Here is a 114586-nt window from a genome sequence, read left to right on the forward strand (position 1 = left end):
GTCGGCATATGTTTTTTCGTAACAATATCCCAAGCATCTCCGTCATATTTGGCTCCTGCAGCGATAGCTTTTGTACAGTCAATGACGCTTCCTCCGCCTACGGCTAAAAGAAAGTCGATGTTTTCGCTTTTAGATAGGTTTACGCCACGTTTTACAGTCGATAACCTTGGATTTGGTTCAACTCCTGCAAGTTCAAACACGTTCGCTCCGATTTCCTCAAGCTGCGCAAGAACTTTGTCATATAAACCATTACGCTTAATGCTTCCGCCACCATAAACAAGGAGAACATTTTTGCCGTATTTAGGCACCTCTGTTTTTAGCTGTTCAAGCTGATCTTTACCAAAAATTAATTTAGTAGGATTATGGTATGTAAAATTTTCCACAATCATCGCCTCCTTACTTTGTATAAATTAAGTATGACCTTTTTTCGATTATTTTTGCAAGAAATGCGCTTGGCAAACTCTTTTTGAACAGCATGAATAATTTGACCGGTATCTTCACATTCTATGAGTGCATTCACATATTTAAAGGAGGTAACAGCATGAGCGCATTACAGCGAATTGCACTTGTACTTACTATTATCGGAGCGATAAACTGGGGTTTAATCGGTTTCTTCCAATTTGATTTAGTAGCTGCTATTTTCGGCGGCCAGGACGCTGCATTATCTAGAATTATCTATGGACTAGTGGGAATTGCAGGTCTTATCAACCTTGCCATCCTCTTCAAACCTGCAGCTGAACTCGGCCGTACAGAACCAAAACCGGAAGCACGATAAAGAGTAAGCACCGGATTTTAATCCGGTGCTTTTTTTATGCAAAAAAAAAGAATCCATCCAGCAGGATGCATCCTTTTCATGTTCTTATTTATTTGTTTGTTTAGACTGCTCGATCCACTCTTCTAATTTTTCTTTAAGAGTGTTGAAACCTTGTGGAGTTTCATTAGAATAAGCAGGAGTTGCTTTCATTGTAGCTTGACGCTTTTTAGGCTTTTTAGGAGCTTCAGTTTGTGCTGGAGCTTCTTGAGTTGCACGAATTGAAAGGCTGATTTTTCCAGCTTGCTCGTCAACTGAAAGAACTTTTACTTGAACTTCATCGCCAACTTTTAATTGCTCGTTAATATCTTTAACAAAACCGTGTGCGATTTCAGAAATGTGAACTAAACCTTGTGTTGATTCATCTAATGCTACAAACGCTCCGTAGCGTTGGATTCCTGTTACTTTGCCTGTGTGAACAGAACCTGTTTCGTATTTTGTGCTCATGGTAACACTCCTATATAAGTTGTATTTTTCTCGTTTAATATACGCAATTTAAAACTATATCATATATCTCCATTTTTTTCAATGAAGTTTTTTATTTATGTCAAGCATTTGAGCTCTCAGAAGATTGTCACTTCTTCTTTTCCATCAGCCAGCAATTCCGGTAAGCGCCTTCATGGAAAAGTCGTTTTGGCAGCAGTTTTACTTTTTTGAAACGCACTTTTCATAGCAGCGAATGGCACGCTCGTTAGTTGTCAGAGGATCCATGACCAATCGATCTGCATGAGCAAGCAGGCAGGAGGCCATCGCACCAATAACCTGCTTACCAAGTCCTCTGTTCCAACATTCGGGCTCACCTATGAATTGATCCATTCCAAGGACAACTCCATTTACATACCCGTACAGTTCACGTTCTTCCTCACTTATTTCATAAAATTGCAGATATCCAATCGGGATATCATCATAGGCTATGATACATCTTACGGTTTCGTTATTCCGATCATAAAATTTCTTTTCAGCCATTGCCAGTGAAAACGGTTTGTCCCTTCCCTCATAAAACTCCAGTACCCTGTTGTCAGAAAGCCACTTTGCCAATAAAACGCTATCCCTTCTTTCTAATTTACGTACTGAAAGCCTGTCAGTTTGAACCAGCATTTTGAACGCCTTCTTTTCATTGGAAAAACCGGGCTGAAAGTGCCCGGTTCAGGTTATGAAAATGGATACATGTCATTTGAGAATATATCTGCTTTACTGGTAAATAATCTTCGATGAATAATTTTGCTGATCGATTCTTAGTTCAAAAATGTCAACAGAACCATCCTCATAGAAAAATTCTAATTTCACGTTATTTTCATCATATTTTTCACCTAGCTTATACAGCTTATTGGAAAGTGTTTGATACTCGGGAGCTTTATTTTGTATTTCACGTTCAAATTCCTCTTTTGACGGAGTCCCTTCTTCCTTATAAAGGAGTTCATAAGCAGTGTCTGTATCTCCCTTAACAATTGTATACATATATAGTCGTATCACATCGGCAGGCTGGAGTTCATTTAGTGCTGTTTCGTTTCCATCATCCTTAAATGAAAGGTAGGCATTGTATATTCGATTTGATAAAGGAAACAAACTGAATTCTCTGCCTCCGTAAAACGATACTGCCGGACTTAAGCTTTCTGGTACTGTTACCTTATATTGCTGATATTCTTCTATTGTATTAAACCTAAAATTCTTCTCTTTTAAATAATTGTAGAATTCGGATACGGCAGCCGCGGTTTGACTATTTGGATCCTTTTCCATGACATATTCCATTGCCGACTTCCATTCCTCCTTCAAACGATTCTCTTCATCGATTGCAGGCGAGTTGTTAAGTCCTTTTAAGAGCAAGAACAGCCAAAATTCATACCGCTCTTTTAGCTTTTCACCATATTTAAAATTCGGATTTTTATTAATAAAGTCTTCTAATGCAACTGTCCGATCTGCAAGCTCCTGCGGTGTAATACTGACAGCACCGTCTTCTGTCACCTGAGCCTGATTTTCCATTTCAAAATACTGCTGCATTTGAGCGCTCGGCTTTAGTTCCGCTTCCAATAAACGCAGGTCAGACTGAAAGTTAATCATCCCTTCCCCTTCATGGTAAAAACGATACCCGCTGTCTCTGATCTCTTTTACGACTGGACCAGCTTCAGGGTCATCTGTGCCGGAACGATTCAATTCGTCTGCAAAAGCAAACACATCTGTATATTGTAAGTTTTGTGAGACGGCCAGCCATTTTTCAAAGTAATATTCATTCATCATACGCTGTTTTTCAAGCAAACTGATGATTTCTTCATCTTTTATTTGCTGTCCTTCTTCAGCTTTCGCACGCAAATTTCTAAGCTGCTCACTTGGAACTGCGACATTTTGCCGAACCGTCTGCTTTACTTTATTGTAGTAATTTTCAAGCTCCTGCTTTGATTTAAAAGTATCTCTTTCCTCAAAATCAGCTGCAGCTTTTTTGGCATCTTGTATAAAAGCATATTGTTCAGGATCAGCTATACTGACTTCTTTATCAAAAGCCGACAGATGATCATCATACAGCTGTCTGATTTCTTCATGCCTTGCTTCAATTTCTTCAGCTGAAGGAGGCACTGCGGCTGCTGGAGGCTGGTCCCCTGTTCCTCCATTACGGTGCTCTTTTTGCATTAAAAGCTGTGTTCCTAAAAGTCCTGCTATAATCAAAACGCCAATAAAGCTTGCGGCATATAAGGTTTGTGCCGAGAAAAAGCTCCGCTTCTTTTTCTGTTCTATTTTAATTCGTTCCATAATTTTATCTGAAGAAGTCTGCACAGGCAGCTCCTGGTAGGATTGTTTTAAGTTCGATAATCTTTGCTCAAAGATTTGATCATCCATGAGTTTCACCTTCTTTCTTCTCGTGCTCCTCCAATAACTTCTTAAGCATCGCTTTTCCTCTTAAAATTCTTGTTTTCACAGTAGATAACGTGATTGACATGATTTCAGCAATCTCTTCATATTTAAGCTCATGAAAAAAATAGAGGACAATTGGAATTCTGTATTTTTCATCAAGTTTTTGAATGCATAGATGAAGAGTCCTGTCTTCTTCATTTTGAAGAACATGAGCTTCAACCTCCGGATAATCATAAGCAGGCTCGTTTTGAATTTTAAAGATCTTTTGCCTATTAGACATTCGTTTTCTTGCAGCATCGCGCGTCACATTCAAGGTTATTTTATAAAGCCATGTTGAAAATTTCGCTTTTGAAAATTGATCAAGAAAACGGTACACTCGTATAAATACTTCCTGTGTAATATCATCTATATCATCGCGCCGGTTACCCAGCTGATAAGCAAACTTTTCAACAACTGGAGTGTATTTCTCAACAAGCTCTTGAAACGCATTCATATTGCCTTTTTTTGCTTTTAAAACCAACTCATCATCGTTCATGTTCTGCCCTCCTTCTGACATCTATGAAACGTGAGCTAATGACTATTTGTTTCAATAAAAAGCTTTAGAATTTAGAAGCAGAATAATGTAAAAAAGAGGTTTATCCCTTAAAAAAAGGGGAATACTATTAGCGTATAAGCTTTCTAGTATTCCCCCCTTTTGTTTTTTGGACAAAACCTTAACGGTTTTGTCCATTTTTTTATGAATGCCTACTGAAAATTCTTCATAAAAATAGAAATTCTTCTTAATGCCTCTTGCAGCTGCTCTAAGGAAGATGCGTATGAGCATCTGATAAAACCCTCTCCGCTTTCTCCAAAAACATGCCCAGGCACAACAGCTACCTTTTGTTCAAGCAGCAGCCGCTCAGCAAATTCTTCTGAACTTAGTCCAGTATTTACAATGGACGGAAACGCGTAGAAAGCTCCTCCCGGCAGATGGCAAGGCAGCCCGATTTCATTAAGAGTCTCAACGAAATAATTTCTTCTCTGCCTGTAGCTTTTTTTCATTTGTTCGACATCCTGCAGTCCGTTTTTCAGGGCTTCGATTGCTCCAAACTGAGCCATTGTTGGAGCGCACATCATTGAGTACTGATGAATTTTAAGCATAGCCTGAGACAGTTCAGCTGGAGCAGCAATAAAACCAAGGCGCCATCCAGTCATCGCAAAGCCTTTTGAAAAGCCTGATATTAAAATCGTCCTTTCATGCATTCCCTGTAAACTTGGGAAGCTGGTATAGGCCTCATCATATGTAAGTTCAGCATAAATCTCATCAGCTAAAATGAGTAAATCGTGCTTTTCAGCCATGTTAGCGATTTGTTCGAGCTCCTGTTTGTTTAACACAGCACCTGTAGGATTGCTTGGCGAGCAGAGCAGCAATGCCTTTGTACGGTCTGTAATCGCCGCTTCTATTTGTTTTGGCAGAAGTTTAAACTGATCTTCTGCCTTAGTATGCAGCGGTACAGGCACCCCTCCTGCAAGCGATACTAATGGTCCATAAGAAACAAAGCACGGTTCCGGAATCAGCACTTCATCTAAAGGATTTGTGATTGCTCTTAACGCAATATCCAAAGCCTGACTGGCTCCTACAGTAACAATAACTTCATCCTCATAGCGATAAGAAACATTGAATTTCTTTTGCAAATATCGGACAATCTCCACTCTCAGCTCTGCAAGACCTGCATTTGCTGTGTAGGAAGTAAAGCCCTGCTCCAGCGATAAGATGCATGCTTCTCTGACATTCCATGAAGTGACAAAATCCGGTTCTCCGACTCCAAGCGAAATAACACCTTCCATGCCAGCCGCAAGATCAAAGAACTTGCGGATGCCGGAAGGCTTTAATTGTGAAACGGTTTTAGATAGATACTTCTCTTGTGTCATGGAGACACCACTATTCGTCTGTCTTCATCATCCTGCTCGTAAATTTTGCCGTCATGCTTGTATTTTTTCAAAATAAAATGAGTCGTTGTTGAAAGCACGGAATCAAGCGTAGATAGCTTATCTGAAACAAAATGAGCAACCTCTGACATCGATCTGCCTTCAATCACAACAGATAAGTCGTAAGCCCCTGACATGAGATAAACAGATTTCACTTCATTAAATCTGTATATCCGTTCTGCAATCGCATCAAAGCCTGTTCCTCTTTTTGGCGCGACCTTTACATCAATCATCGCTGTTACACCTTCATGGCCATCAACTTTGCGCCAGTTGACAGTTGTCGAATAATCAATAATAACCTTTAGTTCCTCAAGACGTTTAATCGTTTCAATCGTTTCTTCCTCTGACAGCTGCACCATTTTGGCTATTGCAAGAGGAGTCAGCCTGCTGTTTTCCTCTAAAAGCTCAAGTATTTCCGTTTCCTTTTGAGAAAGCTTCATTTCGTCGTCCTCCTTCTATCCATTAAGAATGTTCTGATAATTATAGCATGAACAGGAGAAAACAGACATGGGGGTTCTCCGTTTTTTTTCTTCAAAATACGGGTAGATTTTACATGAGTTATTTCGGGATTCAAGGTTAAAATAACAGAAACTTTCACGGCAAATATGCTGATAACCGTCAGCTTTTGTCAGCTTATACGAATTCATGTCTATAGGGGAAATTCAGAATAAATGCTGGAGTGAATGACTATGGTGACTTTTGAAAATAAACAGGAATTTAAGATGAAGATACAAGGCATTCATGTTCATTACGAGCTCTATGAGAACGCTGGAAAACCTACAATGGTTTTGATTCATGGCTTTCTTTCTTCTACTTTCAGCTACCGGAGGCTGATTCCGTATTTAAGAAATGAGTATAGAATTATTGCTGTTGACCTGCCTCCTTTTGGACAGTCGGAAAAGTCGATCGCATTTGTTTACTCATACCGCAATATGGCTAAAGTCGTCATCGAGCTTTTAAAAAATCTTCATGTGGATGACGCCATTCTTGTAGGACATTCAATGGGCGGGCAAATTTCCTTGTACGCTTCAAAAGAAATGCCTGAAATGTTCAGAAAGGTTGTCCTTCTCTGCAGTTCAGGATATATGAAAAAATCTCATCCATCCCTTATTTTCGGCTCATATGTGCCTTATTTCTACCTTTGCATTAAACATATTATGAGCCGTCAGGGAGTATGGAAAAACCTTTGCAATGTCGTTTACGACCATTCTTTGATTGATCAGGAAATGATGGATGGCTATATTCGGCCGTTTTATGATGACAGGATTTTTATGGCTTTATCACGTATGATTCGTGACCGTGAAGGTGATTTATCTGCAGAAGATTTAAGAAAAATTGAAACACCGAGCCTGCTCATTTGGGGGCAGGAAGATAAAGTCGTTCCCGTACAGATCGGTGAACGCATGAACAAAGACCTTCCAAATTCTCATTTCTTTTCATTGAAAAACACAGGACACTTAGTTCCCGAGGAGCGTCCTGATTTTGTATCGGAGCGGATCTTCGAATTTTGTGTATGACATACGAAAAGCGGAGTCGCCAGTTTAGCGCAGGCAGACAGATAAGGCTTCGCCAGTAAAGGCGCTTTTTGCCTTTACAGACGGATCCGTTCTGGCCGAGGGGCTAGGAGGTGAAGCTAGACATCAAAGCGCAAAACTTTTTACTTTCTTATCTTAAAACAAAAAATGCAGCAGAGAACGGCCGATTACCGTTCACAAGCTGCATTATTTTTTATAAGAAGCAATTCTATAGCTATTTTTTCACATTCTTTTAAAGGAATGATTTCTTCAAACGAGAATTCATATATAGCCTGAATTTTTCTGGACAAAGGTGGATACGCTTCTGAAACGTGAACAGCCTGCAAAACATCGAATACTTCTGTTTCATAAGCTTCCTCACCGTAGTTAAGCGGATCCCACTTATATAAAATTTCGAGCATCTGCTCATTAGCCTCTTTCATTTCCACTTAAGATCACCCATCCATTTCATTTGCATAGCTATTTTATCATAGATATGATTAAAGAAAAGCGGAATCGCCCGTTAATGCACACAACCAGCAAAGAAGGAGTGTTAAAATGAATCCTTTTGATCAGAAAACTGACAGATACAATACTCAATCCGTTAAGTGGGATTACACGGAGGAAATTTTCGGCATTAAGGATGTTCTGCCTATGTGGGTGGCGGATATGGATTTTAAGGCTCCGAAACAAGTAGTTGCAGCTCTTGCAGAGCGGGCATCCCATGGTATTTTCGGATATACATCTACAGGGTTCGGAGCCAAAAAAGCCGTGCAGAATTGGATGGAAAAACGCCACAGCTGGAACATCACGCAAGAATCAATTGTTTTCAGTTCAGGTGTTGTGACAGCTTTAAGCATGGCCATTCAATCACTGACAGATCCCGGAGACAGTGTTCTCATTCAGTCTCCTGTTTATCATCCTTTTTTTGACATGACCGAAAAAAATAACCGGACCATCATTAATAATCAATTAAAACTTGTGCAGGGAAAATATGAGATTGATTTTGCAGATCTTGAAGAAAAGCTATCAGACCCTGCAGTTAAACTTATGCTTCTTTGCAATCCCCATAACCCTGGCGGCCGAGTCTGGTCTTCAGATGAATTGAAAAAGCTTGGCGAATTATGCGCTGCCCATCATGTTATCGTAGTTTCAGATGAAATCCACTCGGATTTAATGCTGTTTGGCCATAAGCACGTGCCATTTGCCTCCATTTCAAAGGAGCTTGCCGACATATCCATTACATGCATGGCTCCAAGCAAAACATTTAATCTTGCAGGTCTGCAATCATCTGCGATTATTATTCCAAACAAGGATCTTCGCACGAGATATGAGGATTATCAAAAGAGACAGGGTTTTTTCACCTTGAATACATTCGGCATTACAGGCATGGAAGCTGCTTATACTTATGGCGCTCCCTGGCTTGAAGAGTTAACAGCGTATTTGGAAGGCAACGTCAATACGGTCACTTCCTTTATTGCAGAAAAACTGCCGGAGTTGAAGGTGATTCAGCCGGATTCCACCTATCTTGTTTGGATTGACTGCAGAAGCCTCTCAAAAACAGATGCGGAATTGAAGGCATTATTGCTTGAAAAAGGAAGACTTGCCCTTGAAGAAGGCACTAAATACGGGCCTGGCGGTGAAGGCTTTGTCCGCATGAATATTGGCTGTCCCCGTTCAGTTGTTCTTGAAGGCTTAACACGCCTTGAAAAAGCATTTTCTTAAAGCAGCAAAAGCCATAACCGGGATTATGGCTTTTTTAACCTGTGATCCGGTTTAATTAAGCGCGTCATTTTGACAGCACATCCCCTGGGTATAAATTGAAACATATTGAAGTATATTGAATTTTTTAATGGTATAATGTATTCAGAATATTGTAAAGGTGTCGAATCCATTGACCATGACAATTGAATCGATTAAAGAATTAATTCTGCATATGACATTCATTCTTTTTCCTGTATTTATATATCAAACCGCATGGCTCAGCAGGCCTTTCAAATCGCCCCCCAGCCGAAATAAAACACTTATTTATTTGCTTTGTGCACCTTCTGCTATTCTTTGCATGACCTACCCGCTTCATATTATTGACGATTTAAGTTTTGATCTGCATTCTATTCCCATCGTGATCAGCATTTTATATGGAGGGCCCCTGTCTGGCGCTCTGGTCATTCTCACTGTATTTGTCTACCGGTTTTATACAGGCGGATATTGGCTGATGCTGAGTCTGATTACCATCCCTTTCTATATTATTCTTCCTTACTATCTGCAAAGAAAATGGTTTTTCTATAATAAACAGCGCAAAATGATGTTCATCCTGCTGACAGCAACGATTAAAACCGCAGTCACATATTCTGCATTATATGTAACTGGAACTCTTGGTCTGACTCCTATGATTTTCTCCGGAAGCAATATGGTCATTTTATCGCTGGGCTGGCTTTTCCTCCTATTTGCATTTTTTCTCGCACAATACGCCATTGAATACATTCGTGAAAACGCAATGATGCGTTATCAGATCATCAAAAATGAAAAACTCTCAATCATAAGCGAGCTTGCTGCCAGTGTTGCTCATGAAGTCAGAAATCCATTAACGGTAGTAAGGGGTTTCATTCAATTGATGGGTCAGGAACTGCAGGAGAACGAACATAAAAATAAGGATTATTTCGAATTAGTATTATCAGAGCTTGATCGGGCTCAGGATATTATTACCGATTATTTAAATTTAGCGAAACAGCAATATTTTGAAAAAGAGAAAGTTTCTTTATCCTCTTTGCTGATTGAAGTCGATCAATTAATGCGTTCCTATGCCAACTACAAAACGGTCACAATCGAAACAAAAATCAATTCTGATTTAGTCGTTTATGGTGATAATCCGAGATTAAAGCAAGTGTTTATCAATCTATTAAAAAATGCAATTGAAGCTGTCCCTGATCTAGAAGGACAAGTTTTCATAAGAGCCTATTCTTCCCATGAATACATCAGAATCAAAATTTCTGACAATGGAAGCGGAATGACCGCAGATCAGCTTGAACGATTAGGGGAACCTTACTTTACCCTGAAGGAAAAAGGAACCGGTCTTGGGTTAACTGTCACATTCTCCATCATTCATCACCACGGGGGAACGATTCGATATCAGAGCTCCATTGGCGAAGGGACAACTGTCACTGTATCTCTGCCGATTCAGTCAGATGCTGAATAGTTCGAATGTTTCTTTCATTTTTATAATAAACTGACCATAGAGACGAGAAGTGACCAGACGAAAAGAACATGAGGAGGGGTTTTTTCTGAAGAACCGATTCATGCTGATTTTTCTGCTTACCTTATGCTTATTGACCGCAGCCTTTTTTATCCCGCAGAAAATGGGGAACGGCGCACAAGCGATACCAAATGAAGAAATGCAGCAGGAAGCTTCCCTTGCGATTGACACGATTCAAACACTTCATTTTAATTCCTTTCAGCGTGCTCTTTCCCTGAACGAGCAAGTGCTGAGCATCAAAGAACAAAAAGGCTCTGATCAGAAATGCTATGAAACGACTGTACAGTTTTATACATTTTTTGGACTGCCTTTCTCAAAAGTAAAAGCAGACTGTAATCAAATCGCTGAAATAAAGTAAAAACGGCCGAATAAGGCCGTTTTTACTGTTTAGGATTATTTTTTTTCTTCAGCTGGTTTTACTTCCTTCTTATCAGGACGTTTTCCTTCTTTTTCTGTAATTTCACCGCAAGCGATGCGTGCTCCTGAATCTCCAGATGGCTGAGTCATCCCGTCATCCTTGAGGTCAGTAATAATCAGCGTTGTTCCCTCTTTCATTAACAAAGAGTTTTTCGCATCTTTTTTCAGCGTTACGGCCGGTGCAACAATTTCCGCTTCAACCAGTCCGTCTTCATCTGCAATCAGATTCTGCAGATCACCTGCATGCGATCCTTCTGGATGCAGCAGACCGTGCTGCTTTTCATCAGGATTGAAATGATTGCCTGCACTTTTAAATTCAGGCGCCTCGCATTTTGCATTTTCATGTATATGAAAACCATGCTCTCCAGGCGGAAGACCCTCTAAAACCAATTCCAGCTTTATGCCTTTAGTCTGTTCGGAGAGTTTCACCGTCCCAAGTGAATCGCCGCTTGCATTAAACATTTCTACATCTACTTTTGTCGGTGCCTCTTCCATGCACCCGCTTAAGAATGAAAGGAATAAGACTGCCGGAACGATACGTTTTTTCATTGTTCCCTCCAGAAATATGTACTTCTTACCATTTTCGGCATACGGTGGATATTTTATTCTGGAAAATAAAAATACCAACCCCGATATTGGAATTGGCTTTTATCTTACAATTTATTTTTATGAGCGGCTTTAAGGTTTTGTTCGAACTCCTCCGCTTTCAATTCTTCTTTTTTCGAGATTTTTTTAATAAGCATGAACGCTGCTACAGCAGCAACAAAAAAGATGAACATCGTAATTCCAGCTGGAAGATACTCAGACTTGTCTTCAGGAAAATAGAGAAACAAACCAAATATGAAAGCGTTTAACAAAACGATCACTCCTTACCTTTATCCACTTAACTATAACAAGTTTTAACCACAAGCTCCACTCCTGTCACAAAAAGTTCGCATTAATTGGTGGTATAATTAGAAAAGTGGAACCGACCGTTTAGCTCCGAAAGACAGATAAGGATTCGTTCTGGCCGAGGAGTTGGGAGGTGGAGCTAAACATAAAGAAAAGCGGAACCGCCTCGCTGGCACTTCAAGGCGAATGATACATAAATCTTAAACTGAAATCTGTACACATTATGATTAAATAATTCTCAAAAATAAAAATGGGGATTTGCACCAAATAAAAACAGGAGGCATAAAAATGAGAGAAGAACTTTTTATAGGAGATATCGTGACAGGCATCTATAAAACAGGGAAATATATCGGAGAAATCACGAACATTCGACCGGAGCATTATTTAGTAAAAGTGAAGGCCGTCATTAAACATCCGCTCCAAGGAGACTTGCACATGCCAAAGGAAGCCGAGGTCCCGCTCTTTCATGAACGCAGAGCACTTGCAGAGAATGAGCAAACCAATATACCAAAGAGCATGGTCCGTAAATATGAAGGCATCATCCCTTCTTATCAGGAATCTCTGGGCAAAGCAGTTGCCGAACTTGAAAATGATTTAGCGGAAGATTCAAGACCATGGGCTAAAATGTCACTTGAGAAAATCCAGGTGTTAAAAGGAGATTACTTTAAGTAATAGGATCTTTTGTAAAACATTGCTGCTAAAAGCACAGCCAAATAATAATAAGCCAAATCACGTGTAAGGTGATTTGGCTCTATGTTGCAAATTTATTCATGACTTTTGAAAAATCAATTCGGTCTCCGATTGTCGTCGGCGTTGGTTTTTCAAGATATCGTTTATCATTTTCGACAAGGTTATAAATATTGCAGGTGGTCAGTGCATCGTCTAATGCGCAATGATGCCTGCCTGTTCCCTTTTTTCCATACTCTTCAACCGCTTTCCATAAACCTGTCTGATTTCTGTCCCCAAAAAACTTTTTGTATTCCATTGATAAATCTCTGAACTTGCCGCTGAAAGGGAAATCAGCGTTGTTCTTCTGGCAATTTTGCCTGAGTACCTTCATGTCCATATTTCCCCATGTAACGACGGTAGTCTTCGGATAATCTCCAAACTCCTTCAAGATCGTGATCAATTCCTGAAAGGAAATACCTGAGTTAACCTGTGCTTGAGAAATGTTCAAAAATGATTTGCAGCGATTTGATAAAAAGGGAAACTGAACTGGCCTTACATAAGAGGAAAATTGTTTGTGAGCGGTTTGATTGATGACGGAGACGATTCCTACTTCGATTATTTCCGGATAAAATCCTCGCGGGTTAGCTTTTCCTTCTGGCATGGTGAATTCAAAATCAATAAAAATTAATTGATGGTGATCTGCCATACGAGCCCTCCTTTCAACTCATTTTATACATCAAAAAAGAAATTTCCTTTTTATTACTATTATATCACCAAACTGGAAAATATAGCTTTATTTTTCTAAAAATAATGAATATTGCTCAGTTATTATTTCTAAAAACGAAAGGATTGATTTATAATATTAAGGGACACGAAATATATTGCTGGGGTTTTATACTAAAGAAGGTGTTTTTTATCTCAATTCAGAAAAGAAATTTTTTAATCATGTGGGCAGCTAACTTTTTTGTTGCGGCAAGTGCGACCATGATTATGCCCTTTTTGTCTTTATACTTGAGCACATTTGGCGATTTTTCTGATGACTATGTGCGCAAATGGGCCGGCTACGTATTTGGCATCTCTTTTTTAATGGCTTTTCTTGTCTCTCCTCTCTGGGGAAGATTTGGAGATAAGTTTGGCTATAAAAAGATTTTGCTCATTACAGGGTCCGGAATTGCTACAAGCATTCTTTTAATGGGGTTCGTAAATTCCGTTCATGAGTTATTTTTGCTGCGGCTGTTGATGGGTGCTGTTACTGGATTTATTCCAACTTCTCTTGCTTTAATTTCAGCACAGACTAAAAAGGAAGTCGCAGGACGCACACTTGGCACCCTTCAGATGGGGACGGTATCAGGAGGATTATTCGGACCGCTTATTGGAGGTCTTCTCGCTGACCAGTTTGGTTTTACCTACACCTTTTTCATAACAGCAGGCGTTATTTACATATCAGTCCTTCTTGTTGCTTTTGGTATTAAAGAAGCACCTTTAAGAGGAAAAGAAGAAAAAAAGAAATCATACACAAGGAAACAAGTTCTTCAGCATATTTTTAAATCTCCTCTGCTCTTGACGATCATGTTCTTAACTCTGCTTGTTCAAATCGGCAACTTCAGTATTCAGCCACTGCTGGCTCTTTATGTGAGCGAGCTTCATGGTCCAGTCAATCTGGCCTTTTTCTCTGGACTGGCTTTTTCTGCAACTGGTGCAGGCAATTTACTGGCATCAAGGAGATGGGGATCTCTTGGCGACCGGATTGGACATGAAAGAGTCCTGATTGGACTTTTGATTGCCTCTGTCTTCTGCTTTATTCCGCAGGCGCTCGTTCAGACTTTATGGCAGCTGATGATTTTCCGTTTTCTATTCGGCATGGCGATTGGCGGAATCATCCCTTGCATTACCGCATTTATCCGCCAGACAGCACCTGTTGCTATGCAGGGAGAGGTCCTTGGCTATAATGTCAGCTTTAAGTTTCTGGGGAATGTTATTGGTCCTGTTCTTGGCGGAGTCATAGCAGGAAGCTTCGGAATCTCTGCCGTTTTTTATGTTACAGCCGGATTATTTCTATGCAGTGCGATTCTATTATGGAAAAGCCTGCGCAGTGAGCAGAAAGCTCTTGCAAAAGCAAGCTGAAGACACGCTCTCCAAACTGGAGGGCGTTTTTTGCTGCTACTTACAGGAAATATCTTCTATCTCCTTCCATCTGGTGGTACTATAAAGTGTACACAATAACCTATAAAGCGAGTGACAGCATTGCGTTCAATAATTGGCTGGATAAGCCTGATCATCATGGGCCCCGTTCTTATGTATTTATTTTTGATTTCCGGGGATGAAGTAAAAAATGTGAAAGCTGTATCAACAGTTTTAGATGAAAAGCTCCCATTAAAAGAAATTCCTCTAACACAAAATAGTTTTATCGTTGATCAAAACGGCGCCCTCGTTTCTGAAATCATCACAAATCAGGAAAACCGGACGTATGTGCCTTTTGATAAAATCCCTGAAGCTGTCAAAACTATTTTCATCGTTTCAGAGGATCAGAAATTCTATGAACATATTGGATTTGATCCTGCCGGAATGGCGAGAGCGGTCCTGATTAATGCCAAAAGCCAATCGATCGAACAGGGCGGCAGCACAATTACCCAGCAGCTTGCCCGCAATGTCTTTTTATCTCACGAAAAAACCTATAATCGGAAGCTTAGCGAGCTTCTGTACTCTTATCACATAGAGAGAACTTTTTCAAAAGAAGAAATTCTTGAAGGATATTTAAACGCAGTCTATTTTCATAACGGGGTCTACGGGGTTCAAATGGCAAGCAATTATTACTTCAGCAAGCCAATCGACAAGCTGACGCTGGCACAAATTGCGTTCATCAGTGCCATTCCGAATAATCCGGCATTATATGATCCAATCAAGCATTTTGAACATACAAAGAAAAGGCAGCTTCTGCTGCTTAAAAATCTTTTAGACGGTGAATATATCACTGGGGAACAATATAACTCTGCTTCAGCAGAAAAAATCAGGTTAAATCTGCAGCATCGGACTGACCGATATCCCGACTACGTCACCTATGTACATGATGAACTAAAACGCCTTATTGCTGAAAATGAAGGCTACACAATAAGAGCAGCCGATGCAGGCAAGGAAGAAAAAGCTGTAATTGAAGAAGAGCTGAATAATAAAGTGCATGAAGTTGTAAAAAAAGGCGTGATCATCCATACAGCTCTTGATCCAACCATGCAGGCGAACATGAACGATGCTTTTAAAAATCACCTGAGCGATTCTTCTGTTCAAGGAGCTGGTGTGGTCATTGATCATCATGCTCATCAAATAAAAGCCTTATACGGAGGCCAAGATTATCAAAAATTCAATTTCAACCGGGCTTATCAGGCATACCGGCAGCCGGGTTCTGCAATAAAGCCTTTGCTCGATTATGTTCCGTATATAGATGTGAAAAATGCTTCTGCATCATCCGTGATTAGTGCAAAATCTTTTTGTAAAAAAGACTATTGCCCCAAAAACTATGATGAGAAAACATATGGAAATGTGACGCTTGAAACAGCTTTTAAAAAATCGTACAACACACCTGCAGTCAGAATGCTTGATGAAGTTGGCATTGAAAAAGGATATTCATATTTAACGCCGTTCGGTTTCCAGGCTGTAACGGAAGCTGATTACGTTCTGCCTTCAGCAATCGGCGGCTTCACAAAAGGATTTTCACCTTTAGAGCTTACACAAGCTTATTCGGCTTTTGCAAATGACGGTGTTTTCAACAAAAGTCATGCCATTGTCCAAATAACAGATTTGCAAGGGAACTCTTTATACCAATGGAACGAAGAACCTTTAAGAGTGTGGAAAAGCACTACCAACAATGAAATGAGGAAGCTTTTATCGGCTGTCACATCAAGCGGGACCGGAACAAAAGCAAAGCATTCTGCTCCATATACAGGCGGCAAAACAGGAACAACAAATGACTTTATGGATTTATGGTTTGTCGGTTTAACCGACCGCTATACAGCCGGCGTGTGGATTGGGAAAGACAAATCAGCCAGCATAGAGAAGTTATCCAAATCTGCTCCACAGCAGCTCATCTGGCGTGATATCACTAAAAATTGATCGTTTTAGATTGTTTATTCGTGGAATAGAAAAGATAAAGCATGTAATTGAGGGTGAAATCATGAAAAACAGGAAAGTTCTATTGTTTGATGGTGTGTGCAATTTTTGTAATGGGACTGTGCAATTTGTTTTAAAACACGACAAAAAAGCTGTTTTTAAGTTTGCCTCCCTTCAGTCTGATGCGGGACAGCAAATTCTTGCTGAAAACAGCCTCCCCTTGAAAGACTTTGATAGCTTCGTTTACGTCGATGGGGATAAGGTTTACCTCAAATCTACTGCGGCTTTGCACGTATTAAAGGAGCTCGGAGGTTTATTCAGGCTCTCCTTTGTATTAATAGTCATCCCCCGTCCTGGCAGGGATTATGTTTATAGCATTCTTGCCAAGAACAGATACAAATGGTTTGGAAAGAAGGATGCCTGCACCCTTCCTTCTCCAGAAACAAGAGAAAGATTTCTATAAGAGAAGCCCCCCGGGATTAGCCGAGGGGCTTCTTCTATACGGGCAAACTCGCCATCAAGCTGTTGTACAATCTCATGCATATATAAAGAATGCCGAACAAAAAAATGGACCAGAACAGCACATGAAATAAAACAAGTCCGATTAAAGAGAAAGACGTTAAGAAAAAGCTGAACTGATAAACGGCAAAAATGAAATAACACAGTGTGGCGAGCAGAAAGACAGCGAAAATGCCGATCCCATATTGGACGAGCAGCAGAGAAAGTGCAGCTGCCAGTAAATAGAACGCCGATCCAAGTCTGATTTTCTTCAGGCTCTCACCGTCCACATCCTTTGAAAAAAAGAGCAGAGATAGCTCTGTCACTGTATCTGCAATAAGTTTTAATGCTGAAAAAATCATAAAATAAATAAGAGCAAAAACTATAAATAAAGCTAATTTTATGCCATTCTCCGAAAAGAACTCAAGCATTCCCCCGTAAATACCTAGCTTTTTAAGCACTTTTAATACCATCATGACTGTGGAGATAGAAAAAGAAGTGCTGAACAGCAAAATGGAGATCAGCGGAAAATAGCTGGTGAAATAAGTATTTTTCATTCCATGAATCTCCTAATCTGACAGAATACTCATTCATTATGCCTCACAGCTATAAGGGTTACAAGAATTTTTTTCCACATATAAAACAGAACGTCCCAAGGCTGACGTTCTGTTTTACTTATTCACATTCACAATTCGAATGTATTCTCTCGGCTTAAATTTCTCAAGCATCCTTTTTTCCTCATTAGACAAATAAAACGGCTCTTCTGTTTCAGACATTTCCGCTTTGCTTCCACTCAAGGAATCTGGATCAATATAGGTTCGTTTTGTCTTTTCATTTGCAGCCCATGCACTGCTGAACATGGCTGTAAAAATAAAGGAAGCAGTGATGATCTTCTTTTTATTCATATGGATCACCTCATCCCTAGCATGCTCATTCAAAAAAGGAAATATACAAGCCTGCAGTGAAAGAAATCCGTTATTTTTTGGCTGATTTTCGTTTCTTTCTTCTTATTTAATAGAACAGATAAAGGTGGTCAATAATAGGTGTGTAAGGAATGCACGAACGAAATTTTTACGTTATAATCAACTTAGGGTCTTATGACCGTGAAATTTCATCATAAGGAGGATCAAAAATGACGTTATTACATGCGGCTATCATCTCACCATTTTTACTGGCCATTCTGATACCTTTCCTTTATAAATATTTCAGAAGCATACATACTGGTTGGTTTGTGCTCGTTTTGCCGATTGTATTGTTCGTTTATTTTCTTGGATTTATTGGCGAAACCGTTCAATCCACTTTAAATTGGATTCCATCGCTGGGCATTAACTTTACAGCCTATGTAGACGGGCTTGGTCTGCTGTTTGCTTTGCTGATTACAGGTATTGGATCGCTCGTCGTTTTGTATTCCATTTATTATCTCTCAAAAGAAAAAGAAAAATTAAATCACTTTTATGTTTATCTGCTGATGTTTATGGGAGCAATGCTTGGCGTTGTGCTTTCGGATAATGTCATTGTTCTCTACACGTTCTGGGAATTTACCAGTCTTTCATCTTTCTTATTGATCGGCTACTGGTACCACAGAGAAAAATCAAGATACGGTGCATTAAAGTCGATGATGATTACCGTGTTTGGCGGACTTTCAATGCTCGGGGGTTTTGTCCTGCTCTATTTGATGACAGGAACATTCAGCATCCGCGAAATGATTGAGTCTGTTCCAGGCATTATGAACGACCAGCTGTTTATCCCTGCTCTTGTTCTTGTTTTGCTTGGGGCCTTTACTAAATCGGCGCAATTTCCATTTTACATCTGGCTTCCGGATGCGATGGAAGCACCGACGCCTGTCAGCGCGTACCTGCACTCAGCAACAATGGTCAAAGCAGGGATTTATCTTGTCGCAAGGTTCAGCCCTGTATTTGCCATGACGGCTGAATGGTTTTGGCTTGTCAGCATCTTTGGAATCATTACTCTGTTCTGGGGATCATTAAATGCTGTGAAGCAGACTGATTTAAAAGCGATTCTCGCTTTCTCAACGGTGAGTCAGCTTGGGTTAATCATGTCATTGCTCGGAGTTGGGGCAGCCGCTCTTCATTACGATTCACTTGATGATAATTTTTATACCATTGCAACTGTTGCAGCTATTTTCCATTTAATTAATCATGCAACATTTAAAGGCAGCCTTTTCATGGTAGCCGGAATAGTTGACCACGAAACCGGGACACGCGATATCCGCAAGCTCGGCGGTTTGATGAGCTTTATGCCGATTACGTTCACAATCGCTGTGATTGGCGCTTTCTCTATGGCCGGCCTGCCGCCTTTCAACGGATTTTTAAGTAAAGAAATGTTTTTTACCGGTATGATCAACGTAACAAAAATGGATATATTCAGCATGGAAACATGGGGCTTATTATTCCCTGTGCTCGCCTGGGTCGCCAGTATTTTTACGTTCTTATACAGTATGGTCCTTGTATTTAAAACTTTTACAGGCCCTTTTCAATTGGAGATGCTTGAAAAGAAGCCGCATGAAGCACCGCTTGGCATGCTGATTTCTCCTATTATTCTAGGTTCACTTGTTGTGATTTTCGGCTTTTTCCCGAATCTGCTGTCTTACACATTAATTGAGCCTGCCGTAGAATCGATCATGCCTTCGCTGCTTTCTGAAGGGGAAAAATTTGAAGTCCATATCACATTCTGGCATGGCTTCTCACCTGAATTAATGATGACAATCGGGGTTATCGCTCTTGGTATAATCGGATATTTGACTCTTGGAAAATGGAGAAAGGTGTACGATTTGTTCCCGAAAAAACTTGCACTTAATAAATTCTATGATGCTTCGTTAAGCGGTATGGAGCGTTATTCAAACTCGCTTACCCGATTTTACATGACAGGGTTTATCAGAGATTATCTGGCCTATATTTTTGTTTTCCTGATTGTGATTACAGGCGGAACAATGGTTATCAAAGGCGGATTTTCATTCAGTCTGGATGGTACCGCGGAAATTGGCATTTATGAAGCCGTGCTTGCTTTTGCCATGATTGTCGGTACGGTCACGATTTTGTTTTCCAAATCCAGATTGACTGCGATTATTGCACTCGGATCAGTAGGATACAGTTTAGCATTATTCTTTGTCCTGTTCCGCGCACCTGACCTTGCCCTTACTCAGCTTGTGATTGAAACGGTATCGGTTGCGCTGTTTTTGCTCTGCTTCTACTTCCTGCCTTCTTTTAAGAAAAGAGAAAAGAAGCTCAGCTTCCGATTAGTCAATTTCTTTATTTCACTGGGAGTGGGACTTGTTGTCACATTAGCTGCTATTTCCGCCAACAGCAATCGCGTCGGCGAAACGATCTCGTCTTTCTTTATTGAAAACAGTTATACAGAAGCCGGCGGTAAAAATATGGTCAACGTGATCTTAGTAGATTTCCGCGGATTTGATACGTTGTTTGAGATTACCGTTCTTGGCATTGCTGCACTTGGGATTTACGGCATGGTCAAACTGCGGATGGCAAAGGGGGAGGAAGGATGAAAAAGACACATATCAAAACAAACGACTTGATCCTGCAGACGATTACTAAAGTTGTGTTCTTCATTATCATCATTTTCTCAATTTATCTCTTTTTCGCCGGACACTACACACCTGGCGGCGGATTTGTCGGAGGATTAATGACTTCCTCTGCAATTGTGCTGCTTCTGCTCGCTTATGATGTAAAAACAGTCATCAATATTTTGCCGGTCAATTACATTAATCTGGCTGCAGCAGGACTGCTGATCGCCGTTTTAACAGGCGTCGGTTCTTTCTTTTTCGGCGTTCCGTTTTTATCCCATACATTCGGTCATGTTGATCTGCCGATTCTTGGGGATACGGAGCTTGCAACGGCAGTCTTGTTCGATCTTGGGGTTTATCTTGTTGTTATCGGTGTAACCCTGACCATTATTCAGACGATTGGAGAGACGGAATAATGGAAATTTTAATGGCAATCGTTGTTGGTATTTTGTTTATGGCTGCAACTTATTTAATGCTATCTAAAAGCTTGCTTCGCATTATTATAGGTACTGGTTTGCTGAGCCATGGCGCACATCTTTTAATCCTTACTATGGGCGGATTGAAAAAAGGCGCAGCACCGCTTCTTGGCGAAGAAGCTTCATCATATGTCGATCCTCTGCCACAGGCTTTGATTTTAACGGCAATTGTTATCAGCTTTGGTGTTACATCCTTCTTGCTTGTTTTAGCTTACAGAGCGTATCAGGAACTTGGAAGTGATGATATGGATCAGTTAAGGGGAAATGATCATAATGAATAATATCGTGATGCTGCCTCTCATTGTTCCATTATTGGCAGGTATTCTTTTAATCTTTTTCAATAAATATATAACAGTTCAAAAGTGGATGAGCGTCATTGCCTCTGTTGCTGCAGTTATCATATCTTTTCTGCTCGTTCAGGATGTCAGAGAAAATGGTATCCTCACGGTGGAAATCGGAAGCTGGGCGCCTCCATACGGAATTGTCTTCGTTGCAGATATGTTTTCCAGTCTGCTTGTGCTGACAACCTGCATCATCGGACTGACTTCTATTCTGTTTGCTTTCCGATCAATCGGGGCTGAACGGGAGCGTTTTTACTTTTATCCTGCCGTTCAGTTCCTGATTGTCGGCGTAACAGGCGCTTTTTTAACAGGCGACATTTTTAACCTGTTTGTCTTTTTTGAAGTGATGCTTATGAGCTCGTATGTGCTGATTGTTCTTGGCGGAACAAAGCCGCAGCTGCGGGAATCTATTAAATATATTATCGTGAACATTTTTTCTTCTGCTTTATTCGTCATCACCGTTGCTTACTTATATGCAGTGACCGGAACCTTGAATATGGCAGATTTGAGCCAGAAGATCAGTGAAAATGGTCAAACGGGCATTTTGACTGTTATCGCGATTTTATTTTTAGTCGTTTTCGGCATGAAGGGCGCTATCTTTCCTCTTTACTTCTGGATGCCGGGATCTTATCAGGCACCGCCGGCTGTTGTAACAGCTTTATTCGGAGCTCTATTGACAAAGGTCGGCGTGTACTCCATTACACGGGTGTATACGCTCATCTTCATTCATGATACCGGATATACGCATCAGATTTTAGCATGGCTCTCTGTTCTGACCATTCTGTTCGGAGTGATTGGGGCGGTTGCTTATTGGGATGTAGAGAAGATTGTGATCTATAATATTATCGTCGCAGTCGGCGTCATTTTATTTGGAGTTGCCGTCTTTAATTCACCTGGCATTGAAGGAGCTATTTACTATTTAATTCATGACATGATCATAAAAGGTGCGTTGTTTATGCTTGCCGGTGCCATGATTGTAATTACTGGAACAAGCGACTTGAGGAAAATGGGAGGACTGCTGAAACATCATCCTCTGCTTGCATGGATGTTCTTTATCGCCGCCATTGCTCTTGCTGGAATTCCTCCTTTAAGCGGTTTTGTCGGGAAGCTTAAGATTATTCAGGGCGGATTTGAAGCCGGGGAATATGTTTTTGCTTTATTTGTACTGCTGTCAAGCTTGCTTGTTCTATACTCCATCATGAAAATTTTCATCCATGGTTTCTGGGGTGAAGTCAAGCTTGAGAAAGAACAGGAGAAAGGCTCAACAAAAGGTCTTCTCTTTCCAATTGCTGTCCTGATTGCTCTGTCTATTGCTTTTGGGGTTGGAACGGAAGCAGCTGCACCGTATATTACTCAAGCTGCTGAAACGCTGCTTGATCCATCAATCTATATTCAAGCCGTGCTGAAGGAGTAGATAATATGGCCTTTCAAATATTACTTAATTTCTCTATTGCATTTACATGGATGTTTCTAAAAGGAGAATACTCCGTCCAGGACTTTTTTAACGGCTACTTTTTCGGATTGCTGATGATCTTTGCGCTTCGCCGTTTTTTCAATCACCGGTTCTATTTATGGAATGTTTTTGCCGTTTTAAAACTCCTGTATATCTTTAATCGCGAGCTGATTATGTCTAATTTAGCCGTTTTAAAGGTCGTGCTTGCGCCTAAAATTACAACTCGTCCCGGAATTTTCAAGCTTGAAACAGAGCTGAAAAAAGATTGGGAAATTACGATTCTTGCAAATCTGATCACCCTTACACCCGGGACACTAGTTGTCGAAATATCTGACGATAACCGCTACTTGTACATTCACGCGATGGACTTAGCTGACGCTGAAGAAGCCAGAAAAGAGATTAAAAACACGTTTGAAAAAGCCATTCAGGAGGTGAGCCGCTAATGTTTGATTTAGTATTAAGAATCTCCCTTCTACTCATCGCCATTTCAACGGTTTTATACTTGTACAGGCTGATCAAAGGGCCTTCGGTTCCTGACCGTGTCATTGCCCTTGATGCGATCGGGATTAACCTGATCGGTATTACGGCGATCATTTCAGTTATGCTGCGCACCAATGCTTTTCTTGAAGTCATTCTGCTGCTTGGAATCCTGACATTCATTGGAACAGTTGCCTTTGCAAAGTTCCTTGAGAAGGGAGAGATTATTGAAAATGATCGTAATCGCTAATTTCATTATCGGGTATTTCATCCTGCAGGGTGCTTTGCTGAGCCTTATAGCAGCCTATGGGGTTGTCCGTCTTCCTGATGCCTATACGCGCAATCATGCAGCATCCAAGAGCGCAACGCTTGGCATCATCAGCATACTGCTTGGTGTATTCTTCTATTTCTGGCTGATTGAAGGCCATTTTAATGCACGAATTATACTGGGTATTGTGTTTGTCTTTATGACAGCACCGGTTGCCGGGCACCTCATTATGAGGGCTGCATACAACACGAAAGTGCCGCTGTGGGAAAAAAGTGTTCAGGATGAATTAAAATCAGATCGAAAAAAAGAAGGTGTAAAAGGATGAGAACTGTCTCATCCTTTTTTAAAGGAGCAGAAGCAAAATGAGTTTTGCAATTAAGCTGAGAGACGTTTTTTCAAAGCACGCAGATTTGGAAAAAGCGATTGTGATGGAGAAGTATATGCGCGATCAATTTCGCTTTTTCGGCATAAAGTCACCTGACAGAAAAGAAATAACCAGGCAATTTCTTAAACAGCACGGGCGGCCTGAGCACTTGAGTGACACTGTTTTGGAGCTTTGGACGTTTGAAGAGAGAGAACTTTTATATGCGGCAATTGATCTTCTTCTGCTTGAAAAAAAGAAAGTTGGGCCATCAGATATAGAATGGATTAAGCGCCTGATTATAACAAACTCCTGGTGGGATACGGCAGACCTGATTGCCTCTAACGTAATCGGCCATCTCGTAATGAAGCATCCCGAATTGAGGAGAACGTATATTGATCAGTGGGCTGATTCGGACAATATCTGGCTGCAAAGAACGGCCATCCTGCATCAACTAAAATATAAGCAAAAAACAGACGAAGCATGGCTCTATCCTGTCATCATAAAGCACTCAGCATCAAACGAGTTTTTTATTCAAAAGGCTATCGGCTGGGCATTGCGGGAATACTCAAAAACAAACCCGGAATCCGTCAGAACGTTTATTGATAACACAGAGTTGTCAACGTTAAGCAGGCGCGAGGGAAGCAAGTATCTTTAATGATCTATTTTTTCGGGAATTTGGGGAGTGTTGAAAACGGAGCTTGCCTTTGATTCAAAAAAACAGGTTTTTCCATTCAGATTTGGAATCATAGCTTGCCTTTGATTCCACTAAATAGCTCTTTTCTTTTGGATATGGAATCATAGCGTGACGATGTTGATTCTCCTCATACTAGAATCATATTTCCACAAGTAGTAAAATAATAACTAAAAAAGGGTGATTAATTGCTTAGCAATCAATCACCCCTTTTCTTCTATTTACACGCTGTGCTCTTTCATGTATTCCTCTTTTAAAACAGAGCAAACAGCTGCATCACAGAATACGCCTTTTTCATAGGCAGCCTGTCTTAAGACTCCTTCATATATAAACCCTGCTTTTTCGAGGCACAGTTTTGAAGCCGTATTGTCCGGATCATAAAAAGCTTCAATGCGATTTAGGTTCATTTGGGTAAAACCAAACTTCAAAATGGGTGATAAAACCTCGGTCATCACACCTTTTCTCCAGTGAGACGGATTCACTTCAAAACCTATTTCCGCTTTAAAATGTTCTTTTTCCCAGTTGTGATAGCCGCAGCTGCCTATGATTTTATTTATTTGTCTATCAGCGATGCCCCATCTGAACCCCTCATTATGATAAAACCTTTCAGACCAGCGGTTAATTATCTCAACAGCCTGATTTACTTCAGTAAAACTTTCAAGATCGTAATATCGTGTGACTTCATCATCTGAAAAATAAGCAAACACCTCACCCGCATCACTTTCTTCCATTTTCCTTAGTACAAAACGCTCTGTATAGAGAACTGGAAAACTTGTATTCATCTGTTATTTTCCCCTTTTATTCTTATAAAACATGCCCCGATGGTTATCAGGGCATGTCAGGAATTATTTTTTCTGCAGAATCGCCATCGTGCATCTGGAAATGCAGATCAGGCTTTCTCTTTCATCGACAATCTTAATCTCCCAAACCATTGTTGTTTTGCCGCGGTGCATCGGGATGGCGTGAGCAGTTACGGTGCCGTCCTGTTTTCCTCTTATGTGATTTGCGTTAATTTCCAGACCAACGCACATTTCCGTTTCCTGGTTGATTAAATGAAAGGCACCTATACTTGCAACTGTTTCTGCAAGCGCTACAGATGCGCCGCCATGAAGAATGCCAAAAGGCTGTCTCGTGCGGTCATCTACAGGCATTGTAGCTACAACGCCATCATTCGTGACGCTTTTTATCTCAATTCCAAGTGAGTTCAAAAGCGTATTTTCAACATTATATTCCATAATAGTTCCTCCTCTATTGCGGGCTTAGTTTCATCAGCAGCATCTGATCATCATCTTTGCGCGGATTTCCTCTGCCATCACGATTGTTGGTTACGGTATATAAACGATCATTTTCAATTATTACATCGCGCATCCTGCCCCAGCCTTCCAGATAAGTCTGCACCTCTCCTGTATGAATTTCAAATCGCTTCACTGCATTCCCCGATAAAGTCGCCACATACAGGATTCCTTCCTTATAGGCAATGCCGGAAGGAGCCCACGTCTCTTCCCCGGTGTGATAGAGCGGCGCTTCCATGCCTTCCTGCTGCTCGTCCCCTTCAATAACAGGCCATCCATAGTTTTCCCCAGGCTGAATCCTGTTAATTTCATCATGTGCAGACTGGCCATGCTCTGTACTGAACAGGGACCCTTTTTCGTCCCACGCAAGCCCTTGGGGATTACGATGACCATAAGAGTATACAAACGAACCAGGGAAAGGATTGTCACTCGGAACAGATCCGTCAAGTTCAAGCCTTAGAATTTTTCCTGCAAGAGAATTTTTATCCTGTGCAAGGTCAGGAATCAGAGAATCTCCCGCTGTTGCATAAAGCTTGCCGTCAGGCCCAATTTTGAGGCGGCCGCCATTATGGAACTGTGCACCCGGAATATCTTCTAAAACAGCCCTTACTTCCTCCCATTGGTCTGCATTTTCCTTTAGGATGACAATTCGGTTTTTCACTTCGTTTCCATCTTTATATGTATGGTAGGCGAACGCTTGCCTGCTCTCTTCAAAATCAGGGGCAAGCTGAAATCCAAGAAATCCGCCCTCGCCTTCTAGATGCAGCTTCTTCTTCAATTTCAGTTTTTGAATCACTTTTTTGTCTGAATCCCCGTCCCATTTTATAACTTGACCTGTGCGTTCACTCAGATAAAAAACGTCATTATTCTTTACAATGGACCACGGAACATCCAAGTTCTTTAGAATACTTTCGGAATTCTGACGCTCAGTCGGTCCGCTCACTTCCCTGTCTTCCTGACTTTCATTCTGAACAGACTGACATCCCGCTATGACCAAACAGCTGAAAAGAATCACCCATAACCTATCCAGGTAAATCACCTCTTATTCCCATTTTCTTTAAGTTTAACGAAAAATAAGAAATGATTCACGGATTTATACTTCCGTGATTTATTTTCGAAGGGCGTATACAGCAAAGAATAAGTAAACCATCATCAACATAAGCACGGGCAATACCGCCATCAAGTCCATCATAACCCCCTATTAAGAAAGCGCTTTCTAACGCAAGAATCGTATTTAGATTCCATCTTATCGCAGGTTTGTGATGGGGATATTGAGAGAAAGTATAAATTTTGTAAACTTATGCTTATTGATAGGTAAACAAAACTGTCAGTTCTGCAATGATTTCTATATTCTTTACAAAGACAGGGGTCTGTCCTGACGATTGTACACCTAAACTTAATTCTTTAGACAATGGGAAAAATCCTCTAGGTTCTTCGGTTATTTTTACAGGCTTGCGTACAAGATTGAGCTGATAAGAACGGGCAATCGCTTCTGCCTTATCCAATGCTTGTTTTGCAGCAAGATTCAGAGCTTCATTGATCCATCTCTCTTGATTGGAAAGAGAAAATTGTAACGAATCTGCCCGGTTGGCTTCATTAGAAAAGGCTGTATCATAGATCAACCCAATGTTATCTAAATTTTGAGCAGTGATGGAAATCGTATTTGTAACCTCATACCCTTTTAAGACAGGATCTGAACCTGCACTATAGTCGTATTGGGGAAAAACGGTGTAAGAAATGGTCTCAATTTGATCTTCTGAAATGTCAATTGATTGCAAGGCTTGAATAAGCTGATTGACGCGCCTTTTATTTTCCTGCTGTGCTGCAGCAACATCCTTGTCTATTGTCACCACCGCAAGCTGCAAAACGGCAGTATCCGGTTTTGCTTCCACTCTCCCTGTTCCGCGAACAGAAATCAAATATGGGGATTTTGTCTCTCTCGCTTTGGTTCTGTAAGCCGGATCAAAAGGCTGCCCATACATTGGAAACATACACAACACTCCTCTCAGAATCTAACACTCTATTCAATCTATATGCCTGAGCGATAAAAAAAAGTGCGCAAGAATGATTCTTGCGCACTAATCAATAATTCCTTCTGATTTAGAAATCAGGACAGCTTCTGTTCTTGAGCCGACATTTAATTTATTAAAGATGGAAGTTAAACTATATTCAATTGACCGCTTGCTTAAATGAAGCTTATCGGCAATCTCCTGATTTGTTAAACCTCTTTCAACCTCTTGAAGAATGGCTTTTTCCCGATCATTTAAAGCCTCTGTATCATTTGAAGTGGAGCTGGTTTTCATTTTTTGCTGAAGAATAAGAGACTTTAAATAGGAATACGGCACAACGATGTCTCCCGAAAGAGCATGCCGGATGGAAGAAAGAATCTTTTCCTTTGTCTCCGTTTTGCTGATTGCCCCGTGAATTCCAAGGCGAATAGCCTCTTCATAATAATCCTCTACATCATAGCCTGTATACATGATAATCTTGCAATCCTCAGAATGCTGAATGATTTCAGTGGAAAGCTCCATTCCATTTATATCTCCAAGATTCATATCCATCAGGACAGCATCGTATTCGTGAAAGCTGATGTGCTTAATAACATCAATAGAATATGGGGGATTTAAGCAGGACACCCTCACATCAGGCTCTGTTTCCAATATCGCTTTTGTTCCCTCACGTACTGCTGGATGATCATCCACAACTAAAATATGTATCATGTAATCAACCTCTCTGACCCGAGCATCTACTCTCTATTTTATAAAAAAGACCTGGCAAATGCCAAGTCTGAACTATTCATTCAAAGTTCAACAACCACTTTAAACCCATTTCCCTTTGAAGTCTCAATATGAAGGGAGCCATTTAGAGCCTTTACCCTTTCTGTTATGCCTGAAAGACCCATGCTTTGATGATTGGAATACAGTTCGCTTTGATCAAAACCGATGCCGTCATCTTCATAATGAAGAACAATTTTATCCTTAATGCAAACAAGCATAATTAGAACATGGAGTGCATTGGAATGCTTTCCGGCATTAGTTAAGAGCTCCTGAACAATCCGGTATAAATTCAGCTGTGTATCAATATCAATCGTTTTAGTAAAGTTGCCTGTATTTAATCTCACATCAAAAGCTGCAGATTCATTATACTGAGCGGCAAGCTTCTGCAAAGCTTTTACCAGCCCAAGATCATACAACAGCTGCGGGCGAAGCTCCTGGCACGTCTCCCGCGTAGTCTTGATGATATTGGTCATCGAGCTGTTCATGTCCTGCAGCTGATCCCTGAAAACAGTCGGAGCCATTTCAAGCTCAGCCAGGGCAAGCTCGCTTTGCCGCTTTAAAGAAATTAAATCCTGCAAAACAGAATCATGCAAATCCTTAGCCAGGTTAGAGCGCTGCTTTTCCTCTATCGAAAATAAAACTTTCGTCAGCCAGGCCGGATTGCTCCCTTCACTCTTAATCTTCTGCAGATGATTCATCAGCTCTTCTATCTTAAGGAAATTCTCAAGAGATATATTCGTATAGAAGGACAGTGTTTTTAACCAGGAAATTTCATCTCGGTTTAATTTTGGAGTATTAAGCATAGACAAGCAAATCATGACATAGCTTCGGTCATCTGTCTCGCCCACATTAATCACAAAACCCCGATCCACTTCGACAATTTTGCCTATCTCATGTGAAGCCTTCGTAATCTCTTTTTCATATGACAGATAATCTGTACCCTTCATATGAATCTCGACTGAGATGATGTTCCCGTTCTTATCAACTTCCACATAATTCGCCCTGCTGACAAGCAATACATCTGTAATCACCTTTTTCAGTTCGTTTATGACATGATCAAGCTTGCTTGCCTTCCGGATGCTTTGCGTATATTTAAAAACACTGTCCTGGTAATTGTACTTTTCGGAAAACCGCTTGAAGCGGAAACGAAAGTCGAGAATTTCCTTAAAGTAAAATACAATAACAAACAAGATATATATCATAATTGACAATCTAATAGGATAAAATGTAGGACTGCTTTCTTTATTAATTAAGACAACACCAACACCCATAAAAGTTGGAATAACAGCAAGAAGTGCATAATATTTCACGCGACCCAGTATGAATTCTATGTCGTAAATCTTGGTAGCAAGAAACTGATATACTAGTGAAAAAGGTATAAGCAATAAGAATGCTGCTAAGAAAGTTGGCGGGAATATCTGTTTATTGAATACAATAAAAGGGATTGTGTAAAGAAGCAAAAAAGGTGAGAAAGCTATAATATTCGTTATTATAAGGACTTTGACTAAATATTTTTGATCAGAATATTTAACTTTTTGGAGTCCATATATTTTTAAAACAAATGTCAAAATAAAGAGAACTAAAAATGATGATAAGTTTATTGTTTTTACTACAGAATAAAAACTTAAAGGATAGGATTCATTAGTTATTATTCTGAGAGTTTCAGTAATTAAATTTAGTAAAACAAGAATATATCCAGTAAAAACGAATTTTTTTGAAAAGAGAACTTTACCAAGTTCTTTGAAATATTGATAAATAAAATGCATATAAAAAACTGGAGTCAGCAAGAACAGGGTGAGATTAAAATATCTGCTCATAACGTCCCCTCTTGCTGAACTTCCGCCGCTTAAGTAAGCCATTGCAATAGTTAACAAAAATAAATTCAAGATTAAAGCAGATGGCAAATTTAGTTTCTTATTGGTTTTGTGTATAAAATAGCTGCAAAATAGACAGAGCAAATAAATGGTTAAAGGTACAACAACAACAAACATATTTTGATAGTTGAAAATTGAATCTGAAACAACATATTCTATTTCTTTATTATTCGTTAATAATTTTAGCGTATCCACTTGTTCTAACAGACCGCTATTTACAGAAGGATAGTGATTTAAAGGATCTTCACCGTTTATTTTAGTAACAATATTTCCAGGTCTTATCCCAACATTGTCTGCCCATGACTTGGGTTCAATGGCTGTTATTTCAAGCCTGCCTTTTTCATCAATCTGAACATTTGCACCCACATATGGAATCTTTATATTAATGTAGGAAAAATAAACTGCTAAAATGACACTGATTGATAAAATGATAATATAACTTTTGTTAAGATTTTTAATCATCAAATCTTCCTTCTAAAATATTAGAACCAAAACATATTCGTCGTTCTAGCTGTACTCAACAGTCCTTCTACTAATCCTAACACTTCATCCACATTTTTCACACCCAGTAAACTAGCTTCACCACTGGCTACTTTTTCGATTACTTCCGGGTTTTCCACTAAAAAGTTTACGATTTCCTGCATGACTTAATCTCTCCTTTTATTTTCAGATGAATTTATGATCAAATGAGACTTTAGAAGCTCAATTTGATGTTGAGGCAAGGGCACTTCCGCTATCAGAGTTGAAGCCTTTTGAATCGCAATTTGCTTCATGACGTTCAAGTAATGAACAACACCAGATTGTAACAATTTCGATTTAAATGTTTCAATACTCCCATAGTGTTCCATAAAGGTTTGGCTGCCGGCGATAAATTCAGTCAGCTCTTTTGCATGTTCATTAAATCCTCTGTTTAAAAAGAGAAGCGCCAGCGATTTTTTCTGTGCTGAAAGATCATTTTTATGTTCATGAAATAAATCACGGTAATCGTTTTCAATTTGTGCAGCTAGTCCTACTTGATAGGAATACTGTTCAACGCATGTAAATTCTTCTCCGGTGGCAAGCAAGGCCCCGGTGACTGAGGCTAAAGCAATCAATGAGCCGGATTTTTTTTCAATCATCGTGATGCATTCATCTTCATTTGCGATGTCATTTTGAAGATCTGTGTGCTGACCTTCCATTGCTTGAAGAGCAAAACGCTGGAACGTGCTGATGATCTTCCATTTGTGCTCGCTTGATAATTCATGAAGCATTTGCATACTGATTGTGTACATAGCAGTGGCGGCATTCAGTGAAAGAGATGGGTTTATATTCATCCATGGCTCTTCAAAGTTATCTAGGTCTTCAAGATCATCTAAAATGTCGAATGACAGCGCAAGCAGTTCTACTGCAGCTGTGAGATGAATGATTTGCTTACCTTCTCCTCCAAAAGCTGTGTAATGCAAATGTGCCAATTGACCGAACGGAAAGGTTTTTTTCGTTTCAGAGAACGACAGGATAAGCTGCAATAACTCTTTGTTCGTTATATATGAAGAAACAGCAGCTTTCAGACTGCGATTCAATTCTTCATAGTCCAAATGTAATCTAATTGCAATCACCCCTTCGAAATTATATTACAATATTCGAGACCAATATAGTAGATATAAAAAGAGGTTTTTACATAAATATAAAATTTTTAACATAATTTCGGAAAAACGGACATAAAAAAGACTTGGCTCGAAAGGCCAAGTCAGTCTTATGACACGTTTATAAAGGAGTATTTATCATACTTATCAATGCTTTTATTAATGGATCTCAGTGACTGTTTCGTTTCCTGAATTTCTTTCTCAAGACGTTTCAATAATTGAGTAATTTCTTCAATGTTGTGCTTTTTCATCGTTTCCACACTCCTCTGTTAAAGATCAAATTATGCATGGTGAACGAAACACTTGTTTTGATCTTTCCTACTTCAAATTTTAAAGGATTCAGAAAGTAATTTCACCGAAAATAATGCGAAATAATCAATGCGTGATACCGCAACCGGGGCAATAGTCCATTGTATCTGTTTTTTCGGCTGGAATTCATACCATCTTCATCATTTAAAACAGAAAAAAAGCCCCATATTCAGGGACTTGTCACTTTGCAGCTATAATGGTGTTCAAATAAATGGATTGCGCTTCTTCCAATGCAATTTTCGTCAGTTCATCTCTCTTTTCAATCGGTCCGCTAAACTCTAAGGTGTAATCCAGAATTCCCTGTTCTGACAGTAAACACTCCATTTTAACCTTACATTCGCCTTTTATAACCGAAAAGACCGCAACCGTCTTATCATCCAGCACATATATGGATGGCTGCACGCGCATAGAGAGCTGAACCTCCCCCGAAAAAAGTAGTTTAACAATTATCCATATTCGACATAAGCAGCAGTATTCCTGCACCTTTTTCATTTTATCGAAATAGCACGAACAAGATCCTTTACATATATATAAGGAGCAAGTTCTCTCGGAGGTGAATTTTTTGCGGGTGCAAAGGCAACGATGGTTTCGGCCGTTATATTTCAACCCTTATTGTCAAGTTCATTACCCTTGTAATCAATATACGAGGAGACCTATGCCGGAAGTTGACTCAAGTCAGTTTGTCCATTCCGCATCACAAATGGATGGACTGATGGCTGATGCCAAAAAATTGACCAATTATCTCTCAACTTCTAAAGAACAGGCAAAAAAGATCCTGGCTGCCGCTCAGGAATCCAACACCATTTTGGTAAAAAAACTTTTGCTCGCTTCCGGCATAACAAATGAGTTAGAAACTGAGTTCAATCCTGACGGTGTCAGACTCATTCTTTCTTATAAAAATCCTGATCTGAATTGCTGCAGGTTAATATTGGTGCTGAGATGGTAAATCTAAAAAAAACGGTGCCAGCATGGTCACCGTTTTTACCTTTATACTGAAATTACGCCATGTTGCTAATCATCAATGACACAGCTTCTGTTAAATCCTGCTGAGAAAAGCTTGGAACATTCCCGATTTCCAGAGCCAGCTCGTGTGACGCAGGAACATGGATAAATCCTGCCGGGATGTTTTGATTTGATTGCTTAAAATAGTGGATAGCCTGATACATAATATAATTGCACAGGTAAGTTCCGGCCGTGTTGGATATTTCCGCAGGAAGTCCCCGTTTCTGAAGCACATTTACAAACGTACGGATAGGAAGTGTGCTGAAATAGGCTGCTGGTCCTTCAGAGTGTATTGTTTCATCCTGTTTTACCATTCCCTCATTGTCTTTTTCCCCATCCGCACAATTGATGGCTACTCTTTCGGGAGTGATCTTGTATCTGCCGGCAGCAAGTCCAAGCATCAATACAGCATCAGGCTTTTCTTCCTCAATATGCAGAAGACATTGCTCCCACGATTTTGAAAATTGAACAGGGAGAACTTTCCCGCAGATTTCATAATGGCCAATCCTCAGTCCATGCAAATCCTCCGCAATTTGGGCAGTTGGGTTTATTGTATAATGCAAAAACGGTTCAAACCCTGTTATCAGTACCTTTTTCATCCTTCTATCTCTCCTTATTTAGGAACTCGAATGAAATGATTATATCAGAAAATTCGTATATTTCATTAGTCTTTATTTAGGGGAATCATAGAGTACCTTTTTCAGAGAATCATTGAATGCTTTTAATTGTGGAATCATAAACTGCCTTTGATTCCACTTTTCACGTTTTCTCAGGTTTTTGGGGAATCATTGACCACCTTTGATTCCACTTCTCAGCCTTTCTCAGGTTTTTGTGGAATCATTGAACACCTTTGATTCCACTTCTCAGACTTTCTCAGGTTTTTGGGGAATCATTGAACACCTTTGATTCCACTTCTCAGCCTTTCTCAGGTTTTTGTGGAATCATTGAACACCTTTGATTCACCTAAACAACAGAAAACGGGTCCTAAATTGCCAAGCAATTTAGGACCCGTTTCCTTAAAGCAGAAACAAGGGTTTAAACTATGCGACTTCGCGTCCCATTGCAACCTGCAGGATATCAAACCATTGGTCGCGTGTTAATGTTAAATCAAGAGCGCGGATAGCGGACTCAATGCGGTTCATTTTGCCTGAGCCGACAATCGGCATAATGTTTGCAGGATGGCTGATCAGCCAAGCGTATAGGACTTCATCTATTCCTTTTGCACCGACTTCGAGAGCGATTCTCTCAAGTGTATCACGCAGACTTTTAGCTCTCTCGTCATCAGCTGAGAAAATAGAACCTCCTGCAAGCGGAGACCATGCCATTGGCGCGATTCTTTCTTCCTGGCATAAGTCAAGTGTGCCATCTTCGAAGTTCTCAAGGTTGTAGGCAGAAAGCTCAATTTGATTCGTAATCAGCGGGAAATCTAAATATGATTGAAGCATTTTAAACTGTGAGCGTTTAAAATTCGACACGCCAAAATAGCGGACTTTTCCTTCGTTTTTAAGTTGTGTGAACGCTTCTGCTACCTGTGCTGGATCCATATACGGGTCCGGACGGTGAATAAGCAGAACATCTATGTAATCTGTCTGAAAGTTTTCCAGTGATTTGCTGACTGAAGCCAAGATATGCTCTTTGCTTGTATCATAGGATTTGATGCTGTGTTCCGGGCGATTGTCTGAGACTAGTTTAATGCCGCATTTTGTGACAATCTCCATTTGCTTTCTAAGCTCAGGTTTGAGTGCAAGTGCATCCCCGAATTTTTTCTCGCATGTGTAATTTCCGTAAATATCGGCGTGATCAAAGGTTGTAATGCCTGCCTCTAAGCACTCCTCTATTAATTTAACCACTTCTTCATTTGACATGTTCCAGTCAGAAAGACGCCATAATCCATGAATGATTCTTGAAAATGATAGATCTTCTGTAAGTTGTATTCTCTGCATAATCATTCTCCTTTCCCTATCATTGTATACTGAAAGCGTTCGATTTCAAAATGATTGGGCCCCAAATCCTTCTCCGCTTGTTTGCGCAATTTCTTCACCGTTTAAAAGATGATTTGACCAAAGAATAGCTTCCATATAGCATTCTTGAATTTCCTCAGGTTTGAGGGGGAAGTCTTGTGCATGCCAATTTGATTTTTCTATTTCAATGGCCCATTTAAATACTTTCCGAATGTCATTTTCTTTTCCGCTTAACGCCTCCCGAATTTCATCCGAAAGTGGCAGTTCATTTAAAACGTCATCCAATTTGCGGTGCAGAAGCGCATCAACAAGGGAGAACATGCCAGTCAGCATATACAGGGAAGGTTCTTTACTGCCAATTTTAATGGACAGCTTCTCACAAAGCTTGGCGCGCATCAGCGACAGGCGGATCACTTCCTCCTGAATCGGATCATTTTTGAGATTCATATTTTTAATGGACAGGATATAAATCCACTTTTTAATTTCATTTAATCCAAGGAGGACAATCGCCTGTTTAATCGACTTAATTTTGTTTCTTGGCCTGAATGCCGGTGAATTAATTAATTTCAAAAGCTTATAGGAAAGGGAAAGATCCTGTTCAATCTGCTCTGAAATTTTTTCAATGTCAGGCTCCGTTTTTGATAACTCATGGAGGATCTGCAAATAGCCATGTATATAAACGGGAATATCATAGCTCGAGAGAACAACAGGCTTGCTGAAGAAGTAGCCTTGAAAATAATCATAGCCATCTCTTAAAGCAAGCTGATACTCCTCTTGTGTTTCTACCTTTTCTGCTAAAAAAGACACTCCATAATGCTTGTACCGGTTCATAATTTGTTTTCTTTTCTGCACCTGTGTCTGCAGAAAATCCACCTTGATAATATCAATATGCTTTAATAATTTCGGCAGCAGAAAATAGTTCTGCTGCAAGTTGAAATCATCCAGCGCTATGGTATATCCAAGTTTTTTCAGCTCAGCGCAAATCTCTATCAATTCTTCTGTAATGGGAACATCTTCGAGAATCTCCACTACAATGGAACTTGGATTAAAATAGCTTGGCAAGTTCATTTTCAGCAGGCTTTCTGTGAAATTAATAAAACATCTTTTTCCCTGCGCAAGCTCTTCAAGGCCAATATTGATAAAACTGTTTATAATGACATCAGCTGTTGCTTCATCTCCATCTATATTGGGAAATGAATTACTGTTATTTCCGTTCCGGTAAAGAAGTTCGTAGGCAACACTTTGTCCTTTTCTGTCAAATATCGGCTGCCTGGCTACAAATACCTTCATCTCTACAACCCCTTTTGTCCTATCTCCAATCAGTACATTTGAACTATACCGATTGTACATGAAAGATAGCATAGGTTGTGTCGAATTATGTAGTCTTTTGCTTTACATTTTTAAGTATTTTTCCACAACATAAAAAAGTGTTTTCTCATTTTGCGTCAAATAGGCGATTTCAGCTATTTTTTTCAGTACATCTTTTACGATTGAGGAATCCGCGACCAGGACAGAATTATTCAAGATTTCATAATAGCACTTCAGAGCATCTTCCTGATGGCTGTTTCGACAATGCAAATCTCCTATTAAATGAAGAAATTTAAATTTAAAATCGCCGACTCCGCTTGCATAAACATCCAGAAACGTTTCATAAAGCCTTAATACTTCATCATCCTCTCCAGCCTCATAATAGGTAACGGCCAGCTCATACAGCGTATTTGATATTCCTTTTACATCCTTCTCTTGTTTGTAAATTTCATGAGCTGATTTCAAATACGACATCGCAGTCCCGGCATCCAATAAGTACCTGCTGAGAATGCCTAAGTTTGTATAGGTGCCCGCCAAATTCAATTGATCTTCTGTCCCTTCGAAAAACAGCAGCGCTTTTGCATAGGCAGCACTTGCGTTTTCATACTCATTCATTCGTCTGTAGCATAATCCCAGCACCATATATACAACACCTGTTTGATAGTATATGGATGTTTTGCTGCTGATCGAGAGTGCCTGTTTCAAAAAACGGATTGCAGAATAATATTCTCCTTTTTTAGCATGTGCGAGTCCAAGGTTATTTAATAAAGAGATTTTTTCAACTCCTGATGCCTTGAAAGCAATCGAATCTTCATACGCCTCATTTAAATAAGAAAATGCCTTTGAGAGCTGATCCTGGTTAATGAGCAAGGACGTCAGATAATTGCTGGTCCTGAGTCTTTGTTCAGAATATTGCAGGGTGCAGAATATTTCGTAGCTCTTTTCATAAGCAGCAATTGCTTCTTCAAATTGAAGCTTCATCCGCTGCAGAATCCGCCCCTGGCAGAAATAATAAAGGGCAAGATCACTTTGGTTTAACGATTCCAGATTCTTTTCTAAATCGGTTAAGTGTTCAGCCGCATCTGCAAAATGATCATTGATGACTGCATATTCCAAACTGGAAAGAGCTTTCTTTATATCAAAAGACAAAAGTGATTTATCCTCATCTTCGAAAAAATCATGAATATCACATTGCAGTCTTTCGCTGAATTTCAGCAGCAGTTTATAAGAAGGCTGTACCATTCCCTTTTCAAGCTGGCTGATATAGCTGCGGTTGACGATGCCGATTGCCAGCTCACTTTGAGTCAATTTTTGCTTCTTTCTCAGCTGTCTTAATTTCATTCCAACGGTATTCATACGGCGCCTCCTGAAAAAAATCGAATATGTATTGACAAGAAAATGAATTATTGTATATATTTGAATTGTCAGTTAATTATAACAAAATGTTTTTTATTTTTAAATGTTAATATAAAAGAACTAACGGAGGTTTTGAGATGAAGAAAATGAGAAAGCATCTTTTATTACTTGCACTTGGTACGGCAATCCTCTTATCTGGATGTTCAAAAGCAGAGAAAGGTATCCAGACTGCTGACGAAGAATGGCCAAGAATTATTAAAGCCCACGAATATAGTTAACATCCGCTCTAAATGTGCTGCAGAAGATTCATGACTTCACTCTATATCTATCTATTAAACCATATTTTCTTAGAATTGAACCAAATTTTGTATGACGAAATAGAAAAAGAGCTTACCCGATTTAAGTTTGGGTAAGCTCTTTTTCATTTCTATTATTATTGAACTCTTGCAAATCCAAACCCTGATGCGTGATCATCGCCTGTTGCCGCGCCAATGCCGCCTTTAATATCATAAAGCTTTGCACGACGCTGAAGCTCTGCACGAACTTGAACATTGCTTTGTCCTTTATTAGAGGACCAGATTTTTGCAGCAAGTCCTGATACGTGAGGTGTTGCCATTGACGTACCGCTGATCGTATTGTATCCGCTGTTGATCCATGTTGATTCAATGGCAGCGCCTGGAGCTGAGATTTCAACATCCCGTTCGCCAATGACATAGTCTCCATCAGTTGCAGAGTTACCGCGGGAAGAGAAGTTTGCAACACGGTATGTTCCATTTTCTTGAACATTTTCAAGAGCGGCAACGGCAACCGCATTAACTAGTGCGCCGGGATATCCGATTGTATTATTGCCAGATCCTGAGTTTCCGGCTGCAGCAATAACCAATGCACCTTTTCCGTACGCATAGTCAACTGCGCTTGATATTAAACTATCTTTTGAGCTTGAACCAAGAGACATTGAGATAATGACTTTTGAACCTGTTCTTGTTCCTTCATCTGCAGCGTGTCTGATTGCAGCTGCGATATCATCTGAGTAGCCAGAACCGCTGTCAGTCAATACTTTGTATGCCCAAAGCTCTGCTTGAGGCGCAACTCCGTAAATTCCCTGTCCGTCAGAACCGCCATTTGCAAGTGCAGATCCGGCAACATGTGTTCCATGTCCGTTGCGGTCCGTGCAGGAGTTATTCGTATAAGTAGATCCCACTGTAAAATCTTTGCACTGCTCGGCATTTTGCGATAAATCGATATGGCTTGTCTGCACACCGGTATCAAGAACTGCAATTTTAATGCCGTCCCCTCCACTTGTGGATGTCAATGAGCTGTTATTATAAATGGCTTTAATGCCCCATGGCGTTCTTGTGCTTGGGTATGCCATTGTCTTTATTGGTTTTCCTGCGGCAATTTTAAAGGTTGAAACTTTTTCTACTTTGATTTTGCTGTTCTTTTGCAGGGCTTCTAATTGTTTCTGTGTAACGGTTGTTGTGAATCCATCTTTCCCAAAATCGCGGCGAACCTGATGACTTTTTTTCACTTTTCCCTTTTCAGCGTCAGTCCCCTTGATTACAACTCGAATGGATTCCTGCTTCACATCTGATTTAATCTGCTCATTTGCAAAAGCGGATGTTCCAAACATTGAAAGACTCATTGATAAACTCAGTACTGCGGCTCCAAGTGCTTTAGTGATGTTCATTTCATTTCCCCTTCCAAAAGTGTTAGTATTTTATAACTTTTATAACTTAGCAATATAAATATAAATTACATTAACTATTTTCACAATAATCTAAATTTACTAAAATTTCCTCATTATTCACCTTAAGTGCTTAACCTATATCCCGCCAATTGCCCTGCTTTTTCTAAAAAAAATTTGGAAATAGTTTTCACAGTAAGGACAAATATCTATAAAATCAAAAAAACCACCTTCTTGAGGTGGTTCTTGCATCCTATTCTTTTTCTGTTAAAAGCGATACGATGAGGGATTGATATATTAAGGTGCACAGAGATATATTAATCATAAGACTGAAATTGCGGGGTATGTCATGAGGGAAGATCAATCATTTGCAAAAGGCTGTTTTTATGGAATGATCCTGTCAATTCCAATCTGGATTACGCTTTATTTTCTTATAAGTAAAGGATAAAAAAACACAGGCTCTCCTGTGTTCATTTTAAAGACTGATCAAATATTTTATCTTTCACATAAATTTCTTCCCGATCAACCGCATATTCAGAGGCAACGATTAAGCCTATTTTTGTTTTGTTCTGGTCACTTACGATGGTAAATGGGATTTTTTCTTTGTTGGCAGCTTTGATATATTTAGACAGGGCTCCATAATCTATTGTGCCATTCAATAGAAGCACTTTGTCCCTTCCCGTTCCCAGTGCCTTAATTACTTCATCGTATATTTTGTTTTGTCTCACCTGAGATGCAGTGAGAGCCACATAAATTCTTTCTCTCAACGTACCGAGGTAAACATTTCTCTCCTCCGGCTTCGTTTCAAACGTTCCGTATATTCCCTGCTTTATATAGAGATCAAGCTGTTCGTCTGGCATGATGTCATTCTCCTTGTTCTAAAAGTCCAGTACAGAATTAGTCTATCAGAGAAGATAGCTGACATAAAATCATATGTTTAACTACCATTTAGAATAAGATAAAATGATTTTCATCCATCCGAAGAAGGATACCCACAATGGAATACTAAGAACGGTCGCCCAAATCATTCCTTTGAAAAAGTTAGCATCTTGCATGAGCATCTCTCCCTCCGAATCTTCCTTACTATTCATTTTACCCTTCTCGCTGTTTTATATAACTGAATAAAATTGAAACCGCTTACAATAATATTCTTTTCTTTCTTATCATATCCTCCAAAATTTGTTCTTCATTTTTTTCCTTTTCAAAAGGCTGGATGTCTTTTCTTGTCAAGTCTCACCCGGAATCCTGCAGCAGCATATAGTGTTTAAATCAGAGGCTGTTTTCAGAAACTTGCTGTGCTTGTTTACATGGCAGGCGGGCTGATGCTTGGTCAGAAAATAGTCAGAACAAAAGACCGTTAGGAGGAAAAAAATGCCTGCCATTTCAGGGAGAGAATTTTTGCAGCGCATGGAAGCATTAAAGCCTAATGTTTGGTTAAAAGGCCAGGCCATTACAGAAAATCTCATTTCACATCCGGCTTATAAAGGGGCTATCCAAACAAAAGCTTCTCTTTATAATTTGCAGGTAGAAAAGGGTGCGATTGATTTTATGACATTCCCATCCCCTTTCACCCAAAATCGGGTTGGAATGTCCTATCTCGAGCCAAAGACAATAGAAGATCTGCAGAAAAGAAGAAAAATGATTGAATACTGGGCGAACGCAACATGCGGGATGATGGGACGAAGTCCTGACTATATGAATACAGCTTTAATGTCTTTATCAGCAGCATCAGCTATTGTCAGCGCCCAAGATGAAGAGTTTTCGAAAAACCTCCGTAATATGTACGAAACTGCGCTTGAACAGGACTTATCTTTTACACACAGTTTTATTAATCCGCAGGTCAATCGTTCGTCCGCATTTATTGAAACATCCGGGCAGCCAATTGCAGCCAAAGTGATTAAAAAGACAGCAGAAGGTCTTATCATACAAGGAGCCAGATTGCTTGCAACAGAAGGCGGAATGACCGATGAAGTCCTGATTTTCCCTTCAGGCGGCAATCAATCGGGCGACGAATATGCATTTGCCTTCAGCATCCCTGCAAATACGAAAGGACTGAAATTCATCTGCCGAGAGCCGTTTCATACTGGTGAATCTGCTTTTAACTATCCGCTGTCCTCGCGCTTTGATGAAATGGATACGCTTCTCGTCTTTGATCATGTACTAGTTCCCTGGAATCGCGTGTTTTTTTACCATAGGCAGGATATTGCCTTTAAATTATTTAACTATAGCGGGTTTATTTCGCATGCCCTTCATCAGGTTGTCACACGCCAGACGGTGAAACTGCAATTTTTAATCGGACTTTCACAGCTGCTGATCAATACTTTGGATGTATCTGAATATGAACATATTAAACTTAAGCTGTCTGATATGATTTTAGGTCTGGAGAGCATGCAGGCACTCCTGCTTAAATCAGAAGCTGAAGCAAAAATCGATGCTTTCGGAACCATGACTCCGAGCATACATCCGTTATATGCGGCTGTCAATTTATTCTCAAAGCTTTATCCTCACTATATAAGTCTTCTGCAGCAGATCGGAGCAGGCGGATTAATGCTTCTGCCATCAGAGGAGGATTTCGCTTCTCCGATTGGCAAGGACATTGAGCAATATCTGCAGGGAACTTCAGTTGATGCTAAAACAAAAACAAAACTGTTTCGATTAGTATGGGAGCTGACCATGAGCTCTTTTGGCACAAGACAAACTCACTATGAGAGGTATTTTTTTGGAGACCCCATACGCCTTGCAAAAAATTTATACAGCGGTTATGCACGAGAACAATACATTGAGAGAGTCACAGACTTTTTAAATCAAACGAAAGAGAGACCTCACGATTGAGGTCTCTCCTTCTTTTTAACGCCAACTCTTCCTGAAAAAAAGGTTGCGCCGCCGCCCATATCTGACAGTCGGTCTGGCGTAAGTGTGTTTACAATCTGTTTTGTTCCGGGTGTATCCATCCATAAACCTTGGCTTACTACTACTCCAGGCAATACGTTCTCGCCAGCTGAAACTGTAAGCTCACATTCCCCCCGCGCATTCCAAATGACAGCCATATCTCCATTTTTCAGACCAAGTCTTTCAGCATCCTTCCCATTCATATGCAGTTTAGGAGCTTTTTCAAGGGATTTATGTTTTTCATTATTTGAAAAAGTGGAGTTTAAAAAGTTATGATTCGGGCCAGGAACAAATAGAAAAGGCAAATCACTTTCTTTGACGAGCGGTATAAATGTCGGCAAAGGCAGATATCCTGCTTTTTCCATCGCATGTGAGTAAAGCTCTATTTTCCCGCTTGGCGTTTTAAGAATTCCTGGAAACAGCGGCTTTACTTTTGCTTTCACATATTTCTTCTTCTTCATTTCCTGAAAAGTGATTTTTTTAAAATATGGATTTTGAGGATTATTCAGCGCCTGATCAATCATCTCTTCCTCAGTATCTTTAAAAGCCTGGTCTGTAAATCCCATGCCTTCCGCTAAAAGCCTGAACACGTCCACGTTTGATTTTGACTCTCCATATGCTTCAATAACCGGCTCCTGCAAATGGAGGTAATGATGCCAGTATGACGTATAAAAATCTGTATTCTCAAAGGCCGACGATGCCGGAAGAACGAGATCCGCATAGGCGGCTGTTTCTGTTAAAAACAAATCATGGACCACGAGAAATAAATCTTCCCGCTCTAATCCCTTTTTCACTTTGTTAGCTTCGGGAGCTACGATTGCGGGATTACTGCCATATACGAACATGGACTTTATTGCTGGATCAGCATTTAAAAGCTCTTCGCCAATTAAGTTCATATTAATGATTCTTGTCTGTTTATTCTGGAGGAGATCCGGCCGCTGCAGTGCCTCTGTATTGAATGCCAAATATCCAGAGTTGCCTTTAATAGCACCTCCTCCTTTTTTCAGCCACTGACCAGTCAGAGCCGGAAGACAGGCGATGGTCCTGATGCACATGCCTCCATTATCATGGTGCTGCAGACCATTGCCGATTCGAATACAGGAAGGAGATGATTGGCCGTACATTCTTGCCAGTTTTATAAGATCATCGGCTGGAACTCCTGTTATTTCTGATACAGTATGCGGATTATATTGAACAACATGCTCTCTTAATTCTTCGTGCCCAACTGTCCACGCCTCAAGAAACTCGCTGTCCACCAGGTTTTCCTTAAACAAAATATGCATAATTCCAAGAGCGAGAGCGCCATCTGTTCCCGGTAGAATCGGAATAAACCAGTCTGCAAGTCTTCCAGTCTGATTTTTGTGAACATCAATGACGATGATTTTGGCCCCGTTTTTACGGGCCTTTTGAGCAAGGGTTATTTGGTGCATATTCGTGCTCACTGCATTAATGCCCCACATAATAAACAGCTTTGTATGTACCGTATCCTCCGGATCGATCCCAAAGCTTCCGCCCATTGTATACTTATACCCGGTTGATCCTGCTATTTGGCAAATGGTCTGATCAAGTCTGCTTGCTCCAAGTTTATGAAAGAAACGGCGATCCATCCCTTCTGCATTCAGATTGCCCATATTCCCATAGAAGCTGTATGGAAGAATGCTCTCCGGGCCATACGTTTCAATAAGTGTTTTCCATTTCGAAGTAATGATGTAAAGAGCTTCATTCCAGCTGATCCGTTCAAATTGCTTTGATCCTTTTTTCCCTGTTCTTTTCAAAGGATATTGCAGCCGCTTCTCATCATAAATACGTTCAGCCATGTTCCTCACTTTATTGCAGATGCTGCCTTTTGTTACTGGATGCTCCGGATCTCCTTCCACTTTCATGATTTTGCCGTTTTTTTTATGGACAAGAAGTCCGCATTGATCAGGACAATCCAGCGAGCAAACAGATGGAAACACTCCATCCCGTTTTTCAATATATGAATCCATATGGTTTCTCCTTTACCGTGAGAATCGTTTTATTAATGATAGAATAGTTTTAACATTCCATCAAGAATTCGTGCCAGAAAAGCGCAAGCGCCTTGGTCAGGTCCGACAGGGAGGCCCCGGAGCTTGCAGGAGATATCCTTGTTGCGATAGCCCCAATCTATCAATTTATTATTTCCCAAACAGTAAAAAACTGAAGAAAGAAACCCTTCTTCAGCATGGATTGAATTATTTTGATGTTGTTGATTCTCTCATTTTGAGAGTGGATGGAACAAGCACTTTCAGAGGTGTATCTCTGTGTTCAATGACTTGTTCATGCAATAGTTTCAAAGCGATTTTTGCTATTTCAGCTGGTGACACATGAATGGTCGTCAGAGATGGTGCAAAGTAATGAGCTTCAGGCACATCATAAAAGCTCACAATAGAGACATCCTCTGGAATCTTCACATTTTCCTCGCGCAATGCCATGATGGCTGCAAGAGACATGACGCTGCTTTGAATAATATAGGCATCAGCAAGCTGGCTGTTTGAAGCAGCTTCCTTTAGAATCCGGTATCCTTCCGTCCCATATGGTTCTGTCAAATAAATATGTTCCTCTGACAGAAGGTTCGCTTTTTCCAGCTGCTCTTTCATAGTATGCCCCCAATTCGAAGCACCTATGTAGCCAATCCGTTCATGTCCCATTTCCTTCAAGTGAGAAATAACGAGCTCCGTCATTTGAACAAGGTCTATACTTACTAGATCTGCAGAGGAGTCCGTATCCCAATCTGTCACAAACACAATATTTTTCGAAACTTTTTTAAGCTTTTCCATATCGCCTTCCTGTAATCGGCCAATGACAATGATTCCATCCAACGCTTCCATTTTATTGGTTGAATCAATATTTTCATAACGGATGATCTCTTTAATATGAACGCCGCCAAGGAGACATGCCTGCTCAACATGTTTCCTTAGTGCGATATAAAAAGGATTTTCCAGCTCTCCATCGGCAGCATCTAAAATCGCAAGTGCTATATGGACGCTGTTATTATTTGGGGAAGAAGATTGCTTCTCTGCCAATCTATAATTTAATGTTTCTGCAGCCTGAAAGATTCTCGCTTTTGTATCTTCTGAGGCCATTGATTCAGCACTTTCATGGAGCACTTCATATGCTGCTGCAGCAGACACTTTGGCAAGCTTTGCTATATCTTTAATGGTTGTCATCCCTACACCTCTTCATTCATTGAATTCTTATGTTTAATACCCTTTTCCCGCCAAAAAGAAAACCCTCTCTCATAAAAAGAAAGGGTCAGGATTTTATCTATTAAAGATAGTCGGCTGATCAATAATGTCAGCATCATACGAATTAGTACTGTTTTTATCACTTGTAATGACCATGAAGTCTCCTGTATTGAGGACACCTGCACCTACAGAGAATTTACTTGTGCTTTTTGGCGAGAGTGCAAACACATCCCCGGCACTGACTGCACCGGTGCTCGAATGAATTAAAATAGGACCAACAAAAGCCGGCATACCATCTCCACCTTCTTTTTTATTAGACTATGCCAGGAAGGTCTTTAGGGTTTCAATTTAATATTAGAAAAAACCGCCATTTAAATCGGCGGCTTCCTGTCTTTTTCAACTGTGTTTCGCATCTCTGTCTCCTGCTTATATCTGTTTCTTAATTTCACAAGTCTTATGACATGTAATAAAACAGCTTTTAATACCGCATAAGTCGGCACAGCTAAAATCATCCCTAAGATACCGCCAAAGCTGCCTGCGCCTATCAGAAGGAGAATGATGGTAAGCGGATGTGTGTTTAATCTCTTTCCGATAATTAATGGTGAAAGAACGTTTCCGTCAATCTGCTGAACAACGGTTACCACAACAGCAGCGAGCAAAGCTTTAGTCGGTGAATCAAGGAGAGCAATAACCACTGCCGGTGCGGCACCGATAAAAGGTCCTAAATAAGGAATAATATTTGCAATAGCTACAACAATCCCAAGAATCAGGGCATAATCAAGTCCAATCAGCGTATATCCGATAAAGCAGCCTGTCCCGACAAAGAGAGAAACAAGCAGCTGGCCCTGTATATACGCTGCAAGCGTCTGATAAAGATCTTCAAAAATTTTAATGCCTTCCCGCCTATACGCAGCAGGCAAAATTTTAACTGCTGTGATGGGGAACTTGTGCCCGTCCTTCAGCATGTAAAATAAGATGAAGGGGACCGTGATGATCGTAAGAGTAATATTCGTCACGACACCCAGCACCTTTGTTACAGATGAAGTAATGCTTTCAGGGAGCGATGTCGTCAGACTGCCCAATGATTTTTCTATTTTATCAATCGTTTCCTCAACCGAAACATATTCCTGTGTCATCACCCATGTAAACCAGCCCGATTCAGACAGATTCATGATAAAATGCCTGATTTCAGTTATGTAACTTGGGAAGTTTTTAAACAGGTCTGTGATCTGCTGAGAAACAACCGGGCCGACTGTTGATAACAGCAGCATAATCAATCCGATAAAGATGAGGTACAAGATGAGGATTGCAAGCGTTCTTGGAACTTTGTTTTTTTCTAACAGCTTAACGACCGGACTGAAAATAAAAAACAGAATGCCCGCAATCAAGATCGGGAAGAACAGCGTAGATGCAAAAACAATCAGCGGCTGAAACAAAAACGAAACCTTCGTGCTTACGTAAAAAATTAACAGCAGCAGCAAAATTTCAATCGTCCAAAAATGAACCTTTGACTTATTCAGGTTACATCCTCCTCCTGCTTTAAAATAGCTGTTTCAAACGTACTATGTGAACGATAAGGTGTCAAATTAAGATTTGGTGAAGGTTAGAATGCCGATTTTTTTCATATACAAAGAAAAAGCTATGCCCGTAAGCATAGCTTTCAACAATTACTATTAATTTTCTCCTGCAACTAGCTCTTCTTCAGCCTCTTCAAGCTTGAAGATTTCGATTACACGGATCAGGTGGCCTTCCATTTCTTTTGCAAAAAACTCATAGCCATCTAAAATAATGCTTTCGCCTTGCTGGATGTCGATATTCTCTGTCAGCATCCAACCGCCGATCGTATCTACATCCGTATCATCAATTTCGAGTCCGAGCAGATTATTCACTTCATAGATAAGGACCTTACCGTCCAGCAAGTAATGGCCTTCGCCTTTTTTCTGAACCTCAGGAACTTCATCCTGGTCAAATTCATCGCGGATTTCTCCTACAATTTCCTCGATAATGTCTTCAACTGTTACAAGCCCCGCTGTTCCGCCATATTCATCCACAAGGATCGCCATATGAACGCGTTCTTTTTGCATTTTAATTAATAAATTATGAATTGGAATCGATTCAATGACTTGAATAACAGGACGGATATACTTATCAATCGTGCTCTTTTTTCGTTCTTCTTCGGATAATGAAAAAATGTCAGTGAAGATCTCCTTGAGATTGATCATACCAAGAACGTGATCTTTGTCTCCGTTTACAACAGGATAACGAGTGTATTTTTCCATACTCATTGTCTCAAGGTTGTCTTGAAACGATTTCTCTACTGAAGCAGCTACGATTTCAGTTCGAGGCACCATAATTTCTTTTGCTACACGATCATCAAATTCGAAAATTTTGTTCATATATTTTAATTCAGATTGGTTGATTTCTCCGCTCTCATAACTTTCTGAAAGAATTATGCGAAGCTCTTCCTCAGTATGAGCAAGCTCATGCTCAGACGCAGGCTTTAGTCCAAAAAGACCTGTTATTATGCGAGCAGAACCATTTAATACCCAGATGAACGGGAACATAATACGGTAGAACCAAATCAAAGGTGGAGCAAATAAAAGGGTTACAGCCTCTGCTTTTTGGATCGCTACTGTTTTAGGAGCAAGCTCTCCGATTACAACGTGCAGGAACGTAACAGATGCAAATGCAATACCGAAAGTTAACACATGGGAAATCGATTCGTTAATTTCAAAATTATCGAATACCGGTCTGAGAAGACGTTCGACTGTCGGCTCCCCCAACCACCCAAGACCTAAGGCTGTTACTGTTATTCCAAGCTGACACGCTGATAAATATTCATCTAAATGAGTTGTTACTTTTTTTGCAGCAACTGCCCCTTTTTTACCTTCTGCAATCAATTGATCCAATCGTGAACTGCGGATTTTGACAATCGCAAATTCTGATGCAACGAAAAAAGCTGTTAAAGCAATTAAAATCGCCACGAATAACAAGTTAACTATGTCCAAAACACCCTTATCCCCTAATAGAGAATAAGGAGTCACCTCCTAAAATAGTAAGTTATCAATTTTAAAAATGCGCAAATGATTCAATCAATGCAGCAGAACCATCAATGATTGCATAAGCGCCATACTCTGCGGAGAGATGCGGCTTGCAATGATTTCCTGGTTTTCCCCATTCATTTTATCAAAAATAGGTTTCAGCTCTTTTATTTCATGTTCGAGCTGCTTCATATGATTAGCCAATATTTCGGCTTGTTTGATTAGCTTATCTTCTTCATTGGTTTGACTTCTCTTAAGTTCCAGTCTTTCTTTAATATCCTGCAGACACATATTGAATAACTTGCATTCCTCAATAAAATGAATGTCGTTAAGCGCCTGTTCAGAATAGAGGCGATAGTTGGACTTAGATGTCTTATCTACATGGAGCAGCCCAATTTGAGTATAGTAATCAATTGTTCTCTTAGACACGTTTGCCAATTTTGCTAGTTCGCCAATTCGATACAATGCCCCATCTTATCACCCCAATAAAAAAAGATTACTCCTATCATACCTTTTTTTTAACTGTACAGTCAAACGTTACGGTTATGAAGCGGCTTAATAAAATTCATGTTCATGAATTAATAAAAAATAAAATGAACATCATAATAAATTGAACGTTAAATAGAACCTGAATAGTAAACAAATCTTTTTGCATGCCCCTTTATTTATCTCAAAGTCCCTGCGCTTCGGACTGAACAATATCATGAAAGATTGTTAAGAATTCTTTATTAGTAAGTGAGCACATCAGAGTTTAAACTATAGCTAGGTGGAAAGTACTCTAAAAATTTATCTAACGATCAGACAGCGGTGAAAGAATGAAAGAGCAATTAATCGAATGGCTGGAAATCAGCGGCCCTTGGGCATTTATTATAAGTCTCGCTGCAAATACACTCATAAGTTTATTGGCATTTGTGCCCAGTGTTTTTGTTACAGCTGCCAATCTATCTTTTTTTGGATTTGCAGAAGGGCTTCTCCTCTCTTTTTCTGGTGAAATGATTGGAGTTATGGTCAGCTTTTATGTATACCGGAAAGGGTTCTCATTCCTAAAAAAAAAGAAAATGCCCAAAAATATCATGCTTCAAAACCTTTCAAAAACAAAAGGCAGAGATGCATTTATGCTTATCCTTGCTTTAAGGATTTTCCCTTTTGCGCCATCAGGTGCTGTCACACTTGCAGCAGCATACAGCAAAGTGGGTTCAGGTATATTTTTCAGTGCAAGCTTAATTGGAAAAATTCCAGCTATCCTTATTGAAGGGTTTGCCGTGCATCAAGTTCTGAAAGCTGACTGGCACATTCAGCTGTTCATGGGAATTGGATCTATCCTCATTTTGGTCATTTTCTGGATGCATAAAAGAAGGAAAAATAAAAAACTGCAGGAGTAATTGTTCTCCTGCAGTTTTTTAATGCTCACTGATCTTCTTCAGCAGAGAGATCATCTTTTCATTTTGTTCGATGATTTCCTTATTTTGATTTCTTAGTTTTGTAAAATCAAATAAAAAGATGATGAAGATGATGACTATAAAGAAACCCATATGTAGAGCTAGTTTCGTTCATGTTAACTCGGCGCCTGCCTGTGGGGTCTCCCACCTTGCTCTATTTCCCCCAGGAGTCAAGTTTATCCGCTGCAATCCACTCAAGTTCTTAACATTTAGTCTAATATCAACAATATTTACGAAAAGAGCCAATAAAAAAGGACCAAATAGGCCCATCCTCATCAATCAGGCATAATCGTCACGATTTGCTGAATTCTTATAAAAAAGACTGAATCGCCAGCTTCCAATACAATGTGATCAGGTTTAACATCTTTTAATTTTCCGCGGATGCTGTCTCTGACAGTCTGGATAACCAGTACTTTTCCAATGACACTTTGATGGGTCTGAAATACATATGGATCAACAATTGTGATCATTTACGGACCTTGTGATTGGTTTTGCATCGTTTCACTTCCTCTCATACAGATCAATGACACTATATGTAGGCATGGGGCCAATTGACACATCAACACTCCAGATTTAACACGCTCATTTCTTAAACGAACATCAAAATAGGCAATTGTTCCTTCTTCTTTTTCAAATAAGCTGCCCATATATTTGTAAAGGCTTTCATCACAATGCAAAGGAGTTTTATATGATCAGAAAACTGATAATTTTATTTATGGCTTTCATGCTTGTTGGTCCAGCAGGCACATTTGCCGGCTCATTTGGAGACCAAGATCCTCCGGGAAATCCGGGTCAGTGGTATGCAGGCGATAATCCCCCTGGGAGCACTTCATCAAAATCGCCGATTGTATTCATTCATGGCTTAAACAGTTCATCAAATACTTGGTGGAATCAAAATGATATGTACAGTACCGCATATGCGAATGGATATCGTACAGCTTTTATCGATTTATATCCTACTAAAAATATGTGGGATAACGGGGCTCTGCTGGCTCAGAAATTAAGCGAAATTTATCAGTATTTTGGCGGTCAAAAGCTTGTTCTGGTTACTCACAGCAAAGGGGGAATTGATGCTCAATCTGCGCTTGTTCATTATGGTGCGCATCAGTATGTAAGCAGCTTGATTACGTTATCGGCACCGCATTCAGGATCACAGCTTGCAGACCTGGCCTACAGCAGCTGGGCCGGCTGGCTGTCAGGAATATTAGGAAGCAAAAATGATGCCGTTTATTCCCTGCAGACGGGCTACATGAGCAATTTCAGAGCACAAACGGATGCCCATGTAAATTCCAGAAAGAACCGAATCTATACGTTCGGCGGAACAAAGTGGGGAAGCTTCGGTTCATCCCTCTATTGGGGAGGATTATATTTAAGCTCCTACGGCAGCAATGATGGAGCGGTTACCGTTCAGTCTTCAAGATTATTTTATGGCACTGAAATCAGAGCGGGCAGCTGGGACCATACTTCCATAAAAAAAGGAAGTTCAACCTTTCTGCTATTTGAACCATACCTAAGAACCACAACTGCTGCTTCTCAAGCAAACCTGAATATGAGTGAAGAAACCAGCGCTGCCAACGCTTCATCCTATTTCCGCGGGGGAGAATTCACGGGAACACGGCAAGAATCCTTCAATGTTGAGGCATCAGCTAGTGAGATTGTCATTGATTGGATGAGCAGCTCTCCTGCAACGAAGCTTTCCCTCCAATCTCCTGATGGGAAAACCGTTTATCATTCGTTCAAAACGATAAAAGCAGATGGCATTTTTAAAGGAGCGCATCATCATCAGCTTGTCATTCAAAAACCTCAGAAAGGAAAATGGATTTTGTCTGCATTAAACTCTTCAGGTGAAGCTTATTTCATGAACGTTGCTTACCTTTCAGCCGAAAACAAGGCCATTTCACTTCAGCCAATCAATAACCAAAATCAGAACCTTGCCTTTAAAATAAACCAGGCAAAACTTCAAAAAGAGGTCGAAGCCGCCGTGACTGTTGATCACTTTCAAAATAAAACAAAGAAGCAGACAAAAACGTTCATAAAATCAAAAAAACAATCGGGCATCGTCCTTGGACTAAAGCAAGAAGGAATCTATAATATAACGGTTGATATTAGAGGGAAAACTCAGAATGGAGATGTCTTTGAAAGAACAATTGTTCAATCAGTCTACGTAGATTCATCAGGAAAAATATACAGTCAATAAAACAAATCAAATCCACCATTTCCTTTGGGTGGATTTTTTTAACTCAGACAGATTTTTTCAAGGTGGGATTTTGGAGCTGATTGATTTTTTCATCCAGCTTTTGAATTTTCTTTAATGCAGTCTTTTCACTGATAGTCCGGTAATGATGGCCTCCGCCTGGTTCCTCATCCATTTCATCAGCTAAGCGAACTACTTTTTGAAGAGAACTTTGATTGAGCGAGCCTTCGGGCAAATAAGAATCAGTATGCAGCAGAATGGCTAAAGCGATCTGTTTGGCAGATTGCGGATCCTCACCAAGACGGATCAAAAGCTTGTGGGCACGTTCAGCACCTTTTATTGCATGAATATCATTCTCTTTGTACTTTTCATAATCCCATTCCCCGTCTGTATACCACTCGTAATGCCCAATATCATGAAGCAGGGCTGCTTTGGTTGCAAGATCGGGATCGACACCGTGCTGGATGGCTAATCTATATGCATGGCAGGTTACTGCAATTGCATGCGCTACGCCAGAACGCTTCAGATATTTTTGAGCAATAGGATGCGAATAAACCTGTGTCAATGTTACATTTCGCATGAAATCTCCTCCCTGTAAATAGTGTGAAACTTGTAAACCTATATAATTAAACTGAGCACTCTTAAAAAATATTTCTGTATACATTAACATAATACGGCATTTGCCGCAACAATCCTGTTATATTGTATGACGTGATAATCAAATCTATCTAACTTCTTATATATTTTCAAGAGGAATACTTGAGTTGCTTTCCATTTCGTGTAGAATTACACTATACCAAGGTAAAAGGAGCTCTTTCATGAAAAAGCATGAACTTACTGCCACTCTATCTAAAAAAATGCTTCTGATCCGGACCGAATCCCGTTACACTCAAGAAGAAATGGCTGAAGTACTCGGGCTCTCCAAAAAAACGCTCGTACAGATTGAAAAAGGCCGGCAGGAAGCCTCTTGGTCAACAATCGTTGCATTGTGTGCTCTCTTTAGACACAGCAGTGTTCTTCAGCAGACTACAGGCGGTGACCCATTGGATATTTTGCAGCTGCTCGCACATCAAAAAATGGAGACCCGCAAGGAAAAGACGCTCGGAGGAAAAATATGGTGGAAAGACATTCATCAGATCGAAGGCTTTAAACTGCAGCAAAACATAATCAGCTTCCATTTTCGTATTATTGATGAATACGATTATCGCTGGTGTTCTTCATTTGACAGGACAGAGATGGAAAAAAAGCTGAGTGAGCTGACAGACAGGAGCATTACCTAACGATTTTAGAGTCTGTCTTTCATTATATATATGTCATTCTAAATGTGTTGCCATAGGGAAATTCATTAATAATGATCTAGACATTGATATACAGGAAAAGGGACGCCATTTTGGCCGTCCCAATTCGCCGTTTATCCTTGCTCTTTTATCAGTGTTTTCATCTTCTGATTATGTTCTTTCATATGCTGTAATCTTGCATGAAGCAGTTCTTTTATTTTGACCTTATCCTTGCTTTCAATCGCTTGTGTCCACTGCTCTCTCATCTCTTGTCTTCCTCGTTTGTGCTCCTTTTTATGCTCCCTGAAAGCTTCCAGCTTCTCTCTCATTTGTTCCTTGGTTATTTCACCTTTTTTCACTTTTTCTTCAAGCTCAGCTATTTCCTGTTTTTTCTTTTCTCTAAGGGCATGATGCTTCTCTCTTAAATCTGTTTGATCCAGCTGCTTAATAAGCGCTTCTCTTTCCTTTAACACATTCTCCCATTCTTGCTTCGTTTCCGGTGAATACTTACTGACTAATTCAAGAACCTTTTGTTCTCTTTCAGCTCTTCTTTCATGCCACTCCTTCTTCATTTCTTCATGGGCTGCAGGTTTACTTAGCTGTCCTGTTTCCGTATTAGCGATCGCTGTTGTCGGAATGACAAGTGTCAGTGCTGTGAAAGCAATAAGCCATTTGTTGTTTCTCATTCTTTCATCACTCCTTATATATTTTCTTCCTTATCTTATCCATTTGAAGGCATAACATAATGAAAGAATTATGTGAAATGATGTGAAAATGATTTTAAGAGATTTCTAAAGAGAAATCCGCATACTTGGAAAATATCTTTAATGAGGCAGGAAAGATTGTTTCGCTGCTTTCTCATCATTCAAAAAAGAACACCCTCGTGAGGATGTTCCGTCCAATTATTAAATACGTTCTTTTATATCGTAGACTCTTCCATTTTCAAGCGGACTGTTTAATAACTTAAGCAGTTCATTTGCCACAAATTCAGCGGATCTAAGCTTTCCTGACTCATGATATTCCTGAAAGCGTGCAACTTCTGCAAAGTCCTCAGGCTGTGTATTCCGTATACTGCCCTGCATATCTGTGTCCATAATTCCCGGTGAGAATGAGAGGACTGTAACAGGATGCTCTTCTTGTTTCTGTTCAAGTCCAAAAGCTTTAGTGAACATATCAAGACCTGCCTTTGAGCTGCAGTATGCATTCCATCCGTAAATTGGATTGTTGGCAGCTCCGGATGAGATATTAACAACCACTTTTTCAGCTTCTATATTCTTCGTTTCAGCTGCAAAAGCATTGGATAATACCATCGGAGCGATCAAATTCAGCTGGACATGGGCTTCAAGCTCAGCTGCTTCTGCTTTTCCAACAGGCTTCATGGGATCAACCGTGCCTGCATTATTGATCAGAGTGATTCTTTCTGCAGCACTCATATCAATTTTTTCAAAAATTTCAGGAATGGCCGCTTCTATATGAGGAGCATTTGATAAATCGCATGGTACAAACTGGAGAATAGCGCCATTTTCAACGGCAAGGCGTCTTAATTCTTTATTCTCAGACCTTGAGAGATAAATAATTTGATGTCCGGGTTTCAGCAGCTGTTTCACAATAGCTTCACCGAGTCCGCGGGATGCACCAGTAATAATCGTCGTATTCATAAAATCGCTCCTTCCTTCTTACCTTGTATTTTATCAAAGTTTTAATCGGTCTAATAGAAATAAGATTCAGGACCTATTTTCGAAAGCAGCTTTTTGGAGTAAATGAGAAAGGCAGATTCTAAGAAAAGCGCAAGCGCCCGTTTAGCTCCGACAGACAGATAAGGATCCGTCAGAAAAGGCGCTTTTTGCCTTTACTGACGGATCCGTTCTGGCCGAGGAGTTGGGCGATGGAGCTAGACATCGAAGCGCAAAATTTTATACTTTCTTATCTCTTAAAAAACTGCCGGGATTCTCCCGGCAGCTCGATCTCTTTCCTATTACTTTTTCAATTGATTTACTACTTCTTCACTTACTGCATTTTCGCCGCCCAAAACATTAAATTCATTAGCTTTGATAGCGTCTAGTGCTTTTTTTGTCTCAGAAGGAATCTTTTTAGGCTGAACCAGCAGCATTGAAGCCTTTTCTTTGGCTGCAAGTACGGAACCCGCCAACGCATCAGCAAAGTTTTCCCCTGTTGCAATATACACACGGTTAGATGGGTTAAGCTTTGCTGCAATTTCAGCAGCTGTGCCATATCGGTTTAGTCCGTAGTAGCGATCAGGTTTTGATAGCTGCTTGAATACTTTCGTATTTACTGCAGCTTCACCGCCAACTACGATTGTGCTGCTGATATTTTTCAAAGATTTCTTTGAAGCATTTGGAAGCTTATCTGCTTTAGTTAATAGGATCGGGTATCCATTTTGCGCTGCATAAGGAGCAATTGAAAGCGCGTCTGGGAAGTTCATCCCATTTGCAATTACAGCTTTTTCAGGTGAACCGCCAAGGATAGCCGCAATGTTAGCTGCTGTTTCAAAACGGTCCGCTCCTCCAATACGCTGTACTTTTAAGTCCATGCCTTTAAGTTGGTATTTTACATAATCGCTTACTGCACCTTTTCCCCCAAGAATAACTACTTTCTCGGCGCCAAGACGCTTGATTTCTTCTTTCGCTGATTTATTTAATGATCCTTTTTCTGTAAGAAGAATTGGTGCGTCAAGCTTGTAAGCAAGCGGTCCGCCGGCAAGTGCGTCAGGGAAAGAATCTCCGCGGGCAAGGACAACGGTTTTCGCTGTTTTAAAGCCTGATTTAGAGATTTCAACAGCTGTTTCATAACGTGTTTCACCTTTAATGCGTTTTACAGGCTTCTCTGTCACTTCTTTTCCTTCGATAATTCTGCCTTCTACCTCAGGTGAAACTGGATTATTCTTTGCAAGATATGATGTGAAAACTTCATAATCTACAACGAATAACTCTGTCATGCGGCCTTCATCTTTAGCTTTTTTAAACATTGTATAGCCGTCTCCGCCATCTGCTGTAAATGCATTGGTAGCGACCCTATATGTTTTATTGACATCAATTGCTTCAAATCCATTGTCTGTTTTCGCTTCAGCAAACCAAACACGATCACCGGCAGGCTTGCTTACATCATACTTAAATTTAAGGCCTGATACTTGCAGGAAGCGTCCTTCGCCTGTTTCAACTCCGCTTACACTGTGCTCTAGAGCATCCAGGATTTCCTGGCCAGTTAAGTCTAGTGTGACTAAGTTATTTCCAAACGGCAATACCGTCAGAACTTCACCCAGCGTAATTTCACCAGCATCAATCGATTCACGAATCCCTCCGCCGTTTTGCATGGCGATATGCGTTTTAACAGATTCGTTTGCTTTTGCAGCCATGCCGTCTGCAATCAAGTTTCCTAAGTTTGTTTCTTTTGTGCGGACATCTGCCCGCAGCCCATTAAGGCTAACCGCTGAATTTCCAACAACTTCATTTTTGATTTCTTCAAGAGGTGCTCTGTATTCCTGAACTTTCTCTTCCGCAGCTGCATCTTTTTCATAGTTAGCAACAGTTTCTAAATGACCATTATGGCCAGTTACTTTTCCTTCTTTGTCAAACGTTACATCCAGTAATCCAAGGAAGTTTAAGTATTCTCCTGCTTGAACAATAACGGTCGGTTCTTCTTTCTCAATTAAAACCGGAGCATCTAATTTTGTATGAGAATGGCCGCCGACAATGACGTCAATCCCATCCACTTCTGCAGCAAGCTTTAGGTCAGGAGAGTAGCCTAAGTGAGAAAGGACGATGATTTTGTTGGCCCCTTCTGCTTTAAGCATATCTATTGTTTCATTTGATTTTTGGACTACATCTTCAAAAACAACATTTTCTCCTGGGCTTGCAAGGAATGCTGTATCTGGAGTTGTTAATCCGTAGATTCCTACTTTTTCTCCATCTATTTCTTTGATGATCGCCGGATAGATGTTCCCTCCAGAACCAGGAGTACCAACTTCATTTTTGAAAAGAGGGCTTAAGTCTGCATCATTTGTTACATTAACGTTTGAAGATACCATTGGAAATTTCATTTCTTTAATAAAGTTTGCAAGAGTCTTGGAATCTTTATCAAATTCGTGGTTTCCTAAAGTCATAGCATCATAGTTCAGCTGATTCATGAAATGCAGATCAGCCAGACCAAGGTATTGGCGGAAATATAGTGTTCCTGAGAAAACGTCTCCTGCATCAACAAGTAAACTGTTTTCTTTTTGTGTGCGCAATTCATTTACAGCTGTAATTAATCGAGGATACTGTTCTACATGAGCATGAGTATCATTCGTGTGCATAATTGAAAGATTGAACTCATCATTATCATCAGAAGACAAGTCGAACTGACCTACATAAGCATCGTGGTCACTTGCACGGCCATGCTCTTCCATGTAGGGAGAGTTAAAGTTAACAATATCAAATGCTGCACCAGCAGCTAAACGATTTGAAACAAGCATGTGATCAAGAACCTGTGCATTTCCTTGGTATGAGTACGTATAGCGCTCAGAAGGAGGAAGAGTTTCTACCAGATTCGTAAGCTCAGAGCCTTTAAGAGTCTGAAGCGGTGCCGAGAATTCAAAGTCGTTAAGGTCACCTGTTACGATGACATTTGCATTTTCGTTTTTCGCATGAATATCAGCTACAAAAGAGTTGACGATTTCCGCGATTTCAAGACGCTGGGCTTCACTTCCAAGTACAGGAGGCTGTTTTTTGCCGAATAACGGCTCGTCTCCGCCTTTAGAGTTAAAATGGTTATTGATGACAATAACATCTTCGCCCTTAAAATTGAATTGTGCAGCTAAAGGCTTACGGCTTTCATTGAAAGCAGGATTTGTTGGATCAATCCGGCCAGGATTCAGCGTTAATGAACCATTCTCGTAAGCAACTGCCGTTGTGGCATCCCCTTTTGTTCCTTCAGTTAAAGTGACTCTTTCAGGATTGTAAAGGTATCCGACACGGATATTTCCTCCAGGTACACCGCCATCCGCTTTATCTGCCGGAGCAATTTCTGTCCATGCATAAGCCGGTCCGCCAAATCCGGCGATTGCATCACTTAATGCTTTGTAGTTTGCATCTGCTTTTACTACACCATTATCTGTTGTACCGCTTTCATCCAATACTTCTACTAAACCAATAATGTCAGGAGATTTTAAGTTTTCAACAATAGACTTAGAAAGCTTGTCGCGCTTTTCCGTATCAGAAGCTGCGAAGTTTTCAATGTTATAGCCTGCAACTGTTAATTTGTCTTCTGCTTTTTCGATTGTAGTTACTTCAGAAGTGAATTCACGCTCATTCAATTCAGGAAGATCTGCTTCTTTTACAAGAATTTTAAAGTTGCTGAATCCGTAGCTGACAACACCTGTAACTGTGCCGTCAAATTGATCTCCCGCTTTAGCCACAAAATTGCGGTTATCAAGAAGAAGGAACATTCTTTCCGGATTCTGATTTTCTTTCGTCAGAAGTGGAGCGCCCTCTTTTGTGTATGTTTTGCCTTCAGCTTTTCCAGCAATAACTGTGACTTCTCCATACTTCTGAGGACCAGTTACTGACGGGCTTTCAAGGGAAACGCGCATGCCTTCAAGACTTTCATAAAAGTCGATGCCGTCTTCCTCAGGATCAAACGTTCCAAGCTGATCATTATCAATGACTTCCGTCGGAGGAATAACATCTTTGCCGATAACGACTGCAGCTGGAAGTGCCTGCCCGCTTGATTTCATAATGACGTTGCCGTATTGGGCATTAATTTCAGTCATGGCCAGATCGGTTTGAAGCTTTTCAGCATAGCCGTCAAGCACCCATTCTTTCACTTGTCCATCTACAGAAACAAGATCGCCCTCTTTAACACCATGAGACGGTTTATAAACAAGAACAGCTTCAGATGTGTTTGCATTATCATCAGGTGCCGCATCTTGCATATAGAAGTTGCTGGCATCCGCTACATGAGTGACGACTCCTTCAACTGCTTTTACATTTTTAGTGTCATAAGGTGATTTATGTCCTTCGCCCTGGATATCATGAATACGAAGCCCTTCAATACCTTCAAATGGCTTAGGCTCTTCAGGAGTTTCACCGTCAAACACCATGGCTGTAGGATTTCTGAGGCCCGGTTTTGAAAAGTACGCTTCAAGTGTACCAGTAACAATTACTTTTTTGCCTGCAATATCCGGATTTGTCATCAATCCGAATTTGCTGCGGAAAGTTGATGGAAGCTGCACAGGCAGAATTTTTGAAACATCTTTCTCATCTGCACTGTCAGCGATTGCAAAGTTAGTGTCAGCAGAAAATGGCGCTTCAAAATCTACACCAGTCGTGCTCATCGTGTATCCTACAATATAACCTTCAACTGTACCTGTTCCGGAATTATTCTCGATAGCTTCCTGAACAGTCATATTGCCTTCTGCTTGTGCAGGTGCTCCAAATGGGACCATAAGCGTTACAAGCAGAGCAAAAATAGTTGTCAGTACGATCAACTGTTTTTTCATGATTTTCAAACTGGTTCCTCCTTAAATTAAGTAAGATGATGAAAATAAGCGTATGTAACATGAATTTGCTTATTTTAGGCTGCGGGTAAAATGTAAGCGCTTACTTACCTGGACATGTCTAATAAACAATTAAATGTCTGCCCATGTTTTATCTCCGTAAAACACCTCCGGTCGAATCATGTAATTTAGCACCCTTCTAATATATCACTTTTTTGTCAATTATTAAGGAATTTACAGATGATTTGCAAAAAAACCACAATTCATTTACATAATGTAAATACTTTTCATCTTTTCCCCAGAAAAATGTGAACAATTTGAACCAAAAAAAAAAACGCGAACCAATCGTCCGCGTTTTTTTCTTCCTAACTTGCTTTCTTATATTCTGTTATTTTATAGTGATTTTCGAAATAATCGTTTGTTTCATTCACAATGACTTTCCACAATAAAATCAAAGCAATTAAGTTCGGAATCATCATGAGCGCATTTGCCATGTCTGCAAAAGCCCACACAACTGTCAGCTGTGCAACCGCACCATATCCGCATGCAAAGATGTAAATGAGACGGTAGCCGAGAATTCCCTTAGAGCCAACAAGGTATTCAAAGCATTTTTCACCGTAAACGTACCAGCCGACAATCGTTGAAAATCCGAAGAAGATAACTGAGAACGCAACAATGTATTCCCCAAGTACGCCAAGTGTTGATGCAAATGCAGCAGATGTCAGCGCACCGCCGTCGAGTGCCGCATTATGCTGGACACCTGAGATTAGTCCGCCTGACGGATCCCAGAAACCTGTAATAATCAGGACAAGTCCAGTCATTGTACAAACGACGAGGGTGACTATAAATGTTCCTGTCATCGCAACAAGTGCCTGCTTAACAGGATGATCTGATTTAGCATTTCCTGCTATCAGTGCAGCTGTTCCAAGTCCGGCTTCGTTTGAGAAAATCCCTCTGGAAACACCGCTTCTGATTGCCTCAACAACCGCAACTCCCACAAAACCGCCGGCAGCTGCCACCGGATTAAATGCATAATGAAAGATCGTTCCAAATGCAGGGATAATTAAATCGTAATTAATGACAAGGATCATCAGTGCTCCGCCAATATACAGAAAGGCCATCACCGGAACAAAGAAGCTTGCCACTGTACTGATCCGCTGAATTCCGCCAAAAATGATCAAACTTGTTAAGAGTGCAAGCACAATCCCTGTAACAAGACCGCCTATGCCAAAGCTGTCGTCCATTACTTGTGCTATCGTATTAGACTGAACGCTGTTTCCAATTCCAAGTGCCGCAAAGGCTCCAAAAAGAGCAAACGCAATTGCAAGGAATTTCCACTTTTTCCCCAAGCCTTTTTCAACATAGTACATTGGACCACCAGAGTATTCTCCGTTCTCATTTTTCACACGGTATTTCATTGCCAGAAGCGCTTCTGAATATTTTGTTGCCATTCCAAGCAATCCGACAATCCACATCCAGAAAATCGCTCCTGGACCGCCGAGTGTGATGGCAGTTGCAACCCCCGCGATATTTCCGTTGCCTATCGTCGCTGCAAGAGCCGTCATTAATGCCTTGAAATTACTTACGTCTCCTTCAGCTCCGTCATCTTCCTGATGTTTTTTCGAAAATCCTAATTGAAATGCATATAGCAATCTTCTAAACTGTAATCCTTTCAGAACAAACGTCAGAAACAGGCCTGTCCCAAATAATAAGATTAAACTTGGCGTACCCCATAATATCCCATTAATCTTCGCCAATATTTCCATCATGTGTCATCACCTCTTAGCTGTTATTTATTTGTTGGCGCTTTTATGTAATATTAATATAATGAAATTTTTCATACATGTCTCTAATTGTTAAAAATCATAAAACAGATTCACCCTTTTTGTTGATTTTTACAAACGCTAGTTACATAATAGCCATAAGGGTGTACGTTGTCAAAGTTATAAAAGTACCAATTTTTTTATCGAATCATTCTTTTTGAAGTGATATACGAAGATAAGAAATCAAATAATATATTTTATATAGTAGAAGCAGGTGAAATACGATGAGCAAATCGGCTAATGAAGCCTTTAATTATCAAGCCGACCGACTTGAAGATGTCGCTGACCGCATCAGCGAGGTTCTTCAATGTCCAATCACGATTGAAGATATCAATCATCGCCTTCTCGCTTACAGTACACATGATGACTGTACGGATCCGGCGAGAATATCAACGATCATCGGAAGGCGAGTTCCGGAGAAAGTCATTAACAGCTTATGGAGAGACGGCACAATTCCGATGCTTTTGCAAGCAGATGAGCCAATTCGTGTAAAAAACATTGATGAGGTAGGTCTTGGCAACCGCATTGCCATATCCATCTGGAAAAACAATGAAGTTCTTGGTTTTATTTGGGCTTTGGAAATAAATAAAAAGCTGACAGATGATGAACTTGATCTATTAAAAAAAGCAGCCCAGGTTGTTAAAAATAAACTTCTTAATCTCCACAACCGCAAATCGAAAAAAGAAGAGCGAAACCAGGAATTTTTCTGGAAATTGCTCACTGGCCATATTCACGAGGAAAATGACATCATCAATGGGTTCCATGATATCGGCATTACACCTCCCGCTCAGCATTCCGTTGTCTTATTCCGTTTCAGCGATGAAATTAAAGAACCGACTGAAAAACAAATTAATTATCTGCTTCAAACAACCCAGCAGGTTCAAATTATCTTGTCCACTCTAGATCAGAATGAATTGATCATCCTGCTAGCGCCAAAAAGCGGCGAGCCTCTTTCGGATATTAAGCATTTTGTTGACTGGACCATCCTACAGCTTAAAGAGCGTTTCATGATTGATGATGTGAAAGCCGGAATAGGGAGCATATATAAAGAAGCAGAACAAATTGAACTCAGCTATAAAGAAGCCATTGCCGTTCAGAATATTAAAAAACGGTTTGTGAATGAAACAAAAGGTTTGATCAGCTTTTCAGAGCTGGGCATTTATCAATATCTGGATTTGCTTCATGAGAAACGGAAGCAGGAGGGCTTTGTAAACTATCCTCTCAGAAAACTGAAAGAATATGATGAGATGCATCACACAAACCTTGTAGAAACGCTGGAAGTTTATTTAGACAAAGACAGCAATGTCAACGACGCTGCCAAAGCGCTGAATGTTCATGTCAATACTTTAAGCTACAGAATCAAGCGCATATCGCAGATTGCTGAACTTGATTTAAGAGATCCAAATCAAAAAATAACTGTTTATCTTAACTTAAAACTCGATAAAATGAGTTTGTGAAATTTCACAAAAGATCAGAAATCCTTTCTCTTTTTTAAACAAACAAATGTGTGAGAAAACGCTTTATACTAATCTCATATTAAGAAATCATCACACATTTCAAGATAAGCGGTACAGTTTAAGCTGGCTGCTAAAGGAGGAAGGGTTTCAAATGATTATTGGAGTACCTAGAGAGATTAAAAATAATGAAAATCGTGTTGCATTAACGCCTGGCGGGGTTACACAATTTGTGGCAACTGGACATAAAGTACTAATCGAAAAAGACGCAGGAATTGGAAGCGGTTTCACAAATGAAGATTATATCGCTGCCGGTGCAGTAATTGCTGAAGATATTAAGGATGTATGGGCTGCTGAAATGGTCATGAAGGTTAAAGAACCTTTAGCATCTGAATATGAATACTTCCGCGAAGGGCTTATTCTTTTCACTTACTTGCATTTAGCTGCTGAACCAGCTCTTGCAGAAGCTCTTAAAAACAAAGGTGTTACAGCTATTGCATACGAAACTGTGACAACTGGACGCACACTGCCTTTGCTTACACCAATGAGTGAAGTTGCTGGTCGCATGGCTGCCCAAATTGGCGCACAATTCCTTGAAAAACCAAAGGGCGGCAAAGGCATTCTGCTTGCAGGCGTTCCTGGAGTAAGCCGCGGCAAGGTAACAATCATCGGTGGCGGTGTAGTTGGAACAAACGCTGCGAAAATGGCAATCGGCTTAGGCGCAGACGTTACAATCATTGATTTAAGTGCAGATCGTCTTCGTGAATTAGACGACATTTTCGGCAATCAAATTAAGACATTAATGTCTAACCCTATCAATATTGCAAATGCAGTTGCAGAAGCCGACCTATTGATCTGCGCTGTTCTGATCCCTGGTGCAAAAGCTCCGACTCTTGTATCTGAAGCAATGGTTCAATCAATGAAACCAGGCTCAGTTATTGTTGACGTAGCGATTGACCAAGGCGGAATTGTTGAGACAGTGGACCACATTACGACTCACGATAACCCAACATATGAAAAGCATGGCGTTGTTCACTATGCAGTTGCAAACATGCCTGGCGCTGTTCCAAGAACATCAACACTTGCACTTACGAACGTAACAGTGCCATACGCACTACAAATTGCAAACAAAGGCGTAAACAAGGCAATTGCTGACAACCTTGCACTTAAAGCAGGTGTCAACGTTGCAAAAGGCGATATCACGTATGAAGCAGTAGCGCGTGATCTTGGCTATACGTTCGTTCCTGTTGATGTAGCTCTAGATAAAGAAATCGCTGTAAACTAATTCGGATTAAGAAATAGCCTGGAGGCCGCCTCCAGGCTATTTCTTTCATATTGACTACTCTTTATTCTTCGGTACAGCACAGCTGCCGTCTTCGCAAAAAGCGTCATCACCGCTGCCTTCAGTAAGATCCTGCAATTTAGGTGCAGGATTTTCTTCTTCCCAAACCTTCTTTAGTGCACCTGCAAAAGTTTCTGCCCGCTGCGCCCCTGAAATCGCATATTTTTGATTAATGACGAAATATGGCACTCCGCTTATGCCGTATTGCTGTGCGATTCCTTCATCATTTCGCACCTCAGATGCGTATGCCGTTTTGTCACCAAGGACTTCTAAAGCTTCCATGCGCTCAAGCCCTGATGCCTCTGCCAAATCTGCAAGGGTATCATGATCTCCCAAATTTTTATTATCCGTAAAGTAGGCGTAAAGAAGGGTTTCAGTTACATCCTTCTCTTTCCCCTGAGTTTTAGCGAACTTAGCAAGACGGTGAGCATCAAATGTGTTTGTTGGTTTCATCTCGTCAAAGCGGAAATTCAGACCCACACTTTTCGCCTGCTGTCCGATTCCCGCATTCGCTTCCTTCGCCTGTTCAATCGTCATGCCGTATTTGGATGCCAATGCCTCATCAATCGTCTTCCCGCTGTTAAGAGGAGCATTTTGGTCCAGTTCAAAGCTTTTATATTCAACTTCAACCTGATCTTTATGAGGAAACCCAGCCAGCGCTTCTTCTAATCTGCGCTTTCCTATATAGCAAAATGGACAGACAAAGTCAGACCACACTTCAATTTTCATAAGAACACCTCATTCATTCATAGAATGCTTCTATAGTAGCATAAACAATCAAAAAACCATCAAACTCTGCTCATCATCAGCCTGTAAATTTCAAAAAACGAACTTGAACTGATCAAAACCACTAAAAAAAGTGGTAAGGTGAACATAAGAATTCAGAAACGGGGAATGAAAGATGAAGAAAGAACAGGTGCTTCCTTATCTTGGCGCTGTATTAAATGCCTCAATAGTCGGACTTACCTTTTTATTTACAAAGCTCGCCCTTGAAGACGCTTCGCCGGTTGATACCCTTTCATACCGGTTTACACTAGGTTTTCTTGTTCTGATGCTTCTGCAGTTTTTTGTCCCTATTAAAATGCCGTCATTTAAGAATAATGGAAAATCTCTTGCTTTTCTGCTGCTGCTTGCTTTATTTTATCCGACAATGTTTTTTAGCTTCCAGGCTTTCGGACTCCTTCACACAACATCTGCAGAAGGCGGCATCCTGATGGCTTTTGCACCAATCTTAACCGCTTTGCTTGCTTCTGTCTTTTTAAAAGAAAGAACCAGCTTGATTCAAGTTCTGTTTATTTCCATGTCCATATTCGGTGTCGTTTTTATTTTTTTAATGAAAGGGTCAAGCATCGAATTTAACAGTATGCTTGGTTTTCTATTCTTATTTATTGCCTGTTTGTCGATCGCAGGCTACACCGTGCTTGCGAGATTTCTGTCTGTTTCTTATTCTCCCCTGCAGCTCAGCTTTATAATGGTAACATTCGGGTTTATCTTTTTTAATCTATATGCCGTTATTCAGCATTTGGCTGCAGGTGATTTTGTTCACTATGTTTCGCTGTGGACAAACGTGCCGTTTTTATTATTCACGTTCTATTTAGGGGTTTTTGCAACTCTATTGACTTCTTTTCTGTCAAACTACATTCTTTCGAAAATCCCAGCTTCTCAGATGAGCGTGTTCGCTAATTTATCAACCGTTATTTCAATTGCTGCAGGAGCTGTTATCCTGAGCGAAAACATTTATTTCTATCACTGGATAGGCGCTTTTTTCATCATAGCCGGTGTTATCGGAACAAATGCATTTAAGCAAAAACAAGTTAAAACAGAAGGTGCTAACTAGATGGATTCTGCGGGAAGGATGAGATGAACAGTTGTTCCCAGTCCTTCCTCGCTTTCAAATAGAATCTCTCCTGCGTGCTCTTCCCGGATAATTTTATAGCAAACCGTTAATCCAAGACCCGTACCTTTATCCTTTGTCGTATAAAAAGGTTCACCCAGTTTCTCCATTCTTTCTTGACTTAAGCCGATTCCTTCATCAGAAATTGAGATCCGGATGCCGCCATCCTCTAAATGCTCAATTGAGGTATGAACAGTTCCCCCATCAGGCATGGATTCAATTGCATTTTTTATTAGATTAATAAAAACCTGTTTTAAGTGATTTTTATTCCCTCTGACTTTAAACACTCCGTTCACTTCTGGAGTAAGCGTAAGACTGACGTTATTTTGCAGGGCGTTGCTTTTCATCAGTGTTATGACGTCTTCGATGACTGTCTTTAAGTCTACAGATAAGATTGTTTGCACCTGCGGTTTTGCAATCAGGAGCAGTTCGCCCACTACCTCGTTGATTCTGTCAATTTCCTCTGACATGACTCTTAAATGTTCTCTGTTCTGCTTCAAATGCTCATCTTCCTGCAGAATTTGCACAAATCCCTTGATGGATGTCAGCGGATTTCGGATCTCATGTGCAATGCTTGCAGCTAATTCTCCAATGACATTCATTTTTTCTGTTATTAAAATAACTTCTGCATCCCTTTTCTTTTGTGTCACATCATTGCCGATGCAAAGAATGTACGTTTCCCCTTCTAATCTTACAGGGATCTTTGTCACTTCAATCCACCTTGTATTCCCAGCTGAATCAATCGCAAGCTCCGGCTCCGCCCACTTTTCTGTTTTCCAGGCAAGAATCCGAAGCTCTTCATCTCGGATTTTCTTGATTTGATCCGGCTGATCATTAAAGTCAGAATCAATCTTTCCTATTAATTCATGTACTTCTTTGCCGTATAAAGTTGACATCGCCTTATTGGCCAGCACAAACTTCAGCTCATGGTTCTTCACATAAATATAACTTGGATTTAAATCCATCACTTTATGAAGAAAATCCTTCTGATCTCTTAAATCTCTGTTCATCAATTGAATTCTTTTTGAATGCATATTGAAGTAAGCCATAAAGATAATCAAAGTCGAGAGAACCGACCCAAAGCTGGATAAAAAAAGAGGAATCAGTTGATATCCAGACAGCACTCCATTAATAAAGACGAATAAAATCGATGTGCAGAAAAAAAGACTGAAAGAACGCAAGTCCTTATTTAATAGTTTCTTCGACACAATGATAAGCACTATAATGTTAATGAATTCAAAAAAGACATTTATGTAGTACGTCCAGTTTAAAGGTCCAAAAACCGGATAGTAATGATCCGGGAAAAAGTCGCCTTCTATCACTATTAATCCGGATATTCCATAAGAAGTTAAATTAATGAAAAAAACAGACAGGCTCCAAATTATGATGATGATTAGTGTTTTTATGTTAACAATACGGAGCCATTGTTTTTTCTCCGCTCCGTTTTCTTGATGAATCATTAAGTACATAAAGTAAAATAAAATCGGCATGATCATAATTGATCCAAAGCGGGCTATTTTAAACAGCATTTCTGCCGTTTCCTCAGAAAATAAATCCGTTCCATATAGGAGAGCAACATCTATCTGCCATATAAAAAGCATGATTAAGAAATAAACGATTGCTCTTGAAAGAATCGTTTTTTCATTCAAATATATAATCATCCCAAGCAGCAGCGGGATAAGAGAAACAAGGCCAAGCACGGTAAAATACATTGTAAGTCACTCCGAACATTCGTATGAGATTGCCAGCCTTCTCATTATAGACGAAGAAAGGAAATTGCGCCTATCCGTTTTTTAAACAGCTTATAAAAAGATAAAAAGGCACCTGAATTGTACAGGTGCCTTTCGCTAATCCCATGTAAACCGTTCTTCCTTCCAAGGATTTCCTTTCATATGATATCCGTTCCTCTCCCAGAATCCTGGGTGATTATGTTCCGTAAACTGAATCGCGCGTATCCATTTTGCACTTTTCCAGAAGTACAAATGAGGAAAAACGGCTCTGAATGGAAAGCCATGCTCAGGCGTCAGCGGTTCCCCATTATGGGAGTGGGCAAGCAGACTTGTTTCCTTAAGAAAGTCATCAAGGGGCAAATTCGTTGTCCAGCCTTCCTCTGCATGGAGAATGCAATAGTTTGCGTTCTCATGCAGCCCCAAATCGTGCGCGAGCTGCCGGGTGCTGATTCCTCTCCATACATTATCAAGTTTCGTCCAGCCGGTTACACAATGAATATCGTTGCCCTGATCGATTTGCGGCATGTTCATCAGATCTTCATATGTATATCTCTTAGGATGATCCAGTAAGCCAAATATTTGAAGATCCCATTTGCTTATGTCCTCGTAATAAGGAACATTTCCTGCATGAAGAACCGGAAATGTTGTTGTGACATGCTGATTGGGCGGGACACGACTGGGATCTCCCTTGCTTTTGACCTTCCCGAAATACATGTTGACACCCCCTCTTTGTTAACTAACATAAAATAAAGTTGACATATATAGCAGGATTCAGTACTCTTTTTATAGAAAGATACATAGCATCTATGGGGGATGAGAGAATGAAAAACAAATTAAAAGCTTATGATTTAGCGCTCGTTGGGATGTTTGCTGCTTTAATGGCAATCGGAGCAAATTTAACTTCGTTTTTAACGGTAGGAACAGTTCCTTTATCAATGCAGCCCTTTTTCTGTATTTTAGCAGGTTTGCTGCTTGGAAGCAGGTTAGGCGCTTTATCCATGATTGTTTATGCGCTGGTAGGAATAGCAGGAGCACCTGTCTTCGCGCAGTTCAGCGGCGGCATCGGCGTGATTTTCGGCAGTACCGGCGGGTTTATTTTATCCTATATCGCAGCTGCTTATGCAGCAGGCAAAATGGTTGAAGCAAGCAAAAAACCGACGCTTCCAGTTTTCTTCCTTTCTTCATTTGCAGGAATTGCACTTATCTATATCATCGGAACTACTTATATGTACGCAGCTCTTAATTATTGGCTGAACGCAGATATGAGCTATTCAGGCGCATGGCTTGTCATGACGTGGTTTATGGTCAAAGATGTGATTTTCACAGCCATTGGCGCTGTAATTGCTCCGCGCATTTATAAAGCTGTAAACAAAGCGACAGGTCTTGGAAAGCATCGCGCTGCTTAATTTCGAATGTAATGTAAAAAAACACATGAGGAATCATGTGTTTTTTTATTTGATCTTACTCCTGTTTTCTTCAAGATATTTCAATTCTTCTTCCTCAGACAGCAATCCCGTTGCTTTCCCGATCGTGCCGCCCTGAAGGCTCCATATTGCATTGTGGTCCCTGTCTGCTTCTGAATAATCATTTTCAAGCCATCTGCTGAGTATATCCAAATATAAATCTGAGTTATCAAACGCTTTTTTGTCGCTTTCAATTTGTTTGATTAAATACAGAATTCTCTCTTCCGTAATTTCAAAGTGGACCCACTTATCTTCGGCCTCCACTTTTTGATGAGACATCCCGTGCAGGTATTTCTGCAATTGATCTTCCGTAATTGTAGCTCCTCCTGTTGGAAATGGATTGTTGCTTAAATCAATTTCAGCAAGCTTCCCTGAACTTTCGTTAATCGTTTTATTTACTTCTTCCGAACTTTGAACAGGTGTGTGAATCATTTCAGTGAAAATATAAAAAACAATGCCCGCACAGCATAGCAATAAAAAAATTGCACCCGTGAGAAACTTGTGCTGCTTCATCCATTTCATGCACTGCACCCCTATCTTTTTAATACTAATTAGTTCTATTCATCTATTTATATCTCCTTCTCCAGTAAAGATTCTTGCATAACTAGACAAAATTCGATAAAATCTTACAGTGTCATAGATTTCATGTATAAAAGATTCCTTAATTGGAAAATACTAAATACGGAATCATATGAAAGAGGTGAATTTTCATGACCGTACTTCAAATGAAGCGTTATTTTTTAAGTGAGAAGGAACGCGAAACCTATGAAAAACGCATTTTAAAAAGACAGCCTGAGCTCCGGGAGAGAGTCCTTGAAATGGACGACGAAGAGCTAGTGGAGAGATTGAAATAACGAAAGCAAAGTTTAACACCATAGAAAAGCCCTGCACAGTGATACTGGTGCGGGGCTAAGCCCAATAGTCAGAAAAGGCCGCCCTGTATATATACAGGGCGGCCTTTTCTATTTTTCTATTATAGGACGATTGCAGCTACCCATCCGAAAATAACCAATGGAATGTTATAATGCAGGAATGTCGGCACACATGTATCCCAAATATGATCGTGCTCTCCGTCAGCATTTAAACCAGATGTTGGTCCAAGTGTACTGTCTGATGCAGGTGAACCCGCGTCACCAAGAGCTCCAGCAGTTCCTATGAGTGCAATGGTAGCCATGGGGCTAAAACCAAGCTCAAGGCAAAGCGGTACAAAAAGAGTTGCAATGATTGGCACTGTTGAGAACGATGAACCGATTCCCATTGTAACAAGCAGACCAACGAGCAGCATTAATAGAGCTGCAATAGACTGATTTCCGCCAATTAATTCAGCAGAAGTTTTAACCAAAGTATCGATATGACCTGTTTCTTTCATGACAGCTGCAAAGCCGGAAGATGCAAGCATAACAAAGCCAATGAATGCCATCATTCTCATACCGTTAGTCAATAGCTGATCCGCTTCATTCCATTTCATTGCCCCTGTTGCATAAAGAACAATAATTCCCGCCAGTGCTCCGAAAATCATTCCTTCTACTTCCAGTTTCTGCGAAAGGAATAATTGAACACTTAACGAAACAATAATAGCAAGTATTGCAAAAGAAACACTTTTTTTCGTATAAACAGCTGATGTATGTCCAGCTATTTCTTTTGTCTCATATGAACGTTTCTTTCTGTAAGTAAAGAAAGCCAGGATTAGACCGGCAACCATACCTGCTGAAGGAATCAGCATCGCCTTAGGAATATCCTTAAGACTAATGGACAAGCCGCCAGCTGCCATATTCTCTTGAAGAATTCCATGGAAAATCGCACCGAATCCGACTGGCAGCAGCATATAAGGTGTAATTAATCCAAATGAAATGACAACAGCGATTAAACGGCGATCCAACTGCAATTGATTTAACACCTTTAATAAAGGCGGAATCAATACAGGTATAAACGCGATGTGTACAGGTACAACATTTTGTGAAAAAATAGAAATAATCAAGATAATAATGATGATAAGTACTTTTGAAAGAGATTTCCTTCTCTCTTCCCCTTCTTTACCAACTAGTTTAATAGCTGCTTCCACCATTGCATCAGGCAAGCCTGTTTTTGAAAGAGCAACAGCAAAAGCGCCAAGCAGAGCATAACTCAGGGCTACGGTTGCGTTCCCGCCAAGGCCGCCTGTAAATGTTTCAATTGTCGCCTTTAAATCCAGTCCGCCTGTTAAACCTCCAACAAGCGCGCCTGCCACTAGGGAAAATACAACATTAACCCTCAGCAAGCTTAAAACAAGCATGACCAAAACAGCCAAAATAACTGCATTCATTTATAAAACCTCCGGAATCTTTTCACTTTAGTGTGCTAATGTATTAGAGAGATAAAATTCAATAGAATTAAAATAACATACTTTCTTTTTTAGTGTCAATGTAAAAATTTTATTATATTAGCAGACTAAAGGATATTGAATGAACTCCGTTGAAAGATGAATAGAAAAGGATATTTTATGGGTGAATTTGAAATGGATTTTGTTGTTTTTATTCAGTTTCCGGAGCGGTGACTAAGACCACACAAAAAAGAACAGGAAAAAAGACACTGATTGATCAGTGCCTTTTCCCGCCATTAAACCTCAAATCGTTCCACGAAAGCAGCAAGCGTTCTGGCCATGACGCCAGTGCCTCCCGAAGGTCCCAGATCATCTGCATTATTTGATGTGGCTGTTCCTGCGATGTCTAAATGGACCCAAGGCGTTCCTTCTGCGAATTCACCAATAAACGTTCCCGCCATGATGGCATGACCTTCACGTCCAGGAGAGTTATTCAAATCCGCCATTTTACTGCCTCGCACTTTATCAATGTCTTTTTTAGTAATCGGCAGTCGCCAGATTGGCTCGCCGCATTCGCAGGATGCTTCCAGCACTTGCTCAAATAATGCTTCATCATTTGTCATTGCACCTGTTATATGTGTTCCAAGGGCAATGATGACTCCGCCTGTTAATGTCGCAACGTCCACTAAGTAATTTGCGCCATGATGCTTGGCATATGTGATCCCGTCAGCAAGAACTAATCGACCTTCTGCATCTGTATTCAGTACTTCAATTGTTTTTCCGCTAAGGGAGACAATGACATCATCAGGCTTGAATGCATTGCCGCTGATCATGTTGTCGGTTGAAGGAATCACAGCCAGTACGTTTTGTTCCGGCTTCAGCTTTCCGATGATCTCCATTGCACCTAAAACTGCTGCAGCACCGCCCATATCTGATTTCATGCCGACAATTCCGTCTTTCGGCTTAATTGAATAGCCTCCAGTATCAAAGGTAATCCCTTTTCCAACGAGGCCAATGACATCTGTCCATTCCTCTTTGCCCTGATATTTAAGAACAATCATTTTCGGCGGTTCATCAGACCCCTTATTTACGGCAAGAAGAGCTCCCATTCCCAGCTTCTCCATATCTTCCTTTTCAAGCACTTCATATTCGAATCCGTATTTCTGGGCGACATCCACCGAGTATTTAGCAAGTTCTGTTGCTGTTAGTATGTTACCTGGCATGTTGACAAGCGTTCTTGCAGAATTCGTTCCCTCTCCAAAGGCAGATCCAACTGTAAGACTTGAGCGAATTTCGGCTTCATCCTCTTTTGAGATAATTGTCACTTGATTGATATTTCGTTCAGGCTCGTTTGATCTTTGTTTATAGTCCTGTATTTTATATGTAGAAAGCGGAAGAACTTCTGCTAACGCATGAGCAGCTTCGTTTCCTTGAACATGTTCATTTGTGAATGAATCAAGAACGATCGAAAACGATTGAATTTTTGCATTTTGCAGCGTTTTGAAAAGCTTCGCAAAAGATTCTCTGGCAGCATCAAAATCGTATTCCTTTTCTTTGCCGAGACCAGCAAAAAAGATTCGTTTTGTAGCCATTTTGCCAAGAGTATGTACTTTTGATATTTCTTTCTTTCTGGACGAAATATCGCCGTCTTTTACAAGCGATGAAATCTGGCCTTCGAGCTTATGATCAAGTTCAGCTAAAGGACCTTCAAACGCGCCGTTTTTTTGAAACAATCCAAAGATGATTGTTTCTTCGTTCCATTTAATTGTTGACTGAATATGAAACATGAAAACACACCTCCATTAATAATTAGGTTTCCCCGGGTCTTCTTCAAGGTATAGAAATAGAGCAGGCAATTTAGGCAGCTGCCCGGCTTCTTCAAAAGAAACAGACTGAATGCCTGCAGGAATAATCATCAGGCATTCCTCAATGAATGCATTTACGTTTTCAAGGTCCACTCCCCAATGGAATGGGCGGTAAGACTGTATGTATGAGTGTCCGGCTTGCATCATGAGCCTTGCTCCTTTAATATTGCCATATTCATAATGATAAATAGCAACTGTCATTTGCAGCAGGCCTTTTAGAAATAAATTATCCTTCTCAGTCAGCCAGATTAATTCAAGCAAATCATGGCAAGTATAATAATCGCCTTCATTAAAATGGATAAAAAACTGATAATATTCCATTGGGTAAAGAGTCACGTGGCATGCACTCCTCTCTGACCTTATTGTATCAAAGGATAAAAAGTTTTTATACTATTTGAACAAATGACAGAGGATAAGGGCATGAATGCATGGAACTATACCATACAGTCAATAACAGAACATTTATTTTTTGAACCGAAAGGATGTCCGACTTCATGGAGATACTGCTTAATTTCCCGCTATTAGCTTCCCTTGCAGCCATTTTCTTTGCGCAATTTGTAAAAGTCCCGATTACGTATATTGCGACCCGTAAAATTGACTGGTCTCTTATTTTAAGCACAGGGGGGATGCCAAGTTCCCATTCTGCAGCTGTCACGGCACTTGCAACGGGAGTCGCTCTCGATAATGGGCTTGCTTCTTCCCTCTTTGCGGTTTCAGCCGTTTTTGCCATCATCACCATGTTTGATGCTACGGGAGTAAGAAGACATGCCGGAGAGCAGGCCACAGTTCTTAATAAACTCGTAACTGATTTTAATACATTTGTAGGCGAGGCAAAATCATGGCCGCAGCAGGAAGAAGAAGAAAAGCAGAAGAAATTGAAAGAACTTCTCGGGCATCAGCCTATTGAAGTATTCTTTGGTGGCCTGACAGGAATATTTTTAGCACTGTTTCTGCACTACCTATTCATCTTGTAAAGGAGGAATTGTTTTGCGGTTAATATCTATTTGCCCAAGCAATACAGAGCTTGCCGCCTATTTAGGTCTGACTGACGATCTGATTGCAGTTGATGATTATTCTGACTGGCCTGAGCAAGTGAAGGATCTGCCGCGCCTCGGACCTGACCTGTCCATTAATATGGATCTTGTTGAACAATTGAAGCCTGACCTTGTACTCGCTTCATTGAGTGTGCCGGGTATGGAAAAAAACGTGGATGAACTTAAAAAAAGAGAGATCCCTCACCTTGTTTTAAACCCTCAGTCATTCGAGGATATAGGAAATGATTTAATGGCTGCAGGCATTGCTGCAGGGAAGGAAAAAGAAGCTGCCGCAGTTGTTTCCCGTTATCATCAAATTTTAAATGACTATAAAGAAAAAGCCTCAAAGCTTGAGCATTATCCTGAAGTTTATTTTGAATGGTGGCCTAATCCCATTTTTACACCTGGTCAAATAAACTGGCTGACAGAAATGTGTGAACTCGCAGGAGGGCGCAATAGTTTCCGTGATGTGGAGCTTGCGAGTGTCCAAACAAGCTGGGATGACATTATTCGCAGGAATCCTGATCATATTTGTCTTGCTTGGGTCGGAGTTAAGCAAAGCAGGATGAAAATCCAGCATGTTTTAAAGCGTGAATCGGCAGAAAACCTTGCTGCCGTCAGAGAGAATCGCATTCACCTGCTTGAGGAACAGCTATATTGCAGACCATCACCAAGGCTCTTAAATGGACTTGCGAAACTTGCAGCCATCCTTCATCCGGATCACTTTCCGCAGCCTGAAGAGAAAGATTCCCTAATTTCTATTACATAGAAAAAGCCCAGGTTAAAAACCTGGGCTTTTTCCGTGGCTGAGAATTCTTTTGAGATTAATTCCGAGACATTGGACTAATCCCGAAGTAATAACCGGTTGCCCAGCAAGAATGTACCAGACCTTAAGCGGTTTGCCATCAATTTCGCCATGCATCCTTAACTTTTCGTTTTGGGTTTCATGTATTTTTGACGAAATGTCTGCATCGACTTATTTTCATTCAATTTCGTCAATTCATTTTCAGTTAATCGTCCGTTTCCTTTTTGGACGATATATATGTCTAACGTTTTTTTGCCCCAAAATTGAAAGACTTCTTCAACAGTATCGTAATAAAGATCCAGTTCATTCCCCTTTATCGCACCGCCCTTGTCTGCTACAACACCAAAGCCGTAACCTGGAATAAACAAAATGGTTCCTATCGGAAACACACTTAAATCAGCTGCTATGGTTGAATACAAATCTCTTTTCACTTTCACCCCAGAATACGTAATGCCATATTCGGGATGTTCAGGTTTTTTGCCTGTTGATTCATAGCCAGCTGTATATCCTGTTGCTGTTACTTCTTGTTTAGGGTATTGTGACCAGTCAATTTCATTTTCAAGCGATATTTGATCTAACGAGCTTCCGCTTGAAGAAATCGCGGCTGTGGCCGTTTTTTCACTGTGCAGAGATTTAGGGACGAGTCCGGTCAGCTTATACGGATGCCCTTCACTTTCCAATATGCCCTTGCTCCACCCATTAAAAACAGGCAGATCCTTTGCCTCTGCACCTGAAAAAGATTTTAAAGTGGTACCGAGCGCCATTAGTAATAATAGTGTCATTAACAGACGCCTTAACCAGGTTTTCGTCCTATCCATTTACGATGTGTTCACTCCTCTCACATCCATAATCGTTTCCAAATGGTAAACGAAATATTCAGGATAGAGAGGGATCCATATTTTACAAGTGTTGTTTTTCCAAAAATAAAAAGACCTGCACACGATGTACAGATCACATTTTAAAACATTTGATATCCTTTTTTGCGGAGCATGTTAATAACAATTCCAGACACAACTGCCCCGATAAAACCGCACACAAGAATTAGAATATCGGCCAAAGCCAAAGACGTAATACGCTCTCCAAGGGATGAAAAAGAGGATCCAGGTGAGGTAAAGTACTCTGTGAATCTCACATTATCTACTATCAATATACAGACAATCGGATAGATAATAGCCATGATCCAAGACATGCGAAGCAGCATATTCAGCAAGAAACCGATTCCAAAGAATAATACAAAGAATAAAAGCATCGAAATCATCAATACAGGTAAAAACAAGTTATCGCCTCCAGTACACCTATTTAAGTGTACTGAACAAGCGATATTCAGTCAATCGGAAAAACATTGAACGTTTTATGAAGACTTCTTTCCAGTTCCGTTGCAGCAATCACACGTCTCTGAACCGCCAAGAAGCAATTGAAAATAACCTTTACCTGAACAATATGGACATTCTTTCTTTTCGATAGCAGATGTATTCATCATCTATTCTCCCCTTTGTCAAGTATCTCTTTTTAGATATTGAAGATACTATATCAGGTTCTTTGTAAAGGATAAAGGGAGAAAATCTCACGGGATTCTTGATGTAAGCGAATACATCAAGCTAATCCTTCTTTTTTCTCAATTTTTCTTATTATTTTGAAAATTATAAAAATATACGGTATGAGGTGTATCCAAACTGATCGCCAGGGTTCAGGCCTTCAATTTTATAAAGCATTTTCTCAAATGTTTCTTCTGCAAATGACTGAAGCAGCAGCGATGCATTCTCGTCACCCTTAAGAATTTGAGGCGGAAAAAAAGCAGCTTCAAACAGTTCATCTTCCTGTACAATAACTGCAGAAGAATTCGCCTTCAATTTAAAAATAATCATATTATCACTGATCGTATTTTGAATGACGCCTGACCGAATCCCAATGACGCCTTCTACTTCTGTTTCTATTCCGGTTTCCTCATGAATTTCACGAACAATCGCTTCATCCAGTGTTTCCCCCTCATTCACAAATCCTGCTGGAAAAGACCACTTCCCTTTCAATCCGCCGTATTTCTTTTTTACGACTAGCCAGTCCCCATTTTCGTTTTCTACTACACCAGAAACAGCAATCCATACATTCCCCCGCTTATTTGCCACTTTAATCTCCCCCTTTTGACTTTTTATATTTCATTTAATTTTTCCAATAAAAAAAGACAAAAGCACAAGGCTTCTGTCTTTTATTTTACTCTACTTCTTAGAAAAATTTAAATTTACCTTTTTTAACGACTAATCCAGCTCCGCCAACCATTAAGAGAGCACGGTTATCAATCATTTTCTTCATGAATGAAGCTTTTGTTCCCATTACTTTCTTGCCAAATACCATACCTACAGCATCATCTTCTCCAAGTGAAGCAACTGTACCTTTGATGTCTGGTTTGAATTCTTCCATTTCACCTTGGTCACGAACGGCAACAGCAATGTTTTTAGCAGCTGTAATACCTTGCTGCATCGCAATTTGAGCCGTTGGAGGATATGGACGGTTGATTTCTTCGTTGATCACTAGAGAACAGTCGCCAATGATGAATACATCTTCATGGTTAGGAGCTCTTAGGTAAGAATCAACTTTTACGCGTCCGCGCATATTTTCAAAACCAGCTTCTTCAACGATGCTGTTTCCGCGCACACCTGCTGCCCATACAACTGTATCAGCTTTGATTTCTTCCATTACGTCGTCTTTCGCAACAATAATACCATCTTCTACACATTCTTTAATTGCAGTGCCTATCTTGAATTCTACACCTTTACGCTCTAAGTGGTTAACAGCGTATTCTACAAGTTCAGGATCAAATCCAGGAAGAGCTGTTGGTGCAGCTTCTACACAGATAATGCGTACTTTCTTATGATCAACATCGTACTCGCGGCAAAGCTCAGGAACACGGTTAGCAAGCTCGCCCAGGAACTCGATGCCAGTGAAGCCGGCTCCGCCGACAACAATTGCAAGACGCTGGTCGCGTTTTACTTCTTCTGTGTTGTAAGTAGCAAATTGATATTCGATATGCTCGCGCAATTGACGCGCAGCATTGATGTTAGTAATACCGAAAGCGTACTCTTTCAAGCCTTTGATTCCAAATGTTTCTGGATGAGATCCAAGAGAAATCACCAGGTAGTCATACTCAAGCTCGCCATTTGCAAGAACAATTTTCTTTTCATCTTTGTTAATCGAAACAACTGTTTCTTTCACAAATTTCACACGGCTGTTATCAATAACATCTTTCACTTGGTATCTTGCTTTATCATGATGCAAAGTACCAGCTGATGCCTCGTGCAGCCATGTTGTTTCATAGTGATAATCATTTTTGTTAACGAGTGTTAGATCTGCTTCGTTAACACCGATCATTTTTTGAAGACGTGTAACTGCCATTAATCCGCCGTAACCTGCACCTAAAACTACTATTTTGGGCTTTCTCAACCGAATCACATCCACCTTTTTTTCTGAATTTGTTGTAAAGAATGAAATAAATTCTATACTGATTATCTTCCGCTGCTTCACAACATTTTATTTTGTTTTGCCTAAAAAAGTATGTGAAAATGTTCACTTAACTTTTCAAAATAATACCGAAAACTTTGTAAGTAGTAACATAGAATATAAATAATGCCTATATTACATAATAGCATCTGCGATTTATTTTTCAAGACCAAATTGAAGGATTAGAAACGTTAAGAATTTTACAAAAATAAAAACATTCTCTATAATAATCATATTCTTATACAAGGCACATCTCTTTACTCTATCACCAGGTGAAATTGTTAAAGAGGTATGATATGTTATGATTAAGAATTATTATCAATTACAAGCGAGGGGATATTTGTGAAGGAAGACACAAAAGTATACGACATAACAATTATTGGCGGCGGACCTGTTGGTCTGTTCACAGCTTTTTACGGCGGCATGCGTCAGGCTTCAGTTAAAATTATCGAAAGCTTGCCTCAGCTGGGCGGACAGCTTTCTGCCTTATATCCTGAAAAATACATATATGATGTTGCAGGATTTCCTAAAGTGCGCGCACAGGAGCTAGTTAACAATCTAAAAGAACAAATGGCTAAATTTGAGCCGACTGTCTGCTTAGAGCAAGCAGTAGATACAGTTGAAAAACAAGCTGATGGCGTCTTCAAATTAACAACAGATCAGGAAGTCCATTATTCTAAAACGATTATTATCACTGCAGGAAATGGTGCGTTCCAGCCCCGCAAAATTGAACTTGAAGAAGCTGCTTCATTTGAAAAAGCAAATCTTCATTACTTCATTGATGATTTAAATCAGTTTGCCGGACAGAGAGTTCTTATTTGCGGAGGCGGAGATTCTGCTGTTGACTGGGCGCTTATGCTTGAGCCAATTGCCGAAAAAGTAACACTTGTACACAGACGAGATAAGTTCCGTGCTCATGAGCATAGTGTTGAAAACTTGAATAACTCAAAAGTTCAAGTTCTCACACCATTTGTACCAAAAGAATTAACAGGTACAGATAATATTGAGCAAGTTGTATTAGAAGAAGTGAAAGGCGAACGCAAAGAAGTCGTTGATGTGGATTCTGTCATCGTGAACTTCGGATTCGTCTCATCTCTTGGCCCAATCAAGAACTGGGGTCTTGAAATCGAGAAAAATTCTATTGTCGTTAACAGCAAAATGGAAACAAACGTAGAAGGCATATATGCTGCAGGAGACATCTGCACATATGAAGGAAAAGTAAAACTGATCGCAAGCGGATTTGGCGAAGCTCCAACCGCGGTAAACAACGCGAAAGCTTATATGGATCCAAAAGCAAGAGTTCAGCCGCTTCACAGCACAAGTTTGTTTGAAAAATAAATAGATGATCTCCTGAAAAAAAGAGGAAAAGCGGTCTGCTTTTCCTCTTTTTTATGGAATAAAACCTAATTTAGCTCTGCCAGTAATTGCTGTAAGGGTTATAATACACCGGCTGATTCCATTGCTGATATCTCTGTCCGCCAAACGGCATGCCGCTTTGATCACTGCTTCCAGGCAATTGACCGAACGGGCTTCCCTGGCCTCCTTGCATGCCTCCGCCTTGATCCATTCCCGGCATTTGGCCGAACGGACTTTCCTGACCGCCTTGCATGCCTCCGCCTTGATCCATTCCCGGCATTTGGCCGAACGGACTTTCCTGACCGCCTTCAGGTGCAGATCCTCCACCATTTTGCGGAGATTCTGGCTGTTCCTGCTCTTCTTCTTGCGGCTGCTCCTGCTCCTCAGTTTCAGGTTGACCTTCCTCTTCTGGCGGAGCTTCTTCTTCCATTTTTGGAGGTTTCGGCATCACTTCGAAGGATTTGACATTATTCACATTTACCTGACTTGTCGTTAATGCAGGAAAGGACACAATAAATACCGCACCTGATGGTTTATCTAAGTAGAATAAAAATGCCTCTTTTTCCGTACCATTTGTAAAGGTCAATTTCACCCATTTATACAGACCTTCATTTAATTCATCTGTTGATGACAGACGAAATGGATGATACATCTGATATGGATATGGATAGTAATTCATCATTCAAGCTCCCTTCTCTATTCACACATCCATACTATATGCCCATTATTTGTCCTATGTTTTTAATGGAAAATGCAACCTTTTTTCACCTTCTAACGACTATGTAGTTTAAAGGGGGGAAATGGATGAATTGGAAAATCATTTTTTGCTTATTGCTGATTTCAGGCATCTTTTTTGTAAATGATGAAAAAGGCTATGCCTGCTCTTGTGCAAAGCCGCCTTCAGTTCAATCTGAATTAGAAAACAAAACGGCCATTTTTTCAGGGAAAGTGTTAAAAATAACTGAAAACAGCAAGAAAAAGGCGTTAATAGAGGTTGATCAAATTTGGAAAGGTCCTTCTCAATCACAACTTATAATTGAAACAGAAAGAGATTCAGCAGGCTGCGGTTTTGATTTTAATGAAGGGCAAACTTATCTTGTTTATGCATATGGGGAAAAGAATACTCTTGAGACAGGATTATGTGAGCGAACAGCTTTAGTTAAAGACTCTGGGGATGACATAAGGGTTCTCGGTGCAGGAAAAGAACCTGAAAAGCAAGTGAATTTAGAACATCAGCTTGATTTCAATAGATTAATGTGGATTATTGTTTTTGCTGTGACTTTCATCCTTATTTTCATCATAGTTTATAAAAGAAAAAAATAAGAAAAAAAGACACTTCACTAGCTTGTCAGGCTAATGAAATGTCTTTTTCTGTTAAAATCAGCACTCTTCAGGAGTACCTGTATTCGCAGCCGTTCTAAAAGATGAACCGCATCCGCACGAGGCAATGGCATTCGGATTATCGATTGTGAATCCGCCCCCCATAAGGGACTCTTTGAAATCAATTTTTGTCCCTTTTAAAATAAGGGAGCTTTCTTTATCAACAAGCACTTTGATGCCATGAACTTCAAATTGAGTGTCGTCATCATTCGGTTCTTGTTCAAAACCCATGCCGTACGATAAACCGCTGCAGCCGCCGCCTTTTACACCAACGCGCAGAAAAGCCTGCTCTTCACCGTTTTCTTTCATCATATCTTTTATCTGATAAGCTGCCGCTTCAGTAATTATTACAAAATCATTCATTTTCTTGTTCCTCCTTTGCCAATCATCCAAAGGCTATACAGTAAGTATACCCTTTCTATTTGGAACTCTCAAATGAAACACTCTGCTATTTGTCGTAGAAGTACACCCCTGTACAAATAACCTCTGCAGGACCTGTCATTAAAACATTACCCTCTTCGGTCCAATTAATCAGAAGATCTCCGCCGGCAAGGTGGACAGTTGTATCCAGCCCTCTTTTCGTATGCCCATTAAGAACAGAAGAGACAACGGCTGCACAAGCACCCGTCCCGCATGCCTGAGTGACACCGGAACCTCTTTCCCACACTCTGAAATGAAGTTCATTTTCCGCTGCCACTTCAACAAACTCAACATTGATGCAATCAGGAAAAAGGGGATCTTTCTCAACTCTTGGTCCAAGTGTTAACACTGGTGCTGATTCAATGCTGTCCACATAAAATATTAGATGAGGATTCCCCATTGAAACGGCTGTACCATGATAGACACTGCCGTCAAATTCAAGTTGTTCGTTTATGACTTTTTCATCAGGAGTGCCAGCCATAGGAATTTCAGCCCGATTAAGCTTGGGCTGCCCCATATTGATTGTTACTCTGCTGACTTCGCCTTCTTCCACTTCAAGCTTAGCATGAACCAAACCTGAGAGTGTTTCAATCGAAAATTCTTTCTTTTCTATCAGTTTATTCTCAAATGCATATTTCGCAACGCAGCGAAGACCATTTCCGCAGTTTTTCCCCTCTGACCCATCACTGTTGAAAATCCTCATCTTTACTGGCGCTTTCTCAGATGGACAAATCAAGATCATTCCATCTGATCCAATGCCGGTAAAGACATTCGATACTTCCTTTGCAAGCTGAGGAAGCATTGACTCTTCAATTTGTTCTTCAAACATGTTTACATATATATAATTGTTGCCGAGTGCATGCATTTTCGTAAATTGGAATTGTTTCATACTGTTCTCCCTCTTTTTTCTTTTTATAAGTATAAAATGCTGGAAACAGGATCACAATAGAAATATCCCCCGTTTGTTATAGATAATAAAAGCTCCCTGCTTTGGTGCAGGGAGCTTTTATTCGTGATCCTACTATGATTAAAACATAAACATCCCTGCAATTGCCGCACTTAAAAGGTTGGCAAGGGTTCCTGCAGCTATAGCTTTAAAACCAAGCCGTGCAATATCCTGACGGCGGTTTGGAGCCATACCGCCAAGTCCTCCAAGCAAAATGGCGATAGATGACAGGTTGGCAAATCCGCAAAGTGCAAAGCTTATGATAGCTACCGTTTTATCTGACAGCGCATCAAGCTGCGGTGCAAAATTTGAATAAGCAACAAACTCATTCAGTACCAGCTTTTGACCGATAAAGCTTCCTGCCTTCACAGCTTCTTCCCAAGGAACGCCGATGATAAAGGCAAGAGGTGCAAAGACATATCCAAGAATAAATTCAAGCGTTAAGTTAGAAGCTCCAAAAATCCCTCCGATAAAACCAAGAATTCCGTTTAATAGGGCAATCAAAGCGATAAAAGCTAAAAGCATGGCACCAACATTCAAGGCAAGCTGAAGTCCTACAGAAGCTCCCTTTGCAGCAGCATCAATTACATTTGCCGTCTCCTCATCGCTTTCCATCTTAACGCCTTTCATCGTTTCAGGCATTTCCGTTTCCGGAATAAGTATTTTTGCCATGATAAGTCCTGCAGGTGCAGCCATGAAGCTTGCAGCAAGCAAGTACTCAAGAGGAACTCCAAGTGCAGCATAGCCGAATAGGACAGATCCCGCAACTGAAGCAAGTCCCCCTGTCATGACAGCGAACAATTCTGATTTTGTCATTTTTGCTATGTACGGTTTAATGACCAACGGAGCTTCCGTTTGCCCTACAAAGATATTAGCAGCAGCAGAAAGCGATTCTGCTTTACTTGTCCCTAGTAATTTCGATAAACCGCCGCCTAAAATTCTGATAATCCACTGCATAACCCCAATATGATATAAAACAGAAATTAACGAAGAAAAGAAAATAATGATTGTCAGCACATTGAACGCGAAGATGAAGCCTGTTGGCTGCGATGGATCTCCAAGTGAACCAAATAGAAATCCAATTCCTTCACTGGCATACCCTACCAGGTTCTGTACAGATTCTGTCAGTCCTTTAAAAGCTCTCGTTCCAGGCTCCCATTTTAATACCAGAAAAGCAAATAAAAGCTGAATGGCAAGGCCGCCAAGAATCGTACGGACTTTAATATGACTTTTTCGTTCCGATAGGAGAAAAGCGATGGCAAAGAGAACTGCAATTCCCATTAATCCCCATAAAAAATTGATCATTTCTTCACCTCAGGCAATCGTTTTTGATGTGTCTAAAATAACAGGCGATAGCTGGTATGTCCATATCATTGTGACAAATAATGATATTTTCCGACAAATCAACTAGTTGCACAAACTTAGGTTGCATCTGAATGGATTTAGTTATTCAAAAAACGCTATTCACCATTTTATAATACTTTATACCTATATATGTGGTATGATTTTATTACAATTTACCCTGTTTTACTAATGGGAGGAACACTATATGAATAAGCTTGATTTCCTATATGATAAGAATATAGATTGTCCAATTTGCAAACATACATATACAACAAAAAAAGTAAAAAGAGGCTTCATTCGCGCTGTCAATCATGACACTGATTTTTGTTCTTATTATAGTAAAAATGAATTCAGCCCTCTTCTTTACTATGTAAATGTGTGTCCTGCCTGCGGTTTTTCAATGTCAGAAGAATTCTCTCCTGTTTTTCCTTTTAGAACAGAGGAAATAATCAATGATAAGATACGTGCAAACTGGGGGAGAATGAATTTCTGCAAAAAGAGAAGTGTTAAAGATGCCATTCATACATACAAGCTTGCTATTTATTCTGGAGTATTGAAAAAAGAAAAACACGTCTCAATGGGGGGACTTTATTTAAGGCTTGCCTGGCTCTACCGGACGGAGCAGATGGAATTACAGGAGAACCGCTTTCTAAAATTAGCCTTGGAGGAATATATCGCTTCTTATATTAATGATGATTTCTCAGGCACACATTTAACTGAAATGAAAGTTCTCTATTTAATAGGTGAACTGAGCAGAAGATCAAATGAGGAAGCTCAGGCTGCACTCTACTTTTCAAAAGTCATTGAAAAGCAAAATAACACCGAGGAAAAAGTGATCGTTGAAATGGCAAAAGACAGATGGCGCGAAATGAGGGAAATGAAGCAAAAGTGGACGGTTCAGTAAAAAAACGCGTACTGAGTGTACGCGTTTTCCTAGAACATAGGATTCTCATCCAAGTAATCATATATGTTTTTAACTAACTCTTCAGATGATTCCCCAGTTACAACCTCACCGTTTACAAGGGCATAAAGAGAAGCATAGCATTTTCCGCAATATCCAAGACATCCGTATTCAATAATGTCCAGGTTAGGATCTTTTTCTAACTTTTCCAAAGCAGCTTGTGAACCGTTCGCTAAATTGCTTATACAAAATTCTATTATCGGTTTCAACTTCATCACCTCACACCTGCAATCCTATGCTACCTCTTTCTATGTACTATCGTCAATAATTAACGTTTTATGTTATACTTTTTTCATAAATACCAACACATTTTCATGAAAGTGATTTACTAATGAGCGGGTTAACAGATTAATAGATGACTTTTTCATAACATATTGTGGTTTATCATCAAATTCGTTATACTTTTAGATGGCATATTGCAAAGGTTTTCTTAATCACTGAATTAACCTATAGATAAGAATATTACTCACTTTAAGAGGAGAAAAAGGGGAATCTGCAATGAAGAACTTAGTTATTCTTGGCGGTGGATACGGCGGCATGCGCGTCCTTCATCGACTTCTTCCAGGTCAGCTGCCTGAAGATGTGCAAATTACACTCATAGATAAAAATCCCTATCATTGTTTAAAAACGGAATATTACGCACTTGCTGCGGGAACGATTTCAGACCATCACATCCGCGTAGATTTTCCTGAGCATGAGCGTCTGCACTTAACATTCGGGGAAATCACTTCTGTCGATCTTGAAGAAAAAAGGGTTTATCTGAAGAATCAGGAACCGATTTCATATGATGATCTTATTATCGGATTAGGCTGCGAGGACAAGTATCATAATGTTCCAGGTGCAAAAGAGTTTACACACAGCATCCAGACAATCGATCAATCAAGAGAAACATATCAGCTTCTTAATAACTTAAGCGGCGGAGCTTCTGTTGCAATCGTTGGCGCAGGACTCAGCGGAGTTGAGCTAGCGAGTGAACTCAGAGAAAGCCGAAAAGATCTTAAAATTACACTTTATGACCGGGGCAAAAACATTCTTTCCAGTTTTCCAGAACGTTTGAGCAAATATGTTCAAGGCTGGTTTGAAGATCATGGCGTAACTATTATCAACAGTGCCAACGTGACAAAAGTAGAACAAAACGTTCTATATAATCATGATGAGCCGGTTTCTTACGATGCCATCGTATGGACTGCAGGCATTCAGCCGAATAAAGTCGTCAGAGATCTGCCAGTAGACAAAGATCCACAGGGACGTGTCGTCCTGACAAAACAGCATCACCTTCCGCATCATGAAGATGCATTCGTTGTCGGAGACTGCGCAAGTCTTCCACATGCACCAAGTGCTCAGCTTGCCGAAGCTCAAGCTGAACAAATTGTTCAAGTTCTGCTTAAAAAGTGGAATGGCGAAGAACTGCCTCAGGACTTCCCTGCCTTTAAGCTTAAAGGGGTACTTGGGTCGCTTGGCAAGAAACACGGTTTCGGCCTTGTGAATGACCGTCCTTTGATTGGACGAGTTCCGCGTTTGCTTAAGTCAGGAATTCTATGGATGTATAAGTATCATAATGGATAAGTAAAAAGGGGCTCTCCAATAAATCCCTAAAATAAAAGCAGGAAGGAAAAATAACCATTTTTTCCTTCCTGCTTTTTTTAGTTGTTCTAAATATGTATCCATGAGCGATTAATCGTTGCAAATAGTCTTTTACAACAGATCCTTTATTAGGTATTTTCAGCGATTTGCCATACAGGCACTTCTTTCCGTTCCATGCGTATGATAGTGCATAAGCCTATTGCTGCGAGGTGCAGAAGATGTATATGCCAAGACGAAAACTTTTTTACAATAAAGATCTTGCGGAATTTCTCCTCCATATGTGTGTATATTCATACCGCCAGTTTTTAAACAACGGTCCGGTGGAACCTGTTCCGGGATTCAAGCTGGTTAAAGCTTTCAAATCCAGCGCAAACGGCGTCATGGAATGGTTTGGATTTATCCTCGAATCAGACGATGCAGTGGTGATTGCGTTCCGGGGTACACAATCGGATGCAGACTGGATCGCCGATGCCACCATCCGCCAGACTCCTTATCCCTATATTCAAAACGGCGGCCTCGTGCATCAGGGATTTCAGTCGATCTATTCCCAGTGCCGGGACGAAATCTTCCAAACGTATTCAGCCCTCTCAAAAGTGAAAAATCTCTTTATTACCGGGCATAGTCTTGGAGGAGCACTAGCTGTTCTTCACGCTGCCGATGCAGCAGTAAACGCAGGATTCCGGTCTATCGTCATGTATAACTATGGGGCTCCTAGAGTAGGAGACCGGCAGTTTGCGGCTCTTTATGACCAGCTTGTTCCAAACAGTATCCGCTTCGTCAACACCACCGATTTGGTGCCGAAACTGCCTCCTGTCTTTGTTTATAATCCTATGACGAAGCTGAAATACTTTTACAAGCATGTTCATACTCCGTATTCTTTTACAATTGAAGCAGGCTCCATAGCGGGCAATCATATGCCGGACACGTATTTTCTTGGAATCGAAGGATTATCCAGACTGGTTTACGTGTAAAGCAGTTTTTCTACCATGAAGAGTCATTAAAATAAACAAATTTAGAAATATTATGCAGAAACATACCCATGCTTCTCCATTTCAGCATAAATGGTTTTCAGTTTCGGATTGCCTTCCCCTACTACTACTCCATCGATGACAACTAACGGATAAAAATACTCGTCATTTGCGATTTTCTCTGCAAAACTCTTTTTCTCTGGATTGTCTTGAGGCGCAAATACATCGACATATTCTATTTTGAACTGCTGCTGCGGGAATTTCCTTGAAATTGCTGCTTCCAGCCATTCATATGTTTCTTTTGATGAGGGGAGATTCACACAGCTTGGGCATAGTACTTCAGCTCCATAAATACACACTTCCACTTGTTTTTTCATCGTATTCCCCCTTTTCTTAAGTTTCATTGTAAGGGAGTAAGCGTTTTTTTTCCATGAAAACTTATCTGCTGAAAGTATCCGTTTTTATTCCGCGCGGAATATGTTAAAATAGGAGCATTAACAGATATTACATCAATCATATGAATAGATTTTCAGCGGTTTTTTGAATATAATAGCAGGATAAGGAAGGAGTCGATTATTTTGACAACAGAAACACAAATGGTAGAACAAGTACAGGAAGTATTAGATAAATTACGTCCATTCTTGCTTCGTGATGGCGGAGATTGTGAGCTGGTTGATATAGAAGACGGCATTGTAAAATTACGCCTTTTAGGAGCATGCGGCAGCTGCCCAAGTTCAACCATTACACTTAAAGCTGGAATCGAACGCGCACTTCTTGAAGAAGTTCCTGGTGTTGTGGAAGTAGAACAAGTTTTCTAATAACACAAAAAAAGATGGTGAGCCCGCTCACCATCTTTTTTGTGTTTATAGATACTTGTCGAACCATCCTTTGATATGATTTAACCGGTCAATTCGAAGCTTAGGATGCCCGCTTCTGGATAATTCATGGTTTGCTTCCGGAAAGCGCACAAATTTTGTTTCTTTTTTCAGGCGTTTTAATGCGATATAAAGCTGCTCAGCCTGCTCAACAGGACAGCGGTAGTCTCTTTCGCCATGAAGGATTAAAAGAGGCGTTTCTACGTATTTGACATATTTTAACGGCGAATGGTGCCATAGTTTATCAAAATCATTGATCAGATCTCCGCCGATTTCCCACTCTGTAAAGTAGTAGCCGATATCACTCACTCCGTAGAAGCTGATCCAGTTGCTGATTGAACGCTGAGTGACAGCTGCTTTAAACCTGTTTGTATGACCCACAATCCAGTTCGTCATAAAACCGCCATAGCTTCCGCCTGTTACACCTAACCGATCTGAATCAATATAATCATAGGTTTCAAGTGCATAATCTACTGCACTCATTATATCCGTATAGTCGCTTCCGCCATAATCACCGCGAACCTGATCAACAAAATGCTGTCCATATCCATGGCTTCCTCGAGGATTGGTATAGAGGACGGCTTTTCCGCTTGCAGCAAGCATCTGAAACTCATGGAAATAGGTATTGGCATACATGGCGTGCGGACCGCCGTGAATTTCAAGAACGAGCGGGTATTTCTCTCCATCCTTAAACCCAGCCGGCTTCATGATCCAGCCATGGAGCTCAAGTCCATCTTGTGCCTTCCACTTTATTGCCTCAGGAACAGCAAGTTCAATTTTCTGCAAGAATTCTTCATTCACATTTGTGAGCTGACGATTTTCCCCTGTACTAAAATCAAAGAAATACAGATCCCCAGGATGATCGGGACGGCTGATGCCAAGAACTGCCGTATGACTTCCAGTGTGAACCGATAATCCGTAAACATGCTCCTGTTCAAACCTTACCGGAAGGGTTTGTCCTTCAAGTGAGCCATAATAGACACCTGTATTGCCCTGATCGGTTAAAATAAAATAAAATCCCTGGCTGTCCTCTGTCCAAATCAGGCCTGGATACACACTGCCTGATATAAAATCGGCAACAGCGGCATCACTGATGTGTACGTCCCAATCAGCTGAATAGCACGTTAACTCTCCTGATTTCATGCTGTACAGCCAAATTTTTGAGAAAGTTGCACTTTGGAATTCTTTTTCATGACCCAGAAAAGACAAATAGCTTCCATCTGGCGACCAGGATAGATTGCCAAAGAAACCATTGCTATTTGTCAGCTGCTGCTGCTCGTTCGTTTCTAAAGATAGAATAAAAACGTCTGAGATTAACGTTTGATCGGGATCATCCGTCATATTCGAAGTAAACCCAATCGATTTCCCGTCTGGGGACCAGGCTCCGTCGTTATAATCAAACTCCCTAGAACCAATAAGTTCAAGCTCCCCTGTTTTTACATCTATAATGGCAAGCTGTCTTTTACGGTTCTTTACAAAACCCGCTGCATCAGACTTATACCTCATATCTTCCACAACAAGCGGCTCAGGCTGCTTCTTCTCATCCTTATCCGCTTTGTTTAATTCGTCTGTTGGCGCCAAAGAAATGGCTGCAAGGATTTTCGTCCCATCCGGACTCCAGACAGGCTGTGAGACAGATAGATGTTCTTTTGTGAGGGCTTTAGCCTCCCCGCCTGCTGCTGACATGACAAACAGCTGATTCTTTCCATTTCGGTCTGATAAAAAGGCAAGACTGCTTCCATCAGGAGACCACCTCGGGGATGTGTTTTTGCCTTCACCGTATGTCCATTGACTGGATGTGTTTTTTTCCAAGTCGTTTAAAAATAGATTCGATATGTATTGATGTTTTTCTTCATGAATGGATGTTTGAACGTAAACGGCTTTTGTGCCGCACGGTGAAACTTGAGGATCATTGACGGATTTCAGCTTGTATAAGTCTTCCGCTGTCATCCCTCTTTTTTGCTTTATACTTTCCATTTTGATCAGCACCAACCTTTCCCTGTAATTTTTTTCGGCATTCTATTTATTTCGACAAGCTAAATAAATTTCCTCCTAAAGCAGAGTAAAATAGATCCCAAAACTAAAAAAGCATCCTCCTATGAGAATGCTCTATCCAATCGAATCCCGAACTTGTCCAGTGCAGGCTTCATAATAAACAATTGATCCCTCTAAGACTGGTGTCAGCTCATCAACTTCACATTTAGGAAATTGAGCTTTAAGCAGTTTAGCGAGTGTTTTCCCTTTCCCTTTAGCCGTAAATGCCAGGACAGTCGGCCCCGCACCGCTGAGTGCTGCACCATATGCGCCTGCATCCATAGCAGCTTCCTGTACTTTCGAAAGCTCCTTAATCAGAGTTCCGCGGTAAGGCTGGTGAAATAAATCTTTCTTCATCATTTTCCCTGCAAGACGCCAGTTGTTTGAAAGAACAGCCGCTACTAAAACATTGCTGACTGCACTTGCTTCTACTGCCCCGTTGTATTCCAAGTATCCGGGAAGCACGTCGCGGGCATCTTTAGTATACAGCTTGTATGGCGGGACAACTGCCACCAGATCAATGTCGACTTCATGAACAGCCACTAATTCTGTTTCTTGCTCCTGATGGAGTCCCACAACTAATCCTCCGTACAAGGATGCTCCTGCATTATCGGGATGACCTTCAATAATACTGGCCAAATGCAGCTTTTCTTTCATACTTAACTGCAAGCCGCATAATTCATTTGCAAGCTCCACACCCGCCACGATAGCAGCAGCACTGCTTCCCAGGCCCCGTGCCATCGGAATATCGCTCCAGACTTCAACTGAACAGGCGGGCAGTGCAGATTCATAAGAAGATGCCACTCTTTTCGCCACTTGATAAATGAGGTTTTCTTCATCTCTTGGAATATCGAGCATTTCCTCATTTAACGGAATAAAAGACCATTTTGCAGCAGGAATGACCTTCAGTTCCAGATAACGATTAACAGCAAGACCGACAGAATCAAAGCCAGGCCCTAGGTTCGCCGTGCTTCCGGGAACTTTTATCTTTAACATGTCGCCGACCTTCACCATGCACCAACTCCCTTAAGCTGCTCCATAACGGCAAGCTCATCGTTAGGAAGCACGATTGGTTTAATTTCTGAGAGATCAACAGCCACGTTTGGATCCTTTAATCCATTTCCTGTTAAGACAGCAACTGCTTTAGCTCCCTTTTTATAAACGCCTTTCTTGGCACTCTTTATTAATCCTGCAATAGAAGCGCATGAAGCAGGCTCTGCAAAAATGCCTTCAGTCTTCGCCAAAAGCTGGTAGGCCTCAATAATCTCCGCGTCTGTTACTTCATCAATAAATCCGCCCGATTGCTCAGCTGCATTGACAGCTTTGTCCCAGCTTGCCGGGTTGCCGATCCGAATGGCAGTCGCAATGGTTTCAGGGTTTTCAATCACCTGATTGCGCACAATTGCAGCTGCTCCTTCTGCTTCAAAGCCTTGCATTTGCGGGAGACCAGTCTGATGCATGCTGTCATATTCTAAAAAGCCCTTCCAATAAGCAGAAATGTTGCCTGCATTGCCGACAGGGATTGCCAGAATATCAGGAGCTGCTCCCAATGCGTCGCAAAGCTCGAATGCAGCTGTTTTTTGCCCTTCAAGACGGTAAGGGTTCACAGAGTTTACAAGAGTAATAGGAAGCTTCTCAGACATGCTGCGGACCATTGTCAGCGCCTGATCGAAATTCCCCTTGATCGCAATAATTTCTGCCCCGTACATCACTGCCTGTGCCAGTTTTCCAAACGCAATTTTTCCGTCAGGAATGACAATAATGCATCGCATTTTCGCTCTGGCTGCATAGGCGGCTGCTGCAGCAGATGTATTTCCAGTAGAAGCACAGATTACTGTATCACTGCCTTCTTCTTTCGCTTTTGCAACAGCCATCACCATGCCTCTGTCTTTAAAAGAACCCGTTGGATTGGCGCCTTCTGTTTTCGCATATAGCTCAAGTCCAAGCTTCTCTGACAGAGTCGGTAAAAAAACAAGAGGGGTATTCCCCTCGTTCAGCGTAAGTAAAGGTGTTTGATCATTTACGGGCAAGTAATTCCGGTATTGATTTAAGAGACCTTTCCACATCATGAGTAACCGTTCCCTTCTACGCGATATGAGCTTTTAATGCCATGAACGACTTCAAGGTCAAGCAAGTTTGCCAAAATCTCATCAAAGTCTTTGTTTGATGCCTGATGCGTAACAATCACAATTTCTGCCAGATTGCTGTTTTTAAGCGGAAGCTGCAGAATCTTCTCAAAGCTGACACCGCGTTCTGAGAACAAGGAAGTGATTGTTGAAAATGCTCCGACTTGATCTTTTACATGAATGCGGAGGAAATGCTGAGCATAGATTTCATCGCTCTGCTTCAATGCTTTTTCAAATTGAGGAAGAACAGCGCTTCGTCCATTTACCCCAAGTCTCATATTTTTCAAGACGCCCACTAAATCAGAAACGACAGCTGTTGCGGTCGGCAGGCTTCCTGCACCCGGGCCGTAGAACATCGTCTCTCCTACAGCTTCCCCGTACACATACACAGCGTTATATTCGTTATTAACCGATGCCAATGGATGATAATCAGGCAGCAGGGTCGGCTGTACGCTGACTTCGACTTTATTGTGGTCGCGGTTGGCGATGCCGATCAGCTTCATTGTATATCCAAGTCTCTTGCTGTAGCTGATGTCCTCATCTGTTACTTCACTGATGCCTTTCACGCTTACATCCTCTAAGTCTACGTGCATAGAAAAGCCAAGGCGGGCAAGAATCGCCATTTTGCGGGCAGCATCGAGTCCTTCTACGTCCGCAGTAGGATCTGATTCTGCGTACCCAAGATCCTGGGCTTCTTTCAGCACTTCTTCATAAGGACTGCCCTGTTTGCTCATTTTTGTTAAGATGAAATTTGTTGTACCGTTCACAATACCCATCATTTTGTTGATCCGGTCTGAAGCAAGTCCATCTACTAAACTTCTTAAAATCGGAATCCCGCCGGCAACACTTGCTTCATAGAATAAGTCACAGCCATTTTCTGTTGCCGCATCTAAAAGCTCCGTGCCATACACGGCCATTAGATCCTTATTTGCAGTTACTACATGTTTTTTCGCCTGAAGAGCTTGAAGAATATATTCCTTTGTATGCTCGACACCGCCCATTACTTCAATAATGACATCTATTTCAGGATCATGAATCACTTCATCAGCATTTCTCGTCAGAAGCTCTCTTCCGAATTCAACTTGTCTTTTTTTATCAACATCCTGTACGAGGACCTTTTTCACTTTAACGGGACAGCCTACTTGGTGCATCAATTTATCCTGATGATCGTTTATAATTTTCACTACACCGCTTCCAACTGTTCCCAGTCCCAATAAACCAACTTGAATTGCTTTCATGAATTTATCCACTCCCTCGATGTCCTTCTAAGAAATACATTTGTATATGTATGATAGACATTTTCTATTATTGTCATTATAAACAGTGTGCTATTGCTTATCAATAGAGAATTTTCAGTATTTTTTATGAAATCGCTTTCTTTGTTGATTATACTAGGATTATATTTTTTGGAAAATATAAAATAAAATGACGTGCGGGGGGATCGCACGTCATTTTATTTATTCTCGGTCAAGCTGTATATCATTTTCGCTTTCAACAGTTACATCAAAATGGCCTTTTCGTTCAAGCTTTTCTTTCTCAAGCATGGCTTCTTCCTCGGTTGGAAAGATGGGTCCGTCAAAGACCCTCTCCATCGTCTCTTTATCTGTGTACTGCACTAAAAAACTGTTCATATTAAAACCTCCCGTTTTAGAAGACTATACCCCGCTCTTTGCAGAAGTAATCTACTTTAAGGGTGTGATGGGCGGTTTCCCTGTTAAAACTGAAAGGATGTTCTGAACACAGCAATCGATCATGGCGTATCGTGTTTCAGCCGTTGCACTGCCTATATGCGGGAGAGCTACTGTATTTGGCAGCTTTAACAGCGGGTGATCGGCGCTGATTGGTTCCTTCTCAAATACATCAAGTCCCGCTCCTGCAATTTCACCTGATTCAAGGGCTTTTATCAAATCTTTCTCCACAACTGTTCCGCCGCGTGAAGAATTAATAAATAGAGCTGAAGATTTCATTTTTCTGAAGCTTTCAGCATTGAACATATGCTTCGTTTCATTCGTAAGCGGCGTCATGCAGACGACAAAATCTGATTGTGCCAGCAGTTCATCAAAGCTTGTATAAGCCGCGTCCAGGTTATTTTCCGCATCGTAATCTCTTGACCGATTGTGGTACAGGATATTCATATCAAACCCCTTGGCACGTTTTGCAACAGCCTGTCCTATTTTCCCCATGCCGACAATGCCGATTGTTTTATGGTGAACATCTGCACCCGCAAGCAAAAGCGGACTCCAGCTAGTCCACTTTCCTGCCTTCACATAGTCTGCCGCTTCAACGACCCGTCTTGCCGCTGTGAGGATGAGCGCAAATGTGAGGTCAGCCGTTGTATCTGTTAAAACATCAGGTGTATTCGTAATGATGACCTTTTTTTCCTTGGCATATTGAAGATTAATATTGTCGTATCCAACGGCAAGGTTTGCAATCACTTTTACGTTCTCTGCTTTATTAAGCAGCTCCTCGTCAACTTGATCGGAGAGCATCGTCAAAAGGGCATCTGCTTCTTTAGCTTTTTCAAGGAGCAGACCGCGGGGACATGGGACATCTTCCTTCTCCCACATTTCCACTTCTCCCAATTCCTTAAGCGCTTTCAATCTTTCTTCAGGACATTTTCTTGTTATGAATATTTTTGGCGTTTTCATCCTCTCACCCTTTTTCCATTTTCTTTTATCTTATCACATAAGGTGTGAGAGGAATGAACAGGTCTTAAAGCCAATGTATAGCCGGCAAATAGATTTTTTTCGTCCGCATGGACAGTAGTTGCGCATATGATTTCAGAAATCCCTCATACTTGGAAGAATTCTTGAGCATTTCCGAAAGCTTCGCTTCATAATAGGGTTTATCCGTTTCAGATGATAAATAGTAATCTTCAATGCATTCAAAATAATGAATCGGCAGCAGCAGGCGGCTGTAAATAAGTCTCCATGAAAAAGACGAGAGCGGTGTTGTCCGGTCATAATCCTCTAAAAGTAAAAACCCGTCCTGACGCAGTATTTCTGGCTGATCGAAAAATTGGTTTCTTAAATATTCGGCAATATCCCTGCTGCAGTGATCGAACACCCAATCTGTCGGGATTTTCACAAGTCCTGATGATCTCCAAGTGTCCGAATAGAATCTGTGATGGCAGACTGTTGCTGAATCAATAGGCTGCGGCTCATCGTCAAGTTCTGTGTCCACTAAGTATTGAATCGCATTTTCGGCAAGGCCCATATAATATGGAAAAGATTCAGCGAACATTTTTTCAAACGAATCAAGCGGCTGCGAACTGATTTTTCCGCGCCAAAACCCTTCTAACTGATCTGTGCGCTTTTCCCACAGCACCTTCCATTGGCCGATTCTGCTTATTTTTGAAACCTGATAAGGATAGCTTCTTGCTTTTTGATGAAATCGTGCGAGCTCTCTTCCCACCTGATACACACGCTCACTTTGAACATATGCGGTTTTCAAAATTCCATATTTCCTTTTTTCCCACTCTATATATAAATTCCCTTGCTTTGTTAACAAAAAAACCGCTACAAACGGGTCTCCGCGTTCAAGCAGAAATTGACTCATATTATACAGTTCATAAAGCTCTTCATCGTCTATATGCGAAAGCGGGACAATCAAATAAACGTGCTGATGATATGAGAAAGCATCATAATTTCCTACTCTGAATGTCTCTGCCACTCTAAGTCCATATTGTTCCCGAATCAATTTTTCCACGAGTTTCTCCCCCATATTCAGATAAAAGTCCTTACCCTATCCTAATCGGAAATTTACTCATTTATGTATATTTTGAATCGTAAGTTAAACACTTTTTAATGATTGACATTTTCATTACACATTCAGAAGGCCGTTTGCGTAAAATAGTAAAAAGAAGATTGGGTGAAATGGATGAAAGAAAAAGAAAAGATGGACATTGTTGAAAAAACAGCAAGACAATGGATACAGGACCGCGGAGTAAAGGTAGAAGATATCGCAGAACTCGTATATTTTCTGCAAGTCAAATATCATCCTTCATTAACAATCGATCAATGTTTGGAGAATATAGATCGAGTACTATCAAAAAGAGAAGTGCAAAACGCCATTTTAACCGGCATACAATTAGATATTCTGGCAGAGAAAAAAATGCTTGAGGAACCCCTTCAAGCCATCATTGAAAGTGATGAAAGCCTATATGGAGTAGATGAAATCATCGCCCTGTCCATCGTCAATATCTATGGATCAATCGGTTTTACGAATTACGGCTACATCGACAAAGAAAAACCCGGAATTCTTAAATTCCTGAACGACAAATCAACCGGAATGGTCCACACCTATCTCGATGACATCATTGGGGCCATTGCTGCTGCAGCATCAAGCAGGCTTGCGCATCGGGCTAAGAATACGGAATAACATAGAAAAGCGGAGCCGACTGGGCAGACTCGGGCAGACAGATAAGGATCCAACAGTAAAGGCGCTTTTTGCCAATGCTTGCTGATCCGTTCTGGCCGAGGGGCTAGGAGATGGAGCTGGACAGCAAGAAAAGCGGATCCGTTTTACTATGAGTTTTTCACATTGTTTGCTGTTTTGTGTATTAGTTAGCAAATATGACCTTTTTATAGATCAGCAATAGAAAAAAGCGCATCATATCCGATGCGCTTTCTGCGTTCTTTAGATTTTGTCAAACCACTCTTCTAATGAATCAACCGTATATGTCGGCTTTTCATCGTAATTAAGCAAATGCTCGCGAAGAGTCACTCCAGTGTGTACAAGGAGAGTATCCAAACCTGTATTCATGCCCGCTTTGATATCCGTGTCATAGTTATCCCCGACCATTAACGTATCTTCAGGATCTGTGCCCAATACTTTTAAAGCCTGTTCCATTATAATGCTTTCCGGTTTGCCGATAAAAATTGGCTTAACGGCAGTTGATACGGCAATCACCGATGTTAAGGAGCCGTTCCCCGGGAGCAGCCCTCGTTCTGTAGGTATGGCAATATCCCCATTAGTTGAAACGAACGTTGCCCCATTGCGGACAGCGATACAGCCCAATGCTAACTTTTCATAGTTAATGCCTCTGTCTATACCCTTTACGACAAAATCAGGATTATCATCCACAAGCTTCAGGCCCCGTTCAATCAATGCCTGCTGAATGCCTTCTTCACCAATCACATAAACAGTTGCATCTGATTTTTTCTCGTAAATGAAATTTGCAGTTGCCTGACTTGTTGTAAATACTTTATCTTCGTCTGCAGGGATGTCAAATAAATTTAATTTATCAGCTACTTGCTTTGGAGTTCTTGATGAATTATTTGTAACAAATAAATACGGTATTTCTTTTTCTTTTAATAATTTAACAAAATCGCTTGCTTCTTCAATTCGTTCTTTGCCGCGATACATGGTTCCATCCAGGTCAATTAAGTAGCCTTTGTACTTCTTCATCTATCTCACTCCTTGCTTTATGTAAAAAAAAAATTAGACGCCTTCTTAAAAAGAAATCGTCCATTCATTATAATACGTTTATTCTTTAATGTCTAAAAGCGGAAACCGGCCCAAGTTCATTTTCCAGATAAACCCTTACACGGGATGGGAAATTTTGAAGCACCTCTGACTGTTTTTTCAAGCTGTCTGTAAGAGCAGTGTGATCGATGGATAGATACTCCTGGACGAGCTGTTTACGGAAACCGATTACTTCTTTCAGTCCGGCAGCTTCATCCTGTTCAACCACTTTTTCATCCAGCATAATATCGATAATATCCTCATAGCTGCCCGGGTCTCTCATAATAAATCCGTCAATAATGGCATTCCCTGTATCCAGTATGGCTTCAATCATCATTTGCGCTAGACGTTCAAGCGCTTTCACTTCTATGTCTGTTTTCCATTCATTGTGCTCACCAAATAAAGTAAAATTCTTTTCAAAATAAACCAAGGTTTCTTCAATTTTATCACGATCCACAAAATACATCTTTTGACACTCCCAACTTTCTTACTCAATACTTGTATTTTATCACAATTTGGCCGATTTCAATATTTCCTTGCAGCTGGTTTCGGTAAAGATGAACGTTTGCTATGATAGAGGAAAATGATATGGAATAAAGGGGAAATGATGATGTCCGAACGATTTTATTTATATGATGATACTGTTGAAACAAAAACACGCTTTGTCAGCTTTATGGGAGAAAACAGCCGCTTTGATCTAGCCATTGTTAAGTCTGACCGCTATTACGGCAAACACCTTGTTCTGAATTTATTGAGCAGCCGTTTTGCCATTATCGGCGAAGATGACCTGAATGAACCGGGATATATTGAACATGCCTTCAGTCTCGAGGAAGACGAAGCAAATGAGCTGAGGGAATTTTTGTATGAAATGGTGTAAGGATAATAACTAGTCATCGATCGTACACTAAAAAAGAAAAGCGGAATCGCCCGTTTAGCTCCGACAGACAGATAAGGATCCGTCAGAAAAGGCGCTTATCGCCTTTACTGACGGATCCGTTCTGGCCGAGGAGTTGGGCGATTCCGCTTGCCATCAATTCACTAAACTTTATACTTTCTTATCTCTCGAAAAAAGCAGGTGAGACAATGGATGATAAAGAAAAACGGGAGTACACGGATTTTTCAAATGTTGAAGATATGAGGAATTTGGTGCTGCCTGAAATTTTTCCTGAGGGGCCATACGGTGCACCTCGCGGCAAGGATGAACCTGTGGAAAACAAGAGTTCAGAGTGGAAAGAAGGCCAGCGGTATTACAGCGCATTTAACTATGAATTCAAATCGCTCCATCAGAATTTGCCAAGGCAGTACCCTGGAGCACATCCTCCCCACGACGATCCTGAGAAAAACGAAGAACCTCCTTATACGTCAAAATAATAAGCCGCGGATTTCCTCCGCGGCTTATTTCTTTATTCTTTTTAAGACAAAATGGGCACAGCCGAAGTTGCAGTACTCAAATATGTACTCATCAAGTGTACTGATTTTTGTGTCATAGGAGGCTTTTTGATTTTGATCGTCAAAAAAGCCTTTAAGTCTAAGCTGGTTATAACCCCAGTCACCGACGATGTAATCATATTTATTCAGAATTTCTGAGTAACGCGCTTTAAAAGCCTCTTCATTAAAGCCATTTTTTTCGTCTTTAATGAGCTCAAAGCTATGATTTTGAACCGTTATCACTACTATCACCTCGCATGAAAGCTGTCTAAATACTATCATAATCGATTTCCCCATCAATTGCTAAGAAAGATTGCATTTGTTTTGGTCACCCTAAGGTTACGGAGGTGTTTGCGATGAAGAAAATCGCGTTCACGGCATCCTTAATAGGTATGATCATCATGACTGGATGCCAGAATACTGCAAGTGAAAATGAATTGTTTGAGGATAACGGCAATACCGTAAATGTTAACAACGAAAATGGCATAAAAAACGGAAAAGATACTAACTCCGGTTTTGGCTATGTGCGTCATGTAAAAAACAATTTAGCTCAGGAAAATGATTACGACAAAGTGCCTCAAGTTGATTACGAAAAGACGGCTAATGCCATTTCCAGCTTAATCGTTCAACTTCCTAATATCCAGGATGTGGCAACACTTGTTACCGATGAAGAAGTCCTGATCGCCTATCAGTCGGATACGAAAAATCGAAATGAAACAGCGGATCAAGTGAAAAAAACGGCGATTTCCGTTGTTCCCAGATACTACCACGTTTACCTGTCCGATGATCCTGAGATGATTAAACAAGTCGAAGGATACTCAGGCCTTGATCCAGAAAGCAGAGATATTGATCAAATTATCAATAATACAATAAAAGAAATGCTGAAATCACCACAAGGCCGCAAACTGAACAAAGGTGAAAACGCAAACGGAGAAGGCTACGGCGAAACAAACGAAAACCTTGATCAGGACATGAAGGACAAGTACGAACAGACCCGGTATAAATAGAAAAGCGGAATCGCCCCGGTTAGCGCAGGCAGACAGATAAGGATCCGACAGAAATGGCGCTTTTTGCCAATGCTTGCGGATCCGTTCTGGGCGATGGAGCTGGACAATGTAGAAAAGCGGAGCCGACTGGTAAGCCCCGACAATTTATTTATTTAAACAGATAGCAAAAGTACCCGCATCAATGATGCGGGTACTTTTATTAAGCCTGTGCCTGTCTTGCTTTAGTTGCTGCATTAACCTGCTCATCTGCATGATAGGAAGAACGAACAAGCGGACCTGCTTCACAGTGGCTGAAGCCTTTGCTCATTGCAATTTCCCGAAGCTCTGCAAATTCTTCAGGTGTGTAATATTTCATTACTTTAAGATGCTTTTTTGAAGGCTGCAAGTATTGGCCGATTGTCATAATGTCAACATTGTTTGCACGCAAATCATCCATTGTTTCGATGATTTCTTCTTTTGTTTCGCCAAGACCAATCATTAAGCTTGATTTGGTCGGAATATCAGGCTGCATTTCTTTAGCGCGGCGCAGAAATTCGAGGGAACGGTCATATTTTGCACGTGCGCGAACTCTTGGAGTCAAACGTTTTACGGTTTCAATATTATGGTTTAGTATATCCGGTTTTGCGTCCATGAGTGTTTTTAAGTTTTCTTCCACTCCGCCCATATCAGATGGCAGTACTTCAATTGAAGTAAATGGACTTTTGCGGCGTACTGCACGGACTGTCTCGGCAAATACGTTTGCTCCCCCGTCACGCAGATCATCTCTTGCAACCGCTGTAATAACAGCATGTTTTAAGTTCATCAATGCTACTGAATCTGCAACGCGTTCCGGCTCTTGTAAATCAAGTTCAGTCGGCAACCCTGTTTTTACCGCACAGAAACGGCATGCACGAGTGCACACAGCGCCAAGAATCATAAATGTTGCAGTGCGTCTTACTGCCCAGCATTCATGAATATTGGGACATTTCGCTTCTTCACAAACGGTGTGAAGATTTTTTTCGCGCATCATTTTTTTTAAGCCTGTGTAATTTTCATTAGTGTTTAATTTTATTTTTAGCCAATCCGGCTTTCTCAGGTATTCTTCTTTCTTAGCCATCTGAATCATCTCCAGTATGTATTGTAAGTATTCCTCTGATTCTGCGAATGTTCAGCATAAAAGGAAAATTTAAAATGAAATAGGTACATTAGTCACTTTAACATAACAGAGCAAGCTAGGACAAGGGAAAGAGAGCGAAGCAATTTCTAACATTTTCTACATATGAATTTTCTTTATTACACCAAACTAAGGTTATGAAATTGGTTTAAAGGAGACCGGTAATGTGAGAAAAATATGGATCCTGTTTATTCTTTGTTTCATCTGCACCGCCCTGCCTGATCAGGTGCTCGGGGCAGATAAAAGCATCGAACAAATTAATCAAGAACGAATGAACTTATTTAAAAAAGCTGAAACCATTACTCAAATTCCCTGGTACGTACTGGCCTCTGTTGATCAATATGAGCGTAACGTAAGAAGAACCAGGAATGATATCCCTAAAGCAAAAGGCGTTATTGGCATCTATATTAAACCGGAAATATGGACTGGGCTGCAAAATCCAGATAAGTCTGACACCAACCCGACAAGCATCTCTTTATTTGGCGGGATTGGCATTGACGGAAATGGCGACGGCAAGGCGGAGCCTGACAATGACGAAGATGTGCTGTTTACGTTTGCAGCCTATTTGCTGTCGTATGGAGTTGATCTCGAAAACATTAAAATTGGTCTTTGGGATTACTATCAGCGTGATAAAACAATTGGATTGATTTCAGGGCATATGAAGCTTTTTCAAAAATACGGAAGATTGGATCTTGATCAGCATTCTTTCCCTGTCCCTATTCGCTTCAACTACAGCTTTAAAAACACATGGGGAGATGCACGCGGCTGGGGCGGCCGAAGAATACATGAAGGCACAGACATCTTTGCCAATTACGGTGTTCCTGTGAGTTCTACTTGCTATGGAATCATTGAAATGAAAGGCTGGAACAGGTTTGGCGGCTGGAGGCTGGGAATTCGGGACAGCTCCAATACGTACCATTACTTTGCCCATCTGAATGGATTTGCAGATGGTCTTCAGGTAGGACAAATTGTGGAGCCCGGGCAGTTAATCGGTTCAGTCGGGAGCTCAGGCTATGGACCTCCAGGAACGTCTGGAAAGTTCCCTCCGCATCTTCATTATGGCATGTACAAAGATAATGGCAGAACAGAATGGTCATATGACCCTTATCCGCAATTAAAAGTATGGGAACGAGCAGAATACAGGAAAAGAAAAAGAAAATAAGGCAAGCGCAAGCGCCCGTTTAACTCCGACAGACAGATAAGGATCCGACAGAAAAGGCGCTTTTTGCCCATACTTTCGGATCCGTTCTGGCCGATGAGCCTGAGAGTTGGAGCTATACATCAATGCGTAAAAATTTTATACTTTTTTATTGCTTAAATAAACGGGTCAGCAATATACGCTGACCCGCATTTTAATTATGATCTTTTAGCTTTAACAACTGCATTAGCTATACTTGCAGCCAATCCGCCCCAAATAACAACCATGCCAACAATCATCATTGTAATTGCTCCGCCGCTCATTAGCGTGATACCTCCTTATCAGCTGGAAGCTCAATTGTATCCTTTTTCCATGTAATGAATGAGAACAGAATACCCACAATTAATGCTCCTGCTGCAACCAGCCACCCTGAATATAAAAGGAACTCACTTGAATAGGATCCTCCGCCATACGGCTCCGCTCTAAGCTTATCAATCATCATGTAGCCCAGAACGATAGGAGTAATGACACCTAAGCATACTTTCCACCATGCTCCTAATTGAATATCTGAAATCTGGTTGGCATGTTTTTGAAGATCTGTTGCTTGTCTAAGTATCCAAATAACAACGATTACTTCAACAAAACCTGCCAAAGTCACACCAAAGCTGTTGATAAACTCATCTGCTACGTCCAAGAAGTTAATTCCGCCTCTTGTAGCAAATAAAAGAGAAATGATTGCTGATATTCCTCCGCCGATAAATACGGCTTTTGTTCTGGAAACTTTAAATTTATCTTGTACACCTGCTACAAACGTTTCAACAATTGAAATGAGTGATGTTAATCCTGCAAGTGTCAGCGATGCGAAGAACAAGAAACCAAAAAGACCATTAAATGCCGGGAACTCATTAATAATTTGCGGGAATACGATAAAAGCTAAACCGATTCCTTTTGTAACAACTTCATTAACAGGAACACCCTGCTGCATTGCCATAAAACCAAGTGCACTGAATACTCCAATACCTGCAAGCAGTTCAAATGCAGAATTGCCGAATCCTGTAATAAATGCATTGTTCGTGATATCTGATTTTTTTGGAAGATAGCTTGAATAAGTAACCATAATTGCAAATGCGATGGATAAACTGAAGAAAATTTGTCCATATGCCGCTATCCATACTTTACCGTTAAAAATCATATCCCAATTCGGTTTGAAAAATGCTTCCAGACCCTGTGCTGCACCTTCTAAAGTTAATGCACGGATAACAATAATTAAGAATAAGAACACTAAGGTAGGAATAAAAATTTTATTTGCAAGTTCAATTCCTTTTTTAACACCTGCAAAGAGCACACCAAGTGTAACTAACCATACAATTAATAGCGGCAAAAGCACGCCTGGCGCAAACCCGCCAAATTCGCCGGGAGCTGCAGCCTGAAGATAGTCACTGAAAAGGAATGTCTGTGTATCTTTTCCCCAGCTTAAATTTAATGAAAAGCCGCTGTACGAGATTGCCCAAGCTATAATGACCGAGTAATACGTTGAAATGACAAATGCGATGCCGACCTGCCACCAGCCTAGCCATTCAAATTTTTTGTTTAGTCTTGCATACGTTAATGGTGCTGATCCGCGGTATTTATGACCAAGCGTAAATTCCATAACAAGCAGCGGAATTCCTGCAGTCAATAGTGCAAATAGATACGGAATGAAGAAGGATCCCCCTCCATTTTCATAAGCAACTCCCGGAAAGCGCCAGATGTTTCCTAAGCCAATTGCCGATCCCACAGCTGCTAAAATAAATCCTGCCCTTGTTCCCCATTGTGGACGATTTTCCATGATGAATTCCTCCTGCTTGCGTTCTAGTTGATTGAACAATGTAAATATTTATTATTTTCTGATATCGTTTGACTGTTTTCATTATAATCCGACAATTTTCCTATGTCAAAAGCTTTTTTGAAAATTTAGTATATTAATATGATAAAGTATTATGGCAAATGATGATTAGCAATGGGTATATAATCAGCTATTAAAGTAAAATAACTATTGCATTTACCCTTTTTATAACCAAATCGTATACCATTAAAAGATTCCTTTCTTTTATAATCAGTCTTAACAATTAAAAAGACAGCGGCTAATGGCACGCTGTCTTTACATACAGATATAATAGGAATCGGCACCATGATTTACCTTCCAGACGATTCCGCCGGCACATCGATTGCGGGAGGAGAACCCGCTCCGCCGCCATTGTAATAACTTGGCACCTGCCCCTGTACTGCTTTAATAGCAATTGGTATTGTGTTTCTGACTGTAGCTGTTTGAGTGGAAAAGGGAATGACCACTTCTACATTCACTTCAATTTCAACAGCAATCTCAATTAAAGCATTATTAATTCCATACTGCTGAATCGTTTCTTTTACGTCAGTCTGCACTTCCCCCACTACATAGAAGCGTACCGGCACCCTCGGTCCCAAGTTCCCGATCAGCGCATTATTTGTAGCTTGACCCAATGGAATGGAATAAATAATTCCCTCCCCCTGCTCATCTTTTGATATATGTTCTCCTTCAGGAAGCTCGAGTGCATCAATATTTCCTTTCGAAGCCTCTCTCAAGTTCGTTTGAATTTTATCTGTAGTTTTAGCAAGCACGCTTCTGACAAACTTCGCGTTGAAGTCGATTGTCGTCACATTCCCTTTTTCATCTGTATCAACAACAAACATTTCTTCCACATCAACGTCTTCTTTTATATCTTTATTAATTGCATTTTGAATAACGAGTGTTGCAATCCGTTTTGTTTCCGTTTCTGCAACAGTCATTAATGTCGGTTCAATTCCTTTATTGACGATCCATAGACCTGCGGCTGTAGAAAAAATAAAAAAGACAAGCGACAGCAGGAATACATAACGGAAAGGAAGCGGCCCCTTCTTATGAGGGCGTTTGCGGAATCTGGCCAATAATAAATCCCCCCTTTACATGATATGTTTATGCAGGCAAGGGGGGATGTACGCATTCTTTTTCATCTATGATTTTGAATGATATTTAAATAGCGATAGCAATAATATGGCGCTTTTGTTTATCTGGTATTACAGCATTCTTAACAGTGCATCTCTGCCGCTCATACCGATGTGTATGCCGCGATTTTCAGCTTCAAATGTAATGGATTCAAGAGGTGCATCAAGCAGCTGTTCAATGGTACGGACGCCGACTGCACGCCCAGCAATAATTCCGCGGTCTTTTAATTTTTCATTGAGCAAAGCTACATCAAGCGCGCCGCACATAATGTATCCCTTCTCACTAGTAACAGCCATAAAATTGGTTTTGGGCAATGCTACCGTAATAGCTGTAAACTGATTGTTTTCAATAATAATTGGTGTCATGGATACCATCGTAATTTCACACTCCCTTCCTTCTACAATTTATGAAGAAAGCAGACATGAAGTGTGAAAATTAGGCATTCTTGGACGAATGTCCCAGTTTTAGCTTCCAGGCTAGCAGATCCCTCAGCATTTCAGGCATATAATACGTTTTCTTTTCCGCATGGCCAATAGATGGATACAGGACACCAAGTGTAAACATATCCACTGTAGCTACTGCATAAATTCGTTCTGGCTGTATAGGTGCCCCTGATACCAGAATTTCTTTTACATGATGCAGACCGTCTTGTAATGGCTCTGTAAAAACCTTAATTCCGTCAAAAACCATTCGTCCCATAACATGGCCCCGGAAACCAAGACCCTTTAATTTCAGCTGCTCCATCCTCTCTGAGCGCGCTTCTAAAATAACTTCTTTTAAGACGTCTCCTTTTAAATAAACAGTACATGGATTAATAGGGTGCGGACAAATCCGGTGCAGATCCTTTTTAGTGACAGGGCCTTTATTAAGAGGTTCAAGCAGCATTCCTGCATTCACCATGCTGACCTCCCCATTGCACCACTCCTTAAGAGCTGAAGCTAAAATGTCCGGAAATTCAGACTCGCCAAACCAGTCCAATGATAAATCCTCTTCTAAAACGGCGACTGTTTCTGAGAGAATCTCATCACTTTTTATCGCTTCATTTATTAGAAACTGCTTTGTTTCTTCACTTTCAGGTTCTGAAAGAATGTTAATAACTTCAGCTTCCTTTGCGATTAACGTGCGGGATTTATCCACAGTGAGGGAAATATGCCCGACCAATCCACAGTTTTTACCTGCACCTGTCAATAAAGCGCCATGCAGAAGTTTTCCTTTTTCAAAGATATGATGAGTATGCGCCCCCAGTACGACATCAATTTCCGGAAACTCTTTTGCCACGATTTCATCATCATTAATTCCTAAATGAGAAAGCAAAATGATGATATCCGCTTCGTCTTTTACCATCTCGATTGTTTCTTTCAAACTTTGAAACGGATCTTTTATTTTCCAGCCAAGCAAATGATAAAATTTTTCGTAAAAAACGCTTACTCCCAGTAATACTGCCTTGGTGCCATCAGAGAGAGTCATGATTTCATAAGGCTTCACCCAGCTGGGACGTTCCCCGAGTTCTGTGTATAAGTTTGAAAGAATAACCGGAAAACGCGCATGTGTGTATAAAGTGTCGAGTGCCTCATGGGGGAGAGTGATCCCCTCATTGTTGCCGATTGTAACAGCATCATAATTTAGTGCATTAAGAAGTTCCACATTTGCTTTTCCCTGTGTTGCTTCTGTTATGGGATGAACACGGTCGATGTGGTCTCCCACGTCTACTAAAATCATGTCTTCTCCGTTTGCAGCATGCATTTTTTTCATTCTTTTTAAATAGTGGGCAACTTTTGGCCAGTTTTCAAAATAACTGTGCAAATCATTTGTGTGATATAGATGAATGGTCTCTGCCATTTACATTCTCCTCAATTAAAAAATACCTTCATAAATCAGTTTTAATCCGGCAGCGATCAGAACGAGCCGAAGCAGATTAATTACAGCTTTACCGGAAAGCTTCGCCGCAATCATGGCTCCTGCTTTCCCTCCAGCCCAAGCACCGGGTATTAAAGCTAAAGCAAAAAGCCAGTTCACATTTCCAAGAGCAATATGCATAACAGAGCTTGATATACCTGATAAAAAAATAATGAACATCGACGTAGCCACTGCTATATGCGGAGGAAATAAGAAAAGCAGCACCATTGCAGGCACCATTAAAGCTCCGCCGCCAATTCCAAACAGCCCTGAGATAAATCCAACTCCAAATGAAATAAAGACCGCAGGGACAGGCTTGTAAAAATAAGCAGCTTCTTGGCCGTTTTCAGATGGATAATAGCGGATCACATCCCCCTGCCCCGGCTCTCTGTATTTTGGCTTCCATTTATCTCTCATCATAAGAAGCAGTGAGACAAAAATCATGAATAGCCCAAAATAAAGGGAGAATGAATCCAAATTCAAATATTTATTAAGATAAGCGCCTATTATACCTCCAGGCCCGCTTCCGATAAAAAAAATCAAGCCGCTTTTATAATCCACTTTTTTAACCTTCATATAAGCAAGCGTTGAGGATAAACCAGTAAAAATGACGACAAGCAAAGAAGTTCCGACTGCCGTCTGCGGAGTTACATTTTCAAAAATCGTAAAATAAGCAGAGGAAAAAAGCATAGCCGGTACAACAATAATTCCTCCGCCAAGACCAACAAGACTCCCGATCGTGCCGGCAATAAATCCGATCAGAACAAGAAAAACCCATTCCATTTACTCCAACTCATTTCCGTTTATTCTCCGCTGAATAAATCCAGCTGCCTGGGTGCCAAGTCTTCATACTCTATATTTAAAAGCTTTTGCATCTGTTTTGCATTGTCTGCTGCATCTCCGCCTGAATTATTATTAAAGAGAAGATAAACATCTTTAGTTGAATCTTTCAATTGATCGATATTCTCACGCCAATCCTGCAATTCCTGCTGATTGTACCGATATAGATACCTGACCTCACGCCATTCTTCACCATTTGCAGGTCTTGTCCAGCCATGCACATTTCTGCCGTGCATCCGGATTAACGTTTTATTTTCATCTGTCGCTCTTACTACAGCAGGAATGGACCCGCCACCAGCCTGAGGCTCATCACAAATGCTGTGAATCCACTTTTCCTGTTCCATAAAAGTGAGGGTCTTTTCATATGTATCAGGCACAAACCATGATTGATGCCTGAATTCTAAGGCAACTGGAACGGAGCCCATTTGCTTTCTGCACCATCTCAAATACCTGACATTCTCCTTTTTGCATTCAAACCATGGCGGGAATTGAAATAAAACCATCGCAAGCTTGCCTGCAGCCTGATACGGTTCAATCGAATAATGGAAAGCCTGGAACATCTCTTCTTTAGAATCAAAAGGAATATCTCCCCGCTGATGTCCTGTCATTCCCTGATACGCTTTCACGATAAATTGAAAGCTGTCTGGCGTTTCCTTCACCCATTTTTCTGCGTTGCGCTGAGGCTGAACAGCATAGAAGCTTGCATCCACTTCAACGATCGGAAAATGTCCAGAGTACTCTTTCAGCTTGTCTCCAGACGAAATCCCATTAGGATAAAGTGAATCATGATCTCCCCAGCCTGTAAGTCCAATATAAATCAATCTGCGTTCAGCCTCCTTTTTCGTTTTTGTAGGTTCTTTTATGATACTACATGGATAAGATATTTTCATTCTGCATGGCCTGTGCAGTTAAGAAAAGGACAAACGTCTTAGGCAGGTACTCCCTCGGCTTACTGAAGATTACCTGTAGTGTGTTTTCAATTTTTTATTAGAGCACTTCACATATAACGGGTGCTGTTATAAAGTGCTGCAATTCGAGTTTTAAAGCACTTCGCTGATAGGGAAGGTATTATAAAGTGCTTCAATCCGAGTTTTAAAGCACTTCACATACACGGGTGCTGCTATAAAGTGCTGCAACCTGGTTTTTGGAGCACTTCACTTATTCAGATCATGCTATAAAGTGCTCCAAGCCGTTTTTTGGAGCACTTCACATATACGGGTGCTGTTATAAAGTGCTGCAATTCCGGTTTTAAAGCATTTCACGTACACGGGTGCTGCTATAAAGTGCTGCAATCCGTTTTTTTGAGCACTTCACTGATTCAGATCATGCTATAAAGTGCTCCAAGCCGCTTTTTGGAGCACTTCACATATACGGGTGCTGTTATAAAGTGCTGCAATTCGGGTTTTAAAGCACTTCACATACACGGGTGCTGCTATAAAGTGCTGCAACCCGGTTTTTTGAGCACTTCACTGATTCAGATTATGTTATAAAGTGCTCCAAGCCGCTTTTTGGAGCACTTCACATATACGGATGCTGTTATAAAGTGCTGTAATTCGGGTTTTAAAGCACTTCACATACACGGGTGCTGCTATAATGTGCTGCAACCCGGTTTTTGGAGCACTTCACTTATTCAGATCATGCTATAAAGTGCCCCAATTCGGGTTTTAAAGCACTTCGCTGATAGGGAAGGTATTATAAAGTGCTCCAATCCGAGTTTTAAAGCACTTCACATTTAAAGAAAGTCTCTAAAGTATTCCTATCCGCTTATTAAAAAACTTCACATATTAGAAGGGTATTATAATCCACCCCTCCTATCATTCCCCATACAAAAAAGCTCACCGCGACTGGTGAGCTTTTCTTCATTCTATTAACCGATAGAGCCTTCCATTTCGAACTTGATCAAACGGTTCATTTCAACCGCATATTCCATTGGAAGTTCTTTTGTAAATGGCTCAATGAATCCCATTACGATCATTTCAGTTGCTTCTTCTTGTGAAATACCGCGGCTCATGAGATAGAATAGCTGCTCTTCAGATACTTTTGAAACCTTTGCTTCATGCTCTAAAGAGATGTTATCATTGAAGATTTCGTTATATGGAATTGTATCAGATGTAGACTGATTATCCATGATTAACGTATCACACTCAATGTTTGAACGTGCGCCTTCAGCTTTGCGGCCGAAGTGGACAATTCCGCGGTATGTTACTTTTCCGCCTTGTTTAGAGATTGATTTTGAAACGATCGTTGAAGACGTATTAGGTGCTAAGTGAATCATTTTCGCACCTGCGTCCTGATGCTGCCCTTTGCCTGCTAATGCAATGGATAATGTCATACCGCGTGCGCCTTCACCCTTAAGGATGACAGCCGGGTATTTCATTGTTAATTTAGATCCAATATTTCCATCGATCCATTCCATTGTTGCGTTCTTTTCACAAACTGCACGTTTTGTAACAAGGTTGAATACGTTGTTCGCCCAGTTTTGAATAGTTGTATAACGGCAGTAGCCGCCATCTTTTACGATAATTTCAACTACAGCACTGTGAAGTGAATTCGTCGTGTAGACAGGAGCTGTACAGCCCTCTACATAGTGCACATGTGCGCCTTCATCAACAATAATCAGCGTACGCTCGAACTGACCCATGTTTTCAGAGTTAATGCGGAAGTATGCCTGAAGCGGAGTATCAACTTTGATGCCTTTTGGCACATAGATGAATGAACCTCCAGACCATACAGCTGAGTTTAGAGCTGAGAACTTGTTATCTGTGGGCGGTATGATTTTGCCAAAGTGCTCGCGGAAAATGTCTTCATTTTCTTTAAGTGCTGAATCTGTGTCTTTAAAAACAATGCCCAGGTCTTCAAGGTCTTCTTTCATGTTGTGGTATACAACCTCAGATTCGTACTGAGCGGATACACCAGATAAATATTTTTGTTCTGCTTCAGGAATTCCAAGTTTATCAAACGTACGTTTGATTTCCTCGGGTACTTCATCCCAAGAGCGCTCTGATTTCTCAGATGGTTTTACGTAGTACGTAATTTCATCGAAGTTCAGTGCAGCCATATCGCCGCCCCATTGAGGCATTGGCATGTTATAGAAGTGCTCCAGTGATTTCAGACGGAAATCAAGCATCCATTGTGGCTCGCTTTTCATGCGAGAAATTTCTTCAACTATTTCTTTAGTTAATCCGCGCTTTGAACGGAAAATCGAAACGTCTTTATCAGCAAATCCATACTTGTAATCGCCGATTTCTGGCATTTTTTTAGCCATCCGTTTTCACTCCAATCATAGTAGAACGAGGTCTGCCCTCATTCTTTTTCTTGGCTATGGACCCCTTTTTCCATCGCCTTCCAGGCTAGTGTTGCACATTTGATTCGTGCAGGGAATTTAGCAACACCTTGCAATGCTTCAATATCCTCAAGCTCAACATCATCATCGTAATCTTTTCCTTGCATCATGTCTGAAAAGATTTTAGATAGCTTTAAAGCTGTTTCGACCGATTGACCTTTAATCGCTTGAGTCATCATTGATGCTGATGACATTGAAATCGAACAGCCTTCACCGTCGAACTTTGCATCCTTAATGCTGCCGTCTTCAATCTGCAGCGTTAAGCGAATACGATCGCCGCATGTAGGGTTATTCATATCTATAGTTAAACTATCTTCGAGTACACCTTTGTTCCGCGGGTTTTTATAGTGATCCATAATGACCTGGCGGTACAGAGTGTCCAGATTATTAAAAGACATTCGTGAAGTACTCCTTTGTTTTTATGATTCCTGCAACAAGCTTATCAACTTCCTCTTCTGTGTTGTACAGGTAAAAACTAGCACGAGCTGTCGAGGAAACATTCAGCCATTTCATTAAAGGCTGTGCACAGTGATGGCCGGCACGGACTGCTATGCCTTCAGCATCCAGTACTGTGGCTACATCATGCGGATGCACATCTTCAATATTGAATGTCACAAGACCGGCACGCTTTTTAGGACCGTAAATTGTGATGCCTTCAACTTCTGAAAGTCTCTCAAGTGCGTAATCAGCAAGCTTGTGCTCATATGCTTCAATGTTTTCAAGACCGATTTCTTCAAGGAAATCAATGGCAGCACCAAGCCCGATTGCACCTGCGATAATTGGCGTTCCGGCTTCAAACTTCCATGGAAGCTCTTTCCATGTGGATTCGTATAATCCGACGAAATCAATCATTTCGCCGCCAAACTCAACAGGCTCCATGTTTTCAAGAAGCGCTTTTTTGCCGTACAGGACTCCAACACCAGTCGGGCCGCACATTTTATGAGCAGAAAAAGCAAAGAAATCACAATTTAAATCTTGAACATCAATTTTCATATGCGGAGCACTCTGCGCACCGTCAACAACCATAATCGCACCTTTGCTGTGGGCTAACTCGGCAATTTCTTTTATAGGATTTATTGTTCCCAATACATTAGAAACTTGCATGACAGAAACAATTTTAGCTGAATCTGTGATCGTTTCACGGGCATCTTCAAGGGAAATCGTGCCATCCTCCTGCAAAGGAATATACTTAAGTACCGCACCAGTAGCTTTGGCAAGCTGCTGCCAAGGTATGACGTTTGCATGGTGTTCCATATGTGTAATCACAATCTCATCGCCAGCTTGGAGATTTGCGCGTCCATAGCTCGCTGCTACTGTATTCAATGCAGTAGTAGCACCGCGTGTGAAAATGATTTCTTCTGCAGAATGAGCATTAATGAACTTTCTTACCTTTTCGCGTGCTCCTTCGTAGCCATCCGTAGCCTTTGTGCCCAGTGTGTGAACACCTCGATGTACGTTGGAATTGTATTCTCTATAGTAGCGGTCTAACGCTTCAATGACCGGCAGCGGCTTCTGAGAAGTCGCTGCACTGTCAAGATAAACAAGATTCTGTCCATTTACTTGCTGATCCAATATCGGGAAGAGTGAACGGATATCTTGGATATTCATTACTTAACTTTCCTTTCAATGACCTCAACAAGCTGTTTCTTCACGCCTTCAATTGGCAGAACCTTAACGACAGGCGCAAGGAAGCCATGAATGACAAGACGCTCAGCTTCAACTTTAGAAATTCCGCGGCTCATCAAGTAATACAATTGAAGCGGATCAACGCGGCCTACAGAAGCAGCATGTCCAGCGGTTACATCGTCCTCGTCAATT

General features: G+C 40.6%; 122 protein-coding genes (2 of these 122 only partly in view). 41 read left to right on the forward strand and 81 right to left on the reverse strand.

Annotated features, from left to right (window positions below):
- A protein-coding gene (locus E2R53_RS14055; RefSeq protein ID WP_133312400.1) for an iron-containing alcohol dehydrogenase crosses the window boundary here: on the reverse strand, window positions 1-383 show its 5' portion. It extends 781 nt beyond the left edge of the window; the window shows 383 of its 1164 coding nt (coding positions 1-383); it begins with the start codon at window positions 381-383; the stop codon falls past the left edge of the window.
- Between the two features lie 158 nt (window positions 384-541).
- Between E2R53_RS14055 and E2R53_RS14060 the strand changes: the two genes are divergently transcribed.
- A complete protein-coding gene (locus E2R53_RS14060) occupies window positions 542-775 on the forward strand; it encodes a DUF378 domain-containing protein (protein ID WP_029566094.1) in 234 nt (77 codons plus the stop codon).
- 84 nt (window positions 776-859) lie between these two features.
- On the opposite strand, the gene yugI is transcribed toward E2R53_RS14060, so the two are convergent.
- The 6 genes from yugI to E2R53_RS14090 all read right to left on the reverse strand — a co-directional run bounded on the left by yugI (window position 860) and on the right by E2R53_RS14090 (window position 6063).
- On the reverse strand, window positions 860-1258 hold the full coding sequence (gene yugI / locus E2R53_RS14065; RefSeq protein WP_133312401.1) for a S1 domain-containing post-transcriptional regulator GSP13: 399 nt from the start codon (window positions 1256-1258) through the stop codon (window positions 860-862).
- Between the two features lie 198 nt (window positions 1259-1456).
- Window positions 1457-1909, reverse strand: a complete 453-nt coding sequence (locus E2R53_RS14070) for a GNAT family N-acetyltransferase (protein WP_353653480.1) — start codon at window positions 1907-1909, stop codon at window positions 1457-1459.
- A gap of 93 nt (window positions 1910-2002) precedes the next feature.
- Window positions 2003-3640 carry a hypothetical protein gene (locus E2R53_RS14075; protein ID WP_133312402.1) on the reverse strand — a complete coding sequence of 546 codons (1638 nt, stop codon included), beginning with the start codon at window positions 3638-3640 and terminating at the stop codon, window positions 2003-2005.
- Window positions 3633-4190: an RNA polymerase sigma factor gene (locus E2R53_RS14080; protein WP_133312403.1), complete on the reverse strand. Its 558-nt coding sequence runs from the start codon at window positions 4188-4190 to the stop codon at window positions 3633-3635. The genes E2R53_RS14075 and E2R53_RS14080 overlap by 8 nt, the downstream gene beginning before the upstream one ends.
- 209 nt (window positions 4191-4399) lie before the next feature.
- Complete coding sequence (locus tag E2R53_RS14085; RefSeq protein WP_133312404.1) at window positions 4400-5566, reverse strand: aminotransferase; 1167 nt, start codon at window positions 5564-5566, stop codon at window positions 4400-4402.
- On the reverse strand, window positions 5563-6063 hold the full coding sequence (locus E2R53_RS14090) for an Lrp/AsnC family transcriptional regulator (protein ID WP_133312405.1): 501 nt from the start codon (window positions 6061-6063) through the stop codon (window positions 5563-5565). Before E2R53_RS14090 ends, E2R53_RS14085 begins: the two co-directional genes overlap by 4 nt.
- A 249-nt stretch (window positions 6064-6312) precedes the next feature.
- Here E2R53_RS14090 and E2R53_RS14095 point away from each other — a divergent pair, with 249 nt between their 5' ends.
- Window positions 6313-7140: an alpha/beta fold hydrolase gene (locus E2R53_RS14095; protein WP_133312406.1), complete on the forward strand. Its 828-nt coding sequence runs from the start codon at window positions 6313-6315 to the stop codon at window positions 7138-7140.
- A gap of 185 nt (window positions 7141-7325) precedes the next feature.
- Here the strand turns inward: E2R53_RS14095 and E2R53_RS14100 are convergent, their stop codons facing one another.
- Window positions 7326-7580, reverse strand: a complete 255-nt coding sequence (locus E2R53_RS14100) for a DUF1871 family protein (RefSeq protein WP_133313063.1) — start codon at window positions 7578-7580, stop codon at window positions 7326-7328.
- A gap of 115 nt (window positions 7581-7695) precedes the next feature.
- Between E2R53_RS14100 and E2R53_RS14105 the strand changes: the two genes are divergently transcribed.
- From E2R53_RS14105 to E2R53_RS14115, 3 genes are all read left to right on the forward strand, one after another.
- Complete coding sequence (locus E2R53_RS14105; protein ID WP_133312407.1) at window positions 7696-8862, forward strand: MalY/PatB family protein; 1167 nt, start codon at window positions 7696-7698, stop codon at window positions 8860-8862.
- 175 nt (window positions 8863-9037) lie between these two features.
- Complete coding sequence (locus E2R53_RS14110; protein ID WP_286166273.1) at window positions 9038-10333, forward strand: ATP-binding protein; 1296 nt, start codon at window positions 9038-9040, stop codon at window positions 10331-10333.
- Window positions 10334-10382: 49 nt separating this feature from the next.
- Window positions 10383-10748, forward strand: a complete 366-nt coding sequence (locus E2R53_RS14115; RefSeq protein ID WP_133312409.1) for a hypothetical protein — start codon at window positions 10383-10385, stop codon at window positions 10746-10748.
- 35 nt (window positions 10749-10783) lie between these two features.
- Here the strand turns inward: E2R53_RS14115 and E2R53_RS14120 are convergent, their stop codons facing one another.
- Window positions 10784-11356 (reverse strand): superoxide dismutase family protein, encoded by a 573-nt coding sequence (locus tag E2R53_RS14120; protein ID WP_133312410.1) that lies wholly within the window; start codon window positions 11354-11356, stop codon window positions 10784-10786.
- 104 nt (window positions 11357-11460) lie between these two features.
- Window positions 11461-11673 (reverse strand): hypothetical protein, encoded by a 213-nt coding sequence (locus tag E2R53_RS14125; protein WP_375142574.1) that lies wholly within the window; start codon window positions 11671-11673, stop codon window positions 11461-11463.
- Window positions 11674-11986: 313 nt separating this feature from the next.
- Between E2R53_RS14125 and E2R53_RS14130 the strand changes: the two genes are divergently transcribed.
- Window positions 11987-12370: a kinase-associated lipoprotein B gene (locus tag E2R53_RS14130; protein ID WP_133312412.1), complete on the forward strand. Its 384-nt coding sequence runs from the start codon at window positions 11987-11989 to the stop codon at window positions 12368-12370.
- 79 nt (window positions 12371-12449) lie between these two features.
- Here E2R53_RS14130 and kapD read toward each other — a convergent pair whose 3' ends face one another.
- A complete protein-coding gene (gene kapD, locus E2R53_RS14135; protein ID WP_133312413.1) occupies window positions 12450-13073 on the reverse strand; it encodes a 3'-5' exonuclease KapD in 624 nt (207 codons plus the stop codon).
- A gap of 239 nt (window positions 13074-13312) precedes the next feature.
- Between kapD and E2R53_RS14140 the strand changes: the two genes are divergently transcribed.
- The 3 genes from E2R53_RS14140 to E2R53_RS14150 all read left to right on the forward strand — a co-directional run bounded on the left by E2R53_RS14140 (window position 13313) and on the right by E2R53_RS14150 (window position 16931).
- The gene (locus E2R53_RS14140) at window positions 13313-14491 is read left to right on the forward strand and encodes an MFS transporter (RefSeq protein WP_133312414.1); all 1179 of its coding nucleotides are present in this window, start codon (window positions 13313-13315) and stop codon (window positions 14489-14491) included.
- Between the two features lie 111 nt (window positions 14492-14602).
- Window positions 14603-16471, forward strand: a complete 1869-nt coding sequence (locus E2R53_RS14145) for a transglycosylase domain-containing protein (RefSeq protein WP_133312415.1) — start codon at window positions 14603-14605, stop codon at window positions 16469-16471.
- 61 nt (window positions 16472-16532) lie between these two features.
- Window positions 16533-16931 carry a thiol-disulfide oxidoreductase DCC family protein gene (locus E2R53_RS14150; RefSeq protein ID WP_133312416.1) on the forward strand — a complete coding sequence of 133 codons (399 nt, stop codon included), beginning with the start codon at window positions 16533-16535 and terminating at the stop codon, window positions 16929-16931.
- Between the two features lie 34 nt (window positions 16932-16965).
- Here the strand turns inward: E2R53_RS14150 and E2R53_RS14155 are convergent, their stop codons facing one another.
- Complete coding sequence (locus E2R53_RS14155) at window positions 16966-17523, reverse strand: DUF5366 family protein (protein ID WP_133312417.1); 558 nt, start codon at window positions 17521-17523, stop codon at window positions 16966-16968.
- 114 nt (window positions 17524-17637) lie between these two features.
- On the reverse strand, window positions 17638-17871 hold the full coding sequence (locus E2R53_RS14160; RefSeq protein WP_133312418.1) for a hypothetical protein: 234 nt from the start codon (window positions 17869-17871) through the stop codon (window positions 17638-17640).
- A 227-nt stretch (window positions 17872-18098) separates the two neighbouring features.
- On the opposite strand from E2R53_RS14160, the gene E2R53_RS14165 reads away from it, so the two are divergent.
- From E2R53_RS14165 to E2R53_RS14200, 8 genes are read left to right on the forward strand one after another with little or no spacing between them, the layout of a single operon-like run.
- Window positions 18099-20489, forward strand: a complete 2391-nt coding sequence (locus tag E2R53_RS14165) for a Na+/H+ antiporter subunit A (protein WP_133312419.1) — start codon at window positions 18099-18101, stop codon at window positions 20487-20489.
- Entirely contained in the window at window positions 20486-20923 is a 438-nt protein-coding gene (locus E2R53_RS14170; protein ID WP_133312420.1) for a Na(+)/H(+) antiporter subunit B, read from the forward strand. Before E2R53_RS14165 ends, E2R53_RS14170 begins: the two co-directional genes overlap by 4 nt.
- Window positions 20923-21264, forward strand: coding sequence for a Na(+)/H(+) antiporter subunit C (locus tag E2R53_RS14175; protein ID WP_070876102.1), 342 nt, complete (start codon window positions 20923-20925; stop codon window positions 21262-21264). Before E2R53_RS14170 ends, E2R53_RS14175 begins: the two co-directional genes overlap by 1 nt.
- Window positions 21257-22738, forward strand: a complete 1482-nt coding sequence (locus E2R53_RS14180) for a Na+/H+ antiporter subunit D (RefSeq protein ID WP_133312421.1) — start codon at window positions 21257-21259, stop codon at window positions 22736-22738. Before E2R53_RS14175 ends, E2R53_RS14180 begins: the two co-directional genes overlap by 8 nt.
- A 5-nt stretch (window positions 22739-22743) precedes the next feature.
- On the forward strand, window positions 22744-23220 hold the full coding sequence (locus E2R53_RS14185) for a Na+/H+ antiporter subunit E (RefSeq protein WP_133312422.1): 477 nt from the start codon (window positions 22744-22746) through the stop codon (window positions 23218-23220).
- Window positions 23220-23504: a Na(+)/H(+) antiporter subunit F1 gene (locus tag E2R53_RS14190; RefSeq protein ID WP_133312423.1), complete on the forward strand. Its 285-nt coding sequence runs from the start codon at window positions 23220-23222 to the stop codon at window positions 23502-23504. Before E2R53_RS14185 ends, E2R53_RS14190 begins: the two co-directional genes overlap by 1 nt.
- Window positions 23488-23847, forward strand: coding sequence for a monovalent cation/H(+) antiporter subunit G (gene mnhG / locus E2R53_RS14195; protein ID WP_133313065.1), 360 nt, complete (start codon window positions 23488-23490; stop codon window positions 23845-23847). The genes E2R53_RS14190 and mnhG overlap by 17 nt, the downstream gene beginning before the upstream one ends.
- 37 nt (window positions 23848-23884) lie before the next feature.
- On the forward strand, window positions 23885-24541 hold the full coding sequence (locus E2R53_RS14200) for a DNA alkylation repair protein (protein WP_133312424.1): 657 nt from the start codon (window positions 23885-23887) through the stop codon (window positions 24539-24541).
- Window positions 24542-24798: 257 nt separating this feature from the next.
- On the opposite strand, the gene E2R53_RS14205 is transcribed toward E2R53_RS14200, so the two are convergent.
- The 10 genes from E2R53_RS14205 to E2R53_RS14250 form a co-directional block, all read right to left on the reverse strand.
- Window positions 24799-25359, reverse strand: a complete 561-nt coding sequence (locus tag E2R53_RS14205) for a GNAT family N-acetyltransferase (protein ID WP_133312425.1) — start codon at window positions 25357-25359, stop codon at window positions 24799-24801.
- A 63-nt stretch (window positions 25360-25422) separates the two neighbouring features.
- Window positions 25423-25812 (reverse strand): hotdog fold thioesterase, encoded by a 390-nt coding sequence (locus E2R53_RS14210; protein ID WP_070876095.1) that lies wholly within the window; start codon window positions 25810-25812, stop codon window positions 25423-25425.
- Between the two features lie 13 nt (window positions 25813-25825).
- On the reverse strand, window positions 25826-26908 hold the full coding sequence (locus tag E2R53_RS14215) for a PQQ-dependent sugar dehydrogenase (RefSeq protein WP_286166209.1): 1083 nt from the start codon (window positions 26906-26908) through the stop codon (window positions 25826-25828).
- Window positions 26909-27173: 265 nt separating this feature from the next.
- Window positions 27174-27860: an SIMPL domain-containing protein gene (locus E2R53_RS14220; RefSeq protein ID WP_133312426.1), complete on the reverse strand. Its 687-nt coding sequence runs from the start codon at window positions 27858-27860 to the stop codon at window positions 27174-27176.
- An 87-nt stretch (window positions 27861-27947) separates the two neighbouring features.
- Window positions 27948-28589 carry a response regulator transcription factor gene (locus E2R53_RS14225; protein ID WP_133312427.1) on the reverse strand — a complete coding sequence of 214 codons (642 nt, stop codon included), beginning with the start codon at window positions 28587-28589 and terminating at the stop codon, window positions 27948-27950.
- Between the two features lie 80 nt (window positions 28590-28669).
- The gene (locus E2R53_RS14230) at window positions 28670-30982 is read right to left on the reverse strand and encodes a histidine kinase (RefSeq protein WP_133312428.1); all 2313 of its coding nucleotides are present in this window, start codon (window positions 30980-30982) and stop codon (window positions 28670-28672) included.
- 20 nt (window positions 30983-31002) lie between these two features.
- Window positions 31003-31164, reverse strand: coding sequence for a competence pheromone ComX (comX, locus tag E2R53_RS14235; RefSeq protein WP_133312429.1), 162 nt, complete (start codon window positions 31162-31164; stop codon window positions 31003-31005).
- Between the two features lie 3 nt (window positions 31165-31167).
- Window positions 31168-32079 carry a polyprenyl synthetase family protein gene (locus E2R53_RS14240; protein WP_165970992.1) on the reverse strand — a complete coding sequence of 304 codons (912 nt, stop codon included), beginning with the start codon at window positions 32077-32079 and terminating at the stop codon, window positions 31168-31170.
- Between the two features lie 173 nt (window positions 32080-32252).
- Complete coding sequence (degQ, locus tag E2R53_RS14245; RefSeq protein WP_101567816.1) at window positions 32253-32393, reverse strand: degradation enzyme regulation protein DegQ; 141 nt, start codon at window positions 32391-32393, stop codon at window positions 32253-32255.
- A 238-nt stretch (window positions 32394-32631) separates the two neighbouring features.
- Window positions 32632-32859 carry a hypothetical protein gene (locus E2R53_RS14250; protein WP_070876091.1) on the reverse strand — a complete coding sequence of 76 codons (228 nt, stop codon included), beginning with the start codon at window positions 32857-32859 and terminating at the stop codon, window positions 32632-32634.
- Between the two features lie 247 nt (window positions 32860-33106).
- On the opposite strand from E2R53_RS14250, the gene E2R53_RS14255 reads away from it, so the two are divergent.
- Window positions 33107-33397 carry a hypothetical protein gene (locus tag E2R53_RS14255; RefSeq protein ID WP_133312431.1) on the forward strand — a complete coding sequence of 97 codons (291 nt, stop codon included), beginning with the start codon at window positions 33107-33109 and terminating at the stop codon, window positions 33395-33397.
- A 52-nt stretch (window positions 33398-33449) separates the two neighbouring features.
- On the opposite strand, the gene pcp is transcribed toward E2R53_RS14255, so the two are convergent.
- The 4 genes from pcp to E2R53_RS14275 form a co-directional block, all read right to left on the reverse strand.
- The gene (gene pcp / locus E2R53_RS14260; protein WP_133312432.1) at window positions 33450-34052 is read right to left on the reverse strand and encodes a pyroglutamyl-peptidase I; all 603 of its coding nucleotides are present in this window, start codon (window positions 34050-34052) and stop codon (window positions 33450-33452) included.
- 441 nt (window positions 34053-34493) lie between these two features.
- A complete protein-coding gene (locus E2R53_RS14265; protein WP_133312433.1) occupies window positions 34494-35396 on the reverse strand; it encodes an aldo/keto reductase in 903 nt (300 codons plus the stop codon).
- Between the two features lie 45 nt (window positions 35397-35441).
- Complete coding sequence (locus E2R53_RS14270; protein ID WP_133312434.1) at window positions 35442-36704, reverse strand: EAL and HDOD domain-containing protein; 1263 nt, start codon at window positions 36702-36704, stop codon at window positions 35442-35444.
- 102 nt (window positions 36705-36806) lie between these two features.
- Window positions 36807-38078 (reverse strand): tetratricopeptide repeat protein, encoded by a 1272-nt coding sequence (locus E2R53_RS14275; RefSeq protein WP_133312435.1) that lies wholly within the window; start codon window positions 38076-38078, stop codon window positions 36807-36809.
- A 137-nt stretch (window positions 38079-38215) separates the two neighbouring features.
- On the opposite strand from E2R53_RS14275, the gene E2R53_RS23315 reads away from it, so the two are divergent.
- Window positions 38216-38356 (forward strand): lipoprotein, encoded by a 141-nt coding sequence (locus tag E2R53_RS23315; protein WP_165970993.1) that lies wholly within the window; start codon window positions 38216-38218, stop codon window positions 38354-38356.
- A gap of 155 nt (window positions 38357-38511) precedes the next feature.
- Here E2R53_RS23315 and E2R53_RS14280 read toward each other — a convergent pair whose 3' ends face one another.
- Entirely contained in the window at window positions 38512-39765 is a 1254-nt protein-coding gene (locus E2R53_RS14280) for a S8 family peptidase (protein ID WP_133312436.1), read from the reverse strand.
- Window positions 39766-40232: 467 nt separating this feature from the next.
- Window positions 40233-40622 (reverse strand): YueI family protein, encoded by a 390-nt coding sequence (locus E2R53_RS14285; RefSeq protein ID WP_133312437.1) that lies wholly within the window; start codon window positions 40620-40622, stop codon window positions 40233-40235.
- Between the two features lie 511 nt (window positions 40623-41133).
- Between E2R53_RS14285 and hpaB the strand changes: the two genes are divergently transcribed.
- Window positions 41134-42594, forward strand: a complete 1461-nt coding sequence (gene hpaB / locus E2R53_RS14290) for a 4-hydroxyphenylacetate 3-monooxygenase, oxygenase component (protein ID WP_133312438.1) — start codon at window positions 41134-41136, stop codon at window positions 42592-42594.
- Here the strand turns inward: hpaB and E2R53_RS14295 are convergent.
- The 6 genes from E2R53_RS14295 to E2R53_RS14320 all read right to left on the reverse strand — a co-directional run bounded on the left by E2R53_RS14295 (window position 42585) and on the right by E2R53_RS14320 (window position 49363).
- Entirely contained in the window at window positions 42585-44639 is a 2055-nt protein-coding gene (locus E2R53_RS14295) for a molybdopterin oxidoreductase family protein (RefSeq protein ID WP_133312439.1), read from the reverse strand. The genes hpaB and E2R53_RS14295 overlap by 10 nt on opposite strands.
- A gap of 225 nt (window positions 44640-44864) precedes the next feature.
- Window positions 44865-45839 carry a LacI family DNA-binding transcriptional regulator gene (locus tag E2R53_RS14300; protein WP_133312440.1) on the reverse strand — a complete coding sequence of 325 codons (975 nt, stop codon included), beginning with the start codon at window positions 45837-45839 and terminating at the stop codon, window positions 44865-44867.
- 93 nt (window positions 45840-45932) lie between these two features.
- A complete protein-coding gene (locus E2R53_RS14305; protein WP_133312441.1) occupies window positions 45933-46148 on the reverse strand; it encodes a spore germination protein in 216 nt (71 codons plus the stop codon).
- An 80-nt stretch (window positions 46149-46228) separates the two neighbouring features.
- Window positions 46229-47377: an AI-2E family transporter gene (locus tag E2R53_RS14310; RefSeq protein WP_133312442.1), complete on the reverse strand. Its 1149-nt coding sequence runs from the start codon at window positions 47375-47377 to the stop codon at window positions 46229-46231.
- Between the two features lie 153 nt (window positions 47378-47530).
- The gene (locus E2R53_RS14315; protein WP_133312443.1) at window positions 47531-48865 is read right to left on the reverse strand and encodes a hemolysin family protein; all 1335 of its coding nucleotides are present in this window, start codon (window positions 48863-48865) and stop codon (window positions 47531-47533) included.
- Window positions 48866-48949: 84 nt separating this feature from the next.
- A complete protein-coding gene (locus E2R53_RS14320; RefSeq protein ID WP_133312444.1) occupies window positions 48950-49363 on the reverse strand; it encodes a MerR family transcriptional regulator in 414 nt (137 codons plus the stop codon).
- A 350-nt stretch (window positions 49364-49713) separates the two neighbouring features.
- Between E2R53_RS14320 and E2R53_RS14325 the strand changes: the two genes are divergently transcribed.
- The gene (locus E2R53_RS14325; protein ID WP_133312445.1) at window positions 49714-50280 is read left to right on the forward strand and encodes a TVP38/TMEM64 family protein; all 567 of its coding nucleotides are present in this window, start codon (window positions 49714-49716) and stop codon (window positions 50278-50280) included.
- A gap of 332 nt (window positions 50281-50612) precedes the next feature.
- On the opposite strand, the gene E2R53_RS14330 is transcribed toward E2R53_RS14325, so the two are convergent.
- Window positions 50613-50807, reverse strand: coding sequence for a YuzF family protein (locus E2R53_RS14330; protein ID WP_133312446.1), 195 nt, complete (start codon window positions 50805-50807; stop codon window positions 50613-50615).
- Window positions 50808-51025: 218 nt separating this feature from the next.
- Here E2R53_RS14330 and E2R53_RS14335 point away from each other — a divergent pair, with 218 nt between their 5' ends.
- Complete coding sequence (locus E2R53_RS14335; RefSeq protein WP_133312447.1) at window positions 51026-52534, forward strand: esterase/lipase family protein; 1509 nt, start codon at window positions 51026-51028, stop codon at window positions 52532-52534.
- 43 nt (window positions 52535-52577) lie between these two features.
- Here E2R53_RS14335 and E2R53_RS14340 read toward each other — a convergent pair whose 3' ends face one another.
- Window positions 52578-53111, reverse strand: a complete 534-nt coding sequence (locus E2R53_RS14340; RefSeq protein ID WP_133312448.1) for an HD domain-containing protein — start codon at window positions 53109-53111, stop codon at window positions 52578-52580.
- 238 nt (window positions 53112-53349) lie between these two features.
- On the opposite strand from E2R53_RS14340, the gene E2R53_RS14345 reads away from it, so the two are divergent.
- The gene (locus tag E2R53_RS14345; protein ID WP_133312449.1) at window positions 53350-53811 is read left to right on the forward strand and encodes a helix-turn-helix transcriptional regulator; all 462 of its coding nucleotides are present in this window, start codon (window positions 53350-53352) and stop codon (window positions 53809-53811) included.
- Between the two features lie 131 nt (window positions 53812-53942).
- Here E2R53_RS14345 and E2R53_RS14350 read toward each other — a convergent pair whose 3' ends face one another.
- The 4 genes from E2R53_RS14350 to E2R53_RS14365 all read right to left on the reverse strand — a co-directional run bounded on the left by E2R53_RS14350 (window position 53943) and on the right by E2R53_RS14365 (window position 62070).
- Window positions 53943-54494: a hypothetical protein gene (locus tag E2R53_RS14350; protein WP_133312450.1), complete on the reverse strand. Its 552-nt coding sequence runs from the start codon at window positions 54492-54494 to the stop codon at window positions 53943-53945.
- Window positions 54495-54713: 219 nt separating this feature from the next.
- Window positions 54714-55466 (reverse strand): (S)-benzoin forming benzil reductase, encoded by a 753-nt coding sequence (locus E2R53_RS14355; protein ID WP_133312451.1) that lies wholly within the window; start codon window positions 55464-55466, stop codon window positions 54714-54716.
- Window positions 55467-55783: 317 nt separating this feature from the next.
- Window positions 55784-60304 carry a cell wall-binding repeat-containing protein gene (locus E2R53_RS14360; RefSeq protein ID WP_286166274.1) on the reverse strand — a complete coding sequence of 1507 codons (4521 nt, stop codon included), beginning with the start codon at window positions 60302-60304 and terminating at the stop codon, window positions 55784-55786.
- A gap of 362 nt (window positions 60305-60666) precedes the next feature.
- A complete protein-coding gene (locus E2R53_RS14365) occupies window positions 60667-62070 on the reverse strand; it encodes an alanine/glycine:cation symporter family protein (RefSeq protein WP_133312453.1) in 1404 nt (467 codons plus the stop codon).
- A gap of 278 nt (window positions 62071-62348) precedes the next feature.
- Here E2R53_RS14365 and E2R53_RS14370 point away from each other — a divergent pair, with 278 nt between their 5' ends.
- Together E2R53_RS14370 and ald are read left to right on the forward strand one after the other, a co-directional pair.
- Window positions 62349-63581 (forward strand): PucR family transcriptional regulator, encoded by a 1233-nt coding sequence (locus E2R53_RS14370; protein ID WP_133312454.1) that lies wholly within the window; start codon window positions 62349-62351, stop codon window positions 63579-63581.
- 151 nt (window positions 63582-63732) lie between these two features.
- A complete protein-coding gene (ald, locus tag E2R53_RS14375; protein ID WP_133312455.1) occupies window positions 63733-64863 on the forward strand; it encodes an alanine dehydrogenase in 1131 nt (376 codons plus the stop codon).
- Window positions 64864-64917: 54 nt separating this feature from the next.
- On the opposite strand, the gene E2R53_RS14380 is transcribed toward ald, so the two are convergent.
- Window positions 64918-65649 (reverse strand): DsbA family oxidoreductase, encoded by a 732-nt coding sequence (locus tag E2R53_RS14380; RefSeq protein ID WP_133312456.1) that lies wholly within the window; start codon window positions 65647-65649, stop codon window positions 64918-64920.
- A gap of 172 nt (window positions 65650-65821) precedes the next feature.
- On the opposite strand from E2R53_RS14380, the gene E2R53_RS14385 reads away from it, so the two are divergent.
- The gene (locus tag E2R53_RS14385) at window positions 65822-66757 is read left to right on the forward strand and encodes a DMT family transporter (RefSeq protein WP_133312457.1); all 936 of its coding nucleotides are present in this window, start codon (window positions 65822-65824) and stop codon (window positions 66755-66757) included.
- Here the strand turns inward: E2R53_RS14385 and E2R53_RS14390 are convergent.
- Together E2R53_RS14390 and E2R53_RS14395 are read right to left on the reverse strand one after the other, a co-directional pair.
- Entirely contained in the window at window positions 66754-68526 is a 1773-nt protein-coding gene (locus E2R53_RS14390; protein WP_133312458.1) for an ATP-binding protein, read from the reverse strand. The two genes, E2R53_RS14385 and E2R53_RS14390, sit on opposite strands and share 4 nt — an antisense overlap.
- Before the next feature lie 135 nt (window positions 68527-68661).
- A complete protein-coding gene (locus E2R53_RS14395) occupies window positions 68662-69258 on the reverse strand; it encodes a sulfite oxidase-like oxidoreductase (protein ID WP_133312459.1) in 597 nt (198 codons plus the stop codon).
- 107 nt (window positions 69259-69365) lie between these two features.
- Between E2R53_RS14395 and E2R53_RS14400 the strand changes: the two genes are divergently transcribed.
- Window positions 69366-69950 (forward strand): biotin transporter BioY, encoded by a 585-nt coding sequence (locus E2R53_RS14400; RefSeq protein WP_133312460.1) that lies wholly within the window; start codon window positions 69366-69368, stop codon window positions 69948-69950.
- 45 nt (window positions 69951-69995) lie between these two features.
- Here E2R53_RS14400 and E2R53_RS14405 read toward each other — a convergent pair whose 3' ends face one another.
- Window positions 69996-70529 carry a DUF6241 domain-containing protein gene (locus E2R53_RS14405; protein ID WP_133312461.1) on the reverse strand — a complete coding sequence of 178 codons (534 nt, stop codon included), beginning with the start codon at window positions 70527-70529 and terminating at the stop codon, window positions 69996-69998.
- Window positions 70530-70717: 188 nt separating this feature from the next.
- On the opposite strand from E2R53_RS14405, the gene E2R53_RS23320 reads away from it, so the two are divergent.
- Entirely contained in the window at window positions 70718-70861 is a 144-nt protein-coding gene (locus E2R53_RS23320; RefSeq protein WP_165970994.1) for a hypothetical protein, read from the forward strand.
- Between the two features lie 119 nt (window positions 70862-70980).
- Here the strand turns inward: E2R53_RS23320 and E2R53_RS14410 are convergent, their stop codons facing one another.
- The 3 genes from E2R53_RS14410 to E2R53_RS14420 form a co-directional block, all read right to left on the reverse strand.
- Window positions 70981-72309, reverse strand: a complete 1329-nt coding sequence (locus tag E2R53_RS14410) for a Na+/H+ antiporter family protein (RefSeq protein WP_133312462.1) — start codon at window positions 72307-72309, stop codon at window positions 70981-70983.
- A gap of 293 nt (window positions 72310-72602) precedes the next feature.
- On the reverse strand, window positions 72603-74093 hold the full coding sequence (locus tag E2R53_RS14415; RefSeq protein ID WP_133312463.1) for a leucyl aminopeptidase: 1491 nt from the start codon (window positions 74091-74093) through the stop codon (window positions 72603-72605).
- A gap of 15 nt (window positions 74094-74108) precedes the next feature.
- Complete coding sequence (locus tag E2R53_RS14420; RefSeq protein WP_070876116.1) at window positions 74109-74492, reverse strand: DUF309 domain-containing protein; 384 nt, start codon at window positions 74490-74492, stop codon at window positions 74109-74111.
- Window positions 74493-74665: 173 nt separating this feature from the next.
- On the opposite strand from E2R53_RS14420, the gene E2R53_RS14425 reads away from it, so the two are divergent.
- Window positions 74666-75145 carry a divergent PAP2 family protein gene (locus tag E2R53_RS14425; RefSeq protein ID WP_133312465.1) on the forward strand — a complete coding sequence of 160 codons (480 nt, stop codon included), beginning with the start codon at window positions 74666-74668 and terminating at the stop codon, window positions 75143-75145.
- Between the two features lie 13 nt (window positions 75146-75158).
- A complete protein-coding gene (locus tag E2R53_RS14430; RefSeq protein WP_133312466.1) occupies window positions 75159-75974 on the forward strand; it encodes a cobalamin-binding protein in 816 nt (271 codons plus the stop codon).
- 155 nt (window positions 75975-76129) lie between these two features.
- Here the strand turns inward: E2R53_RS14430 and E2R53_RS14435 are convergent, their stop codons facing one another.
- The 5 genes from E2R53_RS14435 to E2R53_RS14450 form a co-directional block, all read right to left on the reverse strand.
- Window positions 76130-76828, reverse strand: coding sequence for a 3D domain-containing protein (locus tag E2R53_RS14435; protein WP_133312467.1), 699 nt, complete (start codon window positions 76826-76828; stop codon window positions 76130-76132).
- A gap of 140 nt (window positions 76829-76968) precedes the next feature.
- Window positions 76969-77268: a YuiB family protein gene (locus E2R53_RS14440; RefSeq protein ID WP_133313068.1), complete on the reverse strand. Its 300-nt coding sequence runs from the start codon at window positions 77266-77268 to the stop codon at window positions 76969-76971.
- Between the two features lie 93 nt (window positions 77269-77361).
- Window positions 77362-77487, reverse strand: coding sequence for a YuiA family protein (locus tag E2R53_RS23325; protein WP_165971027.1), 126 nt, complete (start codon window positions 77485-77487; stop codon window positions 77362-77364).
- A gap of 163 nt (window positions 77488-77650) precedes the next feature.
- Window positions 77651-78133 carry an NUDIX domain-containing protein gene (locus E2R53_RS14445; RefSeq protein ID WP_133312468.1) on the reverse strand — a complete coding sequence of 161 codons (483 nt, stop codon included), beginning with the start codon at window positions 78131-78133 and terminating at the stop codon, window positions 77651-77653.
- A 97-nt stretch (window positions 78134-78230) separates the two neighbouring features.
- Window positions 78231-79454 (reverse strand): NAD(P)/FAD-dependent oxidoreductase, encoded by a 1224-nt coding sequence (locus E2R53_RS14450; protein ID WP_070876052.1) that lies wholly within the window; start codon window positions 79452-79454, stop codon window positions 78231-78233.
- A 390-nt stretch (window positions 79455-79844) separates the two neighbouring features.
- Here E2R53_RS14450 and yumC point away from each other — a divergent pair, with 390 nt between their 5' ends.
- Complete coding sequence (gene yumC, locus E2R53_RS14455) at window positions 79845-80840, forward strand: ferredoxin--NADP reductase 2 (protein ID WP_133312469.1); 996 nt, start codon at window positions 79845-79847, stop codon at window positions 80838-80840.
- A gap of 70 nt (window positions 80841-80910) precedes the next feature.
- Here yumC and E2R53_RS14460 read toward each other — a convergent pair whose 3' ends face one another.
- Window positions 80911-81540 carry a hypothetical protein gene (locus E2R53_RS14460; RefSeq protein ID WP_133312470.1) on the reverse strand — a complete coding sequence of 210 codons (630 nt, stop codon included), beginning with the start codon at window positions 81538-81540 and terminating at the stop codon, window positions 80911-80913.
- 122 nt (window positions 81541-81662) lie between these two features.
- Between E2R53_RS14460 and E2R53_RS14465 the strand changes: the two genes are divergently transcribed.
- Window positions 81663-82181 carry a hypothetical protein gene (locus tag E2R53_RS14465; protein ID WP_133312471.1) on the forward strand — a complete coding sequence of 173 codons (519 nt, stop codon included), beginning with the start codon at window positions 81663-81665 and terminating at the stop codon, window positions 82179-82181.
- Between the two features lie 57 nt (window positions 82182-82238).
- Here E2R53_RS14465 and E2R53_RS14470 read toward each other — a convergent pair whose 3' ends face one another.
- The 3 genes from E2R53_RS14470 to E2R53_RS14480 all read right to left on the reverse strand — a co-directional run bounded on the left by E2R53_RS14470 (window position 82239) and on the right by E2R53_RS14480 (window position 84906).
- Complete coding sequence (locus E2R53_RS14470; RefSeq protein WP_133312472.1) at window positions 82239-82601, reverse strand: HesB/IscA family protein; 363 nt, start codon at window positions 82599-82601, stop codon at window positions 82239-82241.
- 85 nt (window positions 82602-82686) lie between these two features.
- Window positions 82687-83547 carry a diaminopimelate epimerase gene (dapF, locus tag E2R53_RS14475; protein ID WP_133312473.1) on the reverse strand — a complete coding sequence of 287 codons (861 nt, stop codon included), beginning with the start codon at window positions 83545-83547 and terminating at the stop codon, window positions 82687-82689.
- A 138-nt stretch (window positions 83548-83685) separates the two neighbouring features.
- A complete protein-coding gene (locus E2R53_RS14480) occupies window positions 83686-84906 on the reverse strand; it encodes a NupC/NupG family nucleoside CNT transporter (protein ID WP_133313070.1) in 1221 nt (406 codons plus the stop codon).
- A gap of 247 nt (window positions 84907-85153) precedes the next feature.
- On the opposite strand from E2R53_RS14480, the gene E2R53_RS14485 reads away from it, so the two are divergent.
- Window positions 85154-85852 (forward strand): DUF2225 domain-containing protein, encoded by a 699-nt coding sequence (locus tag E2R53_RS14485; protein WP_133312474.1) that lies wholly within the window; start codon window positions 85154-85156, stop codon window positions 85850-85852.
- A 29-nt stretch (window positions 85853-85881) separates the two neighbouring features.
- On the opposite strand, the gene E2R53_RS14490 is transcribed toward E2R53_RS14485, so the two are convergent.
- The gene (locus tag E2R53_RS14490) at window positions 85882-86124 is read right to left on the reverse strand and encodes a YuzB family protein (protein ID WP_070876045.1); all 243 of its coding nucleotides are present in this window, start codon (window positions 86122-86124) and stop codon (window positions 85882-85884) included.
- Between the two features lie 283 nt (window positions 86125-86407).
- On the opposite strand from E2R53_RS14490, the gene E2R53_RS14495 reads away from it, so the two are divergent.
- Together E2R53_RS14495 and E2R53_RS14500 are read left to right on the forward strand one after the other, a co-directional pair.
- Complete coding sequence (locus tag E2R53_RS14495; RefSeq protein WP_133312475.1) at window positions 86408-87475, forward strand: NAD(P)/FAD-dependent oxidoreductase; 1068 nt, start codon at window positions 86408-86410, stop codon at window positions 87473-87475.
- Window positions 87476-87717: 242 nt separating this feature from the next.
- On the forward strand, window positions 87718-88464 hold the full coding sequence (locus E2R53_RS14500) for a lipase family protein (protein ID WP_133312476.1): 747 nt from the start codon (window positions 87718-87720) through the stop codon (window positions 88462-88464).
- A 50-nt stretch (window positions 88465-88514) separates the two neighbouring features.
- Here E2R53_RS14500 and E2R53_RS14505 read toward each other — a convergent pair whose 3' ends face one another.
- On the reverse strand, window positions 88515-88838 hold the full coding sequence (locus E2R53_RS14505; protein WP_133312477.1) for a YuzD family protein: 324 nt from the start codon (window positions 88836-88838) through the stop codon (window positions 88515-88517).
- 219 nt (window positions 88839-89057) lie between these two features.
- On the opposite strand from E2R53_RS14505, the gene E2R53_RS14510 reads away from it, so the two are divergent.
- Complete coding sequence (locus E2R53_RS14510; RefSeq protein ID WP_070876112.1) at window positions 89058-89279, forward strand: NifU family protein; 222 nt, start codon at window positions 89058-89060, stop codon at window positions 89277-89279.
- Between the two features lie 45 nt (window positions 89280-89324).
- On the opposite strand, the gene E2R53_RS14515 is transcribed toward E2R53_RS14510, so the two are convergent.
- The 7 genes from E2R53_RS14515 to yutH form a co-directional block, all read right to left on the reverse strand.
- Window positions 89325-91313, reverse strand: coding sequence for a S9 family peptidase (locus tag E2R53_RS14515; protein ID WP_133312478.1), 1989 nt, complete (start codon window positions 91311-91313; stop codon window positions 89325-89327).
- Between the two features lie 132 nt (window positions 91314-91445).
- Window positions 91446-92384 (reverse strand): homoserine kinase, encoded by a 939-nt coding sequence (gene thrB, locus E2R53_RS14520; protein ID WP_133312479.1) that lies wholly within the window; start codon window positions 92382-92384, stop codon window positions 91446-91448.
- Window positions 92378-93436, reverse strand: a complete 1059-nt coding sequence (thrC, locus tag E2R53_RS14525; protein ID WP_133313072.1) for a threonine synthase — start codon at window positions 93434-93436, stop codon at window positions 92378-92380. Before thrC ends, thrB begins: the two co-directional genes overlap by 7 nt.
- Window positions 93436-94734, reverse strand: a complete 1299-nt coding sequence (locus E2R53_RS14530; RefSeq protein ID WP_133312480.1) for a homoserine dehydrogenase — start codon at window positions 94732-94734, stop codon at window positions 93436-93438. The genes thrC and E2R53_RS14530 overlap by 1 nt, the downstream gene beginning before the upstream one ends.
- 219 nt (window positions 94735-94953) lie before the next feature.
- Window positions 94954-95127 (reverse strand): hypothetical protein, encoded by a 174-nt coding sequence (locus E2R53_RS23330; RefSeq protein WP_165970995.1) that lies wholly within the window; start codon window positions 95125-95127, stop codon window positions 94954-94956.
- A gap of 51 nt (window positions 95128-95178) precedes the next feature.
- Complete coding sequence (locus E2R53_RS14535) at window positions 95179-96144, reverse strand: 2-hydroxyacid dehydrogenase (RefSeq protein WP_133312481.1); 966 nt, start codon at window positions 96142-96144, stop codon at window positions 95179-95181.
- 64 nt (window positions 96145-96208) lie between these two features.
- Window positions 96209-97204, reverse strand: coding sequence for a spore coat putative kinase YutH (gene yutH, locus E2R53_RS14540; RefSeq protein ID WP_286166210.1), 996 nt, complete (start codon window positions 97202-97204; stop codon window positions 96209-96211).
- 171 nt (window positions 97205-97375) lie between these two features.
- Between yutH and E2R53_RS14545 the strand changes: the two genes are divergently transcribed.
- On the forward strand, window positions 97376-97876 hold the full coding sequence (locus E2R53_RS14545; protein ID WP_133312483.1) for a phosphatidylglycerophosphatase A family protein: 501 nt from the start codon (window positions 97376-97378) through the stop codon (window positions 97874-97876).
- A 258-nt stretch (window positions 97877-98134) separates the two neighbouring features.
- On the opposite strand, the gene E2R53_RS14550 is transcribed toward E2R53_RS14545, so the two are convergent.
- Together E2R53_RS14550 and E2R53_RS14555 are read right to left on the reverse strand one after the other, a co-directional pair.
- Complete coding sequence (locus E2R53_RS14550; protein WP_133312484.1) at window positions 98135-98905, reverse strand: TIGR01457 family HAD-type hydrolase; 771 nt, start codon at window positions 98903-98905, stop codon at window positions 98135-98137.
- 85 nt (window positions 98906-98990) lie between these two features.
- On the reverse strand, window positions 98991-99428 hold the full coding sequence (locus E2R53_RS14555) for a DUF86 domain-containing protein (protein WP_133312485.1): 438 nt from the start codon (window positions 99426-99428) through the stop codon (window positions 98991-98993).
- Between the two features lie 144 nt (window positions 99429-99572).
- Between E2R53_RS14555 and E2R53_RS14560 the strand changes: the two genes are divergently transcribed.
- Together E2R53_RS14560 and E2R53_RS14565 are read left to right on the forward strand one after the other, a co-directional pair.
- Entirely contained in the window at window positions 99573-99839 is a 267-nt protein-coding gene (locus E2R53_RS14560) for a DUF3055 domain-containing protein (protein WP_070877938.1), read from the forward strand.
- 206 nt (window positions 99840-100045) lie between these two features.
- Window positions 100046-100333 (forward strand): cytosolic protein, encoded by a 288-nt coding sequence (locus E2R53_RS14565; protein WP_070877939.1) that lies wholly within the window; start codon window positions 100046-100048, stop codon window positions 100331-100333.
- A gap of 24 nt (window positions 100334-100357) precedes the next feature.
- Here the strand turns inward: E2R53_RS14565 and E2R53_RS14570 are convergent, their stop codons facing one another.
- Window positions 100358-100633, reverse strand: a complete 276-nt coding sequence (locus tag E2R53_RS14570) for a YutD family protein (RefSeq protein WP_070877943.1) — start codon at window positions 100631-100633, stop codon at window positions 100358-100360.
- A gap of 113 nt (window positions 100634-100746) precedes the next feature.
- On the opposite strand from E2R53_RS14570, the gene E2R53_RS14575 reads away from it, so the two are divergent.
- Complete coding sequence (locus tag E2R53_RS14575) at window positions 100747-101397, forward strand: YhcN/YlaJ family sporulation lipoprotein (protein WP_133312486.1); 651 nt, start codon at window positions 100747-100749, stop codon at window positions 101395-101397.
- A gap of 199 nt (window positions 101398-101596) precedes the next feature.
- Here the strand turns inward: E2R53_RS14575 and lipA are convergent, their stop codons facing one another.
- Window positions 101597-102493, reverse strand: a complete 897-nt coding sequence (gene lipA / locus E2R53_RS14580; RefSeq protein ID WP_070874692.1) for a lipoyl synthase — start codon at window positions 102491-102493, stop codon at window positions 101597-101599.
- A 271-nt stretch (window positions 102494-102764) separates the two neighbouring features.
- Between lipA and E2R53_RS14585 the strand changes: the two genes are divergently transcribed.
- Window positions 102765-103712 (forward strand): M23 family metallopeptidase, encoded by a 948-nt coding sequence (locus E2R53_RS14585; protein ID WP_286166275.1) that lies wholly within the window; start codon window positions 102765-102767, stop codon window positions 103710-103712.
- A 194-nt stretch (window positions 103713-103906) separates the two neighbouring features.
- Here E2R53_RS14585 and E2R53_RS14590 read toward each other — a convergent pair whose 3' ends face one another.
- The 11 genes from E2R53_RS14590 to sufD all read right to left on the reverse strand — a co-directional run.
- Window positions 103907-104011 carry a methionine/alanine import family NSS transporter small subunit gene (locus E2R53_RS14590; RefSeq protein WP_133312487.1) on the reverse strand — a complete coding sequence of 35 codons (105 nt, stop codon included), beginning with the start codon at window positions 104009-104011 and terminating at the stop codon, window positions 103907-103909.
- Complete coding sequence (locus E2R53_RS14595; RefSeq protein ID WP_133312488.1) at window positions 104011-105516, reverse strand: sodium-dependent transporter; 1506 nt, start codon at window positions 105514-105516, stop codon at window positions 104011-104013. Before E2R53_RS14595 ends, E2R53_RS14590 begins: the two co-directional genes overlap by 1 nt.
- 347 nt (window positions 105517-105863) lie before the next feature.
- The gene (gene yunB, locus E2R53_RS14600; protein WP_133312489.1) at window positions 105864-106631 is read right to left on the reverse strand and encodes a sporulation protein YunB; all 768 of its coding nucleotides are present in this window, start codon (window positions 106629-106631) and stop codon (window positions 105864-105866) included.
- 129 nt (window positions 106632-106760) lie between these two features.
- The gene (locus E2R53_RS14605) at window positions 106761-107063 is read right to left on the reverse strand and encodes a YunC family protein (protein ID WP_133312490.1); all 303 of its coding nucleotides are present in this window, start codon (window positions 107061-107063) and stop codon (window positions 106761-106763) included.
- A gap of 61 nt (window positions 107064-107124) precedes the next feature.
- Window positions 107125-108528, reverse strand: a complete 1404-nt coding sequence (locus E2R53_RS14610) for a bifunctional metallophosphatase/5'-nucleotidase (protein WP_133312491.1) — start codon at window positions 108526-108528, stop codon at window positions 107125-107127.
- A gap of 15 nt (window positions 108529-108543) precedes the next feature.
- Window positions 108544-109368: a sulfite exporter TauE/SafE family protein gene (locus tag E2R53_RS14615; protein WP_133312492.1), complete on the reverse strand. Its 825-nt coding sequence runs from the start codon at window positions 109366-109368 to the stop codon at window positions 108544-108546.
- 20 nt (window positions 109369-109388) lie between these two features.
- The gene (locus tag E2R53_RS14620) at window positions 109389-110246 is read right to left on the reverse strand and encodes a DUF72 domain-containing protein (protein WP_133312493.1); all 858 of its coding nucleotides are present in this window, start codon (window positions 110244-110246) and stop codon (window positions 109389-109391) included.
- A gap of 1046 nt (window positions 110247-111292) precedes the next feature.
- A complete protein-coding gene (sufB, locus tag E2R53_RS14625) occupies window positions 111293-112690 on the reverse strand; it encodes a Fe-S cluster assembly protein SufB (RefSeq protein ID WP_133312494.1) in 1398 nt (465 codons plus the stop codon).
- 38 nt (window positions 112691-112728) lie between these two features.
- Window positions 112729-113166: a Fe-S cluster assembly sulfur transfer protein SufU gene (gene sufU, locus E2R53_RS14630; RefSeq protein ID WP_070874708.1), complete on the reverse strand. Its 438-nt coding sequence runs from the start codon at window positions 113164-113166 to the stop codon at window positions 112729-112731.
- On the reverse strand, window positions 113156-114376 hold the full coding sequence (locus E2R53_RS14635; protein ID WP_133312495.1) for a cysteine desulfurase: 1221 nt from the start codon (window positions 114374-114376) through the stop codon (window positions 113156-113158). The genes sufU and E2R53_RS14635 overlap by 11 nt, the downstream gene beginning before the upstream one ends.
- Window positions 114376-114586: the 3' portion of a Fe-S cluster assembly protein SufD gene (sufD, locus tag E2R53_RS14640; RefSeq protein WP_133312496.1), read on the reverse strand. 1094 nt of this gene lie beyond the right edge of the window; the window shows 211 of its 1305 coding nt (coding positions 1095-1305); its start codon lies off the right edge, out of view — the gene reads right to left on this strand; its stop codon occupies window positions 114376-114378. Before sufD ends, E2R53_RS14635 begins: the two co-directional genes overlap by 1 nt.

This window comes from Peribacillus frigoritolerans (assembly GCF_004358755.1).
Classification (GTDB): Bacteria; Bacillota; Bacilli; order Bacillales; family Bacillaceae; genus Bacillus_P.

Coding starts and splice junctions, on each gene's coding strand:
- E2R53_RS14060 (WP_029566094.1), top strand. CDS start 542: ATGAGCGCATTACAGCGAATTGCACTTGTACTTACTATTATCGGAGCG.
- yugI (WP_133312401.1), bottom strand. CDS start 1,258: ATGAGCACAAAATACGAAACAGGTTCTGTTCACACAGGCAAAGTAACA.
- E2R53_RS14070 (WP_353653480.1), bottom strand. CDS start 1,909: ATGCTGGTTCAAACTGACAGGCTTTCAGTACGTAAATTAGAAAGAAGG.
- E2R53_RS14075 (WP_133312402.1), bottom strand. CDS start 3,640: ATGGATGATCAAATCTTTGAGCAAAGATTATCGAACTTAAAACAATCC.
- E2R53_RS14080 (WP_133312403.1), bottom strand. CDS start 4,190: ATGAACGATGATGAGTTGGTTTTAAAAGCAAAAAAAGGCAATATGAAT.
- E2R53_RS14085 (WP_133312404.1), bottom strand. CDS start 5,566: ATGACACAAGAGAAGTATCTATCTAAAACCGTTTCACAATTAAAGCCT.
- E2R53_RS14090 (WP_133312405.1), bottom strand. CDS start 6,063: ATGAAGCTTTCTCAAAAGGAAACGGAAATACTTGAGCTTTTAGAGGAA.
- E2R53_RS14095 (WP_133312406.1), top strand. CDS start 6,313: ATGGTGACTTTTGAAAATAAACAGGAATTTAAGATGAAGATACAAGGC.
- E2R53_RS14100 (WP_133313063.1), bottom strand. CDS start 7,580: ATGAAAGAGGCTAATGAGCAGATGCTCGAAATTTTATATAAGTGGGAT.
- E2R53_RS14105 (WP_133312407.1), top strand. CDS start 7,696: ATGAATCCTTTTGATCAGAAAACTGACAGATACAATACTCAATCCGTT.
- E2R53_RS14110 (WP_286166273.1), top strand. CDS start 9,038: ATGACAATTGAATCGATTAAAGAATTAATTCTGCATATGACATTCATT.
- E2R53_RS14120 (WP_133312410.1), bottom strand. CDS start 11,356: ATGAAAAAACGTATCGTTCCGGCAGTCTTATTCCTTTCATTCTTAAGC.
- E2R53_RS14130 (WP_133312412.1), top strand. CDS start 11,987: ATGAGAGAAGAACTTTTTATAGGAGATATCGTGACAGGCATCTATAAA.
- kapD (WP_133312413.1), bottom strand. CDS start 13,073: ATGGCAGATCACCATCAATTAATTTTTATTGATTTTGAATTCACCATG.
- E2R53_RS14140 (WP_133312414.1), top strand. CDS start 13,313: ATGTGGGCAGCTAACTTTTTTGTTGCGGCAAGTGCGACCATGATTATG.
- E2R53_RS14150 (WP_133312416.1), top strand. CDS start 16,533: ATGAAAAACAGGAAAGTTCTATTGTTTGATGGTGTGTGCAATTTTTGT.
- E2R53_RS14155 (WP_133312417.1), bottom strand. CDS start 17,523: ATGAAAAATACTTATTTCACCAGCTATTTTCCGCTGATCTCCATTTTG.
- E2R53_RS14160 (WP_133312418.1), bottom strand. CDS start 17,871: ATGAATAAAAAGAAGATCATCACTGCTTCCTTTATTTTTACAGCCATG.
- E2R53_RS14165 (WP_133312419.1), top strand. CDS start 18,099: ATGACGTTATTACATGCGGCTATCATCTCACCATTTTTACTGGCCATT.
- E2R53_RS14170 (WP_133312420.1), top strand. CDS start 20,486: ATGAAAAAGACACATATCAAAACAAACGACTTGATCCTGCAGACGATT.
- E2R53_RS14175 (WP_070876102.1), top strand. CDS start 20,923: ATGGAAATTTTAATGGCAATCGTTGTTGGTATTTTGTTTATGGCTGCA.
- E2R53_RS14180 (WP_133312421.1), top strand. CDS start 21,257: ATGAATAATATCGTGATGCTGCCTCTCATTGTTCCATTATTGGCAGGT.
- E2R53_RS14185 (WP_133312422.1), top strand. CDS start 22,744: ATGGCCTTTCAAATATTACTTAATTTCTCTATTGCATTTACATGGATG.
- E2R53_RS14190 (WP_133312423.1), top strand. CDS start 23,220: ATGTTTGATTTAGTATTAAGAATCTCCCTTCTACTCATCGCCATTTCA.
- mnhG (WP_133313065.1), top strand. CDS start 23,488: ATGATCGTAATCGCTAATTTCATTATCGGGTATTTCATCCTGCAGGGT.
- E2R53_RS14200 (WP_133312424.1), top strand. CDS start 23,885: ATGAGTTTTGCAATTAAGCTGAGAGACGTTTTTTCAAAGCACGCAGAT.
- E2R53_RS14205 (WP_133312425.1), bottom strand. CDS start 25,359: ATGAATACAAGTTTTCCAGTTCTCTATACAGAGCGTTTTGTACTAAGG.
- E2R53_RS14210 (WP_070876095.1), bottom strand. CDS start 25,812: ATGGAATATAATGTTGAAAATACGCTTTTGAACTCACTTGGAATTGAG.
- E2R53_RS14220 (WP_133312426.1), bottom strand. CDS start 27,860: ATGTTTCCAATGTATGGGCAGCCTTTTGATCCGGCTTACAGAACCAAA.
- E2R53_RS14225 (WP_133312427.1), bottom strand. CDS start 28,589: ATGATACATATTTTAGTTGTGGATGATCATCCAGCAGTACGTGAGGGA.
- E2R53_RS14230 (WP_133312428.1), bottom strand. CDS start 30,982: ATGATTAAAAATCTTAACAAAAGTTATATTATCATTTTATCAATCAGT.
- comX (WP_133312429.1), bottom strand. CDS start 31,164: ATGCAGGAAATCGTAAACTTTTTAGTGGAAAACCCGGAAGTAATCGAA.
- degQ (WP_101567816.1), bottom strand. CDS start 32,393: ATGAAAAAGCACAACATTGAAGAAATTACTCAATTATTGAAACGTCTT.
- E2R53_RS14250 (WP_070876091.1), bottom strand. CDS start 32,859: ATGCGCGTGCAGCCATCCATATATGTGCTGGATGATAAGACGGTTGCG.
- E2R53_RS14255 (WP_133312431.1), top strand. CDS start 33,107: ATGCCGGAAGTTGACTCAAGTCAGTTTGTCCATTCCGCATCACAAATG.
- pcp (WP_133312432.1), bottom strand. CDS start 34,052: ATGAAAAAGGTACTGATAACAGGGTTTGAACCGTTTTTGCATTATACA.
- E2R53_RS14265 (WP_133312433.1), bottom strand. CDS start 35,396: ATGCAGAGAATACAACTTACAGAAGATCTATCATTTTCAAGAATCATT.
- E2R53_RS14270 (WP_133312434.1), bottom strand. CDS start 36,704: ATGAAGGTATTTGTAGCCAGGCAGCCGATATTTGACAGAAAAGGACAA.
- E2R53_RS14275 (WP_133312435.1), bottom strand. CDS start 38,078: ATGAATACCGTTGGAATGAAATTAAGACAGCTGAGAAAGAAGCAAAAA.
- E2R53_RS23315 (WP_165970993.1), top strand. CDS start 38,216: ATGAAGAAAATGAGAAAGCATCTTTTATTACTTGCACTTGGTACGGCA.
- E2R53_RS14280 (WP_133312436.1), bottom strand. CDS start 39,765: ATGAACATCACTAAAGCACTTGGAGCCGCAGTACTGAGTTTATCAATG.
- E2R53_RS14285 (WP_133312437.1), bottom strand. CDS start 40,622: ATGCCAGACGAACAGCTTGATCTCTATATAAAGCAGGGAATATACGGA.
- hpaB (WP_133312438.1), top strand. CDS start 41,134: ATGCCTGCCATTTCAGGGAGAGAATTTTTGCAGCGCATGGAAGCATTA.
- E2R53_RS14295 (WP_133312439.1), bottom strand. CDS start 44,639: ATGGATTCATATATTGAAAAACGGGATGGAGTGTTTCCATCTGTTTGC.
- E2R53_RS14300 (WP_133312440.1), bottom strand. CDS start 45,839: ATGACAACCATTAAAGATATAGCAAAGCTTGCCAAAGTGTCTGCTGCA.
- E2R53_RS14305 (WP_133312441.1), bottom strand. CDS start 46,148: ATGCCGGCTTTTGTTGGTCCTATTTTAATTCATTCGAGCACCGGTGCA.
- E2R53_RS14325 (WP_133312445.1), top strand. CDS start 49,714: ATGAAAGAGCAATTAATCGAATGGCTGGAAATCAGCGGCCCTTGGGCA.
- E2R53_RS14330 (WP_133312446.1), bottom strand. CDS start 50,807: ATGATCACAATTGTTGATCCATATGTATTTCAGACCCATCAAAGTGTC.
- E2R53_RS14335 (WP_133312447.1), top strand. CDS start 51,026: ATGATCAGAAAACTGATAATTTTATTTATGGCTTTCATGCTTGTTGGT.
- E2R53_RS14340 (WP_133312448.1), bottom strand. CDS start 53,111: ATGCGAAATGTAACATTGACACAGGTTTATTCGCATCCTATTGCTCAA.
- E2R53_RS14345 (WP_133312449.1), top strand. CDS start 53,350: ATGAAAAAGCATGAACTTACTGCCACTCTATCTAAAAAAATGCTTCTG.
- E2R53_RS14350 (WP_133312450.1), bottom strand. CDS start 54,494: ATGAGAAACAACAAATGGCTTATTGCTTTCACAGCACTGACACTTGTC.
- E2R53_RS14355 (WP_133312451.1), bottom strand. CDS start 55,466: ATGAATACGACGATTATTACTGGTGCATCCCGCGGACTCGGTGAAGCT.
- E2R53_RS14360 (WP_286166274.1), bottom strand. CDS start 60,304: ATGAAAAAACAGTTGATCGTACTGACAACTATTTTTGCTCTGCTTGTA.
- E2R53_RS14365 (WP_133312453.1), bottom strand. CDS start 62,070: ATGATGGAAATATTGGCGAAGATTAATGGGATATTATGGGGTACGCCA.
- E2R53_RS14370 (WP_133312454.1), top strand. CDS start 62,349: ATGAGCAAATCGGCTAATGAAGCCTTTAATTATCAAGCCGACCGACTT.
- ald (WP_133312455.1), top strand. CDS start 63,733: ATGATTATTGGAGTACCTAGAGAGATTAAAAATAATGAAAATCGTGTT.
- E2R53_RS14380 (WP_133312456.1), bottom strand. CDS start 65,649: ATGAAAATTGAAGTGTGGTCTGACTTTGTCTGTCCATTTTGCTATATA.
- E2R53_RS14385 (WP_133312457.1), top strand. CDS start 65,822: ATGAAGAAAGAACAGGTGCTTCCTTATCTTGGCGCTGTATTAAATGCC.
- E2R53_RS14390 (WP_133312458.1), bottom strand. CDS start 68,526: ATGTATTTTACCGTGCTTGGCCTTGTTTCTCTTATCCCGCTGCTGCTT.
- E2R53_RS14395 (WP_133312459.1), bottom strand. CDS start 69,258: ATGTATTTCGGGAAGGTCAAAAGCAAGGGAGATCCCAGTCGTGTCCCG.
- E2R53_RS14400 (WP_133312460.1), top strand. CDS start 69,366: ATGAAAAACAAATTAAAAGCTTATGATTTAGCGCTCGTTGGGATGTTT.
- E2R53_RS14405 (WP_133312461.1), bottom strand. CDS start 70,529: ATGAAATGGATGAAGCAGCACAAGTTTCTCACGGGTGCAATTTTTTTA.
- E2R53_RS23320 (WP_165970994.1), top strand. CDS start 70,718: ATGACCGTACTTCAAATGAAGCGTTATTTTTTAAGTGAGAAGGAACGC.
- E2R53_RS14410 (WP_133312462.1), bottom strand. CDS start 72,309: ATGAATGCAGTTATTTTGGCTGTTTTGGTCATGCTTGTTTTAAGCTTG.
- E2R53_RS14415 (WP_133312463.1), bottom strand. CDS start 74,093: ATGTTTCATATTCAGTCAACAATTAAATGGAACGAAGAAACAATCATC.
- E2R53_RS14420 (WP_070876116.1), bottom strand. CDS start 74,492: ATGGAATATTATCAGTTTTTTATCCATTTTAATGAAGGCGATTATTAT.
- E2R53_RS14425 (WP_133312465.1), top strand. CDS start 74,666: ATGGAGATACTGCTTAATTTCCCGCTATTAGCTTCCCTTGCAGCCATT.
- E2R53_RS14435 (WP_133312467.1), bottom strand. CDS start 76,828: ATGGATAGGACGAAAACCTGGTTAAGGCGTCTGTTAATGACACTATTA.
- E2R53_RS14440 (WP_133313068.1), bottom strand. CDS start 77,268: ATGATTTCGATGCTTTTATTCTTTGTATTATTCTTTGGAATCGGTTTC.
- E2R53_RS23325 (WP_165971027.1), bottom strand. CDS start 77,487: ATGAATACATCTGCTATCGAAAAGAAAGAATGTCCATATTGTTCAGGT.
- E2R53_RS14460 (WP_133312470.1), bottom strand. CDS start 81,540: ATGATGAATTACTATCCATATCCATATCAGATGTATCATCCATTTCGT.
- E2R53_RS14465 (WP_133312471.1), top strand. CDS start 81,663: ATGAATTGGAAAATCATTTTTTGCTTATTGCTGATTTCAGGCATCTTT.
- E2R53_RS14470 (WP_133312472.1), bottom strand. CDS start 82,601: ATGAATGATTTTGTAATAATTACTGAAGCGGCAGCTTATCAGATAAAA.
- dapF (WP_133312473.1), bottom strand. CDS start 83,547: ATGAAACAATTCCAATTTACGAAAATGCATGCACTCGGCAACAATTAT.
- E2R53_RS14485 (WP_133312474.1), top strand. CDS start 85,154: ATGAATAAGCTTGATTTCCTATATGATAAGAATATAGATTGTCCAATT.
- E2R53_RS14490 (WP_070876045.1), bottom strand. CDS start 86,124: ATGAAGTTGAAACCGATAATAGAATTTTGTATAAGCAATTTAGCGAAC.
- E2R53_RS14495 (WP_133312475.1), top strand. CDS start 86,408: ATGAAGAACTTAGTTATTCTTGGCGGTGGATACGGCGGCATGCGCGTC.
- E2R53_RS14500 (WP_133312476.1), top strand. CDS start 87,718: ATGCCAAGACGAAAACTTTTTTACAATAAAGATCTTGCGGAATTTCTC.
- E2R53_RS14505 (WP_133312477.1), bottom strand. CDS start 88,838: ATGAAAAAACAAGTGGAAGTGTGTATTTATGGAGCTGAAGTACTATGC.
- E2R53_RS14510 (WP_070876112.1), top strand. CDS start 89,058: ATGGTAGAACAAGTACAGGAAGTATTAGATAAATTACGTCCATTCTTG.
- E2R53_RS14515 (WP_133312478.1), bottom strand. CDS start 91,313: ATGGAAAGTATAAAGCAAAAAAGAGGGATGACAGCGGAAGACTTATAC.
- thrB (WP_133312479.1), bottom strand. CDS start 92,384: ATGGTGAAGGTCGGCGACATGTTAAAGATAAAAGTTCCCGGAAGCACG.
- thrC (WP_133313072.1), bottom strand. CDS start 93,436: ATGTGGAAAGGTCTCTTAAATCAATACCGGAATTACTTGCCCGTAAAT.
- E2R53_RS14530 (WP_133312480.1), bottom strand. CDS start 94,734: ATGAAAGCAATTCAAGTTGGTTTATTGGGACTGGGAACAGTTGGAAGC.
- E2R53_RS23330 (WP_165970995.1), bottom strand. CDS start 95,127: ATGAACAGTTTTTTAGTGCAGTACACAGATAAAGAGACGATGGAGAGG.
- E2R53_RS14535 (WP_133312481.1), bottom strand. CDS start 96,144: ATGAAAACGCCAAAAATATTCATAACAAGAAAATGTCCTGAAGAAAGA.
- E2R53_RS14545 (WP_133312483.1), top strand. CDS start 97,376: ATGAAAGAAAAAGAAAAGATGGACATTGTTGAAAAAACAGCAAGACAA.
- E2R53_RS14550 (WP_133312484.1), bottom strand. CDS start 98,905: ATGAAGAAGTACAAAGGCTACTTAATTGACCTGGATGGAACCATGTAT.
- E2R53_RS14555 (WP_133312485.1), bottom strand. CDS start 99,428: ATGTATTTTGTGGATCGTGATAAAATTGAAGAAACCTTGGTTTATTTT.
- E2R53_RS14560 (WP_070877938.1), top strand. CDS start 99,573: ATGTCCGAACGATTTTATTTATATGATGATACTGTTGAAACAAAAACA.
- E2R53_RS14565 (WP_070877939.1), top strand. CDS start 100,046: ATGGATGATAAAGAAAAACGGGAGTACACGGATTTTTCAAATGTTGAA.
- E2R53_RS14575 (WP_133312486.1), top strand. CDS start 100,747: ATGAAGAAAATCGCGTTCACGGCATCCTTAATAGGTATGATCATCATG.
- lipA (WP_070874692.1), bottom strand. CDS start 102,493: ATGGCTAAGAAAGAAGAATACCTGAGAAAGCCGGATTGGCTAAAAATA.
- E2R53_RS14590 (WP_133312487.1), bottom strand. CDS start 104,011: ATGAGCGGCGGAGCAATTACAATGATGATTGTTGGCATGGTTGTTATT.
- E2R53_RS14595 (WP_133312488.1), bottom strand. CDS start 105,516: ATGGAAAATCGTCCACAATGGGGAACAAGGGCAGGATTTATTTTAGCA.
- E2R53_RS14605 (WP_133312490.1), bottom strand. CDS start 107,063: ATGGTATCCATGACACCAATTATTATTGAAAACAATCAGTTTACAGCT.
- E2R53_RS14610 (WP_133312491.1), bottom strand. CDS start 108,528: ATGGCAGAGACCATTCATCTATATCACACAAATGATTTGCACAGTTAT.
- E2R53_RS14615 (WP_133312492.1), bottom strand. CDS start 109,368: ATGGAATGGGTTTTTCTTGTTCTGATCGGATTTATTGCCGGCACGATC.
- sufB (WP_133312494.1), bottom strand. CDS start 112,690: ATGGCTAAAAAAATGCCAGAAATCGGCGATTACAAGTATGGATTTGCT.
- sufU (WP_070874708.1), bottom strand. CDS start 113,166: ATGTCTTTTAATAATCTGGACACTCTGTACCGCCAGGTCATTATGGAT.
- E2R53_RS14635 (WP_133312495.1), bottom strand. CDS start 114,376: ATGAATATCCAAGATATCCGTTCACTCTTCCCGATATTGGATCAGCAA.